Annotated in this window: 100 protein-coding genes and 1 tRNA gene (1 of these 101 running past the window's edge); 46 read left to right on the top strand and 55 right to left on the bottom strand. The window is 58.5% G+C overall.

Annotated features, from left to right (window positions below):
- On the bottom strand, positions 1 to 209 hold the 5' portion of the coding sequence (locus Q0915_RS31185) for a cupin domain-containing protein (protein ID WP_299484247.1). 190 nt of this gene lie to the left of the window's left edge; only the first 209 of its 399 coding nucleotides appear in the window; the start codon lies at positions 207 to 209; its stop codon lies beyond the left edge, outside the window.
- A gap of 44 nt (positions 210 to 253) precedes the next feature.
- On the opposite strand from Q0915_RS31185, the gene Q0915_RS31180 reads away from it, so the two are divergent.
- On the top strand, positions 254 to 1,309 hold the full coding sequence (locus Q0915_RS31180; RefSeq protein ID WP_299484246.1) for an Ldh family oxidoreductase: 1,056 nt from the start codon (positions 254 to 256) through the stop codon (positions 1,307 to 1,309).
- A 63-nt stretch (positions 1,310 to 1,372) separates the two neighbouring features.
- Here Q0915_RS31180 and Q0915_RS31175 read toward each other — a convergent pair whose 3' ends face one another.
- The 10 genes from Q0915_RS31175 to Q0915_RS31130 all read right to left on the bottom strand — a co-directional run bounded on the left by Q0915_RS31175 (position 1,373) and on the right by Q0915_RS31130 (position 11,130).
- On the bottom strand, positions 1,373 to 1,855 hold the full coding sequence (locus Q0915_RS31175; protein WP_299484245.1) for an OsmC family protein: 483 nt from the start codon (positions 1,853 to 1,855) through the stop codon (positions 1,373 to 1,375).
- 119 nt (positions 1,856 to 1,974) lie between these two features.
- On the bottom strand, positions 1,975 to 2,934 hold the full coding sequence (locus Q0915_RS31170; protein WP_299484244.1) for a tripartite tricarboxylate transporter substrate binding protein: 960 nt from the start codon (positions 2,932 to 2,934) through the stop codon (positions 1,975 to 1,977).
- An 83-nt stretch (positions 2,935 to 3,017) separates the two neighbouring features.
- Positions 3,018 to 4,499, bottom strand: coding sequence for a tripartite tricarboxylate transporter permease (locus Q0915_RS31165; RefSeq protein ID WP_299484243.1), 1,482 nt, complete (start codon positions 4,497 to 4,499; stop codon positions 3,018 to 3,020).
- Entirely contained in the window at positions 4,496 to 5,041 is a 546-nt protein-coding gene (locus tag Q0915_RS31160) for a tripartite tricarboxylate transporter TctB family protein (protein ID WP_299484242.1), read from the bottom strand. Before Q0915_RS31160 ends, Q0915_RS31165 begins: the two co-directional genes overlap by 4 nt.
- Before the next feature lie 95 nt (positions 5,042 to 5,136).
- On the bottom strand, positions 5,137 to 6,066 hold the full coding sequence (locus Q0915_RS31155) for a TRAP transporter substrate-binding protein (RefSeq protein ID WP_299484241.1): 930 nt from the start codon (positions 6,064 to 6,066) through the stop codon (positions 5,137 to 5,139).
- A 10-nt stretch (positions 6,067 to 6,076) separates the two neighbouring features.
- A complete protein-coding gene (locus tag Q0915_RS31150) occupies positions 6,077 to 7,204 on the bottom strand; it encodes a Gfo/Idh/MocA family oxidoreductase (protein WP_299484240.1) in 1,128 nt (375 codons plus the stop codon).
- Between the two features lie 11 nt (positions 7,205 to 7,215).
- Positions 7,216 to 8,733, bottom strand: coding sequence for a tripartite tricarboxylate transporter permease (locus tag Q0915_RS31145; protein ID WP_299484239.1), 1,518 nt, complete (start codon positions 8,731 to 8,733; stop codon positions 7,216 to 7,218).
- Entirely contained in the window at positions 8,733 to 9,299 is a 567-nt protein-coding gene (locus Q0915_RS31140; RefSeq protein WP_299484238.1) for a hypothetical protein, read from the bottom strand. Before Q0915_RS31140 ends, Q0915_RS31145 begins: the two co-directional genes overlap by 1 nt.
- A gap of 73 nt (positions 9,300 to 9,372) precedes the next feature.
- Complete coding sequence (locus Q0915_RS31135; protein WP_299484237.1) at positions 9,373 to 10,494, bottom strand: tripartite tricarboxylate transporter substrate binding protein; 1,122 nt, start codon at positions 10,492 to 10,494, stop codon at positions 9,373 to 9,375.
- A gap of 51 nt (positions 10,495 to 10,545) precedes the next feature.
- Positions 10,546 to 11,130, bottom strand: a complete 585-nt coding sequence (locus Q0915_RS31130; protein WP_299484236.1) for a carboxymuconolactone decarboxylase family protein — start codon at positions 11,128 to 11,130, stop codon at positions 10,546 to 10,548.
- 223 nt (positions 11,131 to 11,353) lie between these two features.
- Between Q0915_RS31130 and Q0915_RS31125 the strand changes: the two genes are divergently transcribed.
- The gene (locus Q0915_RS31125; RefSeq protein ID WP_299484235.1) at positions 11,354 to 12,289 is read left to right on the top strand and encodes an AEC family transporter; all 936 of its coding nucleotides are present in this window, start codon (positions 11,354 to 11,356) and stop codon (positions 12,287 to 12,289) included.
- A gap of 24 nt (positions 12,290 to 12,313) precedes the next feature.
- Here Q0915_RS31125 and Q0915_RS31120 read toward each other — a convergent pair whose 3' ends face one another.
- Together Q0915_RS31120 and Q0915_RS31115 are read right to left on the bottom strand one after the other, a co-directional pair.
- The gene (locus tag Q0915_RS31120) at positions 12,314 to 12,952 is read right to left on the bottom strand and encodes a glutathione S-transferase N-terminal domain-containing protein (protein ID WP_299484234.1); all 639 of its coding nucleotides are present in this window, start codon (positions 12,950 to 12,952) and stop codon (positions 12,314 to 12,316) included.
- Positions 12,953 to 13,003: 51 nt separating this feature from the next.
- Positions 13,004 to 13,696 carry a FadR/GntR family transcriptional regulator gene (locus tag Q0915_RS31115; protein WP_299484233.1) on the bottom strand — a complete coding sequence of 231 codons (693 nt, stop codon included), beginning with the start codon at positions 13,694 to 13,696 and terminating at the stop codon, positions 13,004 to 13,006.
- A 254-nt stretch (positions 13,697 to 13,950) separates the two neighbouring features.
- Between Q0915_RS31115 and Q0915_RS31110 the strand changes: the two genes are divergently transcribed.
- The 10 genes from Q0915_RS31110 to Q0915_RS31065 all read left to right on the top strand — a co-directional run bounded on the left by Q0915_RS31110 (position 13,951) and on the right by Q0915_RS31065 (position 22,966).
- Positions 13,951 to 15,096: a zinc-binding dehydrogenase gene (locus Q0915_RS31110; protein WP_299484232.1), complete on the top strand. Its 1,146-nt coding sequence runs from the start codon at positions 13,951 to 13,953 to the stop codon at positions 15,094 to 15,096.
- A gap of 11 nt (positions 15,097 to 15,107) precedes the next feature.
- A complete protein-coding gene (locus Q0915_RS31105; protein WP_299484231.1) occupies positions 15,108 to 16,031 on the top strand; it encodes a dihydrodipicolinate synthase family protein in 924 nt (307 codons plus the stop codon).
- A gap of 18 nt (positions 16,032 to 16,049) precedes the next feature.
- Positions 16,050 to 16,529 carry a hypothetical protein gene (locus tag Q0915_RS31100; protein WP_299484230.1) on the top strand — a complete coding sequence of 160 codons (480 nt, stop codon included), beginning with the start codon at positions 16,050 to 16,052 and terminating at the stop codon, positions 16,527 to 16,529.
- 90 nt (positions 16,530 to 16,619) lie between these two features.
- The gene (locus Q0915_RS31095) at positions 16,620 to 17,681 is read left to right on the top strand and encodes a C4-dicarboxylate TRAP transporter substrate-binding protein (RefSeq protein WP_299484229.1); all 1,062 of its coding nucleotides are present in this window, start codon (positions 16,620 to 16,622) and stop codon (positions 17,679 to 17,681) included.
- A 104-nt stretch (positions 17,682 to 17,785) separates the two neighbouring features.
- Positions 17,786 to 18,286, top strand: coding sequence for a TRAP transporter small permease subunit (locus Q0915_RS31090; RefSeq protein WP_299484228.1), 501 nt, complete (start codon positions 17,786 to 17,788; stop codon positions 18,284 to 18,286).
- Positions 18,287 to 18,298: 12 nt separating this feature from the next.
- Complete coding sequence (locus tag Q0915_RS31085) at positions 18,299 to 19,636, top strand: TRAP transporter large permease (protein WP_299484227.1); 1,338 nt, start codon at positions 18,299 to 18,301, stop codon at positions 19,634 to 19,636.
- A 16-nt stretch (positions 19,637 to 19,652) separates the two neighbouring features.
- Complete coding sequence (locus Q0915_RS31080) at positions 19,653 to 19,961, top strand: DUF1330 domain-containing protein (protein ID WP_299484226.1); 309 nt, start codon at positions 19,653 to 19,655, stop codon at positions 19,959 to 19,961.
- A gap of 24 nt (positions 19,962 to 19,985) precedes the next feature.
- Positions 19,986 to 20,960, top strand: coding sequence for a quinone oxidoreductase (locus Q0915_RS31075; RefSeq protein WP_299484225.1), 975 nt, complete (start codon positions 19,986 to 19,988; stop codon positions 20,958 to 20,960).
- An 8-nt stretch (positions 20,961 to 20,968) separates the two neighbouring features.
- Positions 20,969 to 22,360, top strand: a complete 1,392-nt coding sequence (locus Q0915_RS31070; protein ID WP_299484224.1) for an SLC13 family permease — start codon at positions 20,969 to 20,971, stop codon at positions 22,358 to 22,360.
- A gap of 99 nt (positions 22,361 to 22,459) precedes the next feature.
- On the top strand, positions 22,460 to 22,966 hold the full coding sequence (locus Q0915_RS31065; RefSeq protein WP_299484223.1) for a flavin reductase family protein: 507 nt from the start codon (positions 22,460 to 22,462) through the stop codon (positions 22,964 to 22,966).
- 114 nt (positions 22,967 to 23,080) lie between these two features.
- On the opposite strand, the gene Q0915_RS31060 is transcribed toward Q0915_RS31065, so the two are convergent.
- Positions 23,081 to 23,983: a LysR family transcriptional regulator gene (locus tag Q0915_RS31060; RefSeq protein WP_299484222.1), complete on the bottom strand. Its 903-nt coding sequence runs from the start codon at positions 23,981 to 23,983 to the stop codon at positions 23,081 to 23,083.
- 116 nt (positions 23,984 to 24,099) lie between these two features.
- Here Q0915_RS31060 and Q0915_RS31055 point away from each other — a divergent pair, with 116 nt between their 5' ends.
- Positions 24,100 to 25,206: an LLM class flavin-dependent oxidoreductase gene (locus Q0915_RS31055; protein WP_299484221.1), complete on the top strand. Its 1,107-nt coding sequence runs from the start codon at positions 24,100 to 24,102 to the stop codon at positions 25,204 to 25,206.
- Positions 25,203 to 26,000, top strand: a complete 798-nt coding sequence (gene pcaD / locus Q0915_RS31050; RefSeq protein WP_299484220.1) for a 3-oxoadipate enol-lactonase — start codon at positions 25,203 to 25,205, stop codon at positions 25,998 to 26,000. Before Q0915_RS31055 ends, pcaD begins: the two co-directional genes overlap by 4 nt.
- 79 nt (positions 26,001 to 26,079) lie before the next feature.
- Here the strand turns inward: pcaD and Q0915_RS31045 are convergent, their stop codons facing one another.
- The 7 genes from Q0915_RS31045 to Q0915_RS31015 all read right to left on the bottom strand — a co-directional run bounded on the left by Q0915_RS31045 (position 26,080) and on the right by Q0915_RS31015 (position 34,153).
- Entirely contained in the window at positions 26,080 to 26,712 is a 633-nt protein-coding gene (locus Q0915_RS31045) for a glutathione S-transferase family protein (RefSeq protein WP_299484219.1), read from the bottom strand.
- Between the two features lie 170 nt (positions 26,713 to 26,882).
- Complete coding sequence (locus Q0915_RS31040) at positions 26,883 to 27,623, bottom strand: SDR family oxidoreductase (protein ID WP_299484218.1); 741 nt, start codon at positions 27,621 to 27,623, stop codon at positions 26,883 to 26,885.
- A 120-nt stretch (positions 27,624 to 27,743) separates the two neighbouring features.
- Positions 27,744 to 29,198 carry an aldehyde dehydrogenase family protein gene (locus Q0915_RS31035; RefSeq protein ID WP_299484217.1) on the bottom strand — a complete coding sequence of 485 codons (1,455 nt, stop codon included), beginning with the start codon at positions 29,196 to 29,198 and terminating at the stop codon, positions 27,744 to 27,746.
- Between the two features lie 10 nt (positions 29,199 to 29,208).
- On the bottom strand, positions 29,209 to 30,798 hold the full coding sequence (locus Q0915_RS31030) for a dipeptide ABC transporter ATP-binding protein (protein WP_299484216.1): 1,590 nt from the start codon (positions 30,796 to 30,798) through the stop codon (positions 29,209 to 29,211).
- A complete protein-coding gene (locus Q0915_RS31025) occupies positions 30,795 to 31,625 on the bottom strand; it encodes an ABC transporter permease (RefSeq protein WP_299484215.1) in 831 nt (276 codons plus the stop codon). The genes Q0915_RS31030 and Q0915_RS31025 overlap by 4 nt, the downstream gene beginning before the upstream one ends.
- Entirely contained in the window at positions 31,622 to 32,569 is a 948-nt protein-coding gene (locus tag Q0915_RS31020; RefSeq protein WP_299484214.1) for an ABC transporter permease, read from the bottom strand. The genes Q0915_RS31025 and Q0915_RS31020 overlap by 4 nt, the downstream gene beginning before the upstream one ends.
- Before the next feature lie 99 nt (positions 32,570 to 32,668).
- Positions 32,669 to 34,153, bottom strand: coding sequence for an ABC transporter substrate-binding protein (locus tag Q0915_RS31015; RefSeq protein WP_299484213.1), 1,485 nt, complete (start codon positions 34,151 to 34,153; stop codon positions 32,669 to 32,671).
- Between the two features lie 400 nt (positions 34,154 to 34,553).
- Here Q0915_RS31015 and Q0915_RS31010 point away from each other — a divergent pair, with 400 nt between their 5' ends.
- The 4 genes from Q0915_RS31010 (at position 34,554) to Q0915_RS30995 (ending at position 40,203) form a co-directional block, all read left to right on the top strand.
- A complete protein-coding gene (locus Q0915_RS31010) occupies positions 34,554 to 35,108 on the top strand; it encodes a PAS and helix-turn-helix domain-containing protein (RefSeq protein WP_299484212.1) in 555 nt (184 codons plus the stop codon).
- Between the two features lie 316 nt (positions 35,109 to 35,424).
- Entirely contained in the window at positions 35,425 to 37,359 is a 1,935-nt protein-coding gene (locus Q0915_RS31005; RefSeq protein WP_299484211.1) for a PrkA family serine protein kinase, read from the top strand.
- A 20-nt stretch (positions 37,360 to 37,379) separates the two neighbouring features.
- Positions 37,380 to 38,702: a YeaH/YhbH family protein gene (locus tag Q0915_RS31000; protein ID WP_299484210.1), complete on the top strand. Its 1,323-nt coding sequence runs from the start codon at positions 37,380 to 37,382 to the stop codon at positions 38,700 to 38,702.
- Positions 38,695 to 40,203 carry a SpoVR family protein gene (locus Q0915_RS30995; RefSeq protein WP_299484209.1) on the top strand — a complete coding sequence of 503 codons (1,509 nt, stop codon included), beginning with the start codon at positions 38,695 to 38,697 and terminating at the stop codon, positions 40,201 to 40,203. Before Q0915_RS31000 ends, Q0915_RS30995 begins: the two co-directional genes overlap by 8 nt.
- Before the next feature lie 27 nt (positions 40,204 to 40,230).
- Here Q0915_RS30995 and Q0915_RS30990 read toward each other — a convergent pair whose 3' ends face one another.
- The 17 genes from Q0915_RS30990 to Q0915_RS30910 all read right to left on the bottom strand — a co-directional run bounded on the left by Q0915_RS30990 (position 40,231) and on the right by Q0915_RS30910 (position 66,660).
- A complete protein-coding gene (locus Q0915_RS30990) occupies positions 40,231 to 41,610 on the bottom strand; it encodes an ATP-binding protein (RefSeq protein ID WP_299484208.1) in 1,380 nt (459 codons plus the stop codon).
- Positions 41,607 to 46,799 (bottom strand): DUF4157 domain-containing protein, encoded by a 5,193-nt coding sequence (locus tag Q0915_RS30985; RefSeq protein ID WP_299484207.1) that lies wholly within the window; start codon positions 46,797 to 46,799, stop codon positions 41,607 to 41,609. Before Q0915_RS30985 ends, Q0915_RS30990 begins: the two co-directional genes overlap by 4 nt.
- Positions 46,796 to 48,100, bottom strand: a complete 1,305-nt coding sequence (locus Q0915_RS30980) for a contractile injection system tape measure protein (protein WP_299484206.1) — start codon at positions 48,098 to 48,100, stop codon at positions 46,796 to 46,798. The genes Q0915_RS30985 and Q0915_RS30980 overlap by 4 nt, the downstream gene beginning before the upstream one ends.
- Before the next feature lie 3 nt (positions 48,101 to 48,103).
- Positions 48,104 to 51,352 (bottom strand): hypothetical protein, encoded by a 3,249-nt coding sequence (locus Q0915_RS30975; RefSeq protein WP_299484205.1) that lies wholly within the window; start codon positions 51,350 to 51,352, stop codon positions 48,104 to 48,106.
- Between the two features lie 12 nt (positions 51,353 to 51,364).
- On the bottom strand, positions 51,365 to 54,430 hold the full coding sequence (locus Q0915_RS30970; RefSeq protein WP_299484204.1) for a hypothetical protein: 3,066 nt from the start codon (positions 54,428 to 54,430) through the stop codon (positions 51,365 to 51,367).
- A complete protein-coding gene (locus Q0915_RS30965) occupies positions 54,430 to 58,062 on the bottom strand; it encodes a baseplate J/gp47 family protein (protein ID WP_299484203.1) in 3,633 nt (1,210 codons plus the stop codon). Before Q0915_RS30965 ends, Q0915_RS30970 begins: the two co-directional genes overlap by 1 nt.
- A complete protein-coding gene (locus Q0915_RS30960) occupies positions 58,059 to 58,454 on the bottom strand; it encodes a GPW/gp25 family protein (protein WP_299484202.1) in 396 nt (131 codons plus the stop codon). Before Q0915_RS30960 ends, Q0915_RS30965 begins: the two co-directional genes overlap by 4 nt.
- 3 nt (positions 58,455 to 58,457) lie before the next feature.
- The gene (locus Q0915_RS30955) at positions 58,458 to 58,757 is read right to left on the bottom strand and encodes a PAAR domain-containing protein (protein ID WP_299484201.1); all 300 of its coding nucleotides are present in this window, start codon (positions 58,755 to 58,757) and stop codon (positions 58,458 to 58,460) included.
- Between the two features lie 28 nt (positions 58,758 to 58,785).
- A complete protein-coding gene (vgrG, locus tag Q0915_RS30950; RefSeq protein WP_299484200.1) occupies positions 58,786 to 60,516 on the bottom strand; it encodes a type VI secretion system tip protein VgrG in 1,731 nt (576 codons plus the stop codon).
- Between the two features lie 3 nt (positions 60,517 to 60,519).
- On the bottom strand, positions 60,520 to 61,227 hold the full coding sequence (locus tag Q0915_RS30945; protein WP_299484199.1) for a hypothetical protein: 708 nt from the start codon (positions 61,225 to 61,227) through the stop codon (positions 60,520 to 60,522).
- A gap of 1 nt (position 61,228) precedes the next feature.
- Positions 61,229 to 61,399 (bottom strand): hypothetical protein, encoded by a 171-nt coding sequence (locus tag Q0915_RS30940; protein ID WP_299484198.1) that lies wholly within the window; start codon positions 61,397 to 61,399, stop codon positions 61,229 to 61,231.
- Between the two features lies 1 nt (position 61,400).
- The gene (locus tag Q0915_RS30935) at positions 61,401 to 61,850 is read right to left on the bottom strand and encodes a phage tail protein (RefSeq protein ID WP_299484197.1); all 450 of its coding nucleotides are present in this window, start codon (positions 61,848 to 61,850) and stop codon (positions 61,401 to 61,403) included.
- A gap of 10 nt (positions 61,851 to 61,860) precedes the next feature.
- Positions 61,861 to 62,292: a phage tail protein gene (locus Q0915_RS30930; protein ID WP_299484196.1), complete on the bottom strand. Its 432-nt coding sequence runs from the start codon at positions 62,290 to 62,292 to the stop codon at positions 61,861 to 61,863.
- A 27-nt stretch (positions 62,293 to 62,319) separates the two neighbouring features.
- On the bottom strand, positions 62,320 to 63,861 hold the full coding sequence (locus Q0915_RS30925; protein ID WP_299484195.1) for a phage tail sheath subtilisin-like domain-containing protein: 1,542 nt from the start codon (positions 63,859 to 63,861) through the stop codon (positions 62,320 to 62,322).
- Positions 63,862 to 64,060: 199 nt separating this feature from the next.
- Positions 64,061 to 64,807, bottom strand: a complete 747-nt coding sequence (locus tag Q0915_RS30920) for a hypothetical protein (RefSeq protein WP_299484194.1) — start codon at positions 64,805 to 64,807, stop codon at positions 64,061 to 64,063.
- Positions 64,804 to 65,358, bottom strand: coding sequence for a DUF4255 domain-containing protein (locus tag Q0915_RS30915; protein ID WP_299484193.1), 555 nt, complete (start codon positions 65,356 to 65,358; stop codon positions 64,804 to 64,806). Before Q0915_RS30915 ends, Q0915_RS30920 begins: the two co-directional genes overlap by 4 nt.
- Before the next feature lie 369 nt (positions 65,359 to 65,727).
- Positions 65,728 to 66,660 carry a LysR family transcriptional regulator gene (locus Q0915_RS30910; protein WP_299484192.1) on the bottom strand — a complete coding sequence of 311 codons (933 nt, stop codon included), beginning with the start codon at positions 66,658 to 66,660 and terminating at the stop codon, positions 65,728 to 65,730.
- Between the two features lie 79 nt (positions 66,661 to 66,739).
- Here Q0915_RS30910 and tcuA point away from each other — a divergent pair, with 79 nt between their 5' ends.
- Positions 66,740 to 68,125: an FAD-dependent tricarballylate dehydrogenase TcuA gene (gene tcuA, locus Q0915_RS30905; RefSeq protein ID WP_299484191.1), complete on the top strand. Its 1,386-nt coding sequence runs from the start codon at positions 66,740 to 66,742 to the stop codon at positions 68,123 to 68,125.
- The gene (gene tcuB, locus Q0915_RS30900; protein ID WP_299484190.1) at positions 68,115 to 69,182 is read left to right on the top strand and encodes a tricarballylate utilization 4Fe-4S protein TcuB; all 1,068 of its coding nucleotides are present in this window, start codon (positions 68,115 to 68,117) and stop codon (positions 69,180 to 69,182) included. Before tcuA ends, tcuB begins: the two co-directional genes overlap by 11 nt.
- A gap of 14 nt (positions 69,183 to 69,196) precedes the next feature.
- Here the strand turns inward: tcuB and Q0915_RS30895 are convergent, their stop codons facing one another.
- Entirely contained in the window at positions 69,197 to 70,723 is a 1,527-nt protein-coding gene (locus Q0915_RS30895; RefSeq protein WP_299484189.1) for a multicopper oxidase domain-containing protein, read from the bottom strand.
- Between the two features lie 221 nt (positions 70,724 to 70,944).
- Between Q0915_RS30895 and Q0915_RS30890 the strand changes: the two genes are divergently transcribed.
- The 3 genes from Q0915_RS30890 (at position 70,945) to Q0915_RS30880 (ending at position 73,187) form a co-directional block, all read left to right on the top strand.
- Positions 70,945 to 71,484 carry a LuxR C-terminal-related transcriptional regulator gene (locus Q0915_RS30890; RefSeq protein ID WP_299484188.1) on the top strand — a complete coding sequence of 180 codons (540 nt, stop codon included), beginning with the start codon at positions 70,945 to 70,947 and terminating at the stop codon, positions 71,482 to 71,484.
- A 98-nt stretch (positions 71,485 to 71,582) separates the two neighbouring features.
- Positions 71,583 to 72,536, top strand: a complete 954-nt coding sequence (locus Q0915_RS30885; RefSeq protein ID WP_299484187.1) for a homocysteine S-methyltransferase family protein — start codon at positions 71,583 to 71,585, stop codon at positions 72,534 to 72,536.
- Between the two features lie 99 nt (positions 72,537 to 72,635).
- Positions 72,636 to 73,187: a sel1 repeat family protein gene (locus Q0915_RS30880; RefSeq protein WP_299484186.1), complete on the top strand. Its 552-nt coding sequence runs from the start codon at positions 72,636 to 72,638 to the stop codon at positions 73,185 to 73,187.
- Positions 73,188 to 73,307: 120 nt separating this feature from the next.
- Here the strand turns inward: Q0915_RS30880 and Q0915_RS30875 are convergent, their stop codons facing one another.
- The gene (locus Q0915_RS30875) at positions 73,308 to 74,678 is read right to left on the bottom strand and encodes a sensor histidine kinase (protein WP_299484185.1); all 1,371 of its coding nucleotides are present in this window, start codon (positions 74,676 to 74,678) and stop codon (positions 73,308 to 73,310) included.
- Positions 74,675 to 75,346 (bottom strand): response regulator transcription factor, encoded by a 672-nt coding sequence (locus tag Q0915_RS30870; protein WP_299484184.1) that lies wholly within the window; start codon positions 75,344 to 75,346, stop codon positions 74,675 to 74,677. Before Q0915_RS30870 ends, Q0915_RS30875 begins: the two co-directional genes overlap by 4 nt.
- A gap of 126 nt (positions 75,347 to 75,472) precedes the next feature.
- Here Q0915_RS30870 and Q0915_RS30865 point away from each other — a divergent pair, with 126 nt between their 5' ends.
- From Q0915_RS30865 to Q0915_RS30840, 6 genes are all read left to right on the top strand, one after another.
- On the top strand, positions 75,473 to 76,579 hold the full coding sequence (locus Q0915_RS30865) for a tricarboxylate transporter (RefSeq protein WP_299484183.1): 1,107 nt from the start codon (positions 75,473 to 75,475) through the stop codon (positions 76,577 to 76,579).
- A gap of 71 nt (positions 76,580 to 76,650) precedes the next feature.
- Positions 76,651 to 78,678, top strand: coding sequence for a tripartite tricarboxylate transporter permease (locus Q0915_RS30860; RefSeq protein ID WP_299484182.1), 2,028 nt, complete (start codon positions 76,651 to 76,653; stop codon positions 78,676 to 78,678).
- Positions 78,679 to 78,688: 10 nt separating this feature from the next.
- Positions 78,689 to 79,750 carry an isocitrate/isopropylmalate dehydrogenase family protein gene (locus Q0915_RS30855; RefSeq protein ID WP_299484181.1) on the top strand — a complete coding sequence of 354 codons (1,062 nt, stop codon included), beginning with the start codon at positions 78,689 to 78,691 and terminating at the stop codon, positions 79,748 to 79,750.
- Positions 79,747 to 80,838 carry a 4-oxalomesaconate tautomerase gene (locus tag Q0915_RS30850; RefSeq protein WP_299484180.1) on the top strand — a complete coding sequence of 364 codons (1,092 nt, stop codon included), beginning with the start codon at positions 79,747 to 79,749 and terminating at the stop codon, positions 80,836 to 80,838. Before Q0915_RS30855 ends, Q0915_RS30850 begins: the two co-directional genes overlap by 4 nt.
- Positions 80,839 to 80,867: 29 nt before the next feature.
- A complete protein-coding gene (locus tag Q0915_RS30845; protein ID WP_299484179.1) occupies positions 80,868 to 81,101 on the top strand; it encodes a hypothetical protein in 234 nt (77 codons plus the stop codon).
- Complete coding sequence (locus tag Q0915_RS30840; RefSeq protein WP_299484178.1) at positions 81,098 to 82,078, top strand: D-2-hydroxyacid dehydrogenase family protein; 981 nt, start codon at positions 81,098 to 81,100, stop codon at positions 82,076 to 82,078. Before Q0915_RS30845 ends, Q0915_RS30840 begins: the two co-directional genes overlap by 4 nt.
- Positions 82,079 to 82,137: 59 nt before the next feature.
- Here Q0915_RS30840 and Q0915_RS30835 read toward each other — a convergent pair whose 3' ends face one another.
- Complete coding sequence (locus Q0915_RS30835) at positions 82,138 to 82,998, bottom strand: LysR substrate-binding domain-containing protein (RefSeq protein ID WP_299484177.1); 861 nt, start codon at positions 82,996 to 82,998, stop codon at positions 82,138 to 82,140.
- Positions 82,999 to 83,124: 126 nt separating this feature from the next.
- Here Q0915_RS30835 and Q0915_RS30830 point away from each other — a divergent pair, with 126 nt between their 5' ends.
- The gene (locus Q0915_RS30830; RefSeq protein WP_299484176.1) at positions 83,125 to 83,412 is read left to right on the top strand and encodes a DUF1330 domain-containing protein; all 288 of its coding nucleotides are present in this window, start codon (positions 83,125 to 83,127) and stop codon (positions 83,410 to 83,412) included.
- Between the two features lie 108 nt (positions 83,413 to 83,520).
- Here the strand turns inward: Q0915_RS30830 and Q0915_RS30825 are convergent, their stop codons facing one another.
- The 4 genes from Q0915_RS30825 to Q0915_RS30810 form a co-directional block, all read right to left on the bottom strand.
- Positions 83,521 to 84,156, bottom strand: coding sequence for a GntR family transcriptional regulator (locus Q0915_RS30825; RefSeq protein WP_299484175.1), 636 nt, complete (start codon positions 84,154 to 84,156; stop codon positions 83,521 to 83,523).
- A 245-nt stretch (positions 84,157 to 84,401) separates the two neighbouring features.
- Entirely contained in the window at positions 84,402 to 85,727 is a 1,326-nt protein-coding gene (locus tag Q0915_RS30820; RefSeq protein ID WP_299484174.1) for a TRAP transporter large permease subunit, read from the bottom strand.
- Positions 85,727 to 86,233 carry a TRAP transporter small permease subunit gene (locus Q0915_RS30815; protein ID WP_299484173.1) on the bottom strand — a complete coding sequence of 169 codons (507 nt, stop codon included), beginning with the start codon at positions 86,231 to 86,233 and terminating at the stop codon, positions 85,727 to 85,729. Before Q0915_RS30815 ends, Q0915_RS30820 begins: the two co-directional genes overlap by 1 nt.
- Positions 86,234 to 86,307: 74 nt before the next feature.
- Complete coding sequence (locus tag Q0915_RS30810; protein ID WP_299484172.1) at positions 86,308 to 87,390, bottom strand: TRAP transporter substrate-binding protein; 1,083 nt, start codon at positions 87,388 to 87,390, stop codon at positions 86,308 to 86,310.
- Positions 87,391 to 87,601: 211 nt separating this feature from the next.
- Between Q0915_RS30810 and Q0915_RS30805 the strand changes: the two genes are divergently transcribed.
- The gene (locus tag Q0915_RS30805) at positions 87,602 to 88,483 is read left to right on the top strand and encodes a polysaccharide deacetylase family protein (RefSeq protein WP_299484171.1); all 882 of its coding nucleotides are present in this window, start codon (positions 87,602 to 87,604) and stop codon (positions 88,481 to 88,483) included.
- Positions 88,484 to 88,557: 74 nt separating this feature from the next.
- On the opposite strand, the gene Q0915_RS30800 is transcribed toward Q0915_RS30805, so the two are convergent.
- The gene (locus Q0915_RS30800; protein ID WP_299484170.1) at positions 88,558 to 89,940 is read right to left on the bottom strand and encodes an FGGY-family carbohydrate kinase; all 1,383 of its coding nucleotides are present in this window, start codon (positions 89,938 to 89,940) and stop codon (positions 88,558 to 88,560) included.
- Between the two features lie 283 nt (positions 89,941 to 90,223).
- Between Q0915_RS30800 and Q0915_RS30795 the strand changes: the two genes are divergently transcribed.
- Genes Q0915_RS30795 through Q0915_RS30785 form a run of 3 tightly spaced genes read left to right on the top strand, consistent with a single transcriptional unit; the run spans position 90,224 to position 92,756 of the window.
- Complete coding sequence (locus tag Q0915_RS30795; RefSeq protein WP_299484169.1) at positions 90,224 to 90,943, top strand: GntR family transcriptional regulator; 720 nt, start codon at positions 90,224 to 90,226, stop codon at positions 90,941 to 90,943.
- The gene (locus Q0915_RS30790) at positions 90,940 to 91,911 is read left to right on the top strand and encodes a TIM barrel protein (RefSeq protein ID WP_299484168.1); all 972 of its coding nucleotides are present in this window, start codon (positions 90,940 to 90,942) and stop codon (positions 91,909 to 91,911) included. Before Q0915_RS30795 ends, Q0915_RS30790 begins: the two co-directional genes overlap by 4 nt.
- Entirely contained in the window at positions 91,908 to 92,756 is an 849-nt protein-coding gene (locus tag Q0915_RS30785; protein ID WP_299484167.1) for a PfkB family carbohydrate kinase, read from the top strand. Before Q0915_RS30790 ends, Q0915_RS30785 begins: the two co-directional genes overlap by 4 nt.
- A gap of 57 nt (positions 92,757 to 92,813) precedes the next feature.
- Here the strand turns inward: Q0915_RS30785 and Q0915_RS30780 are convergent, their stop codons facing one another.
- Positions 92,814 to 93,836, bottom strand: coding sequence for an aldo/keto reductase (locus tag Q0915_RS30780; protein WP_299484166.1), 1,023 nt, complete (start codon positions 93,834 to 93,836; stop codon positions 92,814 to 92,816).
- A 90-nt stretch (positions 93,837 to 93,926) separates the two neighbouring features.
- Between Q0915_RS30780 and Q0915_RS30775 the strand changes: the two genes are divergently transcribed.
- From Q0915_RS30775 to Q0915_RS30765, 3 genes are read left to right on the top strand one after another with little or no spacing between them, the layout of a single operon-like run.
- Complete coding sequence (locus tag Q0915_RS30775; protein WP_299484165.1) at positions 93,927 to 94,730, top strand: BtpA/SgcQ family protein; 804 nt, start codon at positions 93,927 to 93,929, stop codon at positions 94,728 to 94,730.
- The gene (locus Q0915_RS30770) at positions 94,727 to 95,797 is read left to right on the top strand and encodes a M42 family metallopeptidase (RefSeq protein WP_299484164.1); all 1,071 of its coding nucleotides are present in this window, start codon (positions 94,727 to 94,729) and stop codon (positions 95,795 to 95,797) included. Before Q0915_RS30775 ends, Q0915_RS30770 begins: the two co-directional genes overlap by 4 nt.
- Entirely contained in the window at positions 95,794 to 97,281 is a 1,488-nt protein-coding gene (locus tag Q0915_RS30765) for an FGGY-family carbohydrate kinase (RefSeq protein ID WP_299484163.1), read from the top strand. Before Q0915_RS30770 ends, Q0915_RS30765 begins: the two co-directional genes overlap by 4 nt.
- A 4-nt stretch (positions 97,282 to 97,285) precedes the next feature.
- Here Q0915_RS30765 and Q0915_RS30760 read toward each other — a convergent pair whose 3' ends face one another.
- From Q0915_RS30760 to Q0915_RS30750, 3 genes are all read right to left on the bottom strand, one after another.
- The gene (locus tag Q0915_RS30760; protein WP_299484162.1) at positions 97,286 to 98,203 is read right to left on the bottom strand and encodes a carbohydrate ABC transporter permease; all 918 of its coding nucleotides are present in this window, start codon (positions 98,201 to 98,203) and stop codon (positions 97,286 to 97,288) included.
- Between the two features lies 1 nt (position 98,204).
- Positions 98,205 to 99,311, bottom strand: coding sequence for a sugar ABC transporter permease (locus tag Q0915_RS30755; protein ID WP_299484161.1), 1,107 nt, complete (start codon positions 99,309 to 99,311; stop codon positions 98,205 to 98,207).
- Positions 99,312 to 99,376: 65 nt separating this feature from the next.
- Complete coding sequence (locus tag Q0915_RS30750; protein ID WP_299484160.1) at positions 99,377 to 101,017, bottom strand: extracellular solute-binding protein; 1,641 nt, start codon at positions 101,015 to 101,017, stop codon at positions 99,377 to 99,379.
- A 236-nt stretch (positions 101,018 to 101,253) separates the two neighbouring features.
- On the opposite strand from Q0915_RS30750, the gene ugpC (Q0915_RS30745) reads away from it, so the two are divergent.
- From ugpC (Q0915_RS30745) to rbsK, 3 genes are all read left to right on the top strand, one after another.
- Entirely contained in the window at positions 101,254 to 102,324 is a 1,071-nt protein-coding gene (gene ugpC / locus Q0915_RS30745; RefSeq protein WP_299484159.1) for a sn-glycerol-3-phosphate ABC transporter ATP-binding protein UgpC, read from the top strand.
- An 83-nt stretch (positions 102,325 to 102,407) separates the two neighbouring features.
- The gene (locus tag Q0915_RS30740; protein WP_299484158.1) at positions 102,408 to 102,860 is read left to right on the top strand and encodes an RbsD/FucU family protein; all 453 of its coding nucleotides are present in this window, start codon (positions 102,408 to 102,410) and stop codon (positions 102,858 to 102,860) included.
- Positions 102,857 to 103,786, top strand: coding sequence for a ribokinase (gene rbsK / locus Q0915_RS30735; RefSeq protein ID WP_299484157.1), 930 nt, complete (start codon positions 102,857 to 102,859; stop codon positions 103,784 to 103,786). Before Q0915_RS30740 ends, rbsK begins: the two co-directional genes overlap by 4 nt.
- Before the next feature lie 185 nt (positions 103,787 to 103,971).
- Here rbsK and Q0915_RS30730 read toward each other — a convergent pair whose 3' ends face one another.
- Genes Q0915_RS30730 through Q0915_RS30720 form a run of 3 tightly spaced genes read right to left on the bottom strand, consistent with a single transcriptional unit; the run spans position 103,972 to position 108,353 of the window.
- Entirely contained in the window at positions 103,972 to 104,802 is an 831-nt protein-coding gene (locus Q0915_RS30730; RefSeq protein WP_299484156.1) for a DMT family transporter, read from the bottom strand.
- A gap of 37 nt (positions 104,803 to 104,839) precedes the next feature.
- Positions 104,840 to 107,173 carry a PIG-L family deacetylase gene (locus tag Q0915_RS30725; protein WP_299484155.1) on the bottom strand — a complete coding sequence of 778 codons (2,334 nt, stop codon included), beginning with the start codon at positions 107,171 to 107,173 and terminating at the stop codon, positions 104,840 to 104,842.
- Positions 107,174 to 107,204: 31 nt separating this feature from the next.
- Positions 107,205 to 108,353, bottom strand: coding sequence for an ROK family transcriptional regulator (locus Q0915_RS30720; RefSeq protein WP_299484154.1), 1,149 nt, complete (start codon positions 108,351 to 108,353; stop codon positions 107,205 to 107,207).
- Between the two features lie 125 nt (positions 108,354 to 108,478).
- Here Q0915_RS30720 and Q0915_RS30715 point away from each other — a divergent pair, with 125 nt between their 5' ends.
- The 6 genes from Q0915_RS30715 to Q0915_RS30690 all read left to right on the top strand — a co-directional run bounded on the left by Q0915_RS30715 (position 108,479) and on the right by Q0915_RS30690 (position 115,066).
- The gene (locus Q0915_RS30715; protein ID WP_299484153.1) at positions 108,479 to 109,732 is read left to right on the top strand and encodes an extracellular solute-binding protein; all 1,254 of its coding nucleotides are present in this window, start codon (positions 108,479 to 108,481) and stop codon (positions 109,730 to 109,732) included.
- A 79-nt stretch (positions 109,733 to 109,811) separates the two neighbouring features.
- Positions 109,812 to 110,714 (top strand): sugar ABC transporter permease, encoded by a 903-nt coding sequence (locus Q0915_RS30710; RefSeq protein WP_299484152.1) that lies wholly within the window; start codon positions 109,812 to 109,814, stop codon positions 110,712 to 110,714.
- A gap of 92 nt (positions 110,715 to 110,806) precedes the next feature.
- Positions 110,807 to 111,610 (top strand): carbohydrate ABC transporter permease, encoded by an 804-nt coding sequence (locus tag Q0915_RS30705; RefSeq protein ID WP_299484287.1) that lies wholly within the window; start codon positions 110,807 to 110,809, stop codon positions 111,608 to 111,610.
- Positions 111,607 to 113,109 carry an argininosuccinate lyase gene (gene argH / locus Q0915_RS30700; protein WP_299484151.1) on the top strand — a complete coding sequence of 501 codons (1,503 nt, stop codon included), beginning with the start codon at positions 111,607 to 111,609 and terminating at the stop codon, positions 113,107 to 113,109. Before Q0915_RS30705 ends, argH begins: the two co-directional genes overlap by 4 nt.
- Positions 113,109 to 114,167, top strand: coding sequence for a sn-glycerol-3-phosphate ABC transporter ATP-binding protein UgpC (ugpC, locus tag Q0915_RS30695; RefSeq protein ID WP_299484150.1), 1,059 nt, complete (start codon positions 113,109 to 113,111; stop codon positions 114,165 to 114,167). Before argH ends, ugpC (Q0915_RS30695) begins: the two co-directional genes overlap by 1 nt.
- Positions 114,164 to 115,066 (top strand): carbohydrate kinase family protein, encoded by a 903-nt coding sequence (locus Q0915_RS30690; protein WP_299484149.1) that lies wholly within the window; start codon positions 114,164 to 114,166, stop codon positions 115,064 to 115,066. The genes ugpC (Q0915_RS30695) and Q0915_RS30690 overlap by 4 nt, the downstream gene beginning before the upstream one ends.
- Before the next feature lie 200 nt (positions 115,067 to 115,266).
- Here the strand turns inward: Q0915_RS30690 and Q0915_RS30685 are convergent.
- Positions 115,267 to 115,343, bottom strand: a tRNA-Met gene (locus Q0915_RS30685).

Below are 115,343 nucleotides of genomic sequence, written 5' to 3'. Positions count from 1 at the left end.
ATACTGGCTTCGGCCTCTCCTTCCAGGATTGTGACCTGTTCGTCGCAATTGTGGTAGTGCATCGGCGCGCTGCAACCGGCAGGAAACACGGTCGTGCCCGTCGTGAATGGCACCGTTTCGCTGACCGCCTTGCCGACCAGGAGCCGGGTTTCAACACCGTCTCCGCGCTGAAAGGGTGTAATATTTTTGTAGGTGATCACAGTCGGCACGGTGGCCTCCCTTTGGTGGAAAAATACAGGTCTGGAGCAAGAACATGTCTGAAACCCGTGTAGCCGCTGACGCTCTTAGGAGATTTATTTCCCTCGTACTCAGCGCGAACGGGCTCTCTGAAGAGAGCGCTGCCACGGTTGCCCGACTGATGACGACGGCAGACCTTATCGGACAAGACGGTCATGGGGTCTTTCGCCTCGCACAGTATGTCAGGCGGCTCAAGGCGGGCGGCATCAACCCCGCCCCGAAGTTCACACTCCTTGAGGACTACCCGGCCAGCGCGGTTGTTGACGGTGACAACGCCATGGGGCACCTCGTGATGAATCATGCCGCGGAGCTTGCGCTGGAAAAGGCCCGCCGGTGCGGCGTTGCCTGGGTCGGCTCGCGGAATTCGAACCATGCCGGCCCCGCATCTCTTTACGCGATGAAAGCACTTCAGGAGGACATGATCGGACTTTATGTGGCAGTCGGAAGCGCTAACCACATGCCGCCCTGGGGCGGCACCGACATGCTCTTGTCCACCAATCCGATTGCTGTAGCGATACCGGCGGCCGAACGTCCGCCGATCGTGCTCGACATGGCGACAACTGTCGCCGCCTACGGCAAGGTCAAGACGGCGGTGCAACGCGGGGAAATGATGCCGGAAGGATGGATGATCGACAGGCAGGGAAACCCGCTGCTCGACCCCAACAAGTCGGCAGAAGGGTTCCTGCTGCCGATCGGCGGCCCAAAGGGCTATGGCCTGTCGCTGGTCTTCGGCATTCTTGCAGGCGTGCTCAATGGCGCAGCCTTCGGCCGCAACGTCGTTGATTTCAATGCGGATTCGAAAACCAGAACCAATACGGGTCAATTCATCCTCATGCTCAACATCGCCGCGTTTACGGACCCGGCGGAGTTCAGGTCGTCCATCGATGAAGTGTGGACCGAAATGAAGTCCTCCGCCCGCCTACCCGGTGTTGACGATATCCGGCTGCCGGGTGAGCGGCTTGACGCAACGCGACGCGAACGTACCACCCACGGCATTCCTGTGCCGGCCACCTTGCTTGCCGTTCTCGATGATCTGGCCGACGAGAACCGGGTTGCGCGTATTGAAAGGTAGACCGGCTGGAACGTAAGACCGGCCCGGATTGTGCCGGACCGGTCCTCAACGGCCGATAACCGATCAGGCGGCCTCTGCCCCCCAGTTCCGGCCATTAATCGTCCAGGTCTCGCTGACCCTGCTTCCCGACATCTGCAGCATCTTGGAAACGGCGCAGTGGTGGCGGAGCTTTTCGACAACGGCACTAATGCCATCATCGGAACCATCCATCTCAGCCGTGATTGATATTTTCACGTCGGGAAACGGCACATCAATCGGTTCAACGAGCCTTGTGCCTCTGCTGTCCATAGTGGTCACGACGTCAATATCCATGGAGGTTATTGCAACATCGTTGGCATTGGCCAGCTTGTTGGAGATGACATGCGTGCAGCCCACAAGACCGGCGATCATCGTCTCGACAGGCATCGGCCCGAGATTGGTTCCGCCGCGTTCGATCGGCTCGTCGATCACCATCTCGACATCGCGTGCGCGTACGACCGACTTGGTGTTTGTTTCCTGCCGGCCGGAGACCTTGAAGGTCCAGATTTGCTTTTCCTTGATCCTCATTCCAGACCCTTTCCGCAGACGGGGCACCCTCCCCGGCGCCGTGAGGTCCGGGGCTCATGCGCCGGTCTTTGAGTTGTTCACACCGGCCGGGCTGGACCCGGCCGGTGCCGTGTGCCGTCTTATTGCGTTATCGAAGCGACGAGGTCCTTGTAGGCCTTCGCCTGTTCCTCACGCATTTTCTGGTAGTCGGCGCCGGACATGTAGTCGACGTTTTCGCCAAGGCGCGACATCATCCGGTTGTAGGTCTTGTCCTCCAGGAGCGACGCAAACGACGCCTCGAGTTTCTCCAGAACCTCGGGAGGTGTTCCTGCAGGTGCGAGCACCACGCGATGCATGAAACCGACGTCACCCTCGACGCCGACTTCGCCGAAGGTCGGAACATCCGGATAGATCCGTTCCGCACCGGCCGTTGCCAGTACCCGGACATCGCCGGATGCCAAAAGGGATGAAAGCGTCGACGGAAAGCCCATCGTCAGATCCGCATCGCCGGACAGCAGCGCCTGCATGGCAGGACCACCCCCCTGGTAGGGCACCATGTTGAAATACGCGTCACGCGCCTTCATGATCTGGGCAGCAGGAACGAACAGCGCGCCCCAGTTGCCCGAATGGGCCATGCGGACTTCGCCCGGCTTTTCCTTGGCTGCAGTGATGAGGTCGTCGAAGGACTGATAGGGGCTGTCGGCTCTCACCACGACGGCGATCGGCGCATAATTGATCCGCGCGACCGGCACGAAGTCCTCCATCGGATTGTAAGGCAGGTTTTCGACATGTTGCTGGAGCATGTCGATATAGTTGTGGCTGAAAAGCAGCGTGTAACCGTCGGAGTTGGCCTTGGCCACTTCCTGAGTGCCCTTCTGCCCGCCGGCTCCTGGTGTCAGACGCACGATCATTGCCTGGTTCAGAAAGGACGGGATCGTGGATGTGATGACGCGGGCATTCAGGTCATGCGAGCCGCCGGCCCCCAAGGGAATGACCATCGTCACCGGCTTTTCCGGGTATTCTGCAAGCGCCGGGGAAACAGTCCCCGCAAGGGTCGCTGCGGTCGCAATAACCACGCCCTTCCAAAGCTTATTGAACATTACTTCCTCCTCCGTTTGCATCGATCAATATGTTCGGGAGGACCTGCGGACGATGCGGACGCGGCCTCCGTTTCCCCGGTGCTCTAACCCGTGGCCAGCTTCTTCATCCTCCTCCACAGGACGAAGGCAATGACGGGAATGGCGACCAGAAGGAAGAGCATTCCCTGACGCTCCGTGAGCAGGAACGCCAGCGGTGCGTTCTGTGCCATGGCTACCGTCTGGCCAAAGGCGTATTCCATCGGTGGACCCAGGATGAAGCCCATCACCATCGGCATGACATCGAACCTTGCGGCGCGGGCGATAAGGCCAAATGCGCCGAAGGCAACCAACATCAGGAGATCAATCGAATCGGACCGGAACACGAATGCACCGGCGAACGCGAACATGATCACGATGGGCACAAGCACAGAATTCTTCAGTGTCACAAGGCGGGCAAAGAAAGGTACCGAGAGGTAGCCGATGACCAGAAACAGCAGATTGGCGATCACCATCGCAATCAGGATGGCAAAGACAGTCGCACCCTGCTCTTCGAACAATTGCGGACCGGGGCGCAGACCCTGCGCAACAAAGGCGCCCAGCAAAATGGCCGTGACATTGTCACCGGGTATGCCAAGCGTCAGGAGCGGTACGAGCGTCGGACCGTTGACGGCGTTGTTGGCAGATTCGGCGGCCGCAACACCCTCGATTTCGCCTTTGCCGAACTTTTCCGGCGTTTTGGACGCGTTCTTTGCAGCGGTATAGCCCATCATGGCCGCGACCACCTGACCGAGCCCGGGAATAATGCCGATGCTTGTCCCGATCACGCATGACCGGCAAAGCGTCCGGAAAATCCGTTTGAATTCAGACCATTTGAGACGATCGCCGACGACGGCGGCAAGCGCTTGGCCCTGTGTTGACCGCATCACGACATTGACGATTTCGGGTATCGCGAACACGCCGATCAGCATTGGCAACAGCGGAATGCCGGACTTGAGATCGAAGAGACCGAATGTAAATCGCTCAACACCGCCGAGCGGGTCGGTTCCGATGAAGGAGAGCCAGATACCGAGCAGCATCATGATCAGGCTCTTCAGAACATTTCCGCCGGTTGTCACCGCGATGATCACGAGGGACAGAAGCAGGACGGCAAAGATCTCCGGCGGTCCGAATTGCATGACCAGCAGCGCGATAGGGAAGATCATTACCAGGGTGAAAATATCTGAAAACGTATCGCCGAAAGCTGAAGAAACCAGCGCGGTATCCAGTGCCTTGCGCGACTGCCCCTTTTTCGTGAGCTGATATCCATCCAGCGTCGTTGCAACCGCCGCTCCGGTGCCGGGCATGGAAACCAGAATGGCCGGGACACTGCCTCCGAACATGCCGCCTTTGTAGATCCCCAGAAGGAATGGAATTCCAACCAGAGGGTCCAAAAAGAACGAAATCGGCAGAAGAATGGCCATCGCCATGAGGGTGGTGAACCCGGGGAGCGCTCCGACCAGCATACCGCCGAACAGGCCAAGACAGATGAACACGATCGTGTCCAGCCGGAACGCCATTTCAAAGCCTTGGGTAAACTGTTCGATCATTGAGCAGCCCCGATCCCGCCGCTTTCCCCAAGGACATAGGCGTAGAAGAACTCAATCGGAGACAATTCCGGCAGCGCAACGGCGAGCAATCGCGTCGCGACAAGATAGAGAAAAACCGGCGGGAGCAACGAGACAAGCAATATCTGCCAGACGCTTCGGTTGCCGACGAGAATGGAAATCATGGCCAGCGCAAGCACACTCGATATCAGGAAGCCGATCGGCGCCATTGCAAGCGCATAGAACAGCATGATCGCAAACAGCAGCAGGCCACGGATGCGGCTGTGCTCGTTATAGGTCGGCGGTGACCAGATGCCCTCCGGGCGGGTATTGCAGCGATAGAGGAACAACATGTTCAGCGCGACGAGCCCGCTCAACACCAGATAAGGAAACAGGCTGGGAGAAATCGCCGTCAACGACCGGCCAAAGAGGACTTTGGGCGGAGCGACAAGCTGCGACATGAATACAATCGACAAGGCCGAAGACACACCGAGGATCGCCGAAACAATTACTTCCGGATCGATGCGTCTGGATACAGAATTCATCCGTGCTTTTCCTCCTGTAAACACCAGAGTAGCGACCCGCCAAATCGATCAGAAATGCTAACTTCGAGTAGATGAATGCAGAACTTGAATAGGGCTCAGGCAGCATCTAACTCTTTGTCAAACAAGGAGATTAACTCCGCATCGAACGCTTTGCGCGTGGTGTCGACTTCTGAGCGGCATCGGGAGGCGAACCGTGCGCGGTCCGCCTCGCTCAGTTCGATGATTTCAACGCCTTCCGCCTCCAGGGCGCGGCGGCAGATGTCGTCGTCTTCTTCGGCAAAACGGCGCTGTGCAAGGGTCGCCTCGGAAACGGCCTTTTCGACGGCGGCCCGCACGTCGGCAGGCCAGGCTTCGACCGTCTTTGTCCGGAACAGGACCAGCGCAACTCCGAGCAGATGCCGGGAAAGCGTGACACTTCGATGCGTCTCGTGAAGTCCGAAATTGTAGATGTTCGTCAGCGGATTTTCCTGAGCATCGACTGTACCGTCTTTGACCGCAGCCGGCAGGTCGCGAACATCGATCGCACGCGGCTCGAACCCGAGCGAACGGAAGACGCGCTGATGATCTTCGTTTGCCAGGGTCCTGAGTTTCTGCCCGGCACAATCGTCGAGTGCCCGGATCGGTGTCCGGCTCGAGATATGACGCAGCCCGTTGTCCCAGTATCCGAGCACCGTATATCCGGTTGACGCTGCTACCTTCTGCTTCAGCCGCTCACCGAGTTCACCATCGAGCACGGCATAAGCACGCCGGCGATCAGGAACAACGAAATGCTGGTCGAACACACCGAGTTCCGGAACGCGCTTCGCCAGGTAGCTTGACGAGAAGTAGCACCCGTCAAGTGCACCGTTTTCCGTCATCGACAAAAGGTCGGCAGCCTTGTGCCCGCGCGTGACAATGTTCTCGTCGAATTCCAGTTGCACTGCGCCATTGCTCGTCCGGGCAAGTGCCTGCGCCAGCGTTCTGCCGCCGCGCGTGTGAACGGACTTGTCTCCCTGGTAGCCGCCAAACCGCACGGTGATGCTCATAGAAAGTCTCCTAGGAAAGTTCAGCCATCAGCTCGGCCGGATCAGGTGGCAAAGCGACCGGTTCGCCGCGCTTGGCGGAAAGATCCATTGCCATGGTGAGCAGGAGATTCCGGTGACCGTCCTGCGCCGATGCATGCGGCGTATCGAGACCTGCGTAGAGACGCTGGTACCAGGCATTTGTTTCCTCGCGCATCGGCCCCCACAATTGCCCGAGATGAAGGTCTCCCGGCGGGTAACTCGTGAGAAAATCGACATGACGATCCGGCGCCTTGTAGCCTTCTGGCGCGTATCCGGCCCCTTGCGCGACATTTGTCGCCATAACGAGATCCCGGTGCGTGTCCTCGATGTCGATAACGCCTTCAGAACCGACAATGCCGATCTCGATGCCATAGACCGCTCCAGGCCAGACTTCCGGAAGTGCCCAGGAAATATTCATGGAAAAAATGGTGCCATCGTCCATCGTGAAGATGCCGAACGTTGAATCTTTCGTGCCCCAGGCACCCAGCACCTTGTCTGTCGAGCGGGCGTAGACGCTGACAGGCGACTTGCCCTCCATGAGCCAGAGCGACATATCCAGACTGTGCGTTCCCGATACCACCATCGGCGTCAGTGTTGTGCGTTCCTGGGTCCTTTGAACCGTGGCAATCGGAACCATGCGGTTCATGAATGCGCGCGTGACAACGGAGTGCACATCCCCGATCTGTCCTGTTGTCAGACGCTCCTTGACCGCCAGAAACCGGCGCCGGAAACGCTGGGTATAGCCAATCACGGCGTCAACGCCGGTCTCCTCGATAGCGGACAGGATCTGGGCGGATTGGCGGGCATCTGTCGCAAGCGGTTTTTCAATGAACAGGTCATGTCCCTGCTGAATCGCCAGCATGGTCGGTTCGAAATGAAAGTTCTCGTCAGTGGCAATGATCGTTGCGGTGATTTCGGGGCGGACCAGCAATTCCCTGAAGTCGGTGGTGAAAAAATCCGCCTCGACATCCTCGGCCAGCTTTTGACCGATGTCCGACTTGATGTCGCACAGGCCGATCCAGCCGACACCGGGATAAGCACGTGCAATCTCGGCACGTATGCGCCCGATTGTCCCGCAACCGACAATCGCCAGTCCGATTTCCTTGGTCTTCGTTGGCACCAACACACTCCTTAATTGGGCGGGGATGAGAGAGACGGTTCCGTGTCGCCGGCGCTTTTTCGCAAGGACCAGAGCGCGCGCAACACACCTTCTATGACGACAAGGAACACGGCGATCATGAGCACCGTGCCGATCCATTGGGACAGGATGAACCCGATCGACTTGTCTTCGAAAACGAGCAGCGATCGGCGCAGATTCTCGTCCGCGAGCGGCGCAAGAATGACGCCGAGGACAACAGGGGCTGTTGGGAACCGCATCATGGTGAAAAACCAGCCGAAGACACCGGCTGCAAACATGATCCAGACATCCGCCATCGACAGTTTGACGGCAAATGCGCCAATCACGCACACAGGCAGGATCATCGGCATAAGGATCCCGCGTGGTAGACTGAACAACTTGACGCACGGCCCGATCAGCGCGAACGCGGCGACATACATCAAAAGATTTGCAACGATGAGGCAGGCATAGATGAAATAGATCAGCCCCGGATGATCGATCTCGATGGTTGGGCCGACGACGACGTTCTTGAGCGTAAGTGCCGCCAGAAGCGCGGCTGCGGCCGCATTTCCCGGAATGCCGAGGGCGAGCGTCGGCAGCATCGATCCGCCGATATTCGCGTTATTGGCCGTTTCGGCGCAAACGATGGCCTGGTAGCTGCCCTTGCCCCATTGCGCCTTTTCTTCGGGCCGTGCCCAACGCCGGCCGATATCATAAGCAAGGAACGAAGCAACGTTGGCGCCCGCTCCGGGAATGGCGCCGATAAACGCACCGATAGACCCGGAGCGCAGTGCGCTCGGAATATATTTAGCCAGTTTCCCAAGCGGCGGAAAAACGCGTCCGACATCTGAGGGGATTGTCGGCATGTCTTTGGCAGGAAGCGTGCGCAGAATTTCCGACAGTCCGAAGAGACCGATCAGAACCGCGACATACGAAACACCGTCATAAAGCGCGAAGGAGCCAAAGGTGAAGCGGGGAACCGCATGGATTGCATCGAGCCCCACAAAGGCGATCAGCATTCCGATCCAGCCGGCAATCCAGCCCTTGAGCGGGACGGAGCCGGCCGCCATCGATCCGGCCACCATGATGCCGATGATCGCGAGCCAGAACATTTCCCAGGATTTGAAATTGAGCGCGAATGCGAGAATGAGAGGGATCAGCATGATCAGGAGCACGATGCCAACCATGCCACCCACGAAGGAAGCGGCAATGGACATCCCAAGCGCCTGCCCGCCTTCTCCCCTTTGCGCGAGCTGGTGACCCTCGATCATGGTCGGAACGGCGTCGGGCGTTCCGGGTATGTTGATCAGGACGGCGGAAATTGCCCCGCCGAAAACGCTTCCCGTATAAACGCCGAGCATGAAGCTGATCGCTACTTCTTGCGACATGCCGGCAGACAGACCGATCAGCAACCCCATTGCCATTGTCGTCGAAAGACCGGGAAGCGCACCCCAGACAATCCCGAGGCAGACACCGCACAACGACATGAACAGGAGTGATGGCTGAAGCGCTGCCAGCAGAGCATCGATCATCAGAAGGACCCCGGCAGCGGAATATTGAATACGTGCTGAAACACGCTGCTCAACAGAACGGTCCAGAGGATGGAAACAGAACAGATGATCCAGAGCGGACCGGACCAGGACAGGCGCATGATGACCGCCAGTGCAAGGATCGTTACCGGCTCGAAGGCCGTGACCGAGTGCCGGAAATCGCCGAACACAATGTCGTGCCGGAAGGCGAGATATTGAAGACCGGCAATGTAGACGGCGATCGCGCCTGCGAGCACGAGCGACTTCAAATCGGTTGCCATATCCCGCCCGGCAAGTACGGGCATTCTGACACCGCTTCGCCAGCGTCCGACTGCGGAGGCTCCAAGGCCAAGCGCCATAACGAGCAGGCTCGCTGCAACGATGAAAGGCAGCAAGCCCGGCGCCGTCAGCAGATCGCTAGGAACCGGCAACGCCAGACTTCCCAGCATGACGGCAACGGACAGCAGAATAAGCAGGACGGTCGCAATCAGGTCGAGCGCTGGTGAGGCATAACCAGTTCCGGCCTCTTCACCCTCGAATTTCACTTCAGAGTGCAGGTGTTCGCTCACTGGCGTTCCCTCGATTCAGCATGTCTGAATATGTCGGAGCGGCCCCGAACCGATCAGCCGGGGCCGGTCACCTTCAAGCGCCTGACTTGATCGGCGGCGGTTTATAACCTTCCGGCGGCCACCATGCGTCAAAGTCTTCAGGCTTCGGCAGTCCAAGTTCTTCGGCCGTCTTGACCTCAGCACCGATCTGGTCCTTGAACTTGTTGAAGATTTCGACGGTCACGGCCTCCATGAGAGCGCCTTCGCGATCCGCTTCCTCGCCGATCTTGACATCGGGCTGGAAGAACTTGGCCTTCAGCAGCTCCTGGAAACCGTCGGAATTGACCGCTGCAACGAAACCGTCGGCAAGAGCCTGCATGGCTTCTGGCGGGATGTCGCGCTTGACCATGAAGTTGTAGGTTGCGCCAACGGGCAAAAGCGCCCGTGATTCGGGAATGATGGAGGCGATTGATGGCAGCACCGTGCCATCATCCAGCGTGATGTCCTCGATGCTTGTATGACACAGGTTGCGCAGCTTTCCGGCCCGGATCAGATCGATATGCTCGTGCAGACCGCCGCCGGCAATGTCCGTTTCGCCCTGAAGTCCCGCCAGTGTGGCCGGTTTCCCGCCCTTGTAGGGAACGTATTTCAGTTCGACACCGGCCATGTTCGCAATGATCATCGCCAGTTCGTGCCAGACACCACCGGTACCGGACGTCGAAATGGTCACGCTGCCCGGGTTTGCCTTGGCCGCCGCAATTACATCGTTCATGGTCTGGTGCGGGCTGTCTGCGGAAACCGACCAAGATGCCAGCGCATTTGCGGCCTTGAACGGAACCCAGTCCTGCCAGGGTGTGAAATCGGCGTGCCCGAGCACGCGCACGAACCGGTTATAGTTCGCACCGCCAAGAACGGTGTAGCCATCGGGCCGCTGTGCGCCCACGAACTGGGTGGCAATCCCGCCGACCGCACCAGGCTTGTTGATGACGTTGACATTCCATCCCTGCGCGTCCGCCATTTCCTGGGCAATCTTGCGCATGATCGTGTCGGTGCCACCACCAGCGGAATACATCACGACCAGCGTAATCGGCCGCTCGGGATATCCGGCGGCCAGCGCGGTTCCGGGGATGGTAATCTGAAGTCCGGCCATTCCGGCAGCAGCACCTGCTCCCGCCAGAAACGTCCTGCGATTTGAACCATTCTTGTTCTCTGTCACAACTCTTCCTCCTCCTTATTCGGACCGCCTCCTCAAACAGTCCGTCTGACCTCACGCACTTGTGCCCGGGCCGTGGTAATTCTTGCTGTTCACGAAACTGACGACGCTCTCCTCCAGTTCGGTCTCCATCAAAGCGTTCCAGCGGTTGTTGAAGCCGAACAACGCGATGACGGAACAGATTTCGACTACCTGCGCCGGGGAGTAATGGCTTCTCAGAATGTCCATATCCGCCTGATCCGCCGACGACGGACACTGCCCGCCCGTCAGCGCGACCCGCAAAGCAGCGCGCTCGACTTCGGAGAACAGCGGACTGGTTTCAAACTCCCAAAGGGCTTCCAGCTTGTCCTGGGGCACGCCATTGTCCGCACCGTTCTTGAATGTGTGCGCCGAACAGTAGCTGCAGCCATTGGACAGGCTGGTGACATGGGCGACCATCCACAACAGCGCCGGATCGACGGTTGCATTCGGATTGCGCACGACCGCACGAATAAGGTTGAGCACCGCCCTGGCGATTTCCGGTCGATGAGACAGGGTCAACATGGAATTGGCGACAAAACCCGTCTGGCCCGCCAGCCACTTGATTTCTTCTGCCGCTTCACGGCTCGCTTCAAGATCAACAGGCGCTATGTGGGCCATCGGCACCTCCCGGAAAAATCGAGTTTTCTGTCATTGCTACATGAATATCGAATAACGAGAGCTTTTCTAAATCAGCATTTCTGATAGCGAATATCGGCAATTCTGAAGCTTGCCGGCAGCAACCGTACTTGACTGGCGCCATCAACCTGCCGTCAGATCCAGCACCGCAAACCATTGGCACCTTGCTTCGACCGACTGCTCCGTATTGCCGAAGGATATTGATTTGATTGGTGAACTCGCCGGCGTCATCGCGCCGATTCTTCTGATGGCGGCGATCGGATACTGGATACAGAAGGCCGGACCGAACCTCGAAACCAAAAGCATGAGCATGCTCGTGATGATGGTCGGAACACCGGCGCTTGTTTTTTCTTCGCTGACGAGCACAGACCTTCCGGAAACAGTCCTGCTTCAGATGTCTGCGGGTGCAATTTGCGCCAGCGTCATTGCCGCCGTTCTCGCGACTGCATTTCTCATGGTCTCCGGTTTCAATCTGCGCAGCTTCCTGCCCAGCCTGACAATGCCCAATTCCGGCAACATCGGGCTTCCGGTCGTTTTGCTGGCGTTCGGGAACGAAGGACTTGCGATTGGCGTTGCCTTTTTCTTCGTCATTGCAATCCTGCAATACACGGTCATGCCGATCGTTACCGCCGGATCGTTTTCGCTCGGCAGGACGCTGAAGGAGCCCCTGGTCTGGTCCGTAACCGCGGTCCTTGTTGTCAAGGCAACCGGCATCACGCCACCGGAAGTGATCCGCGAAACGACCCGCTTGCTGGGTGGCATGATGATCCCCGTCATGGTGATCCTGCTCGGCGCTGCCATTGCCCGCCTCAGGATTGATGACATCAAGACGGCCGTGGCTCTTGCAGCAGCAAGATTGCTGATCGGCATTGCCGCCGGCACGGCAACGATTGCCCTCCTGGGTGCTACCGGCCTTGCAGCCGGCAGTCTGTTTCTGATGGCGGCCATGCCGTCCGCCATCGTCACTTACGTCTTTGCCGAACGCTACGAGCGTGACCCGGAAAAAGTCGCGGGTCTGATCGTTGCATCGACACTCCTGACCTTTGCCGTCTTGCCTGCACTTCTGTGGATCGGGCTCACCATCGCGGACCGGGATGCTCCGATGGGAACACTCCTGACGAACCTGTTCTCCGCTTGGTGATACGGCAAAGGCCATCTTTCCTTCCTAGGGCATCGGTACGTCGTTTACGTGTTTGGGAACCTGGTACCCGCGCTGCACCGCAGGTCTTTCCGCAATGCGCACATACCAGTCCCTAACGTTCGGAAACTCGTTGAGATCGATTTCCTGCCATTCGAAACGGGAAATCCAGGGCCAGCAGGCCATGTCCGTGATCGAGTATTCGCCCCGTCCGTCGCCCGCGATAAAGTCACGGTCCGCCAGGCGCGTATTGAGCACCTTGTAGAGGCGGCGCCCTTCGGTCGAATAGCGTTCTTCGCCGTATTCGGACTTGCCCTTGTTGTATTTGACGAAATGGTGCACCTGCCCGAGCATTGGCCCGAGCCCGCCCATCTGCCACATGAGCCATTCGATGGCTGGCCAGCGGGCATCACCGGCAGGCAGGAACTTTCCGTATTTCTCGGCGAGGTAAAGCATGATGGCACCGGTCTCCATCATGGAAATTCCGGTATCATGATCCACTATCGCTGGGATGCGATTATTCGGGGAGATCTTCAGAAAGTCGGGCTCATGTTGCTCGCCCTTGGATATGTCGATCGCATGCGCCTTGTAGTCGACGCCGAGTTCTTCCAGAAGGATCGAGACCTTGCGTCCGTTGGGTGTCGTCCAGGTATAAAAATCGATCACGCAATTTGCCTTTCGGTTCCTCTATGCCGGCCGGCCCGGCCAGTCGTCTGTTCAGTCTTCGGGCAAGAAAGTCGCCCGGACGGATTTCAGGTGCGCGCGCATGGCGTTTTTTGCCCCTGCCGCGTCGCGTCTTTCGAGCGCGGCAACGATTGCCTCATGTTCCGCAAAGGAATGATAATCAGCTGGCGGACCGCCTTCTGGCACGTCCAGGCGCGACCAGACCACTGATACACGAACCTTGTTCACCAGCCAGTGAAGTTCGCTCAACAATGTGTTCCCGGCTGCCTCGGCAATTTCGGTATGAAACGCGAAATCAAGCTCTTCGTAAGACGGCCAGGATGCTGCTTCCCGCATTTTCCGCGTGAGGTCGCGCAGCTGGGCAAGATGTCTGGGCGTTGCGTGAATGGCCGCCAATGCCGTGAGTTCCGGTTCCAAAACGAGCCTTGCGACCATCGCTTCGTGCGGGCTCGTTCGGTCTGCAAGAAAGCCAAGGCTTTCGGAGGACGCTCCGGCAACCGCATAGGCATCTCCCAAAAATGTCCCTTTGCCGACTTTCCTGTGAACGATCCCTTCCGCCTCAAGAACCGTGAGCGCCTTTCTCAAAACGCCACGTGAAACGCCCAGCGTGTCACACAGCTGTCTTTCAGGCGGCAGCCGTCCTCCAGGACGAAGTCCGGATTGCTCGAGCCAGCCTCTCACAAGGTCAAGAACCGGGAGGGAAGGAGCTTGCAGATCCAATACCAATTTGGTGCACCAATCTTATTTCAAGGCGAAATTTAAACTCATTCAATTTAGCCACACTCGGAAAAGAGACTCAAGTATCGATTTTTTCTTTACATGAGAGCTTTTATCGTGAAATGATACGACCAAAGCACCAAATTGGTTAACCAATTAGGATTGACGCGGCAGAACATGCCGAATGATGTCTGTCTATCTCAGGGTTGTTTTTCCGTTCAACCCGCCTGTTGACCCTTGTTCATTCAGTCAGGGAGGACCGTGTGAACGCACCCATCGATATGACCGTTCCGCCAAAAATGAAGGCTTGGGTCCTGGGCGATCCGGAACAACTGACACTCGTGGACAAGGACGTGCCCCGGCCGGGCAAGGCCGAAGCGCTGGTCAGGATCGACGCGGTTGCCATCTGCGCAACCGACCTGGAGATCCTCACTTATGGAACGCCTGCCCTGATCGAAGGCGGAGCGCCATTCAACAAGAATTTCACGCCTGGCCATGAATACATGGGAACGATTGCGGCACTCGGGCCCGGCGTCGATGAATTCGAGATCGGCGACCGCGTCACGGTCGAAATCCACGCCGGATGCGGCCAGTGCAAGCGGTGCCGGATGGGCATGTACACATCGTGCCACAACTACGGCAAAAACTATGGCGAACAGAACAAGGGACACAGGGCCAACGGCTTCACCACCGATGGCGGCTTTGCCCAATATGCGGTGAACAACATCAACACCATGATCAAGGTGCCGGACACAATGTCCGACGAGGAAGCGACCCTCGTGGTCACGGCCGGAACGTCGATGTACGGCCTCACCGAGCTTGGCGGTCTCGTTGCCGGCGAAAGCGTCGTGGTAATTGGTCCCGGCCCCATAGGCCTGCTCGCTGTCGCGGTTGCCAAATCGCTTGGTGCGTCGCCGGTTGTCCTGGTCGGGACCCGTGAAAACCGCAACAGGATCGGTCTCGAATTGGGCGCTGATGTCGCGATCGATGCCAGAAACGAAGATGTCGTTAGCCGGATAAAGGAACTCACTGGCGGAAAGGGAGCCGACTACGTCGTCGATTGCGCCGGCAGTGAAACGACAGTCAACCAGGCCGTCCACATGACCAATCGCGGCGGGAGGATCTGCCTCGCGGCCTTCCCCAAGAAGCCGGTTGAATTCGATCTCGGTTATCTGGCCGTCAATAACATTTATCTCTACGGCATTCGCGGAGAAGGCAGGTCGGCGACGCATCGGGCTATGGCCTTCATGGCCGAAAAGCGCTTCGATGCGACCAAGATCCACACCCACACATTTCCCATGGAAGATTTGCCGACGGCGCTGAAATACGCCCGGGAGCGCATCGACGACGCGATCAAGGTGGTCGTCTCCATGAAAGACACGCACGCCGCAGCACAAGCAGCGGAATGAGGAGACCTTTTATGCCCAAGGCCCGCCGTGGCATATACGCCGCCGCCGTTACCCCTTTTGACGATCAAGGCGGCGTGGACGCAGCGAAACTCATCGCCTACTGCCGCCATCTGGTCACCGATGGCGGGTGCGACGGGATAGCACCGACCGGGACCACCGGAGAAGGCAACTCCATTTCAGCGAAGGACCGCCTGGCCCTTCCGGCAGCATTCGCCGCTGCGGGCTTTGCCGCGGATCAGGTGATTTTCGGTACCGGGGCCTGTTCGTCCGAAGACGCGATCGCTTATACCAGAGCATCGCTCGACGCCGGATTTGCGAACGTTCTCATCCTGCCGCCGTTTTACTACAAGAACCCGAGTGACGACGGCCTCTACGCCTACTATGCACGCATCATCGACAAGGTGAACTCGGACGCGCTGCGGATCTACCTTTATCACTTTCCGCAAATGTCCATGACACCGCTCTCGCCTGCACTGGTCTCGCGACTGAAGGCCGAATTCGGGCCGATTATTGCCGGATTGAAAGACTCCAGCGGCGATTTTTCGCAATCGCTTGCCTTTGTCGAGGCAACAGGAGGTATCGATCGGGACTTCGATGTCTATCCCTCCAGCGAGGCAATGGTCTTCGACGCTTTGGAAGCAAAGTGCGCCGGCATCATCTCCGGATCCACAAATGCCTTTGGCAATCTTGTCCGCGCGGCCCTGAATGCGGATGAAGCGGGGCGCGAACAGGCGTTCCAACACGTCAAGGCCGCACGGGCGGCCGCTGCAAAATATCCTTTGATGGCGGGCATGAAGCAACTCGAAGCCTGGCGCACCAATGACGAAAGCTGGACACGCATGGCCCCTCCGCTTGTCAGACTGAACGAGGCCCAGAAAACGGGGCTTCGGGCAGATCTGGACACGCTGGTGGCAGCGCGCAACGCAGCGCAATAATTAAAAAGGAAATTCCACATGGCCCAGGCCCAGCAGGCACATGCCGTTTCCAATCACATTCCGACCGCAACCGATCCGGCCGCATTCGCGCACTGGCCCGAAGGCCTTTATGACGCGATGAAAGCTGATGAATACAGCGGCGTTGTGGGATCCAGGCTGGTTTCTGAAACGGACAAGGTCCGCGTCTGGCATCTGCGTCTGGCACCTGGCAAACGCTGCGCGTTCCATCGCCATGTGAACCCTTATTTCTGGTCAGCGCACCGCGCTGGCAAGGCGCGTGGCTTCTTCTCCAGTGGCGAGATCCGCGACGTCGAGCACTACGAAGGCGAGACCAAGCATTTCTATTACAGCGCCGGCGAATACATGCTCCACGCGGTGGAAAACATCGGCGACACGGAGCTTTTGTTTACAACCGTCGAATTTCTGGACGGCCCCAACACACCGCTCGAAGTGCCGGACAGCGTTCGGTTGCAATCGCCCGGCGCAGACGCCGCATGACGAATTGGGAGACCGGCCCCCGCTCAAGAAGGCCGGCTCCCGATGCACCGGCAATCCGGTGCACTTGAACTATGTTCACGGGAGGAAACCATGAAGAAGACAATTGCCGGCATGACGCTGGCCACGACGCTTGCTATCGTTGGCGGCCAGGCTGCCGCAGATGAAATCACATTGCGGATCGGGTCTGGCCACCCGCCAGGCGTCGTCTATGCCGGGCTGATGATCGACTATTTCCAACCCGAACTGAAGCGCCGCGTCGAAGAACGAACCGACCATACGATCAATTTCGTGGAGGGCTATTCGGGATCCATCGTCAAGGTGACGGAAGTTCTGGAAGGTGTTCAGGACGGGATCATCGACATTGGCGGCTTCTGCTACTGTTTCGAGCCGTCCAACCTGCCGCTGCATGCATTTCAGGTCATGATGCCCTTCGGAACGATGGACCCGGTTCAGTCCTTGCAGATCGCACAGGATGTCTATGCTGAAGTGCCCTATCTGACGGACGTCTTCCCCCAGAAGTTCAACCAGATCCTCCTGTCGCGCATTGCCGACGGCGGCTACAACCTCGGAACCTCGTTTGCCTGGGAAAACCTGTCTGATCTGAAAGACCAGAAGATTGCCGGAGCCGGGCTCAATCTGAACTGGTTGAAGTATGCCGGCGTGTCGCCGGTCCAGTCCTCGCTGGCGACGGCCTACACGGAAATGAATACCAACGTCTATGAAGGCTGGATCATGTTTCCCTCGGCTTGGGTGAACCTCAAGCTTTACGAGCCGGGGCCATACTACACCCTGATCGGCTTCGGCTCGATGACGTGGCATGGGCTCACGATCAACCAGGACACCTACAACGAGTTGCCTGATGACGTGAAGGAGATCCTGCACGAGGTCGCGGCCGACTATGAAGAGCAGACAGGCATCGTGAACCAGAAGGAATATGCGCGTCTGGTTGAAGAGCTGCGTGGGCTTATCACGGTCACCGAGATCGATCCGACTGTCCGCGCGGCCTGGGCGGAGAGCCTCAAGGACTGGCCGCAGCAGATGGCGAGCGACCTGGAGGAACAGGGTTTGCCTGCCAAACAGGTTCTGAACCTCGTCCTCGATAAGGCAGAAGACCGGGGCTATTCCTGGCCCGTTCGCTACGAGATCAAGTAACGCAATGCAGCCAACTGATGCCGCGGCTTACGCCCGCGGCATCCCTTTCCCCTCCGCCGGCCTTTGCAGTCTGCGCGGACCTCCATGCTAACGGCTGAACAAACATGTTCCTGATCCGGGCGACCGACCAACTCACGAAACTACTGATGATCCTGGCCGCTGCCTGGGCATTCATTCTCTGTTTCTTTATTCTGGCAGACATTGTTTTCCGCGCGCTCAACATGCCGTTACAGGGCACCAAGGAGATCGTGGCCAACTCGGTGGTCATGATCGTGTTCCTGCAACTGGGCTTTGCCGTCCGCTCCGGATCGATGCTTCAGGCAGACTTTCTGATTTCCGCGCTCAATCCGTCCGTTCGCAAAGCCCTCGTTGTCCTCGGCTTGTTGCTGGGCGCCGCATTTTTCCTGTTTTTGATGAAAGCCGGCATCACGCCCGCACTCAGGTCATTCGCCAACGGTGAGTTTGATGGCGAAGGCGCGTTGCGCGTCCCGGTCTGGCCCGCCCGCTTCACGATCATCTTCGGTAGCGGCCTTGCCGCTTTCAATTATCTCCTCTTGGCCGTCATCGAAGCCTTTGGCTTGTCCGACCGGCTGAAGTTTCGATAAGGGGCCTCTGCCTTGTTTGATTTCGGCACTGCGCTCATCATAATCGGCGGCCTTCTCGGACTGGTTCTGCTGGGTGTCCACGTCGCGGTTGCGCTCGGCGTTTCCAGTGCACTCGGCATCTACCTGGTGACGGGCAAGATGCGGATTGTCGAAGCTACTGTCGCCTCGACCGCGGCTGAAGCGCTCCGTGATTTCACCTTTGCCGTGATCCCGCTTTTCATGCTGATGGGCGAATTCATCGGCCGGTCAGGTGCCATCACCGATGTCTATAACGGCATCAACCGGGGCATCAAGAGACTGCCTGGTCGCTTGGCGATCGCGACTGTGCTGGGCAATACCATATTCTCGTTTGTAACCGGCGTCTCGATCGCTTCCGCCGCCGCATTCTCACGGATTGCCTATCCGGAAATGAAGGCGTTCAACTACAGGCGCGGATTTGCACTTGGTGCAATTGCCGGATCGAGCTGCCTTGGAATGCTCATCCCGCCATCGGTGCTCATGATCGTTTGGGGCATTCTGACCGAGCAATCCATAGGCCGGCTTTTCCTTGCAGGTGTGCTGCCCGGCATCCTTCTGGCGAGCCTGTTCCTTGGCTACATCATTGTCACCGCGATTATGAATCCGGAGGTCGTCGGCGAGAACCGTCCCGGGGCACAGCAGCGCGAAGCGGCTGCCGACCGGGTTGACATGAGTTTCGGCCAGTTCCTGTCCAGCATGATCGGCGTCTTCGGGATCATTCTGGCCGTGCTCGGCGGCATCTGGTTCGGCATCTTCACACCGACCGAAGGCGCCGGCGCGGGCGCCGCACTTGCCCTACTCTTCGCCATGACCAAGGGACTGACCTGGCAGCAATTCATGCAGGCGGTCTACGCGGTCGGCAAGACCGCCGCACCCATTCTGATCCTGCTGTTTTGCGCGGCGCTCTATTCCCGGACCCTTGCAATGACAGGTGTAACAACCGCCATTCGGGAATACTTCATCGCCTCCGGCCTGCAGGCGTGGCAGGTTCTGGGCGTCATTCTGCTGATCTGGTTCATCCTCGGTATGGTCATCGACAGTATCTCGATCATGCTCCTGACTGTCCCCATCGTCGAACCCATCGCGGTTGCCTTCGGCTTTGATCGTTTGAGCTTTGCCATCGTCGGCATTCTGGCAATTGAAGCCGGTCTCCTGACACCGCCCTTCGGACTGCTGGTTTACACGGTCAAGGCAGCTATCGAGGACCCCAAGGTAGGTGTCCAGGAGATCTTTCTGAGTTCGATCCCCTATTGGGGCATCATGCTGTTTGCAGCTGTATTGCTGATCGTTTTTCCCCAGATCGCCAACTGGCTACCCGAGACCCTGATGTAACTTCCCGGAGGAAATCATGCCTGCATACTGGATGGCACGCGCCAGGATCAATGATCCGGTCGAATACAAGAAATACACCGATCTGGTCCCCGACATCATCAGCAAGCATGGCGGGAAAGTGCTCGCAAGAGGAGGCGATCACGAAATCATGGAAGGTCCGGAGCACTTCCATCGTTTCGTGGTGATCGAGTTCCCGTCGCTTGAAGCGGGCGTAAGATGCTTCAAGTCGGAAGAGTACCAAAAGGCAGCGGCCTTTCGCAGGGCAAATGGTGCCGGTGAGGTTCAGACCGTTGTCGTCGAATCCGGTGACGCGACCGCACGGTAGTTTTGGAAGAGAAGGAGACCGCGCATGCAGGCGCAACGTATCATGATGACCGGGCAGGGAGCGCCCGAAGTCATGCAGCTGGAACAGTTCGATGTTCCGCCACCCGGGAAAGGTGAGCTCCAGATCGAGCAGACCGCGATCGGACTCAATTACATGGACATCTACCAGCGCTCGGGTCACTACCCGCTCGCCATCCCCAGCCCGCTGGGATTGGAAGCGGCCGGGAAAGTCACTGCGGTCGGTCCGGATGTCGAAGGCTTCGCGATCGGTGACAGGGTCGTTTATGGCGGCGTTCTGGGCGCCTACGCGACGGTGCGCAATGCACCGGCGGCCCGTGTTCTCAAGATCCCCGATGGCATTTCGGACGAAACCGCCGCCGCGGTTCTGATGAAGGGCATGACGGCCGAATATCTTCTGGAGCGCTGCTTCAAGGTCCAGCCGGGCATGGACGTTCTTTTCTTTGCAGCTTCGGGCGGTGTCGGCCAACTCGCCGGTCAGTGGGGCAAGCAGCTGGGCGCACGGATGATCGGCGTTACGTCCGGTGCGCAAAGCTGCGCCATGATCAAGTCGCTCGGTTACGCGGAAGCGATCGACCGGACGTCGGAAGATATTGCTGAACGCGTCAAGGAACTGACCGGTGGCAAGGGCGTCCCTGTCGTCTTTGACAGCATCGGCAAGGCGACTTTCGACATTTCAATCAGTTCGCTCGCCACTTACGGCATGTTCGTCTCGTTCGGCGCGACAACAGGCGAAGCGCCTCCTGTGCCGCCAAGCCTTCTGCAAAAGGCCGGATCGCTCTATTTCACCCGCCCGACACTGGCAAACTACGTTGGCCCTCGAGAGGATCTCGAGCACTCGGCAAACCGTGTGTTTGAGATGATCCTGGCTGGGAACCTGTCGGTCAACGTCAATCAGAAATGGGCGCTTGCAGATGTCGCGGAAGCGCACAGGGCCCTTGAATCCGGCTCAACGACCGGGTCTTCGATCCTGTTGCCGTAAGGCCGGGCATGAAACTGACCTTGCCCGGAGCAACTTTGATCGCCGCGGCGCTTGCCGCGTCGGTCCTCTTTACACTTGGCGCAGGTGCCGAACATCCACGGAGCGAGCTCTTGTTCGCAACCGGCGTTGGTGTGTTCTCCATAGCACTCTTCGCAACCCGGGTTTTCCCCGATATCGTTGCGGCGTTTCTGGTCTTCCTGATCAGTCTTTCCGTCTCGATTGCACCGCCTGGCGTAGTATTTTCCGGTCTTGCCTCCGGGGGCTTCTGGCTTTTGGTCGGCGGCATCATACTGGGAGTAGCGGTGACCGCGACCGGACTTGGAACGCAGATCTCGAACCGGATGCTCGCCCTCTCCGGCGCGTCCTATTCAAAAGCGGTTCTGGTGGTCGCTTCGGCCGGGTTTTTACTTGGCATTCTCATTCCCTCAACAATTCCCCGCGTCCTGATCCTGATACCTGTCGCCGTTGCGCTGGCAGACTCCCTCGGGCTCAAGCCAGGGAGCCGCGGATCCATGGGTCTGTGCGCAACCGCCGCGGCCGGAACCCTGCTGCCCACATACGCCATATACACTGCCAATCTTCCAACCATCGTCCAATTCGGTGCTCTGGAAAGTCTCTACAGCCTGAAAGCCACATATTCCGGGTACTTACTCGCCCAGTTCCCCGTCAATCTGGTGCGTTTCGCGGTGCTTCTGCTCGTTCTTTGCCTGTTAAACACCGAACCGGTTGATCGACGCCGCGCCGGCACACAATCCGCTGAGGGTCTGACTGGACGGCAAACACGGTTGCTTGTCCTTCTTCTATGCGCCATTGCGCTCTGGGCCACAGACTTCGTGCACGGCATTCAACCGGCCTGGATCGCACTCGCCGTTGCCACAATTGCGCTCTGGCCGAAGTCCGGGCTTCTTCCCGCCGCGACGATGAAAGAAAAGGTCGACCTGACACCGGCGTTGTTGTTCAGCGCAATCTTCTGCGTAAGCGCCCTGGCGCGTCACGTCGGCCTGGACGTGACCTTGGCCAACTCCCTTATTGAGCGTATGTCCCTTGTCCCGGGTGAGATCTTTTGGAATGTCTACGCCATTTTCGGTTTTTCCGTCTTGATCTCCCACCTGACCACCGCTCCGGCCGCGCCGTTGGTTCTGGCACCGCTCGCAGAACCGCTCGCATCCGCATCGGGCCTGCCGCTAGAAACAGTTGCCATGACGCAAATGATCGGCATCGCAAGTCCGCTTCTGCCCTATCAGGCGCCACCGCTGATTATCGCAATGTCTCTTGCGGAGATTTCGACGGGTCTTTTGACGCGGATCTGTCTCTTTCTGTTTGCTGCAGTAGTCCTATTCGGATTGCCGCTGACGATACTCTGGTGGCAATTCACGGGTTTGTTGCCGTCCGCAGGATGAACGCCTCGCATCAAAAATTTTGATTGCTGTGATCAGCTCTAATAATTTGCCATAATGTCGCACCTCACTATCTTCGGAGACAAGCGATGGAGGGGTTCAATGAACGCAATGACCGGTACCAAAGACTTTGCTATCGATCCGAAGGCACTTCGGCAGACACTTGCCTGCTTTCCGACCGGCGTTGCAATTGCGACCACCCGCTCGAGGACAGATGAGCCCATCGGTGTCACGATCAGTTCGTTCAATTCCGTATCGATGGACCCGCCCCTCGTCCTTTGGAGCCTCGCCCGCAAGGCGGGCAGCCTTGCAGAATACAAGGCGCATCCCGGCTTCGCCATAAACATCCTGTCGCACGAGCAGGCAGACCTGTGCCGGCTTTTTGCAAGCACCGAACGCGATCGGTTTTCCGGCCTGGAATGGGTCGAAGGCGTTCACGGTGTACCTTGCCTTAAGGACTGCGCGGCCACGCTCGAATGCGAAACCCAAGCCGTTCACGAAGGTGGCGACCATGAGATATTCATAGGCCGTGTGCTGGCGCACATGAACAGCGACAAAACGCCTCTCGCTTTCGGCAAGGGACAGCTCGGGGCCTTTGCGGTCGGGTGATTTGGTCTTGGCCGGCGCAGTCTTCAGCGTCGCCATCCCAGATCACTTGCTCCACATTTGTCATCCCGGTTTGCCGCAAACGCGGTAAACCGGGATGACAATCGAGGGCTGGTCTTATGTGGCGACAAGCTCTTCGACTTCCTTTTTAAGCTCCTCCAGGAACACACGTGCCTGAAGAGACAACGGACGCCGGGCAGGCTCGATCTGCACCAGATCCAGATAGAGTGGCGGCTGGTCAATCGGCGCGATCCGGCGAACCGTGCCGTCCAGGTCCGGTGCGCAGATTACACCTGGCAGGATGGTTACCCAGTCGGTCCGGGCAACAAAGTCGAGCGTGCCGAACATGGCATCCATTTCCATAACCCGGTCCACGCAGACGGAATGGGTCGTAAGGTAGTCTTCGATCCGCGCTTTTCGGATATTGTTACGCGAAGGCGTTACCAGCTTCAGCGGTGGCAACTCCGCAAGACGCACCGGTTTGCCGTGCACCAGGCCGCTCTGTGCACCACCGACGAGCATTTCCCGGTCTCGCGCCAGGTGGCTCACATTCAGACCGACGGCGCCGCCAAAGGCCGGGACCACCGCAAAGTCAAGTTCTTCGGCCTTGACACTGTCTGTCAGCGCACCGCTATAGCCCTCCATGATGTGGATTGAGACATCGCTGTGCTGGCACGCCATCCTTTCAAGGGCCGGAGCAAGAGCGGCACGAGCGAGGACCGGCATGATCCCTGCCCGTACAGGTCCTGAAAGGGTCTCCCGGCTGCTTTGCGCATCGATGATCGCCTCTTCGGAACCACGCAGAACATCAAGGATCTTCTTGTAGTACCGGTCACCTGCGGGTGTGAGCAGGACGCCCTCGCTTGTGCGTTCAAACAGCCTGATGCCGAGACTTTCCTCCACAGTAGCAACGTGCTGTGAGATGCCCGATTGCGTTGCGTTTTCGCGTACAGCCGCGCGTGTGAAGGAGCCCTCTTCCGCGACAGCAACCACGGAACGCATCTGGCGGAGCGAGATCATCAGAGCCTCATTAGAATTCTTGATAGCACAATTTAGTACTTATAATTTTCCCAAACACCAGCCCCGACATACTCTTTGATGGAGATCAATGACACATGCTTGAGAGGAGCTGGCACATGGAACTCGGTTTTTTCACAATGCCGATCCACCCGCTGGACAAGGATTGGCGGCTGACCCTTCAGGAAGACCGTGAAGCATTCCTGCTCGCGGACGAATTGGGGTTCACCGAGGCCTATTGCGGCGAGCATGTAACGGACCAGGCGGAGAACATCACCTCATGTGCCATGTTCATCGCTTCACTCGCTTCGGCGGTCAAATCCATGCGGCTCGGCACTGGCACGGTCAACATGCCGAACGCGCATCCGGCCGCGGTCGCCGCCCAGATTGCGATGCTCGACCACATGCTTGACGGTCGCTTCAATTTCGGAATTTCCCCTGGGGGCCTTTTGTCCGATGCCGAGGTCTTCGGCAATCTTGACGCAGATCGCAATGCGATGTTCCTGGAAGGCATCAACACCGTCTTGAAGATCTGGGACAGCGAGCCACCCTACAATATTGAAGGGGACTACTGGAAAGTTACGACGGAGCGGACGAGCATGGCCGAAATCGGCCAGGGCATCATGCCGAAACCGCTGCAACGGCCTCATCCGCCGATTGTCGTGACTGCCGTTGCCCCGTTTTCCAAGGGCGTTACGGAAGCTGCCGCACGCGGCTGGGAACCGATCAGCGCAAACTTCCTGATGCCCCAGTGGGTCGCCAGCCATTGGCCAAAATATGTCGAGGGCTGTGAGCGTGTCGGCCGGCCCGCACTGACGGAGAACTGGCGCGTTGCCCGATCCGTATTTGTCGCCGACGACTTGGACACCGCCCGGGAATATGCGCTTGGACCGGATAGCCCCTACCGCTTCTACTACAATCAGATCCTCACCAAGATGCGCAAGAACAATCGACTCGCCCTGTTCAAGACGCATCGCGACCAGCCGGATGACGAGGTCACTCTCGAAGGTGTCCTGGATAAACTTGTCACCTGGGGAACGCCGGACAAAGTGACGGAGGATCTGCTTGCCTATCGCGAAACCGTTGGTGATTTCGGAACCCTGCTCTACGCAGGCAAGGACTGGGTCGATCCCGAGCTTGGCAAGCGTTCGATGATCCTGCTGGCGGAGAAGGTCAAACCCGCGTTCAACGCGGCAATTGCATCTGAAAAACAGGCTGCGCAATGACGAGCCGCGTTGATCTCGGCACCCATTGTCTCCAGACATATGTCGATGGGCCTGCCGGCGCTCCCTGGCTGATCCTGTCGAATTCGCTCGGTGCAAGCGCTGAAATGTGGGAGCCGCAGATCCCGGCGCTCACCGAGAACTTTCAGGTCCTCAGATACGATACCCGGGGACACGGCAAATCAGATGTTCCAAAGGGGCCGTATTCGTTTCAGCACCTCGTCGACGACGTCGTCCGTCTGATGGATGCGCACGGTATTGAAACCGCGCGCTTCATGGGCCTTTCAAAGGGCGGCATGACCGGCCTCGGCATGGCCCTTTCCCACCCCGACCGGATCGAACGTGTCGTTTGCGCAGACGGACGCTCCGACGCACCGCCGCCGTTCAAGGCCATGTGGGACGAGCGGATCGGCAAGGTAGAGGCGGATGGGATGGCGGGGATTGTCGAGGGAACGATGGCAACCTGGTTCACACCCGACTGGCTCGACGCCAACCCGGAGAGCGCCGACAAGGTCCGCCGGATGATCCTCTCGCACGAGCCGGCCGGCTATATTGCCAACTGCCGGGCGCTGCAGGGGCTCGATTATTTCCGGCACCTTTCCAATATCGGCATTCCCGTCCTTTATGTCGGCGGCAGCCATGACAAGGGCGCTTCCCCCGAGGTCATGCAGGCGATGGCGGATGCAACACCGGGTGGACGTTTCATCGAAATTCCGGGGGCGGCACATGTTGCAAACATCAACGCCCCGGAGGCTTTCAACAAGGCGGTGCTGGACTTCCTGACGACAGACATCTAGGCCCGCGCACCCCTCCAAACCGGAGGCGTTTTTGAAGTAAGACAATGCGGGGCCGGTTGGCCCCGCACAGCTTCGGGTATCAAGCGCCCGGGACTTTCATGCCCATAAAGTCGATCATGACGTTGTCGCGGTAGGCGGGCCGCTCGCAGAGCCGGTCATAATACGCCCGCAGACCGGGCAGATCCGCCCGTTCGAAATCGAGTTCATAGTACCGGTAAAGAAGGCCGCCGATCTGATAGTCGACAAGGTTCAGCGTTTCCCCACCGACATAAGGCCCCTCGATCAGACCTTCGAAAACCTTCATGGATTGCTTCAACGTGGCGGCGGCACTGGCGACACCCTTGTTGTCGCGCTCATCTGCCGTTGTCCGAATGGTCTGCCAGAAGATCGTCGGAATGAGGGGCTGATAGATATGCTGCTTTGACATATCGACCCAGCGCTCGATCTGGGCCGCAGCCATCGGATCAGTAGGATGGCCGCCGTACTTACGCATCAGATAGCGCAGGATGGCAGAGGATTCCGGCAGCGCCTGACCGTCCTCTTCCAGAACCGGCACCAGGCCCAGGGGGTTCATGGCCAGAAATTCCGGCGTATCATTGCCGCCGAACGGCCCGCCGACATCGAGGCGTTCGTAATCAACGCCAAGTTCTTCAAGACACCAGACCACAGGCTGGACGTTCGCGGAAGAAATACGGCCGTGAATTTTAATCATTGTCTCTACCCCTGAAAAACACGCCACCGCCAGACTGGCGGTGCGCGTGGATAATCACCTTTTCAGCCTGCCAGACAAACCCCTGATACAAACAAAGACGTGATCAGGAAGCCCAAACTGATTGCCGATGATACGAACAAGCAAGCGACCTTGGATTGTACGGCTTTGGTTCAGATACACCGGCCGCCATCAACTTCAAGCGCAGCACCCGTGATCATGCCTGCTTCATCGGAACACAGGAAGCAGGCCGCATTGCCCATGTCTTCCGGCGTGGAGAACCGCCCTATCGGAATGGTGGACAGGAACTTCGCCCTGATTTCAGGCGTGTCTTCACCCATGAAACTCTTCAGCAAGGGCGTCTCACCGGCGACAGGACAGATTGCATTGACGCGCACGCCTGACGGCGCAAGTTCAACGGCCATGGTCTTTGTCGCGGTGACCATCCAGCCTTTTGAGGCATTGTACCAGTTGAGCTTCGGACGCGGACTGAGGCCCGCGGTCGACGCCACGTTCAGGATCGCCCCCTGTCCCGCAGCCGTCATCAAAGGCACGAGATGGCGAGCGGTGAGATAGACGGACTTGCAATTGACGGCAAAGACCTTGTCGAACTCGTCCTCGCCGACATCCTGCATCGGCATCGGCAGGTGGGTCACACCGGCATTGTTCACGAGAATGTCCGGCACGCCGAGACGCGCCTTGGCAGTTTCGGCCAATGACTGGACACTCGCATTGCTGGACACATCGACCATTACCGCAATGCCACCGACTTCCTTTGCAACCTCTTCAGCAAGCTCCGTATTGAGATCTGCAATCAGGACCGTTGCGCCTTCGGCTGCAAATTTGCGCACGATCCCGGCACCAAACCCCGATGCACCACCTGTTACGATGGCAGTTTTTCCCTGCAGCCTCATTTGGTCCTCCCGTTTTCATTTTGTGCCGTCCCGGACCCGATCCGGGATCAAGTTCAAGGTCGTTGTCAGGTCCCGGCTCAAGGCCCGGGCAGCGCTGAAATTGGATCAACAGATGGCCTTTCACCCGTGAAAGGCCGCGACTGTCTTCAACGTTGTAAATCCGTAAAGCGCCTCGAACCCCTTCTCCCGGCCATGACCCGACTTGCCGATGCCACCGAAGGGCAATTCGACCCCTCCCCCCGCGCCGTAGTTGTTGATGAACACCTGCCCGCTTCGGATCTTTCTGGCCAGCCGCATCTGGCGCGCTCCATCGCGTGTCCAGATGCTGGCGACGAGCCCGTAGTCGGTTCCGTTGGCAATTGCTGCTGCTTCGTCTTCGTCGTCGAACGGAATGACAACCTGGACTGGCCCGAAGATCTCGTCGCGGGCCAGCGTATGGGCAGGAGAAACACCGGCGAATAGCGTCGGCCGGACATAATTCCCGCCTTCCGGAGCATTCTGTAAATCGCCTTCAGCTGCCTTTTCAAGATCGTCGCCCCGATCCAGAAAACTCGTCACAATGCCTTGCTGCCGTGCAGAGATCAGGGGCCCAACATCCAGATCGGCAAGGGCCGGTCCGACCCGGAGTGCCGCGTATCTCTCGGCCATGCGTTCAACGACGCGATCATGCAGGGACCGCTGAACCAAAATCCGCGATGACGCCGAACAGGTCTGCCCCGCGTTCTGGATGCCTGCATTGACAAGAAACGGAAGCGCCGCATCGAGATCTGCATCCTCGAAGACGAGTTGAGGCGACTTTCCGCCAAGTTCCAGGGTCACGGGAACGACGTTTCGTGCTGCCGCTGTCTGAACCTGAACGCCTGTGGCGACCGACCCGGTGAAGCTGACATGGTGCACTCCCGGATGAGCTGTCAGCGCAGCACCGGCCTCCGATCCGAGACCCGGAACCACGTTCAGGGCGCCATCGGGCAATCCGGCCTTCACGGCGAGATCGGCAAAGGCAAGCGCCGTCAGACAGGCGTCTTCCGCAGGCTTCAGGACACAGGCATTGCCGGTCGCGAGCGCTGCACCAACCGAGCGTCCGATGATCTGCATCGGATAGTTCCAGGGCACGATGTGCCCGGTGACGCCATGGGGTTCACGCAACGTGTAGACCGTATATCCGTCCAGATAGGGGATTGTCTCTCCATGCAGCTTGTCGGCGGCGCCGCCATAAAACTCAAGGTAACGCGCAAGCGCGATTGCATCCGCGCGGGCCTGCTTCAGAGGCTTGCCGACATCAAGAGACTCAATTCGCGCAAGGTGATCCACCTTTTCCAGGACCAGCTCCCGCAAACGGAACAGAAAACGGCCACGCTCGACAGCCGTCGTCCGTCCCCATGCGCCTTGCCAGGCACTTCGGGCCGCCACTACGGCCGCATCGATGTCAGCAGATCCACCCCGGGCAATTGAACCGATCCGTTCGCCCGTCGACGGGTTGTTCAATGGCAGTTCCTCAGCGCTTGCAGGTTCAACCCACTTGCCCTCTATCAGACACTTTGCCGGGTCGAACCACAGCTCCGGATTATCAGTCATGGCGTCTCCTTCAGGCCACATCTGCCGGCAGGACCGGCGCGGCGGCAACAAGCTGCTTTGTGTAGTCGTTTTCCGGTTCATCGAAGACCCTGTCCGTCGGACCCTCTTCGACAATTCTGCCCGAATTCATGACGAGCACACGTTCGGTGATTGAGCGCACGACACTGAGATCGTGCGAGATGAAAAGATAGGTCAGGCCGTACTTGCCGCCGAGATCGGCAAGCAGATCGAGAACCTGCGCACGCACGGAGACATCCAGCGCCGAAACGGCTTCATCAAGGATGATCAGGTCCGGCCTTATGATCAGCGCCCGCGCAATCGCGATGCGCTGGCGTTGCCCGCCGCTGAATTCATGAATGTACTTTTTACGGTCATCAACCGACAGACCGACGTTCTCTAATGCTTCGGCAATCGCCTCATCCCGCGCTGCCCCTAGCGGCGGCGCGTCCAGCAGGTGATACGGCTCGGTAATCAGCCGGTCGACCCGCCATCGCGGGTTGAAGCTGCCATAGGGGTCCTGGAACACCACCTGCATGCGGCGGCGCACCTCGCGGTTGGCATGGTGTTCGTCGATCACCGGTTCCCCGTCAAAAAGGATCTCACCCTTCTGGACCTCTTCCAGGCCGAGTATCGCCCGTGTCAGCGTTGATTTTCCGCAGCCCGATTCTCCGACAAGCCCGAGGCTTTCTCCCTTGCGGATCTCAAAGCTGACGTCATCCACCGCGCGAAACTGCGTGGTCTTCCCCCACCAGCCATGCAGGTGCGTCTGGTATTCGCGCACAACGTTGCGCACCTCCAAAAGCGGAACCTCCTGCGCACCGCCACTTCGCTCGGGCACATGACCCGAGGCTTGCAGCAGCGCGCGGGAATAGGGATGCTGCATATTGCGAAACAGATGGTAGGCCGAGCCGCTTTCAACGACTTCACCGGTGCGCATGATCACGAGTTCGTCGGCAAGATCGGCAACGACCGCAAGATCGTGACTGATCAGCATGAGCCCCATGCCGTCTTCTGAAACCAGCCGTTTTAAAAGCGCGAGAATCTGTGCTTGCGTGGTCACGTCGAGCGCTGTTGTCGGCTCATCGGCGATCAACAGTTTCGGCCGGAGAGCTATCGCCATGGCAATCACAACCCGCTGCCTTTGACCGCCGGACAACTCATGCGGATACCGCGACAGAGGAAACTTTTCCTCCGGCAATTCAGCCCGGCGCAAGGCCTCGGCCGCCCGTGTCATTGCCTCCGCGCGGGATACCCTTTCGTGAACGAGAATGGTCTCGGCAACCTGGGCACCGATGGTCTGAAGCGGATTGAGCGCTGTCATGGGTTCCTGAAACACCATGCCGACCTCCTTGCCTCGAAGGCCGCACAACTCTTCTTCGCCAGCGGCCAGAAGGTCCTGTTCCGAAAGCTCAATCCGCCCACAACACGCAGCACCATGCGGCAGCAGTTGCAGAACGCTGAACGCCGTCATCGACTTTCCGGATCCGCTTTCTCCGATGACGCCCAGAATGCGGCCTGCCTCAACTCTCATGGAGACATCCTTGAGGATTGGCGTTCCGTGGATCGTCAGAGACAGGTTTTCAATCGTCAGAAGGCTCACGCTCTGGACCTCCTGAGTTTCGGATCGAGCAGGTCGCGCAAGCCGTCTCCCAAAAGGTTCAAGCCAAGCACCGTCAAAAGAATGGCGAGACCGGGAAAGAGGGCAAGATGCGGCGCAAGCGAGATCATGGTCTGACTGTCGGCAAGCATACGCCCCCAGCTTGCTGTCGGGGGTTGCGCCCCGAGACCGACGTAGCTGAGCCCGGCTTCAGCAAGAATTCCGAGCGAGAATTGAATGGTTCCCTGAACAATGAGCAGGTTCATCACATTCGGCAGAATGTGTTCGACGGAGATCCGCGCCCGCCCTTTTCCGGCAACTCTTGCCGCCATCACGTATTCACGGCTCCACAGCGTGAGCGATGCGCCGCGCGTCAGGCGCGCGAAGACGGGAATGTTGAAGATCCCGATTGCAATGATCGCGTTCAGGGCAGATGCGCCGAAAACAGCCGTGATCATTACGGCAATCAACAGGCTTGGAAACGCGAACACGAGGTCGTTCGATCGCATGATCACCTCGTCGGGCAGACTGCCCTTGCGCGCCGCCGCCGTGAGACCAAGCGGTACCCCGGCCAGCATGCCGATGCCGACCGCCACCAGCGCAACGGCAATGGATGTCCGGGCACCCACCATGATCATACTCAAGATGTCCCGCCCGAACTGATCTGTTCCAAAAGGATGGAGCAGACTGGGAGATTTCATCCGATCGGCGATGTTCAAGATGGTGATGTCGTAGGGTACCCAGACCAGGCTGATGATGGCAGCGCCTGTGAAGAGCAGCGTCAGAATTGCCCCTGGCAGCATCGAGCGGTTGTGCAGCAAGACTTTCATCGCCGCCTCCGCAAACGTGGATCAACCAGCGCATAGGCAAGGTCTACGGCGAAGTTGACCACGATAACGGCGAAGACCAGCAGCATGACAACGCTTTCAACCACAATCAGGTCGCGCGAACTGATCGCCTGAAAGACAAGGCGCCCGAGACCGGGCAGGTAGAAGACATTCTCGATGATGATTGCACCGGCCAGCAGGAAGGAAAACTGAAGCCCCATGATCGTCAGAACGGGGATAAGCGCGTTCCTCAAGGCGTGACGCCACATGGCCTGACCTTTGGTGAGACCCTTCGCCCGCGCCGAGCGGATGAAATCCTCACCGAGCGTATCGAGCAGGCTGGAGCGCATGACGCGCGTCAGGATGCTCGCCTGTGGCAGGGCGAGTGCAATCGCCGGCAGGGTCAGGGCCTTCATACCGGCAAGAAAACCCGCGTCCCATCCCGGAAAACCGCCAGCGGAAAACCAGCGCAGATTGATTGCAAACACCAGCACCATCAGCATGGCAAACCAGAAGTTCGGGATAGCAACGCCGAGCTGCGTCACGCCCATGACCCCGGTATCGACAAGCGAGCCGCGTCTGGAGGCAGCCCAGATCCCTGCGGGAAATGCAATCATCGTGCTGAGCGTCAACGCATAGAGTGCCAGCGGAAGCGAGACCCACAACCGCTCGCCGATCAGCTCGGAAACCGGCGTCCGGTATGTATAGGATGTCCCGAAGTCGCCAACGAGAAGACCACCGGCCCATGAAAGATACCGCTGGAGGATCGTACCGTTCAAACCCAGTTGCTCACGAAGGGCATTGAGCGTGTCCTCCTGAGCGTTGATCCCGAGCATATATGCCGCCGGATCGCCCGGCACCACCTCGAGAGCCAGGAAGATCAAGATGGACGCAGCCACGAGGCTCAATCCGAGAGACAACAGGCGTTTCAGGAAATATTGCAGCATGTGGCGGTCACGTGCCTGTCGGCCGGATGTCTCATGGAAGAGTTTCTCAAAAAGAATGACGAGCGCCCGCCGGACTGCGGGCGCCCATAGTTCAGAGTGTTATTCTTCCCAGGACACCGCTGTCAGGTCCGTTGCCTGGGTCGGCTGGTTTTTCCAGAGACCCTTGATCCGCGCGTCGGCGACCGTTGGAAAGGCCAGCTGGAAGAGGTATCCGTTGACATAATCCTTGGCGATCATCTCCTCAGCCTGCTTTAGCAGTTCAGACCGCTTCTCGGGATCGTTCTCACTGGTAATCGCCTCGAACAGCTTCTGAAACTCCGGATTGTCGTACTGAAAATAGTAGTCCGGGCGCGCATAGATACCGATGTCCATCGGCTCCGTATGGCTGACGATCGTCAATCCGTAGTCCTTGCCCCTGAAGACCTGTTCGAGCCATTGAGCCCATTCCAGATTGGAAATTTCGGTCTCGATGCCGATGGCCCGGAGCTGCGAGGCAATGATCTCGCCGCCGCGGCGGGCATAAGAAGGCGGCGGCAGTTTCAGTGTGGTTTCGAACCCGTCCGGGAATCCGGCTTCAGCCAGCAGTTTCTTTGAGAGCTCCGGGTCATGCGCGCTGAGTTCGGTAAGATCGACATAGTCCGGATTATGCGGCGCGAAATGAGTCCCGATCGGCGTGCCATACCCGAACATCGCACCATCGATAATCGCCTGTCGATCGATCGCATGGGCCACCGCTTGGCGGACTTTCGCATTGTCGAAAGGCGGCAGTTTGTTGTTCATGGCAAGGATCGTCTCGCCCTCTGTCGAACCGACAAGCACCTGGAACCGTGGATCCGCTTCAAATTGCGGCAGGTTTTCAGGTGCCGGAAAACCGACAAACGCATTCACGTCTTCCGCCATCACCGAGGCAAAGGCAGCGGTCGGATCGGAGATGAACTTGAAGGTTACAGTGTCGAGATTTGCCGGTGTCCCCCAGTAATCCGGGTTCTTCTCCAGGTCGATCCGATCGCCCTGGACCCAGTCTGAGAACTTGAATGCTCCTGTCCCGACCGGATTGGTCTTGATGTCTGCAATGGTCTCAGGCGCCACAATCACCGCGTCACCCCAGGCCATGTTGAAGAGGAAATTGCTGTTGGCCTCATTCAGGGTCACGGTCACCGTCTGCGGGTCGACCACCTCAACGCTTTCAATGCCGGCAAAGAGGGCCTTCTGCGCATTGGCGCTGTCGTCCGCGCGGGCGCGGTCAAGACTGAACTTGACGTCTTCAGCCGTCATGTCCGTTCCGTCATGGAATTTCACACCCTCATGCAGCTTGAATGTGTAGGTTTTTCCGTCTTCGGAGATTTCCCAGCTTTCCGCCAGTCCAGGATTAACAGATCCGTCGGGCCCAAAACGGGTCAGGCCTTCGAAAACGTTGGAATACAGTACGGAATCGATTGCGCCGGCTGCCGCGCTTGTCGGGTCCAGATGCGGCGGTTCAAGCTGCATCGCGACGATGATGTCGCTCTTGGCTTCTGCAATGCTGATGCTGGCGGCCAGCGCCAGGACGCTGATCAGCCCACTCCCAAACTTTTTCAATCCCATAGCTCTCCCCATCCGTCTTTGCTGCTGCGTTACGGCTTTGCAAGTAGATCAACGAGCGCCCGGCCCATGACCTTCGCTGAATCTAGCATATCTTCCACGCCGACATATTCATCCGGTTTGCGCGCCAAATCCAGAATACCCGGACCATAGGCAATGCAGTCTGCAACTCGTCGATATTGTCTTCAAACAAAAATCACCTGTCGATGATCATTCGGCAACTGTCCGGACTGCAAGCCACTGGAAGTCCGGCAGATTGGCAAACGTGTGATGCAGCCGTTCGTCAATTTCCCGAATCAGCCGTCCGGTCAACGCCATGTCACTTTGGTCCGTTTTGGCAAATCTACCGATAACTATGCTATTGTCGCACTACGGTGCCAATACCGTAGAAGCACGGTGACGCATGCACGAATTTGAAGCACTTGCTTTCGATCACGCCCCAATGGGTCTGGCATTGACCGAACACCGCATCATCCGAACCTGCAATCAGACTTTTGCGGACATGTTCGGGTACCAAAAAGAAATGCTGATCGGAAAGAGTTTCAGGCTGCTTTACGGGTCTGAAGAGGAGTTTCACCAGATTCGTGACATCGGACTGAAACCGCTAAGCCAGTCGCTGCCCTATACGGACGAGCGCCTGATGCTGCGGTCCGACGGCTCCCGAATCTGGTGCCGGTTCCGCGCCAGAACGCTGACCCCGGATATTCCGCTTGCAAGGACTGTCCTCAGCTTCGCTTTGATTGACGATACGCGTGCAGGACCAACGCTCACGCCACGGGAACGCGACGTTCTCTTGCTTCTGTCCAAGGGCCAGACAAGCAAGGAAATGGCGCGGGTTCTTGGTCTTTCCCCCCGCACGGTCGAGGACGTTCGCGCAAGACTTCTGAAAAAGTTCAATGTGAAGAATGTAGCCGTCCTGCTCGGAAGGTTTTCCGGTCATCGCACGACGAAACAGTGATCCGAATTTCAGTTTCAAACATCTGATTTGTAGACCATACGCGGCTTCTGCCCATGACCTGCAAACGGTACCGTCGCCCCGGCACAAGACGGTTCTGCAGCGATTTTCGGCTGAAACCGGTTTTGCAAGGGCACTCTCAGCGGGCGCTCCCGATCATTGCGCCCTAAAAAAGGCGAAGACACGCGAAATTCACTGCAATTTATTTTGAGATCGAAATTTTTGCGAAACCCGAAAGTTTAAGTTGCCAGCAAGGGCGAAAGTCCCATCTACTTTAACAGGGGCAGGTACTCTGGGAGCGCCTAGCTGGAAGTGGAACATGGAGATATACACACGATTCGCCGAGGATTATAGAAACAGAAACCTGGAAGAGATTTCAATCCAGGATTACCTGCTCGGATGCAGGGACGACCCGCTGATGCGTGCGACTTCAGCGGAGCGCATGATGGCAGCGATCGGAGAACCCGAGGTCATCGATACAAGCCAGGACCAACGCCTCGGCCGGATTTTCATGAACCGGACGATCAAGCGTTACGCACCTTTCAAAAACCTGTTTGGAATGGAAGCGACGATCGAACGAATCGTTGGTTTCTTCCGCCATGCAAGTCAGGGCCTTGAGGAACGCAAACAGATCCTCTACCTGCTCGGGCCGGTCGGCGGCGGCAAATCCAGTATCGCTGAAATTCTCAAGAAACTGATGGAGCGGGAGCCGATTTATGTGCTCAAGGCCGGCGACCAGATCAGCCCGGTTTACGAGTCTCCGCTTGGACTGTTCAGTGCCAACCGTGTCGGCGATCTCCTGGAAGACAAATACAACATTCCGCGGCGCCTATTGACGGGGCTGATCTCGCCGTGGGCGACCAAGAGACTGGACGAATACGACGGCGACATCTCGAAATTCTCGATCGTCAAGCTTTACCCCTCACGGCTCCGCCAGATCGGGGTGACGAAAACCGAGCCGGGCGATGAAAACAACCAGGATGTGTCCGCGCTTGTCGGCAAGCTCGACATTCGCAAACTGGAGGAATTCAGCCAGGACGATCCCGATGCCTACAGCTATTCCGGTGCATTGAACCGGACAACACAGGGCCTGATGGAATTCGTCGAGATGTTCAAGGCTCCGATCAAGGTGCTGCACCCTTTGCTGACGGCCACACAGGAAGGCTCTTATGTCGGCACGGAAAACATCGGCGCGCTGCCCTTCCAGGGCCTTATCCTTGCGCACTCCAATGAATCCGAATGGAGCCAGTTCAAGAACAACAAGAACAACGAGGCCTTCCTCGACCGCATCAGCGTGGTCAAGGTGCCTTACTGCCTGCGTGCGACGGGGGAAGCGGAAATTTACGGCAAGCTCCTGAGCCAGAGCGCACTTGCAGATGCGCCTTGCGCGCCGGAGACCCTGCCCTTGCTCGCGCGTTTTAGCGTGCTGACCCGGCTGCACGAGCACGAAAATTCAACGCTCTATTCCAAGCTGCGCGTCTATGATGGGGAAATGCTGAAGGATTCCGATCCCAAGGCAAAATCGCTCCAGGAGTATCGCGACGCAGCTGGCGTTGACGAAGGCATGAACGGCATCTCGACCCGATTTGCCTTCAAGGTCCTGTCGGAAACCTTCAACCATGACACGGAAGAGATATCCGCCGATCCGGTCCACCTGATGTATGTCCTTGAACAGGCCCTCCGGCGCGAACAATTCGATGCGGAAACCGAGAGCAAGTATCTGGACTTCCTCAAGACGGAACTTGCGCCTCATTATGCCGAGTTCATCGGAAACGAGATCCAGAAAGCCTATCTGGAATCCTATACCGACTACGGTCAGAATCTCTTCGACCGCTACATCACCTATGCGGATGCGTGGATAGAGGAACAGGATTACAAGGACCCGGATACGGGCCAGATATTCGATCGCGGCGTTCTGGAAAAGGAACTGGAAAAAATCGAGCAGCCCGCCGGCGTGGCCAATCCGAAGGACTTCCGCAACGAGGTCGTGAAATTTGTCCTGAGGGCGCGCGCTGAGAACCAGGGCCAGAACCCGGACTGGCGCAGATACGAAAAGCTTCGCCAGGTCATTGAAAAACGCATGTTCGGAAAGGTCGAGGAGCTTTTGCCCGTTATCAGCTTTGGCGCGAAGCGGGACAAGAAGACCGACGAAAAGCACCACGAATTCGTGGAGCGCATGACCGGACATGGCTATACGAAGCGGCAGGTCCGACGGTTGGTCGAATGGTATATGCGCGTCAACAAGGCCGGGTAGACCTGGAGGCCAAGTAATCAATGGCGCATTTCATCGACCGTCGGCTGAATCCGAAGGACAAGAGCCTCAGCAACAGGCGGCGGTTTCTCAAACGGGTCCGGTCACAGATCAAGAAAGCAGTCGAGGACGCCGTTCGTGAGCGCGGTATCGCCGATGTCGACCGGGCCAAGAACGTCTCCGTCCCGACCAAGGGCGTTGCCGAGCCATCTTTCCGCAAGTCGGCAGATGGCGGGCGCAGGGAACGTGTGTTCACGGGAAACAAGACGTTCCAGACCGGTGACCGGATCGAAAAACCGCCGCGCGGTGGCGGCGGCAGTGGCGGACGCCAGGGATCAGACGATGGTGACGGTGAGGACGATTTCCTGTTCGCCCTCTCCCGCGAGGAATTTCTCGACTTCTTCTTCGATGACCTTGAGCTGCCTGACCTGATCAAGCAGAGCCTGAAGGAGATAACCAGGACCCACCCGCACCGTGCGGGCTATTCGACCTCTGGTTCGCCTGCAAACATCAATATCGCCCGCACGATGCGCAACGCCCTTGGGCGGAGGATCGGTCTGAAAAGACCCAAGGACAAGGACGCCGAAGAGCTTCTGAGCCGGATCCTCAAACTGGAAAAAATCGCGTCACCAACGCCCGAACAGCGCGACGAACTGGCTGCATTGCGCGCAAAATACGAGAAGATGATCAAACGGCGCAAGGTGGTCGCCTATATCGATCCGCTGGATGTCCGGTACAACTATTTCGAACAGCAGCCGGAGCCGAATGCCAACGCGGTCATGTTCTGCCTCATGGATGTCTCAGCCTCCATGGGCGAGCGGGAAAAGGACCTCGCAAAGCGCTTCTTCATGCTGCTGCACCTGTTCCTGAACAGCCGCTATGAAAAGACGGACATCGTCTTCATCCGCCATACGCATGATGCCTCGGAGGTGGACGAAGACACTTTCTTCTATTCCCCGCAAACCGGCGGGACAGTGGTCAGCACCGCGCTTGTCGTCATGAAAGAGGTCATCGAAGACCGTTACCCGCCGTCGGAATGGAACATTTATGCCGCGCAGGCATCCGATGGCGAAAACTTCAGCGGTGATTCCCGGAAATGCGTTTCACTGCTCACCGAGGACCTGATGCAGATCTGCCAGTATTTCGCGTACGTTGAAATCGTCGGGGAAGACGAGGCCCAGCTGATCAACAGCGAGGCCACCGGAATGGAGCTTTGGGAATCCTATGGGCGCGTGGCGGAGGCCTGGCCCAATTTTGCGCGCAAACGGGTGTCCGCCATTGCCGACATCTATCCCGTTTTCCGCGAACTCTTCGCACGCGAACCGGCGGGTAAATCAAATGGCTAAGCGCGCTGCGAAACCCAAGTCCAACCTTCTTTTCGACCACGCCGACTGGGATTTCGACACCCTCCGGCGAACCTTCGACGCGATTGAGCAGGTGGCGCGCGAAGACCTGGAACTGGATTTTTATCCAAACCAGATCGAAATCATCTCTTCGGAACAGATGCTCGACGCCTACTCTTCTATTGGTATGCCGCTGATGTATCACCATTGGTCCTTCGGCAAGCATTTCCTGGGCCACGAACGCCTCTACCGAAAGGGAGCACGCGGTCTCGCCTATGAGATCGTGATCAATTCCAATCCGTGCATCAGCTATTGCCTTGAGGAAAACACCATGCCGTTGCAGGCGCTGGTGATGGCGCATGCTGCCTTCGGCCACAACCATTTCTTCAAGTCGAACCATCTGTTCGAGCAATGGACCGATGCCGACGGCATTCTGGACTACCTGGAATATGCACGCCGCTTCATCGCCGGCTGCGAAGAAAAACACGGGCAGGAAGATGTCGAAGCAACCCTGGACGCTGCGCATTCGCTCATGACGCACGGCGTCTTCCGGCACCGTCGGCCAAGGCAGCTCTCCCTGCGCGAAGCCGAGGAACAGCGGCAACAGCGGATCGCCGCTGCCGAACAGAACGTCTACTATCTCTGGAACACCATTCCGAACCCGGCGGAGGGCCAGCAGCCTCAGGATTCAGGCCTTCTGGACCGCAAACGCGACATGCAGCTGCCGGAAGAAAACCTGCTCTTTTTCCTCGAACACTACAGCCCGATCCTGAAATCCTGGCAGCGCGAAATCCTGCGGATCGTGCGCAATATCGGGCAGTATTTCTATCCTCAGAAACAGACCAAGGTGATGAACGAAGGCTGCGCCTGTTTCGTGCATTACTACATTCTCAACAAGCTGCACAAAGACGGGCGGTTGAGCGATGGCGCTATGCTGGAGATCCTGCACAGTCATACAAATGTTCTGACTCAGCCTGATTTTGATGATCCACGTTTTTCCGGCATCAATCCGTATGCACTCGGCTTCGCCATGATGGAGGACATCAAGCGCGTTTGTATAGAGCCGACCGAAGAGGACCGGGAATGGTTTCCGGACATCGCCGGCAACGGCGACTGGCGCAATGTCGTCAAACACGCCTGGGCCAACTATCGGGATGAAAGCTTCATTCAGCAATTCCTGTCGCCGGCAGTCATGCGCAGGTTCCGGATGTTCGCAATTTCCGATGAATCGTCCTCGCGCTACTGCACCGTGACGGGCATTCACAATTCCCACGGCTACAGACACCTGCGCGATGCGCTGGCCCGGGATCATGATTTGTCATCTCTTGAACCGGACATCCAGGTCGCGGACGCGGATCTCCTGGGAGACCGCTGCCTTCATCTGAAAGCCGTGCGGCGAAACGCCGTTCCGCTCGACGCTGACGCCAAGGCCGCAACGCTGAAAAATGTCGAACGGCTTTGGGGCTACAAGGTCGAGCTGGTCGAGGTGGATACGGCACACTGACAATCGCGCCCGGTTTTTCCGGCCATGTCAGGACTTGGCCTTAAAGACCCGCCCCTCTTTTTCGATCTCTCGGCGGATACCCAGTTGCAGGTCTTGCAGAAAGAGGGTCTTGTCACCCCTCGCGGCCGCTTCAATGGCAGCGAATTGCGCGACGTTGACGATACCACCACCTGTCAGTTCATAGCCATTGATCGCCTCGATAAGTGCAGCACGTTCTCCTGCGGCTCCGCAATATGGCAAGGACCGGTCCCAGATCGTGCTGCGTTCGGCAGGACCGGGTTCCGGAAACCTGATGATCGCATTGAAGCGGCGCAGGAAGGCTTCGTCGATATTTGCTCTCAGGTTGGACGCCAGGATGCAGATTCCGTCGAAATCCTCCACCCGCTGCAAAAGATAGGAAACTTCCTGGTTGGCATATCTGTCGTGACTGTCCTTGACGGCCGTGCGTTTTCCGAAAAGTGCATCGGCCTCATCGAAGAATAGGATCCAGCCGCGCCGGTGGGCCGCCTGAAACAGGGACGACAGGTTTTTCTCCGTTTCGCCGACATATTTCGAGACAATGGCGGAGAGGTCGACACGGTAGACCTCGCGGCCCGTTGAACGGCCGAGAAGCGTCGCCGCAAATGTCTTCCCCGTACCGGAGGAACCATGAAAAAGCGCCCGGTAACCGGGTCTAAGCCGGGCACCGAACCCCCATTCGCCTTCAAGGGACTTTTCGTGTTCTGCCCACCTAAGCAGTTCATCGAGCTGTTCGCGCGTTTGACCGGGGAGTACCAGGTCGTCCCACGACCGCTGTGTCTCGATGCGTCTTGCGGGAAAAGCGGACGAAAAAGGCGGCGTCGAGCTGTGCCCGACTGTCAACAGCTCAACCCAATCCCGTCCCATCAGGATACGTCCGGATAGAAGCGGTGCGCCCGCCTCCGCTGGCTCAAGCTCGACGATACCCTCGCGCGCAAGCCAGTGATCGGAGGTAAACAGCGCCTGTACCTCGAAACGGGCTTCAAGATCTTCTCCGGCGAGCAGAAAGGCGGCGGTTTCACCCGTTGCGATCAGGGAACGGCTGTTGGCATCCCGGCGCGTTCCGAATTGAGGAAACTCGCCCTGCTTCTTCAATGCCTGCTGGAACGCCGCCTCAAGCATCTGCGGCCGTGTATGTGGTGCAAGCGCCAGCAGGATCACCACCCAGTCCGAAAAACTCGGCCTGCGATCCCTGATAAAGTCACCAAACGACGATCCGTCGTCGAAAAACCCCGGTTCGGGCAGCGTACCCGGGTTCTCGTCCTGGACATCCCGCACCCGCGCATCAATCAAAGTCTCCAGGAAATCCAGGGCTCTGGTGAGATTTGGCGCGTTTGACGACGGTCCGGTCTCGATCTTTTCCAAAGGTTCAGATCCTTGAAGGCTCATGTGTTAAATCCCGCGAATGACTGGTTCGCCACCGCGCCCTGACCGCGTTGCACCTGCTTGCGAATGCTGTCCATGAGCTCCGTCTTTTCTTTCTTCGTATCGGCGAACTCAGCAATGTCCGACCATTGCTTCGCGCCGGGATCGGTACTGGCGACCACGCCCTTTATTGCCGCGACGTCCTGAGAAAGCTCACTTGACAGCAACCCGACCGTTTTTGTTCGAAGGGTCTTCGCCATGGCTCCTCTCTTTTCAGGCTCGGCATTTGATGGCGCGGGATTTGCGTCTTCAATCGTCTCCACGGATTGAATGAAGTCGGCCGGCGATCTACCGTATGTCCGGCCCGCGACGTGCCGGCGGTGATGCAGATTGATGACGATGGCCGCATCCGCATGTCCCTTGGCGTGATCACGCAGCTTGGCGCCGCCCCATTTCTTTGCGAAGTACCATTTCTTCGACAGGATCTTGAAGGTCTTCGCCTGAGGCTGATGATCCGGCGTCAGCCAGTCGCCCTTCATCGTCACCATTTGTTTGTAGCGGCCGGTCAGGCCTTCCAGTTTGTAGCGCTCCTTCGCCTTGGCCAGCTTATTGTTGGTCACCAGCTGGCGCAGCATTTTTGAAAGCTCGGTTTCGTGTTTGAGGAGATCCGCACCTTGGGTTTTGGTGGCCTCTTTGCCGCTCTCGATCCGCTTTTCGATTTTTTTGATGAGAGGTTCGATCTTGTTGGCAATGAGATCCTTGGCGTCCTTGGCGAGCTTCTTCTTGGCCTCATCGGGTGACGAGAGCGTTGCCATGTAGGCATCGATGAAGGACGCCGCCGGAACCGGAGACGAACGGATAACAAGCCGCTTCGCGCCTTTCCCGCCCGAAACCTGAATGCTGTGCGACTTGCCGTCCTTGCCGGTGAACCCTTTCTTTGGCCACAGGAATTTCTTCACCGCGTCCTTGACCTTTTTGGCACCCTTCTTGGCCTTACCCCAGAGCTTCTTCGCATAAGCCACCACCTTGTCGATCAGAGCGTCGATCATCTTGTTGATCGGCGCAGTGATCTTCTGAATGACGCCTTGCACGGCTTCGCCGATATTGCCCAGCCCGATCGCCGACGCAACGAAGGAGATCACCACCGGCAACGATCGCGCCATGGCATTCTCTACCGCCTTGGCCGCGGGACCAAGAACACCGGCGGCAATATTCGCGACAGCCGTATAAACGCTCATCACGAAATCCTTGATCCGCTTGAAGTTGTCGATCAGCCAGAAAACCAGGTCCGCAAGCAGTTTCAATGCCTTCACCAGCGCGGATGCAGGGTTGAGAAGACTTAATAGCCAGATTATGCCTTCCTTGATGACGTTGACGATCGCCCAGTTCTTGATGCCGTCGATCACCGTTTGCTTGAGGCTCGCCAGCTTCGCCTTGACCTCTTCCCAAAGACCGCTGAAATCCTTGTTGACCAGCTTCTTGATCAACGCGAAGCCCTTTTCGACGAGATCGAAGATCTTGGCCGCTTTCGGGAACTTCTTGATGATCCGCGACTTGATGTTTTCGTAGGTCAACCCAAGGATCTGCGCCACAAGGCTGAAAATGCCCTTGATGTCCCATTTTGCGGGCAACGTGATCGGCACCGCCGACAAAGCGCCGGTCAGCCACTGGATCGCACCTGTCTTGAAGTGCTGGCCGAAGCGTTCGGCAAAACCCCGCACGCCCATGCCGACAGCCGTCATGACATTGTTGATGAACTTGCCAGGCGACTTGAGGATCGCAACGAGCTGCGACTTCGCCCTGTCGAAGAAATCGAAGACCGGTTTCGGATCTATGCCGGCGATCTCGCACGCCGTCTCCACGGCGATCCTGGCAGCGCCCGCGAAGTCTCCGGTCATCAGGGCGCCGGCCATCCGGATCGCGCCCTTGAGACCTGCCTTGAACTTGTCCAGGATTTCATTGAGCTTCTTGCCGAGCCAGTTGGCCGCAGCTTCCACTCCCGCGATAGTGCCGTCGGCAGCTGCGTTCACACCGTCAACGGCCGTGTCGACCACGGCATCGATCCCTTCATTCATCTTCTTGGCAACGTCCGGGTAGAACGTCCCGACCGTAATGTCGATGAGCCCCTTGGCAAAGGTCCGGTAGCCCTCAAGCGCTGTGATCGCCACCGCACGCGCTGCATTGATCAGGCCGATCGCCAGGGTTTTCGCCGCATCGATGGCGACTTTGACAAGCTTGCGCAGGCCTTCAAATATGGCGTCGATCGCCTCGGTGATCTTGTTGATGGCTTCCTTGACAAAACTGACGGCGCGGTCGAACAGGCCCTGCTTTTCTTTCTTCTCCTTCAATTCCTTCTTTTTCGCTGCAGCCTTTGCCTCTTCATCCTTCTTGTGTTTGCGGGCCTTCTCCTCGCCCTTTTCAAGTTCCTTGTCCGCCTTGCCTTCCTCGGTCTTCACAGTGTCGCGGATTTTCTTGGCGTCGTCCGTCTCGCGCTTGCCAGCATCTCCGGCGAATTTCGCAACCCCTTCATAGGCCTTGCCAATGGCGTCGCCCTGCTTCCTGGCAACATCGCCGCGTCCGGCAACCACCGCCTGGCGCTGCTTGTCGTCCGCCTCGACATTGGCTTTTTCCGCGCGGCTCTCAGCTTCGGTAACGCTCGCATCCCGGTCGGCATCCCGTTTGGCCGCCGCCGCGACTGTTTGAGACCGCGCCTCGGCGACATTGGCATGCAGGTCGGGTGCGATCTTTGCGTCAGCCGCATCTCTGATCTGCTGCGGCAGTTCCGCCGACGCGTAATCTGCTGCCCCTTCGTCGGGAGGCAGCTCGGCAATCGGTTCCGACGGCTCTTTCGAAACGGGAGCGGTTTTCTTTTCTTCGACCTTGCGCGGCTGAATGTTCGACTGGCCTGGGTGATTGCGGAACTCTGCCGTTTGCTTGTCGCGCTCGCCGCGCAGCTTTTCAGTGCCCTCCGACCGCTGGCGGCCCATCTGGCCAATATCCGCCTTGCCGGTCAGCGCGACCCGTTTTCGCGCGCCCGCGCTGGTGTTCACACTGTCATCGCTTGTGCGGATGCTTGCCATCAGGTTGGTGAACTGGTTCTTCAGCCAGTCCAGGAACCCGCCTTCCGGCTGTTTCTTGACCTTGTCCCGCATTGTCCGTGTTGTCGGTGCAGCGCCCTTTTCCTGATAGGGGTCAGCCGTCAGGTTACCGGTTTCCGGACCCTTTCCGTCAGCGCCAAGAGTTGTGTCTTGAGGTGTTGGAATGTCGCCGGGTGCAGTGATTTCGGGGTTGAGCTCGCCGCCTGTCTTTGCCTCCAGAACAGGTGCTTCATCTGCCGCCTTGGTCTTTTCAGCATTCGCCTTGGTGTCCAGCTTGCCGCCAACAGTTGGAGCGGTGACCGCCATTCGGCTTGGGGATGCGTCTAGGAAAGACGTCATCGCCTTGTCCGATGGTCCTTCGAGCGACAGCGTTTCGACTTTCGCGGAAGGTTCAACAGACGCGTCAGGCTCTGGCGGCAGGTCGACACCGACTTCTTCATTCGGAGGCTGCAATACGTCGGCGGGAACGGCGGGCGCCGGTTCATCATCAACGACCGGTGCCGGCTCGACCTGCGATCCGGTCTCCTGCGCCTTGGCATCACCGGGTTCTCCACTTTCGCCAAGACCGCCCAGGTCTTCGGTCGACCGGTCCGTCACGATCAACGGCACATCGGGAAGCGAAAGCTTCGCTGTCGGATCGAAGAAACTGTCCCAAAGGCGCGCCGGAAGCCACTTTTCCTCAACCTGACCGCCCAGATTGTCATTCCCGGCCGTATTCCCGTCGACGGTTCGTATCATGATTGAATCGAACGGCTTGCCAGCTGCCGTTTCGATACTTTCAACACCTGTCACCATCGCCTGATGATGGGTGTTGGGTTTCACCCCGGGCCAAGTCTTCCGGTAGGCGATGTCTCCCTTCTGCGGCAGTTTGTTGGGTGGCCGGACCCCCACATGCGGCAGAATACTCACACCAAGCTTCCAGGGCGGAAGAGGCAGCCCCGCCTTGCGCAGGTTTGACCAGGCGAAGATCCCGCACCAGTGCGGCAACCCATAGGGATCCTTCATGATCGGTTTCTTGATCAGTGTCGGATCAACCACATCGCCGTCGAAGGCACCCCGGAAGATCTCCAGAAGGCGTTGCCAGCCGAACCGGTTACCCTCCGCATCCGTCGTCTTGGAGTTGATCTTGCCAATGTGCTGCCTCGCGTATCCGATCGCCCGCAGGCTTTCCGGCCGCGAGGCGACCTTGTCGCCCTCCGGCATACGCGCAACAGGCGCCTTGTCGCTCAGCTCAACAGCACCCTGTTGGAGCGTGTGCGCCAATTCATGGGCAATCAGATGATCGCCCCGCTGGGTGCCAGGCGCATACCGGTGCGGTGAAAAATAGATGTCCCGTCCGGACGCAAAGGCCTTTGCGTTCAACATCTTTGTCATCAGGACAGCCGGCGTGTCGGTATGAATGCGAATTCCGGAGAGTTCCGCCCCAAGAGCGGCCTCCATCTTCCGGCGGACGGGTTCAGAAAGCGGATTGCCGCGCCCGCGCGAGGCACGAAGCTGGCGCTCGACAACGCCCATCCGGACGGCCCGCGCCGAAGGCCGACGCGCTTCACCGCGCATCTGCACCTCTTCTTCGTCTTCGCTCAACTGCGCTTCTTCTTCTGCGCGCTGGACCTCTTCCTCTTCCGCCTTTTGAAGGTCTTCCTCCGGCTCCTTCTGGACATCTTCTTCAGGCGTCGCTTGGACCTCGTCCTCCTGCTCCATCTGCACGTTGTCCGTTGCGGACATTTGCGCATCCTCAGCAGCGGTCTGAGCCTCTTCCTCTTCAGCCATCTGAACTGGTTCGTCCTCAACGGTCGGACAGTCGGGCCGCAAAACAGGTTCATGTTCGTCATATTGCGGATCGCTTGCGCGCTCATGCTGAGACCGCGCTGCAGCTTCATCTGAGGCCCGGTGGCTGAGCGGCGTCATCCGGGCGGCGATCGGTTTCCCGCTGCTCATCGGCCCACGGCCATGAACGACCGCATCGGCGGCGTGATCTGCCTCCTGTTCGTGGCGATCGCCGGGACGCGATACATTCAGTTTGGTCTGGGCCGCCGCGCCACTGAAGAACGCACCCTGCGGTCCGCTTGCGCGGCCGGTTTCCGTCTTCGCAGGCATCCGGGCGGCTGTTTTCATGTCCAGTCCACCTTCAGGGGGGCAGGCAGCCACGGAAGGGTCACCAGGCTGAGCGCCCAGGGAAGCCGGTCGAGCAGAATATCGACACCACTGCGTTCCACCGTCAACAGCAGCCTGTCCGGCGGCCCGGTCAGGACGCCCTGCCGGCGCAGGAACGTCTCCCGAATGCCCTCGATCGTGGCGTGACCGATACCCTTCCAGGCATCGATAGCAGCCGTCAGCATGCGCTCGCCTTCGGCAAGATGATCCGGTTCAAGATCTCTCAGCGGGAGCACCGGCTGATCGTCCGGAACAGCGCACAAAAGACGTGGGATCGCCAGGTCCGGTTCCAGGTGGTCGGTCTCGCCGGTCGCAATGGCGTGCAGCAGGCGAGCGCCGATGGTTTGTGCTTCAGGTTCGATAAATGCACCTACCTGCATCAGGCCAATGCCTTCGAAGTAAGGCTGCAGAAACGGGTGAAGCAGGACAAGGCCGGCGTTTACGCAGGCCAGCCCACCGGGTGCTGTGTCCGGATCGGCATCGTCCAGACGGACTTCTTCAAAAACCTCCGGAACCGGGTGCGCAGTTTCGAGCACTTTGGACACATCCTGAACCATCGCCACGACATCGGAGTGCATTCTCCGCCCGGTTTCAAACCCTGCTTTCCGGTCAGGCAAAGTCTCCAGTGTTTCTCGTAAGACGGCGTCAAAAAGGTCAGGGTAGGCCTGACTGAACAAGGTGCGGATCAAGTGCACCGGCGCCGTCGCAAAGAGACGCATCAGCGCCGCACGACGTGCCTGAAAAGCTCGGGAAACCAAAAGCCGCTTGAACGATTCAATTGTCGCAGCGGTCACCTCCATCGCTGCATAGAGCTCGTGCAGATTGGCAAATGGCGCCAACGCACTGAGCCGACCGGTCGCAAGATACGTCCAAAGGACACTGTCGGCAGACCGCGCCAGTTTCACCCGAAAGGCATGCCGTTCGCTTCCTTGCCCAACGTGGATCGCGGACGAAACCACTGGCGGCACGTCCGGGCGGCGGACCGACTGCACCAATGCACGGTGCAGTGCTTCGCGCATCGCTGCGGTCAGTCTGGAAAGGTCGAAATCGTCGGCAGCGAAATCACCGAGGTCGACTTCCAGCCGGTCAATCACAAGCAGTTCGTCTTGCGGCAGAAGACCCGTTATCGCGGCATCGAACGCCTTTTCAAGGTCGACAGACCCAGCCGCTTCGAGCCTTGTGCGCCATTGCAAAAGGGCTGCCTGATCCGGTCCCGAGATGTTGAAACGGGCGCATCCTACCCGGTGTGTCACACCGGCCATTTCCTATTCCCTCCGTTTCGAAACCAGAAGCGTGAGTTCGTGTTCTTCACCGGGATCGAGATGCAATGTCGTCATGGTGCCCTGCAGGTCCGGCGAAGCAGCGCCAACCGCAATCATGCCGGCGCGCACGGGTATCTCGAACTTGCCGCCTTTGGTTGGCACACGACGCGTCGGTGCACCGGTTTCTGACAGAATGACTTCGGTCTCCGGCACCGGCTCGCGATTGCGGTCGCCCTCCAGGAAAACGGCACCCCGCAGAATTGCCCGGGCACGATCGGGTGGCGGCTCGTCCCGGATCACAACGTCTTCGTCGCGGTCGCTGTCGGGCACCACAAAGTCTCCCGGGTTCCAGAGAATGCCACCCGCCTGCCTGAGATCGTTGACGATCGGCTGATCGATCAGGGAAACGATATCGTCGGGCCCGCCCCTTACCGGCTCATCATCATCAAAGGGTGGCACACCCATCGGTCCAGGGTTCCCTTCCGGGTCAAAAGGATTGGCGGAAAACCGCCGGCGCAGGTAAAGATCGGAGCAGTCAGTGTCGCAGCACTGATACGGCAGGCAGAAATCGGCAAGCACCACAAACCGGTCGAGCGGATCTTTTGTTGCAAACGCATGGGCGGAGCTGACCGCCGACAAGGCACCGTCGATGGTTCCGTCAGAACGATTGTCACGGTCCTCGTCCAACCGCCTGATCGGCCCGGTCGTGACACCATCAATCGGACGGGCCTGCTGGCGCAGCGCATCGATGGAACAATAGGCAAGCACGTAGGTACCGCCGACATTCACACCTGCATGGTGCTCAAGTCCCGGATGCCGGCGCGCATATCCGCCGAGCGTCAGCTCCGACAGCGTCCGCTGAAGCGTCGCCGTGATTTCGGAATTGATGTTGACCGCCGCAAAGGCGCTGCTTTGCGCGGCGACGAGCTCGGCCGATGCGACAACACTTGCCTGGTTCTGACGCGCTTCCGGATCTTCAAGAGGCGCCGAGCGGAACGTTTGCGCGTAGTTCAGATAAGCTTGCGAAAAGCCGCGGTAGAGCCGGCCGAACTCCTCCACCTGGAATTCCGCGAGACTGTCGACGGACAGCATGTTCATCAGGCCGACGCCCTGGGACATGAGACTGACCGGCGCGTAGGCAGCTCGAACGTCGACTTCGTCGCCGCCGTCGGCAACGATGGCCCGTCGTGTCCGTTCGAAGAGGTTGGCTCCACCGCTTGGGTTCCCGACTTGCCGGAAGAGCGAGCCTGCCGTGCCCCTGATCTCTTTTCCCGTAACGCGGCCCAGGACCTCATCGACACCAAACGGACGCGAGATGATGTCGGAGCGCAGAGAGTCGGACCGCACGCGCAGGATTTCTGTTTCGCGCGGATCGAGATCGATGGCAAACCGCGACGCGGTGGCCACTTCGAAAAGGCCGCCTGCGACGATGCCGTCGGCCAAATCGGGACCGGAAAAATCATCGCCACGCCTCATGACAGAGCCCGGCGTAGTCGGCTGGCGTGACAGGCGCTGCAGCAGCAAGACGATAAACGCGAAAATTGCCCTTATGACGACCAGGAAAATGAGGTCGATGTCGCTCAGCCGGCACAGGAACAGTTGCCGGGCGGCCTGCAGCATCTGGGCGCGGGCAACCTCATCCAGCTGGTTACCGGCAAGATCATCGGCCCCCAGTGTGAGCGGCATGAAAACAGGTTCGATCGAGAAGGAAAGCCCAAGCTGCTGTTTCCATCCGGCGAGCTGCGCCATAGCTGAACCAAGCGGCTTGCCGACGATGCCTTCGATCCGGATGAAATCCTGGCCATCGAGGCGGAAGTGAAGCGGGTGTTCATCGGTCGGCGCGCTGAACTGGTAGGAATAGACCGTATTCAAAAGCCGCGTTCGCGTCTTGGCGTAGCTCCAGTTTGTGTGCAGATCCGACCCCGGCTGGAACGCATAGTAAAAGGGAATTGCCCTGTCGCTCAAAGGCGCATCCCATGTCTTGCTGGGGGTCAGCCGGATGGGCGCCTGAACGCGCGAAGTGGTCCGATACGTGAGCGCCAGAAGATGCATGCGCTGGAACAGGGACCGGACCTCCTCAAGACGAGGACCGTTGGCATGGGCGGGCGATGCAACAAAATGGGTCCGGCGCGCAGCGACACGTGGCCGAAGGCCTGCACCTGTGCTTGCGTTGAAGGGGTTCCAGGCCAGAACGTCCTGCGGCGTCGGGAAATCCGTTGCGAACGCATCCGGTTTATCAGTCGCATCGCCCAGGAAAACGTGACGCGGGAACCGGTCCGGGTTCGGCAGACACTCCTGTTCGAACCTTGCCGCCGCTTCCACAAACTCGTTGTAGGCCATGACAACGTCGCGCATGTAGTCATACATGTACTGCGCCATGAAGATGTTCTGGGCGAGCTGGCCCCAGACATTAGCAAAATAGGTGTTCGGGAAGACGTCCGCGTTTTCCTCGTAAAGGTCTGCAACCAGATAGCCATAGGCGGCATAGGCATTGCGCAGAGCGTCCGGGAGATGCTGGCTCAGTTTCAGCGCAATTCCGACGATCCGCAGGATCAAAGCCGCGAAATTGTCGGTTCCGGTGGCCGCGATCTTCAGCTTCTCCAGCCGAAGATGAACGAGTTCGTTCATCGGGTGCGTCGCCCGGTCGACGGGCCGTCCCGCAATTTCCTCTTCCTGCATAAGGATCGCGTCGGCCTGATCGCGGGTCAGCAGCAAGCGCCGCACAGTGAATCGCCATTCAGCACCCTTGTCGGAGCAGTCGTTGACATCGCAGCTCTTGAGCGATTCAAGACGCGTCTCGAGAAAGAGCATCACCGTCTTGTCTTCCAGAAAGGCGGCGGTCAACGGAACAGGATCGTCTTCGCCGGGCGCCGGTTCAAAATCGGTGTCGACAAGCTCAAAGAGCGGAATCTGTTCATCGTTTTCGTCGAAGAAAAACGGATATCGCTCTTCGTCAATCTGCTCCTGGGGAACGTCTTCGGCATCCGATACCGGCAACTCATAGGGTCGGACCCGGTCATAGCTTTCAGCATCGTCCGCGATCAGGTAGCCTTCCGACGTGACCGCGACCCCTTTGGAAAGGTGAACGAGCGGGCCTTCGGCATCGACCTCGAAACCGCACACCACTCCAATTCCAGAGAGCGTCCGTCTGCTCAGCCTGTCCTGTCCCTCAAGATAGGAGACGAGATCATTGAGAGCCCGCGCGCCCAGAACCTGGCCGGAAACGAAATGGGCAAAAGCATGGTCGTTCATGATGTCTCTCCCTCAGAAATATCCGAGATTGGTTTCGTCGAGCCGGACGATGTTTTCGTCGCCGCCATCGTCGCAGTCATGCAGCGTGGCGGGCGGGTAGATGGTGCGGAGGTTGTCGAGAACGTCGATCAACTCCGCCGCAGCTCCCGCAAGAGCGGCATCATCGCGCGGCCAGGCAGCCAGTGCCTCGCGCCATGAGCGATGCGCGAGATCAAGCGCGGCCATATCCGCATTGTCGACCCAGCAGATTTGCGGATGGATGTGCGCCGGACATTCCTCACGGATGACCCGTTCGGCGAACCTTCGGAAGTTCAGGTCGCGGAACCGCTCAGGCCAATAGGGCAAGACGACGGAGATCCGGAAGGAATAAGGATCCTCCTCGCCGCAAAACTGGCAATCCTCGCTGAGGCAGACCTTCATCAAGGCATCCCCCGGCGCGCGCGGGCGCAGCAGGATGTGCTCGATAAGATGCATGCCCTCGCTGTCGCAAAGATCCTGCTGCAGGAGCGCGTTGTAGCGGTAAAGCAGCCGGCGGGCTGCGTCTGAGGCTTCGTGCGCCTCGGCAAAAGTGCCTTGCTGGGTAAGCACGGTCCCGCCGGATTCGAGGCTCAGGATGACAGCCCCGTCGCCCGCTGTGTCGTCGATGACATAAGTGCTTTCATCGGCCATCCGGAATTGGAAAGCGCGTGCAGCATCAAGGGCCGTTTCGGCAGATGGAAAAGTCTCTTCCGAGGAGAATAGCGTTTCGCCGTCCTCGGTGATCACAACAACTCTGAAGCCACCTCCGTCGTCTTGAGCTGAGAACAGGACGTCAAACACCTGATCGCAGTGAAGGTCCCGCCGGCTGAAATCGGCAATGCCCAGCAACCGCGCCGCCCGTCGCTCCAGACCCGAGACATTAGCACTGTCCCATATCAGCGCCGGGTTCTCAGGCATCTGGTTGAAACCCTTGCCACGTTCCCGGCTCGCCAGCGGGTAGTCCGCCAGAAAATCGCAGCGCTCGTCGAGCAACTCGCGTGCGGTCATGAGCCGGTCACCGGACAGCTGGAACGAGATCAGGGCGTAGTCGGCAAAGCGTTCGGCAAAACGCGCAATCAGATGGTTGAGCGCACGGGCCCGGCGATCCAGAAACATCTCCTGCGTCTCGGTCAGTCTGACGCGAAACAGATCATTCGTTGTCATCTCGGACGGATTGGCGAAAAACTCGGTTGGGAAATCCTCCCGAAGACCCGGAAAGTGTTCCAGGCTCGGAGGGAACCAGGTCTGTTCGAGCGATTTGTCTGGCGACAGGATCCGCCGAGCGGAGGCGAGCTGCCCCAGATAGTCGGCAAGGACCTGATCGAAAAATGTCAGATAGCCTTTCAACTGCCGCGCCTGCGCAACGCGCTCCTTCGGCGCGTCCGGTGGCAGACCAAAGCGGTCTGTGGCGAAATTCCGAGGCAGTTCGTTTTGCAGCGTCGGGATCTGGTCCAGTTTCCGCCAACGTCCCATGACCGGAGGCAGGACCTGATCCGGCGGCACGTAGAGTTCGGCCTGCGACAAGGCCCGAAGATGTTCCAGAGTGCGCTCAAGTTCGGTCGGCTGCGCGCGATAGGGCAGTTCGTTCTTGTAAAGCGTCAGCTTCGTACCGGGGAAAAACAGCACTGGTTGATGTCCTGGCGGCACCTCCAGCGTCCAGTGCTCCGTGTCGCCGATAGGCACCCCTTGGAGATCGTAAGCCCGGAGCGAGAGGTTCCTGACGGCCACGACGCCCTCAAGATCGACGATGATATTGATCAGGTCGGAAACGTGGACTTTCCTCCTGAGTTCGCAGGCAGCAAGATCCTCGTCGGAAATGAAACCGGGCTTGGTAAAGATGGGTCGGCCTCCGACTTCGAAGCCGAAGTCGATGTAGGGACCGTTGAATATCTCGTCTGCCGGCACACCATCCGCCAAAAGTGCATCAAGTGTGCGGAACAGGGGTGGCGGGTTCAGGTAAAGCTCAATGGCGTGAAGGATCCTGGCCTCGACCTCTTCGAGATCCGCGTCCGGTGTCACATCAACATCCGCGCAAAGCCCCACGCGGTAGGGTGCGACGCTGTCGATCGAGAGGTAATCTTCACAAAGCGGACGATGGGCATGCAGCACGCGGCGGACAGCGGTCAGAGCGCGTCGGCGGGCTTCCCGCTTTCTGAGGAATAATCCTGCCGGGCCGTCGGGCCCGGTTTCGCCCAATGCGTCCTGCAGATCGCCGACTGTCACAATAACGGGATCGTCTGTCGGACGGGGCCGGTCCTCCAGCACCGTAATCTGCAAGCCGTTGAGCACGGCGATTACGCTGCCGTTCTGCTCAACGCTGAGGTCCGCTCCAAATTCGATACCGTTGCCCGCGTCCGTCACGTTGCTAGCGGTCACAGCATCCGGTTCGAACGGATCGGGCAGCGCGTCATGCTCATATGCCAGGGTCATATCATTGACGGGATTGATCGCGATCACGACGCCCTTGAGCGGACCGGCGCGCAGCGTGACTTCCAGCGCAGCCTCGTTCAGTGAACCCAGAACATCATCCACCGGCAGCTCGACCAGCACACGGTATAGGCCACTCACCTTGACGGGGTGATTGTCATGACCTTCCGCGTTGAGCGGATCATGCGACAGGGCATCGGCCAGGCAGTCTGCAAAAATCGGTGTTTCGGAAAGCCGGAAGTTGTCCGGCTCGCCCGGGTCGGTCATCGGGTCGAGCCAGACATTCCGCACGCCTTCAATGCGAATGAGAAGCCGGCGGTGATCGTTGATCGTGACCGGCGACGTCGTCAGGATCTCGTGCGCCGGGAAGAGGCCTGTCTCGGCGGCCGGACCAATCCTGCCGTCCGGTCTGCTGACAAGATCCTCCATGGGAAACGCGGTCCGGTAACCCAGATCCGTGATCGCATAGGCGATCGTCTCGAGCATCGCTATACCGGGGTCAGACGTGTTGTGATTATCCCAGATTTCGCCGCTTAGTGCGGTGACACGTTCGATGCCAAGCCGCCGCAATGCTTCGTAGTCCCGCGCGCCTGTTGGCCTGTTTCCCTGAAGGATGAAGAGATCGTCAGCCATCACACAAGTCCAATCGCATGAGATCGTGCGGAGACGAGTACGGAGCGGGCCGTTGACGCCTGGATGATTTCCAGATCGGTTTGCGGCACCGGACCATCCGGGTTGCGTCGGTGAAACAGCTTCACGTCTTCAAGGTAGTCGACAAAAGGCAACTCCTCGACAAAGTCGATCACGGTCGATTTGTACACACGGCCGCCGAATTCGACGCCGCGCGCACCCCTTTGCGTCCAGGGCGTCAGATGACCGATCAGGGCCGTTTCGATTTCCTTGCGATAGAAATCCGTGTCGGCGATCCCCTCCCGGAACGCCACATTCATCGACACATGGATCTCTTCAAATTTCGGATTGGCGGTTTCAAGCCTGACAAAGGGAGAGCAACGGCGTGCCAGGTGATCGTGCAATCCATGCAGCGTCGCCTGATCGGAATAGGGTCGCAGAGGATCGCGCTGGTCCGTTCCGAATGTATAGGGAACAGCCACGAAGGTGACGGCACCAGGTGCCATTTCATTGTCTCCGACCACCTTGCCGGCCTGGCGTTTCAGCTCGGTGTGGTTCAGGCATTTTGCACGGTAGACGCTCCGGTTGGATTCCAGCGCCAGGTGCTCGTAGTCCCACATCGTCACTGCCCGGTCCTTGTGGCGCAGGCGTTCAGACACGCGTCGGCGGAAGTCGTCCGGCGTTTCCAAACCGCGCCCGCCAAAACTTGCAAACGGCTGCTCAAGGCTTTTGACGGCCGGATCCGGCCGCAAAAGTTTGCTGATCGTTCCGGCCGGCAGCGCGCTTTCCAGAAAAGCTGGATCATTGTCCTGATCGACAAAGCTTGCCCGGACAGCCTGGGCCGCAATCAGATGCAGTCGATTGATGGCGTCGGCATTTTCAGCCACCGAGATCCTGAACCAGTGCAGCCCGGGCGGCATGTGCGGGGCATCGCTGGACGCGTCGGAGGGCACGGCGAAGGACAAAAGCCCGGAACCAGCGAGGCCTCCGGTCCTGTCAATGACTTCCTGCGACTTGAACTTTGTCCAGCCGCTGTTTTTCAGCCAGGCGAAATCAAGATCCGGCAACTCAACAAGCGGGTCTCCTGTGCCGTCCGCGACCTGGACAAGGAGCGAAAGGGTTTCCGGAGGATCGAGCGCGTCGACGCCGATGAAGAGCGCCCCTTCAAAGGGCAGGTCCGGCAAAACGCGCCCCGAACCGTTCGCAGGTTCGACGCCAAATGGGTGGACCCGCCAGACGCCTTCGGCTGTACTCTGCTTCGAGGCGTAATCTATAGAAATTTCCGCGATTACGGGCGTGTACGGAGGATTGGGCAGACCGGAAGATAGCGTGAGGGAATCGAAACCTGGATTGAAACCCGGTTGGATCTGCGATTCGGCGATGATCGTGTCGCCTGCGGCAAAGTTGGTGACAGGCTTGGTCCCGTTTCCGCTTGCAAGGTCAATCAGAGCGAGCGTTTTCGCATCGAGATACCGATCGTGACCAAAGTCGCGGTTCAACGTCATGCGCATGAAGCCGGTGCGCTGCTTTGCGTCAAAGGAAGGATCTTCAAGCAGCAGTTCCGCGTCCGCTGGCGCCTTGCCGGTTCCCTTCGCAGCCAGCGGACTGGTTCCCGTCCCGTCCAGCTGAAGCGATATCGTCTTCGTGTCACCGCTCTGCCACGAACCGCCGGAGAGGTAGTCGAAGCCGACCTGATAGGCGCTTGCGGCCTGGTTCTCAAAGACCTGGCCTTTTACGTAAGCCTCCGCCCAGGTCACATTGACCGTCAGCGTGTCCAGCGGGCGGCTGAACACTTCGCTGGAGCCGAGGATCCAACGTGCGTCTTTACGGGGCTGTGCACCGAACGGTGTGAAGACAGCGGACGGGTCGGCAGTGCCGTCGTCCGTGCGCACGCTCATCTGCCGCAATCCTGTTGCTTCGGTCTGGATCTTGACCTTGTTGCGGCTGGCATTCCTGAAAACCGCCATTGCGCTTGAGGCAGCCGCTTCATTGCCATCCCAGTCAAGCAGGATTTCGGCAACAGGAACACCAGGCGGATAGGGTTCCTCGTGGACGGCCGGATCATGCGGAACAATCGGAGGATGATTGCCGGCAAGTGTGAGCGTGAATTCGACCGTGCCCTTGGTGATTTCCGCCTTGAGCTCTGCTGAATTGGAGAGCTCCAGCCAGCCCTCTTCGGTGGTTAGTCTCACCTTGAAGCCCTTCAGCGCCGCTATGGAGCCCCCAAACGCTGTCTTGAAGCTGATCTTCGCAATGCGGGTTCCCTCCCGCATGAAGAGCTGCCGGTCCGCGACCGCAAATCCAAGCCGCGCAAAGGGCGCTGCCTCCGGCCCGAATGGGGCAAAGTGCGGCGTTTCCTCAGGCAGCTCGGCACCGATACCGTCCAGGGATGCGGTGACGGGCGAAGCATGCGCCGAGACGGATTCCTTGCCGCCGGATTTCTTCGTGTTGACGCGTACCGATCTCAGTTCGGCGACCTGCCCGCGATTGGCAACGAAGTCCTCATCGAGCGCGTAGGCGACGTCCGAACCCGCTGCATCCTTTCCCGCGCGCACCAAGGCGCCCGCAGGCAGCAGATGTGCCTCCGTTCCCCGGGCCAGATTGATGAGCAGATGGACGTGATCCGGTGTCGGCGCCTTTCGCGACAGGCGCAACACGTCTTCGAAGTAGAAATCCATGTGCCGGCCGGTGAACGCGTTCAGTTCCAACCGGGCGCGGTCGTACATGGAGAGAAAAGCAAGCCAGAGCCCGTAGTGCGGCGTGTGGCGCGCAAACTCCGTCAGGCTCTCCTGAAGCTGTGCTTCGGCTTCCTTCCTGGCACGGGCAAGCGCCTGGAAAACGCGTTCCATGCTGGAGACGAGCAGATTGTAGTTGAGCGCATCATAGATCCGCGCATAGGTGTCGGAGCCGTCGAGATAGGGTGACGGGTCCGGTGTCTGCGCGTCATAGAAGTCACTCCACCCCGTCGCGGCGAACCCTCCGACGACGTGAACCGGCAGAGACGTTACTTCGAATGCCTCGCCATTGAATATGATGTCGCGCACTTCATCCGCGATCTGCGGGCCCGGACCGGGATTGTCGGAGGTGTTCAAATTGGTCTTGCTCAGTGCGCTTGCGAGGATGACCCCTTCATCCACCCCGCCCTGGTGATACCGCGCCAACTCCGCCAGCCGCGGCGCGACGCTAGTCTCCAGAAGACGCGTCATTCTGCGGCGGAAAGGGTTCTCGGCCTCGAGCGGCGACAGCCGCAGGGTCAACTCCTGCAGCAACGCGATAGGCAAATGAAAGACCAGCGCCAAGTGCGCCCTGAGCTGTGCTTCCGGCCGCAACGGATCATCTTCCAGAAAGCCTTTTGCATCGCCGAGCGCACGCCGGAAAGGATCGACCGGCAATTTCGCAATCGAGGCAAGTACCGCGGAAATGTCGCTGTCGAAAAACGACGACCAATCACCGGCGGGAGCGCCGTCCTTCGCGTAAAACCGGATCTGCCGGGCAAATCTTCGGCCGAACTGGATCAGATCCGCCACGTCTCTTTCGTCGAGCTGGAAGTGATCCGCCCTGCGTTCGGCGATATCGCGGTCCGGTTGGGCGGCACCGGTCCTCGTGAGCGGGCCCCGGCGGTCGCAAGTACTCATAGCCCTGCCTCCAGATCATAAGGCAGGACAAGGCTGAAACGAGACTTTGCGCCGCGGATCTCGTAGTCGAGCGAAATCTCCAGGATGCCCTCCGGTTGCCGGGCCACTACGGCAACGCGCTTGGCATCCACCCGGGGTTCGTGCAGCAGGATCGCACGCCGGATCACCGTTTCGATCATCGTGAGGCGCGTGGAGTTCATCGGACCGAAAACCTCTTCTTCGATCCTGCATCCGAAATCCGGACGCATGACGCGTTCGCCAAGGGTCGTGGTCAGGATAATCCGCAGGCTTTCCCGAATGTTGCTCGCACCACCGGTCAACTGAACTCCGCCGTTTTCGAATGTCGGCGGAAAGCCCCAGCCCGTCCCGATGAAGCGGTCCTCAACGGCCATTGTTCAACCTCCGATCCGGACGGTTGGCAGGCCGGCGGAAATGGTGCCGCCATGGGCCGTCGGATCGCCCTGCCGCGCGGCGGGACGTCCGCCGATCCGCACGGTTGTCGACCCTTTGAGGATCGTGTCCGGCGGACCGACGCAGGTAGCAATGTCGCCCTGCACGGCTGCCGGCAACCCGCCGATCCGCACAAGCGGCACACCGGGTCCGGCAATCGGACCGCCCACATGCGGGATCGGCACGACAGCGGGTGTCTGCAACGGACAGGTGTGAAAGTCACTGATCCTGGCGGCCGGCGGCATGTCGATCCTCCTTGCGATCCTATAGGTCCTAGTTGATGTCGACCGTTGCGCCGCGCACGACGGTCGATCCCGAGCTTTTGAAGTTGGCCGACGTGGTCCCCTTCATTTCCATGCCGGCTTTCGCAGCCGCGTTGACGTTGGTTCCGTCGATCGTGATGTTGCCCTTGGCGTCGAGCGTTATGTCGGCATTGCTGGTGAGCGTGATCCCGTTGTTGTCGAATTCCATCTTGTTTCCGGACTTGTCGGAAATGGTGATTATTCCCTCGTCATCGGACAGCGATATCAGCCGGTCGCCTTCGGTTTCGATCACGAGCGATGGCCCGCTGTCGTCAAAAACAATCCGCGTGCCCGCACGCGACACCAGACCCTTCAGATCGTTGTCCTCAGCGCCCGGCAGGGGTGAGGTTGCGGCGGAACTGTGCAGACCACCGATCAGCACAGGGTCTCGCGGATCACTGTCCAGAAACCCAAGCAGGCATTCGCTGCCGGGATCGGGCAACATGACCAGACCGCGCTTTTCGCCGCCGCCGATACTCATCGGGCGTGCCCAGATCGGTTCCGATGTCTCGGTCTCGCTCACCAGGCGGACGGACACCCGGTCTTCTCCGGCAGGATCGTTATGAACTTCGTCGACGACGCCGATCTGCAGTCCCGAGATCGAGGGAATGAGCCCGGCTGCCGGTGGCGCACAGACATCGTGCCGCTCGTCGTGAAACGCGGGATCCAGACCTATCTGGACGAAGCATCGCCAGTCTCCGCGGGCGATCGAGTGACGCAGGCCGGAGACAAACGCCTTGCCGTCGAAGCGCGGCCCCAATCCTTTCAGTTCGACCATGTTGCCGACCGACAGGCTTGTGGATCCTTGAACCTCCAGCATTCCGGTCACCGCCGACAGCCGGCGCCGTTGCATGGCAGCACGCGCCCAATCGTCAAGCTCAGCCTGATTGCGAGCCCCTGCCTGCCTTGGTTTCGGCTTGTGCCCTGAAGCATCGGAAAGCGCATTGCCGTCGAGATTTCCAGGCCCCGGCACATCGCTCGCAGCGCTTTCAGCCGTTTCGATTTCCGCTTCTGCCGCGCTCCAGGCGCCAACCGAGATCTCGGCCGCTTGCGCTTCCGCGTTCAGCTCGACATCCAGGCTGAAAAGCGTCCGGCCGTATTCCAGTGTCGCCGCCGGGTCCTTGCCGGGATCTGGTGCGAACAGACGCAGACCGTCCGTTTCACCGACCAAAAGCTGCCCGACCCTTTCGCCCCTTAGCACGCAGAAATCCCAGTCGGTCGCCTGGTGCTGCACGAGCTGCGGCTGTTGCGTTTCCGAGCTTCCTTCGAACCCGATCCCGTAACCACCGGCAAGCTGCTCGATCGCATCGGCATCGCTCACATCGACCCAGACGCGGGAATGTCGTGCGTGATGCATGCGGAAAGCGGCATGTTTCACCTCGACATGCAGCCGTGACGATCCCTTCAAGGGGGCCTCGGCGCGCAGACGTGTCGCAATTCCCTTGAAAATCAGCTCTTCATTCCGGTTGTACCCGAGGTCTATCTCAATCTCCGCGCCCGGCACGAACGTGTCGGACGCGGCGATATCGAAGCTTTGTTTCGCCGGGTCACCATCCTGGAAGATGAGATGGGCATAGGGAATACTTCCGCAAATCTGGGAGATTTCCAGCGACAGAAGCGCGAAGGTCCCCGGGATCTCGGTTCCGTTCGACCGGATCGTGACCGTGGTCAGGGCAGCGCTGCGTGTCGGCTCGAGCGGCATCGGTCACCTCACCGGAGGCAGGATCAGGTCCGATCCCGTTTCAAGTCGGCGGACGGTATCAAGCCCGTTCGCTTCGGCCACAGCGATGTAGAGACCCGGGTCGCGGTAAACCCCGTAGGTGAGGTTTACAAGTGTGTCTCCGTCGTGAACAAGACGGCCGTGGGTAATGTCCGGGCTGGCAAGGTTCTTCTCCTTCTCCTGGACTTCCGGGTCCTTGTGCTCCTTGAAAGTCGCACTCAGGACCGCCCGAAGAGGATTACCCTGCGAATCAAACAGCTTGAAATTGACGGAATAGGTTTCCAGCGCGCAGGTGACGGACAACCGTCCCCATGCCAGATGCAGAAATCTCTGTCTGTGAACTTCACCGGAAAATCCGACGGTTTCCCGAAACGCATCCAGACGCTCAATCAGGCTCTCCGCCGAACTCGGGTCGCCGCCGTGACGGCCGTCAATGTCAAGCGCGCCTGAACCTTCTAGCGGCAGGTCGAACGTATAGGTCCTCGGTTTGATGCCTTTGACCTTTGCTTCGTTGCCGTCAGCGCCCTGAGGCGTTTCGTCGGCATTCATTTCCAGTTCGACAGCGTCGGTATATTCCGCCGGATTGATCTGGGCTTCGAATGTCGGCCCGACAGGAAGGCTGTCCGCAAACGCCTTTGAGGACTCGTAGGGAACGATTGTCAGCTTCACCAATGTACCGTCCGGCGGGGGCATTTCAGCGTTCCTCCCGGCGCCGGATCACGGCGATGGCCTCGGCAACAGCGGCCGAAATTACATGTTCCCGCTCAGCGGCTTTTTCCGTATCAGACATTTCATTTGCCGGCTTCGTTTTCGGCGTGCCTTCGATCCGCCCGCGAAATTCGATGAGATTGACCTGTACTGCCATGTCAGACCTCCCGGAAATGCGCGTAGGCGAGTTCAAGCGTTTCGACGGCGATATCGCTGGTCTCGGCATTGAAATCGGACACCGTCCATTTCTTCGGCCAGGCATTCACCACGGAGAAGGTTCTCAGTGGCTCCAGCTCCGTATCGAGCAGGACCACGCTCAAGGTGATCGGTCGGATGACGAGGTTTTGAACGGCGTCCCTGATCCATTGGGTTACCGCGCTTTCCGCAATCAGCCCACGTTTCAGGACAAGATCAGGATAGCTTGCACGAACCGGAACCTTGTGCACGAAACGGTTCTCGCCGCCTTCGGTCACCGTCTCCTGTTCCAGCTCCATGGAAAGCCCCGAGACCTCCCTGAAGCGGACATCCAGATCTCCCGCACCGGGCAGATCGAACTCCACCCGGAAATTGTGAATGAGAGGCAGATTGTAGGGGTGGGCCAATGTCATCGGAAACGCCCTACGGTGTCGAGATCGCGATGGAGTCGCCTTTGAACTCCATGGATTCGATCGCAATCTCGTTGCCGTCCGCCTTGAGATCGGTGGACGCGATCTTGGTCACGAAGGCATTTGAAATCACCCAAACGAAGACAGGCTCGCGCATTTCGTCCAACAACGAAATCTGAACATCCCGACGATTTGTCGGATCAAGGATCGCCTGAAACCAGTCGTAGATTTCGTTGTCGCCGCGCACCATGCCCCGCTTGCAGGTCACGGTGCCGTATTTCTTCATGCCCGGGATCTGGATTTTCGACGGTTCCGGGTAGGCGCCTTCGCGGTATTCGATGACCTCTGTCTCAATGTCGAGCCCGGAGACTTCCGTGAAGCCGATCCGGGTGAACCCTTCCATCTCGACCTCGAAATTGTATTTTGCGATCGGATAATTGACCATTTTTCAGATCCTTTCGGATGCGGCGGCTCAGGCCACCTGGGCCTTTTGCGTGAATTGAAGGATGATCTTCTCGGCCGGACCGGGCAGCGCCACACGCACGAGGATCCGCATAATGCCGTCGACGATGTCCTGCTGGCTCATTGTGGTTCCAAGTCCGATGGAAACCTCGAATGCATCTGCCGCCGTCGGCCCTGCCAGTGTTCCGGCGCGCCACTCGTTGAGCAGGAACCCTTCGATCATGCGCTTCACGCGGACCCAGGTTTTGGACACGTTGGGTTCGAACACGAAGGCCTCGAGCGCATCGCCAATGCTCTCTTCCAGATAAAGGGCTGCCCTGCGCCGGTTGACGAATTTCCAGTCACCGCTGTTGCCGGCAAGTGTACGTGCGCCCCAGACCACCGTGCCGCGCCCGGTGAAGAAACGGATCGCATTGACGGATTTGCCCGATGTCGGATCGACATTCAAAAGACCCTGTTCTTCGTCCGTGATCGCGAGCGCAGGACCCACAGTGTTCATCACACCGACATTGGCCGGTGCCACGTGGACACCGCGCTGCCGGTCGACCCGGGCGTAAATCCCGGCCATTGCCGGCGACGGTGGCATGATCAGCGTTGTGCTGTTCAAAAGGTTCAGAACCGCTTCGACGACCGGCTTTTCGCCCGGTTGCGAATTGGCCGGGGTCACAAGGTCAACGACGCCCTGAAAAAAACTGTCCGACAGCGCCAAATCCGAACCGCCATTTGTGAACAGATCGGCCGTGCTGGTCTGGTTCCCCTGAGCGTCAAAAGTGATCAATTGCGAAGCGGCATCGATATCTACGGTGCCGGCTTGATAAAGCACCGGCATATTGGTGTTGAGGTACGGAATATACGCCGCGCCATATTTGAGAACATCTTCTGAAACCGCCGTGACCCGGTCTCTGAATTCCGTCGTCACGTCCTGGCCGAGCGTTGAGGGAATCCCCGAATTGTCGACCGTGCCCCCAGGGTAGGAATCGATCACATCGGCAATGGTAAAACGGTCCTGCGTGCGATTGCAGGACTGCATCGAAGCCGTGGCCAATGAGCCGTAATTTGCGGCATTCGCGCCGATTGTGTTGACGATGACGTTCAGCGTGATTTCGTCAGTGCTCTCCAGCGCCGTGATCGCATCATCGTAATTGGATTGTGCATTGGCCGCGGCATCGATCGGCCGGATATGGCAGGGCCCGCCCCCGTTGTCGAAATAGATCTGAAGCGCATGGTAAAAGAGGCGCTGTCCCGTCGGCACGCGTTCCGGCGTTGCCTGAAAACTCGCATCGACACCAAGCAGCGCACCGTTCTGATCAATGCGTTTGTCCGCGCGTATCGTAAACGTGCTGGCCGCCGGTATCCCGAACAACGCTTCGAATTCCTGCAGCGAACTGATGCGCCAGGTGTTTCCGATCAGGGTGGTCCCGTCGGGTGCATTCACGTTGCGAACAGGGCCAATGAACGCGGGTATCGCGGTTGCGACGCCCGCAATCGTCGGCGTGTTGAAAGGCAGTTCCTGTATAGCCACGCCGGGCGTTGAAAGCATTAAGTTGGTCATGGCGGGTTTCCTCTCAGGGGCTTAGTCTTGGCTCAGGTCCGGGATTGAAGCGGATTTGGATTGGAAAGCTCGGTCCGGGCCTCCGTAAGGTGGCAGCAATGCCTCGGCATGGGGTGGCGGTGTTTGCATCGGGGCAATCCATCCGCCGTTGCAAACACCTTTGCGATATCTCGCTGATTTTCCGGCCCGATAGCGGTCATCACGAGGTCCTGGCTCGAAAGGATGCGGTAAACAGGGCTCCGTTCGGTGACGGCACGGCGTCCTGCCGCTGCTCCCACCAAAGGTCGAGGATCATTCCCGCACCGCTGCTGCTGATTTCATCGTCGGCGTAAACGATCTGGTCCAACGCGCCTGCGACCGGTGTCGTCAGACGCACGGCGGGATGCTGAAGAGAACTGAGATCCGCACCCAGTCTGAAAACGGTGCCGGGTGGCGCCGTGAACCTTTGCTCGGCCAAAAGCGTGTTGTCGAAACGGTCCCTTACATGCAAACGATCGGGCGAACCTGCCGTCAGATCTATCGCAACCGGGAAATCGCTCGCGGGGCCTGATTGGACCAGCTCGCTCTGCCCGACAGTCGCAATTGCACTCAGCGCTCCGGATGCTTGAATGGCACCGGTCGAACCGAGGTTCTCCAACAGAATCTGGCGGCGCGCCGGTGTCAGATCCGGATGGTACCGATCGTAAAACTGCGGGTCTGTGATCCGCAGTCCGAAGCTCAGGCGTGTCCGATCGCTGATCGGCCCGATGAGCGGGTCCGCTGCATCCGGATTGTTGCGGCTGTAGATCGAAAAACCCGCAGTGCCGGGTCTGAAGGCCAGGGAATGATCAGCCATAACACGTCGTGTGTGAGTGGTCGGACGCACATCGAAGGCATCGACCGCGTCCCCGCCATCGTCTTCAAACCTGACCCGCAGAAAGCGGCGATATTGGCGAACGAAGCTCATGTGCCGCTCATGTTCAGTTCGATGGTGTCGATTTCCTGCAGGACCTCGTCTTCGACTTCGCGGCGGATTTCAACCAGCCTGACCTTGTAGATCACGCAAGGAAAAATCGTTCCGCCCATGATGGACCACAGGTTGTTGAGTGCCTCGAAGCTCATGTTGTGATGATCGAATGCGAGTTGGACTGCTCTTTGCGGAAATGGATTGTCAGCGCGGCTGTCCGCCGGCGTAAAGATCCGCCTGTCCTGAAAGAGCGCGATCGTTTCGGAAAGGTTGAACAGGCTGGTTCCGTAGTTCTGGAAATCAAAGGCAAAAAGCAGATAGAGGTTCATGAAAACCGAGGGTTGCCGTTGCACAGGCTGACCGTCGACGATGAACATGTTCGGCGTGTTGCGAAGAGCGGTTTCCTCCTCGACATTGATCAAGGTGATCGTCAACCCTTCGGAGCCCTCCTCGGCAAGCACCCTGGCGCTTTCGAGCTGGGCTTCCGTGTCGCTCACACTGAGATGATCACGGACCTCGCGGCGGATGAATTCGAGTGCTTCATTGATCATGGAGGAGCACCGCTTCTTTTCCAATAAAACACGTATACCTTCGTGAACACAAAGGCATGCCGTTCGCCGAATGTGGCGACTAGAAATATATTACAAGTGAAAAGTCTCCGAATTGAATAGTAAGTTGAAGTATTACTTTACGTCAATATCAGCAAGGCAACTTCCATCATGTAAGCGCAATCACGCGCTTTACTTGCAATGAGAGTTGCAGAGATCAACGCAGCCTGATTCCTTCAAACAAATCGAAGATTTGTCGTCTGGAATTTATGTTTTGATCGAAACGATACCGGGCTTCAGAACACGCAGAATACCAACCGGACAAATTCCGGTTGCGGATGTTTGACGCTCACAACGCCCCCGCTCCGGTGGTCAGATTGGGGGTGAAGGCGTCCTGAGCCCGTCCGATGTTTCACGCAATGCCGCCTTGAAGGCCTGGACGACTGCTGTGTCTGGAGCTGACATCCGCGTCAGCAACCCGACCGGCCGTGCGACCACCGGAACACCGAGTTCCCTGTAGACAAGCCCCTTCCCCACTGAGGACAGCATCGATGACCGTGGCAGCAGGGCGACGCCAATGCCCTCGTTCACCAGTGCCATAGCGGTGGTGGAGCGTCCGACTTCGAATGTCCATTGGGGGGCGATACGGCTTCGCGCCATCGCCTCGTCGATCAGCAAACGATTTCCCGTTCCCCTTGCGGGAAGGATCAGGGTTTCTGTCTGAACGTCGGCCCAGGTCACTTGTTGCTTCCCGGCAAGATGATGGCCTTGCGGCAAAGAAAGCACGATCAGATCATCGAAAAGAGGTTCGAAATGCGTGTTCGGTTCCAGCAGGCCAATGGAACAAACACCAAAATCCGCGTCTCCGCGTGACACTGCTTCCGCGACCTCATTGGCAGCTTGATCAAGCAGACGCAATCTCACAGGCAGCCCTTTGTCGTGCAACGTCTGAAGTGCGGGAATGAGGAGCGCGTGCACGAGCGTCGGGATCATCGCGACCGTCACGACGGCCCCGCGCTGGTGGACAAAAGCAACACTTTCGTCCCGCATGGCGAGTGTTGTTTCCCGAGCACTTTCCAGCATCGCCTCGGCCCGTGCCTGCAACCGCTTTGCTGCAAGCGTCGGTTTGACCGCACGCGTCGTTCGATCGAACAGAACCGAGCCTAGTGTTTCCTCCAGCTTCTGTATCCTGCGCGTGATCGCCGATTGCGACAAGCTCAACCGCTCGGCGGCGTGGTGAAACGAGGCCGTTTCCATGACCGCCAGGAAGGCTTCAAGGTCATTGAAATCAAAATTGATGCGCATCTCGCATTAATCGGTCAAAAAGCGACAATTGTCAAAACAATCGGCCCGCTGGTAAGACGCCCTTCAAAGGAAACGCTTCATGACCAGCCAATACGACATCGCCATCATCGGCGGAGGCAATGCCGCCCTTTGCGCGGCCATGACGGCTGCGGAAAAAGGCGCGAAAGTCGTTATCCTTGAAACCGCTCCCAAGGCCTATCGCGGCGGGAACTCGCGCCACACCAGAAACTTCAGGTGCATGCATTCCGCCCCGCTCGGCCCGCTGGTCGATGGCTACGGCGAGCACGAATATTTCGACGATCTTTTGAAAGTCACCGGCGGTAAGACCGACGAGACACTCGCAAGACTGGCGATCCGCACGTCCGAGGAGTGCCTTCCCTGGATGGAAGAACACGGCGTCCGCTTTCAGCCGTCCCTGTCCGGCACGCTTTCGCTGGCGCGCACCAATGCGTTTTTCATGGGTGGTGGCAAGTCGCTGGTCAACGCCTACTACCGCACCGCCGAAAAGCTTGGCGTCTCGGTTCTTTACGAGGCCAATGTCACAAATCTGGAGCTTGATCGCGACAGGATCACCCGGATCGACTACACGCATGAAGGCGAAGCAAAGCACCTTGAGCCCAGCGCCGTGATTGTCGCCTCCGGTGGTTTTCAGGCGGATACCGAGTGGCTTACACGTGCCTGGGGTCCGGCGGCGAAGAATTTCCTCATCCGGGGAACGCCGTACAACCGGGGCGTCGTTCTGGCGGATCTTCTGGGGCAGGGTGTCCAGTCGGTCGGCGATCCGACGCAGTGCCATGCTGTCGCGATCGATGGCCGGGCGCCGAAATTCGACGGTGGCATCGTTACCCGGCTCGACTGCGTTCCGTTTTCCATTGTCGTCAACAAGGAGGCGGACCGTTTCTACGACGAGGGCGAAGACGTCTGGCCGAAGCGCTATGCCATCTGGGGACGCCTGGTTGCCAACCAACCCGACCAGATCGGCTATGTGATCATCGATTCCAAGTCGCTCGAACTGTTCATGCCGTCGGTCTTCCCGCCGATCAAGGCGGATACGCTGGAAGAGCTTGCCGGGAAGATGGGGCTGCCGGAAGCAAACTTGGTCGAGACCGTGAAGACATTCAATGCGGCCTGCGGCGACACATCAGGTTTTCATCCAACCGAACTGGATGGTGTCAAAACAAGCGGGATCAACATTCCAAAGACCAACTGGGCGCGCCCGATCGATGAGCCGCCCTTTTACGGCTACAGCCTGAGGACGGGTGTCACCTTTACTTATCTCGGTCTGAAGGTCGACGAGAACGCCCAGTGCAGCACGGAAAGCGGCCCGATCCAGAACCTCTGGGCGGCCGGGGAAATCATGGCCGGCTCTATACTGGGACAAGGCTATCTCGCCGGTTTCGGCATGACCATCGGAACCGTGTTCGGTCGTATCGCAGGCCGGGAGGCCGCCAATCATGCAAACTGATCTGCTTCAGGAAGCCCGCCGCCAGGTGGAGATCTGCAACGCCTGCCGTTACTGCGAAGGTTACTGCTCCGTGTTCCCGGCCCTGCATCAGGAACGCTTCTTTTCCGATGCCAACCTCACGCAGCTGGCCAATCTCTGCCACAACTGCCGGGGCTGCTACTACGCCTGCCAGTATACCGCGCCGCACGAGTTCGACCTCAATCTGCCCAAGGCGCTTGCGGAAGTGCGTCAGGACAGCTGGGAGAGCTTTGCCTGGCCCGCCCCTCTGGCGCGCCGGTTTCAGAAAAGCGGCGTTATGATCGCGCTGACGACGATCCTAGCCTTTGCCTTGTTGTTTCTCGCGTTCCGTACGCTCGGCGCCGCCGGCGGCGTAGGCTTTTACGCGGTTCTGTCCCACTCGGCCATGGTCGCAATCTTCCTACCGGCCTTCCTGTTTCCGCTCGCCAGCATCGCTGTCAGCCTCAGGCGCTACTGGCAGGAGACAGACGGAAAGCCGGTAACGCCCAGCCAGATCGTGGATGCGTTCGGGTCGGCTGCGAAGATGAAGAACCTTGCAGGCGGGCACGGCGACGGCTGCAATTTCGAGGACGAGGACCGGTTCAGCCAGGCGCGCCGCCACGCGCACCAGGCGGTCATGTACGGGTTCCTGCTCTGTTTCGCCTCGACATCTGCCGGAACCATCCTGCACTATGTCTTCGACATGCCCGCACCCTATCCGCTGTGGTCGCTGCCGAAGCTTCTGGGCATTCCGGGCGGCATCCTGATGGTGATCGGTACGGTCATGCTGGCGTCGCTGAAACTGAAGGCCGACCGGTCCCTCGGCGCCCCGTCCGCCTGGGGCGGGGAAATGGGCTTTATCCTGCTCCTGTTCCTGGTCGCGCTTTCCGGCCTTTTGCTCTACGCACTTGGCAGCACGGCAGCCATGCCCGCGCTTCTGGCCATCCATCTCGGCTCCGTGCTCAGCTTCTTCCTGCTGACGCCCTATACCAAGATGGCCCATGGCTTTTACCGCCTCGCGGCGCTGGTACGCGATGAACAGCGCAAGTCGGCGGGATAAATTCCTGCCCCCGCTTATCCGGTTGTGTCGGTGACCGTGAACTGTCCCATCATGCCCTGATCTTCATGCTCCAGAATGTGGCAGTGATACATGTAAGGGAAGTCATCCCCTGCAAGGTGATCGAACCGCACGACGAATTCGGACCAGTCATCGTCGTCCAGGACCACCGTGTCCTTCCAGCCAGCTTGGTCCGGGGTGACAGCAGCCCCCTCCATTTGCTCGACCAGGAAGGAGCAGCCATGCACGTGGAACGGATGCGCCCCTTGATCTGAGCGAATGCGCCAGCGCTCCCAGACGCCGCGCTCGACACGCTCGTTGATGACGCTCATGTCCATCACCGCACCGTTGATCGTCATGGCACCATCGCCCGCATGCGTGCCATGACCACCCGTGTTGCCGGCATGTGAACGGTCGTCCTCACCATGATCCATCTCCAGAACGAATTCGCGCGTCTTTCTGATCTCGCTGGCATCCGGACGCTCGATCGTCGTCAACCGCTCCGGGACCGGCACGGTATGGGCGACCAGCGTCCTGGCGACTTTCAAAAGCAACGATGCGGGAGCAGCTGATTGACCGGGACCCGTCAGAAGACCCACAAGTCCCGAAACGATCCCCTCGCCTTCCTCGTCGATATCGTCCTCGAAGAATGTCAGCAGCTCGGCGGAGGTGTCTTCGGACAGATCCACGATGATTTCGCATCGTTCGCCGGGTGACATTTCCATTGTCGTCATCGGCACGGGCGCTTCCAAGAGGCCGCCATCGCTGGCAATCTTGTGGAAGGTCCGGTTGTCGGCGAATGCCAGGATGTAAAACCGCGCATTCGCGCCGTTAAGAATGCGAAGACGCACCTTGCCCGCGGGAACCTCGGCGACCGGTGAAAGCGCGCCGTTGATGACTGCGGTATCGCCGAACCAGCCGTCTTCTCCGGCCTGCTCGAGCGAATAGACAAGCCGCCCCGCCGCATCGAAGGTTCTGTCCTGAATGATCACCGGAAGATCGTCGAGACCGTAGCGGTTCGGAAGTTCTTTGGAGACAGCTTCATCATCATCGATGATCATCATGCCCGCGAGGCCCCGATAGGTCTGGGTGCCGGTTTTTCCATGCGTATGGGAATGGTACCAGCACGTTGCTGCCGGCTGCATGATCGACAGGGTTGGCTGCCAGCGCTCTCCCGGCGCCATTTCCAGCTGCGGGCCGCCATCCACATTCCCCGGAACATGGAGGCCGTGGCCGTGGACGGAGACACCTTCCGTCAATGTGTTGTGGTAGTTGAGGTTGAGCTCCTTGTTCCTCCGCGTGCGAATGGTCGGACCCAGATAGTCCTGATTGATACCGAGTGTTGGTGTCATGACGCCCGGTTTGAAAGACCACAGGCCGGTGCGAATGGTCAGATCCAGCGGCTCGCCGTTGGTGCCGTCGGCAAGAGGCGGAATTGGCAGGGACGGCCGCGCGGTATTCGACCATGCCGGCCCTGCGAGGCAGACACCCGTGAGCGAAAGGCCACCTGCAAGGAATTGGCGCCGGGAAAATCTGAGCGACATTTCTGATCTCCAAATCAACAGATACGGTGAGGGCACGCTCCCTGCTGACAACGGCGAGACAGCGCGCGAAAACGCGACGTAAACGTGAATGGGAAACGCATACGTATCCGTCCATCGGACAAATGCCGGATCGACCGTCCCTGCCATGGGACATAAGGTCAATTAGAGTGGCTCAGCCAGGCACAAAGGTGCCAACGACACGCAAGACAGGGAACGACTTCATGCTGGATACGAACGGACCGTTCTGGAATTGGCGAACCTTTTTTGCCGTGTTCGTTCTGATTGTGTTTGCCACAAGCGTCGTTGAAGTTTTCAATGAATTCCGGGCTGGGGAAACGCTTGGCTCGATGGGCGATGATCTTGCCAGGCTAGTGGTCAGTGCATTTATCCTGGGTGCTTTTCTTTACGATCGCAATATCCAGCAGAAAACGCTTAAGGAACTGAGCGGACAGCTTGAAAAAGCGCGCGGCCAACTGTCGAGGATCGATTCCCGTTCAGTTGAGCTTGCAGGTCAATACCGCGCGGTCATGCAAAAGCAGTTCGACGCCTGGAACCTGACGGCCAGCGAGCAGGATGTCGTGATCGGAATGCTGAAAGGTCTTTCGTTCCGGGAAATCGCGGGGCTCAGGCAAACGCGCGAGAAAACGGTTCGGCAGCAGGCCTCCACCGTCTATCGGAAAGCCGGTGTCTCCAGCCGGAACGAACTGACCGCCTGGTTCTTCGAGGACATGCTGGATCCCTTACCGGCCCAGGTGGAGTGAACAATAGACGCATCGCGACCTGAAAACGTCGCGTCCCGGTCTTGTCAGGCCCCGGCGGCGAGATATAACCCCCCGAACGCTTGGACACGAGACCGGCGATGCAGCGCGCAAACCTGCCGTATTGCAGTTCCGGGATCGTACACAGAACAAACAGATATCCGGGTGCTGTGGTGGAAACGCAAAAGATTACAATTCTCGACGGCGGCATGGGCCAGGAGCTTGTCCGCCTGAGCGGGCTGGAACCCACAGGGCTCTGGTCGACGCGGATCATGATGGAGCGGCCGGACCTCGTCGGCGAAATCCACGATTCCTATTTCGCCGCTGGCGCGCATGCGGCGACGGCGAACACCTATGCGATCCACCGCGACCGCCTGCGCCCGAACGGGATCGAAGATCGCCTTGAAGCGTTGCAGCAGCAGGCTTGCGAAATCGCATGCCGCTCGCGCGATGCACACGGCTCTGGTTCCGTGGTCGGATCCGTCGGCCCGCTTGGCTGGTCCTACAGCCATGACGGCGCGCCGCCGGAAGATGAATCCACCGAGCTTTATGCGGAAATCTGCCGCATCCAGGCGGACTTCGTGGATTCCTACCTGATCGAGACGATTGCTTCGATCGAACAGGCGAGGGCCGCCGTCACGGGCGCGCTCGGTCACGGCAAACCGGTCTGGATTGCTCTGACGGTCGACGATGGCGACGGTACCAAATTGCGCTCGGGGGAAAGCCTTTCAGACGCCGTGCGCGAAGTTGCCGCGCTGTCCCCGCAAGCCATTCTTCTGAACTGCTCCATACCCGAAGCGGTGGCCGCCGGGTTGACCACCTTGCCGGAGACGGACCTGCCAACCGGCGGCTATGCCAACGGGTTCACCGGGATCAGTAAGGAATTTCTGTCCGCCGGCAGCGCGGTGACGAAACTGACCTCGCGTGTCGATCTCACCCCGGATGCCTATGCCGACTATGTCGGTGGGTGGATCGCATCGGGCGCAACGATCGTTGGCGGCTGCTGCGAGGTCGGTCCGGCGCATATCGCGGAGCTCGCCCGCCGGTTCGGCTGACCGGGTCCATCCGCCGGTGGACTCAATTGGTATGCGACCTAAGCACCGGTGACGCCTTTGGCGGGCGCTGGTATTTTTGCCAAAAGGCGGGAGGTCGGCATGCGGACACTGGCGTTTCTTTTTTCACTTGCTCTCTCGGGTGCAGCGCTGGCGCAGTCTCCCGTAACTGTCGAGGACGACCTCGGTATTCTCAATCCGCAGGATACCGGCGTTGCAATGCTCAAGCGCAAGATCGAGATGGGTGTCATTGATTCCGTAACCTGTTCTCTCGGGATCAACGCCACGAAAAATGACGACCACGTGCTTGCCAGAAAACTGACACGGCGCTGTGCCGAAGCCGGCTATACCAAGGCGATGACCTGGATGAGCCAGCTTGAAAACAATGGCATGGGCGGCGACTACAATCCCGATGCAGCAGCAGAATGGGACCGCCTCGCTGCCGAAGCCGGTGACTCGGTCGGGCGGTTCAACTATGGCCTGGACCTGATCCGCGGTCATGGCGTTGCGCAGGACGAAGCCTTGGGGCGCCGGTACATCGATCAGGCGGCCGAGGATGGCCTGGCGATCGCGGAACGATTGCGCAATGCCGGCTACGATTTGGACGAAGTCACGCCTGACTCTGACAACTGGAAATATGCGCCACTTTACTAGAACCCGGAATGCGAAAGAAAGCTAAGGCCGTGCCCCGAGTGCTTGTGTTGGCTAAACCGCGAGCGTTTGACATTCGTTAGCGCAGAACGGCTGATCACGTTCCCAAAACAACAAAACTTGTCAAATGCCCTTAAGGCCAAGCGTAAAGCGTGCCTCCAGACCAGGCTCCAGACCCAGAAGCTTTAAACCACCGCCATGCCGTTCGGCGACCCGCTCAACGATAGGGAGCCCGAGGCCGCTGCCGCCGCTGTTTTCCGATACCTGACCGAAGCGCTGAAGCGCGGTATGGATCTGTGCGTCGCTAAGGCCGATCCCATCATCTCTTACAACGACGGTGACATCCTCCGGGGAAGCCTCAAGGCGGATCGATATCTTGGAAAGGTCCGGTCCACCGTGTTTGAGCGCATTGTCGATCAGGTTGGAAATCGCCTCGCGGATCATCGTCCGGTCACCCGCAACGGAAATTGTATCGGGTGCCGGTTCAACCGCTATCGAGATCCCGTTTGCGTTTTTGCGGCAAAATTCTTCAGCAACAGCCCCCAAAAGGTCATTGATGGCGAAAGTTTCGTTCGCGGACACGGGACTGATCGACTTGGTGCGTTCATAAGTCAGCAGTTTCTGCGCAAGCTGGCTGGTTTCCTTTGCCGCGTCGACGAGATCGTCCGCACGCTCGCGCCTTGCGGTATCGGAAGGCGCTGAACGCACCGATTCTGCCAGCGCCAGGACACCGGCAATGGGATTGCGAAGCTGGTGGGCAGCGTTGGAAATAAATTCGCTTTGGGTCGCCATTGCTTCCGAGACCTGCCCAAGCAACCTGTTAAGCGTGCGCACGATACCCTCAACTTCCACAGGCACCGGCCTTTGGATCGGTTTCAGCACTTCTCCGGAACGGAGATCGATGGCCTGCTGCAGGTCGTTCAACGGATGCAGTCCGATGCGAATGCCGAACCAGACGATCAAGGCCAACGACGTGATAATCGAGGAAATCGTCACCAGGGACCGCAGCATAAGATCCTGGACGAAGTCGTCGCGGATGGTTACCGCTTGCCAGACCGTCGTGGTGAAGATGCCGCTGAAATCGTCGACCTGCATGCGTGTTCGCATGCGGAACCCACGCACTGCCCGGCCGAGATATTCCGCGTTGAAATAGACCGGACTGAGGTCTCCGTCACCGGCTAACGGGATGCCGACCGGCGGCGTCGCATAGCCTGCAACGATGACCCCGTCAGGTGCATATACATGATAGAAAACCGGGCCGCCGGACGTGTCTGAGAGGATCTGGCGCGTGCCGGGCGCGAGCGCATCACCGCCGGACAGCGCAACGTCGTTGGTTACCGACAGGGCGGCCGACTGCAGGCTCCGGTCGAAAACCTCATTGGCCGTCACGCGAGCATTGTTGAGTTGCCAAAGGCCCGTCGCTCCTGCCACGAACAACAACGGCACGAGGATAATCAGGGTCAGGCGCAGCCGAAGAGAATAGGTTCTCTTCATGCAATCGCACTGCCCAGGGAATAACCGATCCCCCTGTGGACATGAATATTGACGCCGTATCCTGCAAGCCGCTTTCTGAGCCGCGAGACATAGACTTCAATGACCTTCTCATCGGTTTCACTGCCGGCTCCGTACAGCTGATCCAGCAAGCTCGCCTTCGAAACAGTTCGGCCCTTGACCTGAGCCAGAGCCGCAAGCAATGCAAGCTCACGTCTTGGAACATCCAGCGCTGTCTCCCCATCGAGCAATTGCAGCGCGCCTACATCCAGTTTAAGGGGGCCGATCTCAACCAGCTGTCTCGGCGCAACACCCTTGCGGCGTCCTAGAGCGCGAATGCGCGCGGCAAGCTCCTCCATTTCGAACGGTTTGACGAGGTAATCGTCCGCACCTGCGTCGAGACCTTTGACCCGATCTTCGGTTTCCGAACGCGCCGTCAGCAGAATGACGGGACGCGGGTCACCGCGCTCTCTCAAGTCGGCCAGCAGGTCCAGTCCGTTCTTTCCCGGAAGGTTGAGATCCAGAATGACGAGATCGCCGCTCTCCTGCCTCAAAAAGACTTCGGCATCATCGCCGTCATGCAGAATGTCAACCGAATGTCCGGCATCACGCAGCTGGTAAGCGATGCCCTTTGCAAGACTGACATTGTCCTCAACGAGTGCGATCCGCATTTTTTATTCTTTTACGATGAAAGCTTGTTGCAAGCTTCGCAGGGAAAACTCTGATCATCAAGCCGCTTTTTGAGGGTTGAGAGTGCGGCAGCCTGGAGGGGCTGTCCACACCAATGGGAGGAAATAATGGTTTTGAAAAAGCTTGCGCGCCAGCTCGCGCTCGGTGTGACATGTGTTGCCGGCGCCCTCTTGCCGGCTCAGGCCCTTGCGGCCGATCTCGATCTGTCAGGCAAAACGGTCGAATGGGTTATCCCGTTTTCTGAAACGGGCGGCTCCGCCAAATGGGCGAACTTTTATGCGCCGTTGCTCAGCGAAGCCCTGCCGGGACAGCCGACTGTCGTCGTGAAGTTCATGCCTGGCGCCGGTTCCACAAAAGGTGCCAACTGGTTCCAGCAGCAGAAATACGACAGCAGCGAGGGCACTGTCATTTTCGGGTCCTCCGGTTCGACGCAGTTCCCCTATCTGCTTGGCGACCCGCGGGTGCGCTATGACTACAAGGACTGGAACGTCGTTCTGGCTTCGGGCACCGGCGGTGTTGCTTATCTTCCTCCGGATCTGGCCGCAAAAATGAGCGGCAATGATGCCAGTGCGTTGAAGGAAACCGATTTCATCTACGGATCTCAAGGTGCGACCCGGCTCGACCTCGTTCCGCTGCTGGCCTGGGAAATGCTCGGCCTGAATGTCGAGCCTGTCTTCGGCATCAAGGGCCGCGGTGATGGCCGGTTGATGTTCGAACGCGGCGAAGCCAATATCGACTATCAGACGTCCTCTTCCTACCTCAAAGGCGTGACACCGCTCGTGGAAGCCGGAACTGCCGTCCCGATGATGAGCTGGGGTTCGCTGGATGCCGATGGCAACATCGTTCGAGATCCGACGTTCCCGGACATGCCGACCTTCAAGGAAGTCTGCGAAGCGACCGAAGGTTGCCAGACATCGGGCGAACAATGGGACGCGTGGAAAGCCTTCTTCATTGCGGGATTCCCGGCTCAAAAGATGGTGTTCCTGCCAAACGGCGCAACGCAAGATGCCATCGACACCTACTCCAAGGCGTTTGACGCAGTTAAGGCGCGCCCTGATTTCGCAGAAATCTCAGCCGGGCGTCTTGGTAAGTATCCGCAGATGACGGGTGCAGAAGCCGATGCCGCGCTAAAGAGCGCGACTGAAGTACCGGAAAGCGCGAAGCAATTCGTGGTCGGCTGGCTTCAGGAACGTTATGGCGTCTCGCTGAAGTAACGATCTTTCCGCTCGTCCGGGCCACCCGGACGGGCACCCTTTTTCTGAAAAACAAAATCCGGGGCGATCCAGTGGACATTCTTGGCACCGCTTTACCTGCGCTCGCCGATGCGTCGGCGATGATCTTTCAGCCCGCCGTAATCGGCTACCTGATTCTCGGTGTGGTGATGGGCCTTTGTATCGGGGTCTTCCCGGGGCTTGGCGGCATCGCTGGCCTGTCGCTGCTGTTGCCCTTCATGTTCGGCATGGATCCCGTACTCGGGCTCGCCCTGATGATCGGCATGGTCGCGGTTGTTCCGACCTCGGACACATTCGCATCCGTCCTGATGGGCATTCCGGGCTCCTCCGCCTCTCAGGCAACCGTCCTCGACGGCTTCCCGCTGGCCAAGAAAGGCGAGGCCGCACGCGCCTTGTCCGCCGCCTTTGCATCTTCGCTCTTTGGTGGTCTTGTCGGTGCGACCTTCCTGACCATCTTCATCCTGGTTGCACGCCCGATCGTGCTGGAATTCCGGACACCGGAACTCCTTATGATTACCCTGTTCGGGCTCTCCATGGTCGGCATTCTGGCCGGACAGGTCGCCATCAAGGGCATTGTTGCCGCCGGTCTCGGCCTCATGGTCGGTACGATCGGCGAGGGCGACAGTGCCGGCGCGTTGCGCATGGCAACCTATGACATGCCTTATCTGACAGACGGCCTGAAACTGGTCATCGTCGGCCTAGGCATATTCGCGATCCCGGAAATCGTCGCCCTTTTGCGCCAGGACCGGGCAATTTCCGAACGCTCCATGCTCGGCGGCGGCTGGCTGCATGGCGTTCGCGACTGGTTCGCAAACATCTGGCTCAGCATTCGCTGTTCCCTGATCGGCGTCACCGTTGGCGTTATTCCCGGCCTTGGCGGGTCCGTCGTCGACTGGATCGCCTATGGCCACACCGTTCAGACATCGAAAGACAAATCCCAATTCGGCAGCGGCGATGTCCGTGGCGTGATCGGACCGGAAAGTTCCAACAACGCCAAGGAAGGCGGTGGACTGGTTCCGACCCTGCTCTTCGGCATCCCGGGTTCCGGCTCCATGGCCGTCTTTATCGGCGCCGTCGCCCTGCTCGGCTCCGGCCAGATCGAAGTCGGCCCGTCGATGCTGAAAAACAATCTCGACGTCACCTACGCAATTGTCTGGTTGCTGGCGCTTGCCAATGTCGTCGGCACGATCATCTGCATTCTCGGTTCCGGCGGCATCGCTCGCTTGACGACGATTCCCTTTGCGCTGCTTGCGCCGTTCCTGTTCATGATTATCTCCTTCGCCGCATTCCAGTCAGGTCAGAATCTGATGGATCTGGTCGCCCTGTTCGCGATCGGCCTGCTCGGTATTCTCATGCGGCGCTTCGACTGGTCTCGCCCTGCCTTCCTGATCGGTTTTGTCCTGTCCAACCCGGCAGAGACATACACCAACCAGGCCGTCCAGATCGCTGCTTCCCGCTTCCGCAAGGGCTTTGCGGAGGGCATGGAGTACATCTTTTCGCCAATCGTGATCGTCCTGATCATCATTACCATCGTCTCCATCGTGATCGGCCTGCGCCAGTCCAAGAACATCCGCGCGGAGGGCGACGTTCCGACCGGAACCAAACGTGCGCCGCTGATTTTCCTGCTCGCAGTTTTCGCGTATCTGGCATTCGCCTTCACCAATGCCTCCCTCATCCCCGACTACGCATCTGCGGATCGCGTCTTCCCGCAATTCGTCGGCCTGGTCTCGATCATCGGATGCCTGATCCTTTTGTTCCGGATGCGGACCGGCGCGGAGACAAGCCCCCTTTTCAGCGACAGCGAAGCCAGCAACTCGGAAGGCAATCAGCACGGTCTGTGGGCAACGCTTGCGTGGTTTGCAGGACTTCTGATCCTGACCTCTCTCGTCGGCTTCATTCTCGCACTCGCAGCGTTTCTGGTGGCCTTCATTCACTATCGCGCCAAACGAAGCCTGCCTTACGCACTGCTTTATGGCACTTGCGGGATCGCCTTCATGTGCGCCATGGCGTGGCTTTTGAACCGGGATTTCCCGCCGGGCCTGCTGCAGTCCTATGTCACCCTGCCCTGGCCTTTGACATGAGGAACAAGCGATGACGCCCTTGCTCCTCTGCCTTGCCGGTGACGGCATCGGTCCGGAGATCATGGCGGCCACGAAGAAAGTCGTTGTAACCGCCTGCGCCAGAAGCGGCGCAAAGATCGAAATGCAGGATCGTACAATCGGGTTTCGCGCATTGGACGACGGTTTGTCGACAATCCCGCAGAGCGTGATTGATGCTGCCTGCGCGTCTGACGGGATCATTCTCGGCCCCGTGTCCCACAACGACTATCCCCCAAGGGAAGAGGGTGGCCTCAATCCTTCCGGCGTTTTGCGCAAGGAACTTGATCTGTTTGCAAATATCCGGCCGGCACGGAGTTTCGAAGGTCTTCAAACACCGACCGGTCAGGACGTCGATCTCGTGATTTTCCGCGAGAACCTGGAAGGGTTCTACGCAGACCGTAATCTGCATTCCGGATCCGGTGAATTCATGCCGGTTCCCGGCGTCGCCATGTCGATGCGCCTGATTACGGAGCGCGCAAGCGAACGCATCGGCCGCGCAGCCTTTGACTTTGCCGCAGCAAACGGCAGGAAAAAGGTCACTGCGATCCACAAGGCCAATGTGATGCGCACAAGCGACGGCCTCTTTCTGGAGACAATCCGCCGGATCTCGGGAGAACACCCCGAGATCCAATATGACGAAGTTCTGGTGGACGCCGCAGCCGCCCTGCTTGTCCGCGATCCGGGCCGCTTCGACGTGATCGTCACGACCAATATGTTCGGCGATATCCTATCCGATCTTGCCACTGAACTCGCCGGTGGCCTGGGCCTGGCAGCTTCACTCAATCTCGGCCCCGTGACGGCCGCCGCTCAGGCGCAGCATGGCTCTGCACCCGATATCGCCGGTCAGGACAAGGCAAATCCGACGTCGCTGATCGGCTCGGCGGCCATGTTGCTTCGGCATCTGGGTCAAGCGGCTCCCGCAGCTTCGATTGAGACTGCACTCAGGAAAGCACTGGCTCGGCAAGAGACCCGAACCGCAGACATTGGGGGCTCTCTCGGGACCCTGGCTTTTACCTCCGTTCTTGTCGATCTCATTCAGGAGGCTGACGCATGACGCAGACATCCACTCCATTCATTTTCATGCGTGGGGGATCCTCGCGCGGGCCTTACCTGAAACGCAGCGACCTGCCGGAGGACCTCAACGACCTGTCGAAAGTCCTCATCTCCATTGTTGGCGCAGGCCACCCGTTCAACATCGACGGCATCGGTGGCGGCACAGCCGTGACGACCAAGGTCGCCATGCTGTCCAGATCAGATGATGAGTGGGCCGATGTTGACTATTTCTTCGCGCAAGTTGGCGTTGAGGAGAAACTGGTCGACTACAGACCTTCTTGCGGCAATATCCTGGTCGGTGTCGGTCCGGCCGCCATCGAAATGGGTCTCGTTGAGCCGATCGGTGATGTCACGGAAGTCAGGATCAGGGCGGTCAACACCGGAACGCTGGTTTCCGAGCTCGTTCAAACGCCTGGCGGATCGATCCGGTATGACGGCAAGGCCGCAATTGACGGTGTTCCGGGAACGGCAGCGCCCATTCACCTGCAGTTTATGAAGGTGGAAGGTAGCATTACAAGCGGGATTTTCCCGACCGGGGCCACACTGGAAGTGATCAACGGTGTCGATGTCAGCTGTATGGACGTCGCCATGCCCATGGTAATTGGCCGGGCTGCGGACTTCGGTATCAGCGGCTACGAAAGTGCTGGGGATCTCGATTCCAACAAGCCTCTGATGGAAAAAATAGAAGCCATTCGTCTTGTCGCCGGCGAGCGCATGGGGCTGGGAGACGTCACCGGATCGGTGACCCCGAAATTTGGACTGCTCGCACCGGCACGCGACGGTGGCTCCGCGTGCATTCGATATTTCATGCCTTGGAACTGTCACCCGACACTGGCTGTCACGGGGTCGCAATGCCTTGCCGCATGTCTTTTGGCGCCCGGCACGGTAGGAGATGGGCTTCTTGCAGAAACGCACGCCTCTCCTGCAAGGTTGCAGCTTGAACATCCGATGGGAAAAATGGAAGTCGTGATAGACTTCGAAACAAGGGACGGCACATTCCATGTGACGTCGGCGGGGCTACTGCGCACTGCCAGAAAGCTCGCAGCCGGCGAAGTGTTTGTTCCAGGAGAGGTCTGGTCCAGGCCCTGAGACCCGAACCGCCGGAAATGGAGCAATTGATGCATTTTCAGGACAACATAGATGCCGCCACGCAGGCGCTGGAAGCCGCAAGGCAAATGATCTCGGATGAAATCCGGGACTATCCGACACCGGTCTCCGGGTGCGATGCGCAATATAATCACCTTCTTTCTAAGCGCGCCCAGATCACCAGAGCGCTGACCGCCTTGAACAGCGATGCTTTTGTACCTACCCCGCGCACGCTCGTGGAAGGCAGCGGTGTGGAGAGCAGATGAAAGTTCACATCCTCGATGACTGGTTCGACACGCTGCGGACGCTGCCGTGTTTTGCCAAACTTGAACAACACGATGTCACTGTCTGGACGGACCATGTGGAAGACCCGGCCATTCTGGCATCACGTCTCGAAGTGGCGGAAGCGATGGTCCTGTTCCGCGAGCGCACGAAAATCACGGCTGACTTGCTCGACCGGCTCCCCGGTTTGAAACTGATCTCCCAGAGAAGCGTCTATCCGCACATCGATGTCGATGCGTGTTCCAAAAACAGCGTGCTGCTATGTTCAAACATGCACGCAGGCACACCCAGCTACGCGGCCGCTGAACTGACATTGACGCTGATGTTGGCGAGCTACCGGCAGGTTCCGGAACAGGTTGCCGCCATCCGGCGGGGCGACTGGCAGATGGGCGTTGGAAGAACGCTGCGCGGGCGCACGCTCGGGCTTTACGGTTATGGCCGGATCGCGAAAGCCGTTGCCGGCTATGCCGAAGCAATCGGCATGAAGGTCCAGTGGTGGTCGTCGGAAGCAGGACGTGAACGCGCCAAAGCCGACGGCGTCCGTTTGGCCGCGAGCCGCGAGGCGTTTTTTGCAACTTCCGACATCGTCAGCCTTCACGTCCGGCTGAAACCGGATACGAAAGGCATCATCACGGCCGAAGACCTTGCAGCCATGCAGCCCCGTGCCCTTCTGGTCAACACGTCCCGCTCGGGTCTGATTGCACCAGGTGTCCTGGAGAGCGAAATCGAACGGGGCCGCATCTTTGCTGCGGTCGACGTCTACGACACCGAACCTTTGACGGACACCAGCCACCCGCTTCTGACCCATCCGAATGTCTTGCCAACGCCGCATATCGGCTACGTCACCGAGGACGAATTCGACCTTCAGTTTTCAGACATCTTCGATCAGGTAAATGCCTATGCCGCGGGCGACCCCATCCACATGATCAACCCGGAGGTTTGGAGCGGGAGCACCGGATAACATCGCACGAAGCAGGCAGGCGTCCCCGGGTCTTTCCTATCGGACAGGCGGGCGCTCTTTTAGCTGACATCGCCTTGCAGCACACGCCGCAATCCATCGACTTTGCGCGATTGGATGCTCTTTGGCCAGATCAGCAAAGTCCGGAGCTTGTTTTGCCCTGCGGGCAGTCTGTTGACGCGCAGGCGTGCGCTTTCCGGAAATGTTGAAATGACACTTTTCGGCACAAGCGCCGCACCCATGCCGGTCAAAACGCAGCCGAGCATCGCATGATAGGAACCGAGCTCGATCGTGCGCTCCGGCATGTCCTTCCGCAGCGCATACCACTCTTCAAGTCTGCGCCGGTGCGGACAGCCGTTTTCAAACACGATCATCGTCCGGGGAACATCGGCAGTTTGATCGACGGGAGGATGATCCTTCGACGTCACGATCACCGGCTCTTCTTCAAACGCGACAATCCAGTCGAATCTGGCTTCGGCGACCGGTTCGGCAACAAGGGCGGCGTCAATCTCACCTGCGAGCAGCGCATTGGCAAGTTGTGTCGGGTTCCCCGTCTTGAGTTCCAGCACGACGTCCGGAAATGTACGTGCGTAAACGGAAAGGGGTTCCGGAAGCCGCACGGCGGCAGTGCTTTCCATCGATCCCAACCGGAAGAGGCCGCTGGGTTTGTCACCCTGCACGGCATCTTCCGCTTCCCGCGCCAATAAAAGCAGCTTGTCCGCATAGTCCAGCAGCGTTCGCCCTGCTGCCGTCAAGATCAGGCGCTTCCCCTGACGGTCGAACAGCTTCGTGTTCAGTCTGTCTTCCAGTTGCCGGATCCTGGTGGTGACATTGGACTGTACCCGATGGAGTTTCTCTGCAGCTCTCGTGACACCGCCTTCCCGGACGACCGCTACGAAAATTCTAAGATCACTCAGGTCCATTACATCTCTCTCAGAGATCAATTTGTTCTCAATTATTCATTTTTTAAACAGAGAAAAAAGCCTTATTCCAAACCCGGCAATTTCACAAGGCGATGCCCAAAGAGCGAAAAATTCAGGAGACAAGAAATGTCCAAAGGTTATTGGATCGTCCGGGTTTCGGTAAGAAACGCTGAAAACTATCCTTCCTATCTTGCAGCGGCCAAACCGGCTTTTGAAAAGTTCGATGCCCGGTTTCTGGTGCGGGGCGGTCAGTTCGAAGCGCCGGAAGGCAACCCGCGGGAGCGAAATGTCGTTGTCGAATTCAAGGATTTCGACACCGCGAAAGCTTGCTACCAATCACCGGAGTATCAGGCAGCAAGGCAAATCAGGATGGCAAATGCCAACGCGGATTTTCTGATTGTCGAAGGCGCCTGATATCGGCACGCGCTTCCATCCAACTCGCAAATGATCGATGAAAGGCGGAACTCCAGCCCATGATCGTTGGTCCTGGTTTCAGTTCACGCGCGAGAAACGCGAACACCGTTACTCACGCACTTTCAACGCAGCGCGGCGGGCGCCGTTCAAATGCGCGCGGAGCGCTTCTTCCACGCCTGGCTTGTTTTCGGCACCAAGTAGCCGAACGATCAGCTCATGTTCATGGTTCGAAGCTCTGAGCCGATCGATCTGGAAGAGTTGCGATTTCCTGTAAGGCGCCAGCTTCAGCCGCAACTCGGACGCCATCTCTGCCAGATCGACATTTCCGCTCGCCTCATAGATGAGCGAGTGAAAATCGAGGTTCATCGCCTCGTATTCCCGAAAAGCCTTGTTGCCTGCAAACTCAGTCATGCGGCCGTGCATGGCTTGCAGGCGGCTGAGATCGTCCTGCGAGATCCTTTGGGCCGCCAGGCCGCCGCATGTGGCCTCCATCTCCGCCATGGCCTCGAACATCGACCCAAGGCGCGCAGCGTCAAAGCTGCGCACGATAACGCCCTTATAGGGCGAGCGTTCCGCCAGTGAGCGGGACACAATGGTTTGCAAGGCTTCCCGGACGGGGGTTCGCGATACACCAAATCGCTCTGCGATCGCGGCCTCGCTCAACCGCGTACCGGGTGCCAGACTCCCCCGAACGATCTCGTCCTCCAGCGCTTCGGAGATCATCGCGCTGTGTACACCTTTCAATGCGTGGCCACCCCTTGTTTTACACCTCTGTCGCTGTGCCCTCGGTATATTGCGCCAATCGGTCCAAGTACCTGAATGAATACCACAACGAATCATCTCCGGTCTTCCGATTGCCGGTTTTCATACCATCTTCAACACCCCATGCCGCCTCGCGCTGACGACATGGCGTAGCTGTCGCGGATGCCGCAGGAACAGGAAAAGCAAACAATGCAGCTTGCAACAGAGATTTGCGGCAAGATCCAGCGTTACCAGCCGATTGCCTGCGGCAGCCAGGTGGCGATTGAAGGAAAGCCAAACAAAAGCGCTAGGGCAACAGCCTGAATGGCTATGAAAGGAAGCACACCACGATAGATCATGGTCGTGGTGACACCCGGAGGCGCCGCGCCTTTCAGAAAGAAGAGAGCCCACCCGAAGGGCGGCGTCAGGAAGGACGTTTGCAGGTTCAGCGCGATCAGGGCCGCCAGCCAGATCATGTCCGTGCCTTGTTCCACGAAGAAAGGCAACAAGAGCGGCAGAGCGATATAGCTGATTTCGATCCATTCGAGGAAAAAGCCGAGAACGAACAGCAGAACCATCAGGAACAAAAGGGCTCCGATCTCTCCTCCCGGCAGGATGTAGAGCATGTCCTTGACGAGATCTTCGCCGTCCAGGCCCCGAAAGGCTATGGCAAAAACCTGTGCCGCGACAAGGATGAAAAAGATCATCGCCGAGATCCGCAGGGTGCCTTGCGCTGCATCCCAAATCATGGAAAGGCGCAGACGGCCGTAGAGAGCGGCGATCAGGATGGCGAAAACGGCCCCTACACTGGCAGCTTCGGTTGGCGCGGCAATCCCGCCAATGATTGATCCCAGAACACCGCCAACAAGAACCAGCGGTGGAGCAAGCGACTGCACTGCCTTGATGAAAAGCGGCCAACCGGTCAGGTCGGATCGCTCCTCAGCCGGCAGGGCCGGCATCAGGTCGGGGCGCAATTTTCCGTAGATCAGAATGAAAGCGACGTAGAGACCCGCCAGCATCAGTCCGGGCATCATTGCGGCGGCGAACAGGGTGCCCACGCTTTCTCCCATGATGTCGGCCAGCAAAATGAGCACCAGCGATGGCGGAATGATCTGGCCAAGTGTGCCCGACGCGCAAATGGCACCTGATGCAAGGCCGCCATCGTAACCGCGCCTGAGCAACACCGGCAGTGTCAACATGGTGAGCGTCGCAACGGTTGCGCCGACGATGCCGGTGGAAGCCCCCATCAGCACACCGACGATGATGAGCGCGATCGCCATCCCGCCGTTAAGGCGGCCCGAGAGACGGCCAACAACTTCCAGCATGTCTTCGGCAACGCGCGATTTTTCGAGCATCACGCCCATGAAGACAAACAGCGGGATGGCAATGAATTCGTATTTGGTCACGACCCCGTAAATCCGGGATGGGGTCAGGTTGAACAGAAAGTCGCCGAACCCCATCCAGCCGAAGACAAAACCTGCCACCGCGATTCCGATGCCGACCGGGATACCTGCCAGAAGCAGGAGCATGAAGCCGAGGATAAGGCCGATTGCCAATAGTTCCATCATGGGCATCAGGCACCACTCCTCAATGCAGCGGCATGACGGACGGCATTCGCAAGGCATTGGAGTGCAAGCAGTGCAAACGCAAACGGAATGAAGCCCTTGAGCAGCCACCGGCCTGGCAAGCCACCCGGATCAGGCGACCCTTCCAGAAGCGAGAATGAGCTGTCGACGAAGCCCAATGAGTATTTGATGAAGAGCAGGGAGATCGCAGCACCGAGCAGCATGGACACCAGATCGATCCAGCGACGGGCTCGCGAACCGAGCTTGTCGTAAACCATGTCGACGCGGACGTGGCCGTTCTCAAGCATCAGCACGATAATGCCGAGAAGCGCGATCGGCACCAGGAGATGCCATTCCAGTTCCTGCATCCAGACGGAAGCGTTGCCGAACACATATCGCCCGGCCACGTTAAAAAACACCAGGCCAACCATGAACAGCAACAAAGCGGATGCGATACGCGAGATAATGCGCGTCATGCCGTCGATGAGATCGGCAAACTTGAGGACGAATGTCATCGGGATACTTGTCTTGAGAGGAGGAGGATCCAGCCGCGCACCGCGGCTGGATCAGATTGCTTGCTCAAAGGTGCTTAAGACGCCGTGCGCAATTCAGAGTGCCAGACCTTCTCTGAACCATCGGCCCAGACATCGTGCTCCGCCTTGAAGGCGAAGTAGTTGTCCATGACCTTTTTGAAGAGCGGATCGGCTGCGCCCATCTCTTCGTAAACGGCATCCATTTCGACGCGGAGCGATTCAACGACCTCGGTCGGGAGCGTACGCAGTTCCGTTCCGGATGCGGCGAACTCCTTGAGGGCTGCAGCATTGTTGGCTTCGCCCCAGCTGTGCGAGATCACGTTACAGGCCGCGGCTGCATTGGTGACAATCGCCTGCAATTCCCCATCAAGCGTGTCCCAGGCCGCTTTGTTGATCGTAAGTTCGGTAACAGTGGTCGGCTCGTGCCAGCCGGTCGTGTAGTAGTATTTTGCAGCCTTGTTCAGGCCCAGGATCTTGTCCTGCGCCGGGCCAACCCACTCGGCAGCGTCGATCACACCGCGTTCCAAGGCCGGGAAGATCTCACCGCCGGGCAGAACTTTCACGTCGACACCAATGCGTGAGTAGGCCTTGCCGGCGAGACCCGGAATGCGCAAACGCAAACCCTTCATGTCGTCAATCGAGTTGATTTCCTTGTTGAACCAACCGGTCATCTGTACCCCGGTCGCGCCGATCGGCATCGCCACCAGACCCAGGGGTTCATAGACCTCATTCCAGAGCTTGATGCCGTCACCGATATAGAACCAGGCGTTCTTGCCCTGTGTGGACATTCCGAAGGGAACGGCACCGAAGAACTGGGCGGCTGGCACCTTGCCGGCTCCGAAATAGCTGACCCAGCCATTCATCTGCACGATGCCCTGGCGTACGGCGTCGAACCCTTCAAAGGCCGGCACCAGTTCACCGCCGTTATATACCTGGATATCGAGCCGGCCGCCGGACATGGCGCGGACGCGATCGGCAAAGTCGGAAAGCGAGCCCGGGCCCGTCGAATAGAACGGCTGTCCTGCGGGAAAGGCCGTCGTCATCTTCCATTCAATTGTACTGGCCCGCGCGACGGCGGGAGCAGCAAGCGTGGCTGCACTGGCGACACCGGCTGTCGTGAGAAACGAACGTCTATCCATGATCTGTCTCCTGATCGTATACAATCACTGGCTTTTTTGAGAATTTTCTGAATTTTTGCACTGGCAAAGAAATAAATTGTATGCAATCCAAATCAATAGCCGATTTGCCTATTTTTTGATGCCGAGCCTTTTTTGCTAATTCTTTATGCAAAAAACTCGCTGAATGATCGGGCTATAGGCAGAGCAATGCGCGAGCAAAGGGACCAACAGGATGAAGATCGTTCGTCACGGTCGTTATGAGTTCAGCCAGATACACGATCGGCCTGACTACGCTTGGCCTGACGGGAAACGCCTTGCGGTGTATCTCGGCATGAATCTGGAAGTGTTTTCCTTCGGCGAGGGGTTGGGCGCTGAACTTGCCCCCGGCGGGCCTCAACCCGACATACTCAACTATGCCTGGCGGGACTATGGCAACAGGGTCGGGGCACCCAGGATGCTCCGCCTGTTTGACAGGCTTCAACTGCCATGTACGGCCCTTGTCAACTCAGAGGTCTACACCGAGGCACCGGGTCTGGCCGAAGCGTTCGCCGCACGAGGAGACGAAATTGCAGGCCATGGAAGGACAAATTCCGAGCGACAGGGAACACTGACTGAAGACGGCGAACGGGCGCTCATAGAACAGGCAACCAGTGTCTTGACCGCACACGGCGGGCAAATACCGAAAGGCTGGCTCGGGCCCTGGATATCACAAAGCCATGTCACGCCGGACCTTCTGCAGGAGGCCGGATACCAGTATCTTCTGGACTGGTGCCACGACGACCAGCCGACCTGGATGACCACGCGCTCCGGGCGCATTTTGTCAATTCCTTACCCGCAGGAACTGAACGACATACCCCAGATCGTGGGACGCAAACGCGAAGGGTATGAGTTTGCGGACATGATCGTCGATGCATTCGACGTACTGTTGGAGGAGGCAAGAACCCGGCCGCTCGTCATGGGAATAGCACTCCACGGTTATCTGATGGGCCATCCACACAGGATCAAACACCTTGAGCGCGCACTTCGTCATATGCAGGCCAATTCAGGCGACCTTGTTTGGTGGACCACTGCCGGCGCAATCAATGATCATATTCGCAGCACGGTGGATCTTTAGGTCATTGTCGTCGGGGCAAATCAATCGGCGCTTGAGACCTTCAATCAGTGGTCAAAGACAAGACAAATCTCACATCATGCCTGTCTCATGGCAACCTGGTGACACCAGCTCCGCGCATAGGCTTGATACGATGGATCTGCGTTGCAATCGGCGGGCTTGTCTGGCGGTTCTACGGGATTTTTCAATGTATTCGAAACCAGCAACGCGGCCCCAAGGCCTGTACCGGTTGTTGACACTTTCGAGCCTGCGGCAACACGTGCAGTCGCGACCTCAAGCATCTTCATGAAAAGATTGTTCCTTGCAAACGGACCCTCGACGATCGTGGGCCCTTCAGCGCCGATGAGGTCCAGGCACTGTCGCGTTACCAGCGCAAGGTAAAATGAAGCAGCTGCAAAGCGTTCCCCGTCAGACAGCGTGCTTTCGTCCACGCTCCAGCCTGCCCTGGCGCCCTGAAACGGCCCCGATAGTGGGTCGACCGCCGGGTAAAGCTGGATCTGCTCGGCCAGGACACGGGACACATCCTTCTCGGAAGCTTGACGCACGCCGTCCCCCATCACCAGGTCGAACTCTCTTCCCCCCATGAATCGCGCCGAAGGAACCGGGTCACCGAATGCGTTCACATTCAGCAACGTGTCGCGCTCCGGAGACAGGTCCTTCTTTTGCCCGCCGACGGCAAACGAAATCACCCATGTCCCTGTCGATACGACTGAAAACGCCCCTTTCAGCGCGAGAAGATAGGGATAGAGCGATGCATTTGAGTCGTGAATGCCGCTGGCAACCGGAATACCCGCCCGCAGACCCGTGAGAGCGGCAATTTCCGAGTTCAAACCATGTGTGCATTTGGCCGCAATTCGGGCAGGCGCCATCTTGTTCGCGATACCCAACCGATGGACCAGAGATGAGAAGCAGCGCTGCCGCGGATTCCACAGGTCGGTATGCGCACCGAGTGAGGTCATTTCCGTGTGCCGCATACCCGTCAGCTTGAAGGACCAGTATTGGGGATAGGTGACGACGCTGGCGATACGACCCATCAGGCCAGTGTCCCGATGAAGTTGCCAGTAGATCTGGGCACCTGCATTGAGACCCAGTGCAAGACGGGGCGATCCCGTTTCCTGAAAGTCCGGACGAATGGCCTCGTAGTCTGATGACAATTCATCAGGTCCGGCGAATTCATAGTCCAGCATTGGCGCAGCCAGATTTCCCTCACGGTCCAGTAGCGCGATACTGGCGCCGTGCGTCGCTATCGAGATGGCATCGATGCCGTAATTCCCATTGTGCTTTGCAAGAGCATCAACGACGAAGCTCCAGAGCCTTTCAAGATCGAAGTGCGGATAAGGTGGGCCCGCGAGGACGACATTCGGCTGCGTCGCGATGTCAATTTCAACGCCTTCGACAGCGTCCACCACGCCAACTTTGGCGTTTGTCTTGCCAATGTCTATGACCGCGACGTGTCTCACTCACGCATCCTATCCGATCAAATCCTCTTCACGCTTCGATCCGGATCGAATTGAACGATGCGCTGCTTCGAAATCTGTCACACTCCCCTTTTCATCTCAACGCCTGCTTCGCCCGCCTTGGCGGATGCGCGGCGTTGGAAGTCGACTGCATTGCACCCATGAAACGATCGACACCTTTCCGGCTTGGGTCGGTTCAAACTCAAAAGGAAGCGCCGGTCTGCCGACAAACACTCTTGTCCGGATTTCGAGCGAAAGGTAACATGTTAGTATACTGATGAGCGAAATGACGGCCACAGATATGGAGACCTCCGGCACGGCTCGGCTGACACCTTTGTCAGAGTATGAAGGCAGTCTTTCATCTCGCGTTTATATGAGCCTGAAAGACGCGATCCTCACCCTGGCTTACGAACCCGGAGAAGTTCTGCGGAAAGTTGAAGTTTGCGACCAGCTGGGCATCTCCCGGAGCCCTGTTTCCGAAGCTGTGGCCAGGCTGGCCGCCGAGGGGCTGCTGAGGGTCATGCCGCAGTCGGGAACATATGTGGCTCAATTGTCAATGGACGAGGTCCGCGAGGGGGCGTTTATCAGAGAGGCCTTCGAGCTGGCCGCCGTCGAGTATGTCGCCGAGATCATAACTGACGACCAGATCACGCTTTTGCGGCGAAACCTGAAGGTACAGCAAGGACTTGTGGAGGATCAGAACATTCAGGGATTTTACAAGTCCGACACGGCGTTGCACAATCTGATTATGGGATTTACACGCTTCAAACGCCTGGCATCCATAGCCGAGACCAGTTGGTTGCATGTCAACCGCGCCCGCCAGCTTGTCTTGCCGAATCCCAGACGGGTTTCAGACACGCTTGATGAGCACACCGCCATCGTCGACGCTCTTGCCGCTCGTGATCCACGCGCAGCCAGAAGCGCAACGGAGTTTCACCTGAGCCAGCTAATCCGCCACCTGGAGGCGGTAGAACGCGATCGCCCGGAGTTGTTTTCCCGATCATGATACGTCCCAACCGCCCCCGCTATGCAGCGCGCCTCAATGCCTTCAAGCAACTCTCGCCCGGATCCGATGTCATCGATTGGATCACGTCCGCAGGACAGGTGGAGGGGCTTGGCGCAGCCGACCTGAATTATCCGGATCATTTTTCAAAACACGGCGAAGAAGCCGTCAAAGGCGCGTTGGACAAGGCGGAACTGGAGCTGAATGGCATCGCCATGCGCTACTATTCCGAGCCTGCATTCAAGCTTGGAGCCTTCACCAATCCTGACCGATCGGTTCGCCAAACTGCCATTGATATTACGAAAAGGGGCTTGGATGCGTGTGCCCGAATGGGAGGTAGGGTCGTCACGCTCTGGATGGGGCAGGACGGGTTCGACTATGCCTTCCAGGTGGACTATGCCGCAGCCTGGGATCATACGATCAAGGCGATCCGGGAGGTATGCGCCCACAACCCCGGCCTTGATATCGCGATAGAGTACAAGCCGAACGAACCACGGGCGTTTTCCCTCATGCCGGACATCGGTACGACGTTGCTGGCCTGTAAAGAAGTGAATGCCGCCAATCTAGGCGTGACGCTCGATTTCGCGCATGTCCTTTATGCCGACGAAATGCCTGCCTGTTCGGCCGCCTTGATCGCGCGCCATTCACGAATGATTGGACTGCACCTGAACGACGGTTACGGCAAACGCGATGATGGCCTGATGGTCGGTTCCGTTCACGCCATTCAGACTGTCGAACTCCTGATTGCAATGCTGCGGGCCAACCGGACGGATGTGATCTACTTCGACACTTTTCCCGACATGGGCGGCATGAACCCGATCGAGGAAGCGCGCACGAATGTTCTCATGACCGATCGCCTTCTGGAGGTCGCCTATCGCTTGTCGGACAACGCTGAGCTCAGCGATGCGATCGGCCGGCAGGACGCTGCGATTTCCCAGCGGATCGTTGCCCGAGAGCTCTACGGATTATGACGATACTGGTCGTAGGGGCTCTGCATTGGGATGTCGTGGTGCGCGCACCCAGACTGCCGCATATCGATGAAACGCTTCGTGGCTCATCGGTCGCCTATCAGTTCGGTGGGAAAGGTGGAAACCAGGCCATCGCGGCGGCTCGTGCAGGTGCAGATGTCGCATTCGCGGGGCGGATCGGATCGGATCAGGCCGGCGCCGAAATGAAACGCAGATTGACAGAGGCCGGGATCGACGTGTCTGGCCTTCAGGCCGGGCCCGATGCGTCCGGAATGAGCGCCGCCATTGTCGACGAAGACGGCAACTATGGCGCTGTGATCGTATCTGCGGAGAATCACAAATTCGACGCCGATCTGATGAGCCTCCCGGGCGGATGCCAAATGGTACTCTTGCAGAACGAGATGACGCACGCCGTGTTGCGCCAGGTCAAACAAAAGGCAGTTGATGCGGGTGTGCCAATCGTATTCAACGCGGCCCCCGCGCCGGGCCTGACCGGAGAAGATCTGCAATCCGTCGACGTTCTGATCGTCAATCGCCTGGAGGCTTCGGACCTTCTGGGACATGACCCTTTGGACACAGATTGGGCCGGCAGCGTTCGCAGGCTTCAGACCCTGGTTCCAGGATCGGCCATTATCGTGACACTCGGTGGCGACGGCGTGTGTTCCGCACGCAGCGGCCAGGCACCGCGACATCAGCCTGCGAAGAAAGCGGTGGTCCGTTCAACACATGGCGCCGGAGACGTTTTTGTCGGTGCCTTTGCAGCGGCATACGCAGACGACGCTCCCTTCGAAACGGCTATCGAAAAAGCGCAAACTGCGGCTGCGGAACACGTTTCCGGAAACCGTTAGAAGCAGGCATCCGTTCCTCCGGCCTCCAGGCTTTCAATCACGAAGCGATGCCCGAAATCATGGAGCGTCTTCCCGCACTAAACCTGCATGTTTCAAGTCGGCCCAAAGTGCCTCTGGGATCTCGGCGCTTTCCGCTTCGAGATTGCTTTTCATTTCACTGACACCCTGTCCGCCCGGGATAACCGAAATCACCGACGGGTGACGGAGTGGAAACTGAAATGCGGCATCCACCATGCGAACGCCGTGGCGGTCACAGATGCCTTGGATCCCGCGAACCCTTTCAAGCACGCCCTCGGGAGCCGGGTCGTAGTTGTAAAAAGCGCCCGGTTTGGGACCCGTTGCCAGGATGCCTGAGTTATAGGGACCGCCGATGACGACGCCAATGTTGCGCGTCTCACAAAGCGGCAGGAAGCTGGCCAAGGCATCCTGCTCAAGCAACGTATATCTCCCCGCAAGAAGAAAGATGTCGAAATCGCCCCGTTCTGCCATCCACTGGCAGGGTTGCCATTCGTTCACACCGGCACCGAACGCCTTGATGACACCCTGATCTCTTAAGGAAAGCAAAGCTCTGTAACCGCCGTTCATGAACTCGTCCAATTTGGCGTCGAGCGCTTTTTGCGTGCCGTGATTGAACAAATCGAGATCGTGGGCGAACAGAATATCGATCCGATCGACGCCCAGCCGTTCAAGACTGAATTCGATTGAACGCAAGGCGCCGTCGTAAGTGTAGTCATAGACCTCGCGCCTCGAAGGCACGTCAAACCACTTCCCGAACCCGTCCCTTTCATCGGGTGCCGTCACCTTGAGAATCCGACCGATCTTGGTCGAGAGGACATAGCTGTCGCGGTCCTTGCCACGCAAAAGCGGGTTGAGCCGGGTCTCCGAAAGGCCTAGCCCGTAGAGTGGCGCGGTGTCGAAATAACGCACGCCGGCATCCCAACAGGACGAGAGAATTTCCTGGGCATCCTGGTCCGAAATCGCGCGATAAAGGTTGCCCAGTGGTGCTGTTCCAAATCCAAGATCCGTCACGGTAACGCCTCCGTTCCCGATCCGGTCCCAATGTCGTGTCCGTAGCGCCATGGAGAGCCTCCTATCCACTGACATGCTAGTATTAAATAGTGTGGACTGCACCTTCATTTTTCGGCAGCATGCAGGTGCGGAGGAAACGATATGGCTAAATTCGAAGCTGTTTTTGGAACACCCAAACCCGTCATCGCCATGGTTCATCTGGGTGCACTGCCGGGGACACCGCTTTATAATGCGGACCGTGGTGTCGCCGGCCTCTTGAGGGACGCCGAAGCCGACCTCCTCGCCCTTCAGGCAGCTGGCGTCGACGCGGTTATGTTCGGGAACGAAAATGACCGCCCTTACGAATTTGCCGTTGACCCTGCGAGCACGACAACGATGGCCTATGTCATCGGCCGTCTGCGGGAGCAGATCACCGTCCCCTTCGGGGTCAATGTTCTTTGGGATCCGAAGAGCACCGTCGCGCTGGCGACCGCTTGCGGCGCTGCGTTCTGCCGTGAGATTTTCACCGGCACCTATGCCAGCGACATGGGACATTGGGCACCGGATGCCGGAGAGGCCCTCCGCTATCGCAAGCGCCTGGATAGAGAAGATCTCTTGATGCTCTACAATGTATCTGCGGAATTTGCCGACAGTCTCGATCGTCGGCCGCTTGCTGACCGGGCACGCTCTGCGGTGTTTTCCTCGATCCCGGACGCTGTTCTTGTGTCTGGCCAAATCACCGGAGAGGCTGCCCGCATGGAAGATCTCGAGGCCGTAAAGTCTGTTCTGCCCGATACGCCCGTCCTCGCGAATACCGGCGTAAAGCATAAGACCGTTGCCGAAGTTCTTCGCATCGCCGATGGCTGCGTTGTCGGCTCCAGCCTGAAAGTCGACGGCAATACCTGGAACCCGGTAGATCCTGAACGCGCAAGGCAATTCATGGATCTGGCGAGGGCTGCCCGATGATTGCCGAAGACCTTCAGGCCCTCGCTCTGATCCCTGGCCTCTCAGGTCATGAAGAACGCGTCGCCCACGAGATTGCCGCCAGAATGCCCGTGCCGTGCCGGACAGACCGTCTTGGCAACCTGATCGCGACTTTCCCGGGGACGGGCCCCTCGGTGATGCTTTTCACCCATATGGATCAATTGGGTTTCGTGGTCAGAAAGATTGAGGACAACGGTTTGATCAGGGTCCATCGGGTGGGCGGTGTGCCGGAGCGCGCCCTGCTTTCGCAAGCGGTCTTGATGAGCGCCAAAAACGGCAATGACATTCCCGGTGTCATCGCAAACAAAAGCCACCACGCCACCCAACCCGATGAAAAATATACGGTTCCGAAGGCATCGGAGCTCTTCATTGATGCCGGCTACACGAGCAAAGCTGCAGCCGAAGCGGACGGGATCGTGATTGGGACGCCGGTTACTTACGCTCCGAATTACATACAGCTTGCCGAGGGACGTGTTGCCGGGACCGCGATCGACGACAGGGCCGGATGCGCAGTGCTCCTGGACGTCGCCAGGTCACTTGCCAATCGGCCGGACGGCCCGACGGTCCACGTTGTCTTTTCCACCCAGGAGGAATTCAATTTACGCGGTGCCGTCGTCGCTGCACAAAGCCTGAAGCCCGAAATTGCCATTCAGATCGATCTCATGCTCGCGTGTGACACGCCGGATATGTCTGAATTGGGCGACATGCGCCTTGGCGGCGGACCGGGCATCAGTCTTTACAGCTTCCACGGCCGCGGAACACTGAACGGGGTTTTGCCGCATCCTGCGCTTGTCACCTTGTTTGAAAATGCGGCCACGGGTCTTGGGATGGACCTCCAAAGGTCAGCGCAGGTAGGCGTATTGACGGATCTCAGCTACGTGCAGCTGGTGGGCGAAGGCGTGGCATCAATCGATGTCGGGTTTCCAATGCGGTACAGCCATTCGTCGCTGGAAGTATGCCAGATCAGCGATCTGGAAGACCTTGCCAGACTCCTGCGCGCCGCACTGGAAGGTATTACGCCTGAAACCCAGCTGGACCGTCGCGCATGACCTACACGCTCGGGGTCGATATCGGCACCTATGAAACCAAAGGCGTTCTGGTCGACGAAGGCGGAGCGGTTGTCGTCACCGCGCGCAAGGCTCACGAGATGACGGTGCCTCAGCCGGGGTGGGCGGAGCATCGGCCCGAAGAGGACTGGTGGGGAGACTTCGTCGCCGTCACCAAAGATCTCATCCGGCAATCCGGCATCGCCGGCAATCAGATAAAATGCGTTGCATGCTCAGCAATCGGCCCGTGCATGTTGCCGGTCGACAAGGACGGCGCTCCGCTTATGAATGGCGTGCTCTACGGGGTCGACACCAGAGCGATGAGAGAAGTCGAAGACCTCACCGCCCGGATCGGAAACGATGTTCTTCTGGAGCGCTGCGGAAATTCTCTCACATCCCAGTCGGTCGGGCCAAAGATCCTCTGGCTGAAAAACAACCGCCCGCCGATTTATGAAGCCACGCACAAGATCCTGACCTCAACCAGCTTTATCGTTCACCGGCTGACCGGTGAATATGTGATCGACCACTATACCGCTGCAAATTTTTCGCCGCTTTATGACGTGACCACGCAAGACTGGTGTTTCGATCTCGCCCCCGAAATCCTGCAGCCGGACCTGTTACCGCGATTGCTGTGGTCGTCCGAGATCGCCGGCCACGTGACATCGAGAGCTGCAGCGGAAACAGGTCTTGCGGAAGGGACACCCGTTACATCGGGAACGATAGACGCAGCTGCGGAAGCGCTCAGCGTCGGCGTACGCTCAACCGGAGACATGATGATGATGTACGGATCGACCATTTTCATCATCACACTGACCGAAGATCGCGTCCGCGATGGCCGTCTCTGGTATGCGCCCTGGCTTTTTCCCAGACAGCACGCATCCATGGCGGGACTGGCAACGTCCGGCACGCTGACACACTGGTTCCGCGCGCAATTTGCCCGCGAATTGCCGCAAGAAACCGCGTTTGCAGTTCTCGCGCAAGAAGCTGAGGCCGTATCTCCCGGCGCGGACGGTCTGCTCTTTCTTCCCTATTTTTCAGGCGAACGGACGCCCTTGCACGATCCGCATGCGAAGGGAGCCTTTTTCGGCCTGAACCTGACCCATACGCGTGGGCACATGTACAGGGCTCTCCTTGAGGGAATCACATTTGGTACGGCCCATGTTGTCGAGACGTATCGGGACGCCGGTGTCGAACCGGCGCGCATCCTCGCGGTCGGCGGCGGCACAAAAAACGCCGTTTGGCTGCAGGGAACTTCGGATGCGTCCGGACTAAGCCAGATCGTCTGCCAAAAAACGGTTGGTGCGAGCTACGGTGACGCGTTTCTGGCCCGGCTGGCAATCGGCGAGGTAGAGATTGACGACATTGCCATGTGGAATTCTGCCGTGCAGATGGTCCATCCAAACGACGTTCCGAGCTACCGCAAGGCCTACCCGCTCTTCCGTCGGCTCTATGAGCAAACCAGGGATATTGCGGCCGAGCTCGGCTAGCAGCTTATTTCACTGCACCGGCTGCCATGCCCTTGATGATAAACCGCTCAAGCGCAATCCCGATGATGATTAGCGGAAGGATGGCGGCGAAACTGAGTGCTGCCATCGACCACCAGCTTATGCCCTGCGATCCGGTCTGGCTCGCGACCATCACCGGCAAGGTTGTCGCGTGGCTCGACGTCAGCAAGGCCGCAAAGAAATACTCATTCCAGGTCAGCACCAACGACAGAATGAACGACGCGACCATGCCGGGTGCCGCGATTGGCAGAATGATTGTCAGGAACGCGCCCCAGATCGACAGACCGTCGACGAGCGCGGCCTCCTCAAGCTCCGTTGGAATAGAGCCGAACTGATCGCGCATGATCCAGATCACGATTGGCAGGACCGTGAGCGTATAGAGCAGGATGAGGCCAATGCGCGTATCCAGCATCGCAAGCGATTTGTAGAGAACCAAGAACGGAAGAGCGAGAACAACCGGCGGCAGAATGAGCTGGCTCAGGAAGAAAAACGAAATGTCCGGATTCCGCATGAAGCCGAAACGGTAGTTGAAGCGTGACAGGCCATACGCGGTCATGCTGCCCAGCATGACCGCGAGCATGGAAGCGGAGACCGCGACGACGGTCGAGTTCCAGAACCTTTTAAGAAATTCCTCACGCACGGTGCTCTCGTTCGCAATTGTGTCGGGCGACAATCCGAGCGAGCGCCACCCGAGCCACTTCGGGATGTAATCCCACCAGGGCACCATGTTCCCCTTCATGACGTCGGGAGCCATCTTGAAGCTTGTCGTGATCGTCCAGTAGATCGGGAAGATCGAAATGAACGCCCAGACGATCAGGATCCCGTAGATCAGAATTCTTCCCGATATGCGTTTGGCCTTGAATGACCGGTCAGCCTCTGTGTCGTGGAAAATCTGGGTCGTCATCTCAGTACCTCGGGCGCATCCAACGGTCAGCCGCCTTGATCAGAAGGGTCATGGCGATGACGATGATGACCAGATAGACAATGGCAAGAAGGGTTCCGTAGCCGACATTGGACCTGTCGCGATATTCCCGGAAAATAAAGCTCGTCACGCTGTCCGTCGCGCCACCGGGGCCTCCGGAGGTAACGTTGATGATGATATCTGCCAGCTTCAGTTTGAAGATGATCCGGATCAGGATCGCGGTAATGGAAACCGGCAGCATGAGCGGGAAGGTTACCTCCCAGAACTGGGTCCACGGACCCGCACCGTCAACGCGTGCGGCTTCGTTAAGCTCTCGCGGGATCGCCTGCAAGCCCGCCAGGATCATGATCATCATGAACGGAATATACGTCCAGGCGTCCATCAGCATGATCATCAGCTGCGCGATTTCAGGAGAAGAGAAGAACGAGGGATTATCCACCCCCAACTCCCGCAACAATCTGGCAACCGGCCCGAACCGGTTTTCCAGCATCGATTTACCGATCATCCAGGACACTGCGACCGGAGACAGCATGAGCGGCAGCAGAAAAGCCACCCGAAAGAATTTGCGCGCCCTTATTTCCGCATTGAGAAGCAGCGCGAGACCGAACGCGATAGCGTATTCCACGATGATCGCGAGGGTGTACCAGACCATGTTGCGCAGCGCGTTCCAGTAGAACGGGTCGTTCCACATCTGCCGCAGATTGTCTATGCCGTTGAACTTTCGTCCGTCAGGAGAGGCAAGGTTCCAGTCGGAAAACGCGATGACGAGCCCGAACAGAAGTGGAAAAACAACCATCGAAACGACGAACAAGGTGGCTGGCAGCACAAAAAGTGTCCGCTTGCCATGCTCACCGCGTGTGATCACCTGCGATGCGCACAGGCAAATGCCCCAGAAGATGTATGCATAGAGGGTCGGCCGCCAACTCGTGAACCCAAGTTCAAGCCAGCCATTCTGATCAGCCGCCTGCAAAACTGCGATGAGCGCTAACAGGCCCGCTGATCCCCAGACCAGGAGTTTTCCAAAACGCTTGCGCTGTTCGGAGATATCGTCGGCGGTAACAACATGCAGCCGATCGCCTTCGGAACTCATTCCTGTCTTGCCCCGCCTTCGTCAGGTTTGCGGGCAGGCACGAAGCGCCTGCCCGCAGTTTCACATCATAGTCCCAGGGATGCCTTGTAAAGCTTGATCTGGTTATCCCGGCCGATCTGGTCCGTGATCTTCTCCCAGGCAGCCGCGATTGCATCGCCGATTTCCTGAGCCGATCCGTATTGGCCGGCATATCCTTTGGCGAGTTCGTCCTCGGCCACTGAATAATACTGGAAGATGCCCGGGATGCGGGGCTCGATAGCTGCGTTCGGATGATTGTAGCTGTCGGCGTTCGAACCCAGATAGTCTTCGATATAAGCACGGTCGTAACCGGCAGCTTCCCACTCATCGAACTGGAAGTGGGAATTGCGGTACGGCTGGAACCCGGACGGATAGGCCGACATCCAAAGGCTGATATCCTTGCCGCCGAGATGTGCTGCCGCGCTCCAGGCTGCCTTGCGCTTCTTCTCGTCGCCCGAAACCCGCTTGGTCACATAGACGCCCCAGCCGAGATAGGCCATGTTCGGCGCCTCGTTGTAGGTTTCTTCCCAGGCACCCGACTTGCTGTTGTAAACGCGATCGGAACCCGGATTGATTCCGAAACCGACCACATCGCCGACAACAGAAGTGTCGGATGTGCGCGCGCTGGAACCGATATCGCCCCACCACATCAACATGGAGCCCGTTCCCGCAAGGAATTGCTGGAAGCCGGTCGTTCCCGGATCCGCGTTGATCTGGTCCGCCGGGTATGCACCGGCCTCAATCAGGTCAAGAACGTCCTGGATCGCCTGCACCCAGGCCGGGTTGTTGACGCGTGGTTTCATTGTGTCCGGATCGAACAGCCAGGCCGGGTCATCCGGATGCTTGGCATAGGCTGCAGCGCGGTTTTCAAGGAAATAGAAGCCGAAACCACCCCAGCCTTTCAGCGGATCAAGATATCCGTGAGCGGGCAGTCCGGTCAGCGGGTCTTCCTTGCCGATCAGTGCCTTGGAGGCGGCGTTGACATCCTGCCAGGTTTTTGGAACCGACGCACCGCCAATGGCTCCGTCGCCGAAGTAATCCGTCCGGTATGCGAAGGTATGGCAGTCACCGTCAATGGTGACGCGATATTTCTTTCCATCCCACGTACCGACGGGCGGCTTGAGGTAGCTTACGAGATCTTCCGCATCGATCTGCTCTTCGACCCACTCCGGCATTTCATCGAGAAGGCCTTTTCCAGCCGTGTCACCTTCGAACGGTGCGCCCATCTCGATTATGTCGAAGTCAACCGTTCCGGTTGCGATCGCCTGCTGCAGGCGCGGATTGTAGTCTGCCTGTGCCAGGTCAACCCAGTTGATCTTGGCACCGGTGTAAGCTTCCCACGGCTTCAGGAAACCCCGGAAGAGGAAGTTGTGGAGGTTCTGGTTGTTGAGGCCCATGAATGTCAGCTCAACACCTTCAAACTCGCCTTCGGCAACGCGCTCCTTCGTCGGCCCCAGGCACATCTCGCCGACTTTTTGCCAGTCTGCATCCGTTGGCGATCCTTGACCAACGCCCGGAATTTTCAGGATTTGTGCCCGAAGATCCGACTGGGCGTGGGCTGCACTGAAAGGAACAGCGGTTGTAACTGAGCTGACGGCGGCAATGGCGCCGACGCTCGCGGCCCCCTTGAGCAAACCGCGCCGGTTCAGCTGACGATGCATTATCGTGTTGTAATCGCTAACTTTCACGTCACTTCCTCCCTTAACACTTCATTATGGCCTGGCGCTTCAAAGACACCCATTCCACCGGGCATCTCTCCTCCAGAGCGGCAGGCTTTTTCCAAGCGGAGCAAACACTCGGATCGTACCGTCCCAATAAGCTGACGTCGTGTCAAGTAGCTAACATGTTAGTCGGGTCAGAGGTGGACAAATTCCTGACAATAAGCTACCCGGTGAATGGGGTAGGATCGGCTTTGAGAGGCTCAATGGCTGAAGTCGCTGTCAAGCAAGTGCGCAAGAGTTATGGTGATACCGAAGTTATTCACGGTATCGACGTCGACATCACGGATGGCGAGTTCGTGGTCCTGGTGGGACCTTCGGGGTGCGGGAAATCGACACTTCTGCGCATGATCGCCGGGCTGGAAGAAATCACATCCGGTGACATTCACATCGGGGAGCGCCGGGTCAATCATTTGCCCCCCAACCAGCGCGACATTGCGATGGTGTTTCAGTCCTACGCTCTTTATCCGCACAAAACGGTCGAGGCGAATATGGGATTTTCGCTGAAGCTGAAAAAGATGGACAAGGCGGCCATCAAAAAACGCGTGGCGGATGCCGCGGAAATCCTTGGTCTTACGCCCTATCTCGGGCGCTATCCGCGCGCACTGTCGGGAGGACAGCGCCAGCGGGTGGCAATGGGCCGCGCGATCGTGCGCGATCCGCAGGTCTTTCTGTTCGACGAACCGCTGTCGAACCTGGACGCCAAGCTTCGCGTACAGATGCGCACGGAAATCCGGGAACTTCATCAGCGTTTGCAGACAACCACCATCTACGTGACCCATGACCAGATTGAAGCGATGACGATGGCCGACAAGATCGTCGTCTTGAACGGCGGCAATGTCGAGCAGATCGGAAGCCCGCTTGATTTGTACGACAGGCCCAAAAACAGTTTTGTCGCCAGTTTCATCGGGTCGCCTTCAATGAACCTCCTTGATGGAAGAATTGAAACGTCCGATGTAGGCGGCGTTCAGATTTCCGTTAGCGGAACCTTGCTCGATTTGCCCGGATTTAGTGAACTGGAACTCGGCCGCAAGGTAAGAGTGGGTGTGCGGCCGGAGCATTTGCAATTGTCGGAGTCCGGTCTGCCGGCGACAGTAAGAGTTGTCGAACCGACAGGGCCGGAAATCCATGTCGTGTTCCAATTCGGGGCGGGTGAAATGACGGCGGTTTTCAGGGAACGGCATGCTCTGTCCACGGGGGATCAGGTCCATCTCGGGATCGACACAGACCACTTCCATCTGTTCGACGCCGATAACGGATTGCGGATCGAACCGTAAGGAATGGTCGACCCCGGACCAGACGATGGTCGAACTTGATCCGTGAAGTCGCGGAGATTGGTATCAGCAGAGAGGAGCCAGGAATGCTGAAAGGGATTGATCCGAGACTGAACGCCGATGTGCTGCACTGTCTGCGGGCCATGGGTCATGGAGACGCGATCGTCATCTCCGACACGAATTTCCCGTCAGACAGCGTTGCCAGAAACACGGTCTACGGATCCCTGTTGCGGATGGAAAATCTCAGTACCGCCGAGGCGATAGAAGCGATCCTGTCGGTGCTCCCTCTGGATACTTTTGTCGACGATTTCGCGATGCGGATGGAAATTGTCGGCGCACCGGATGAAATCCCTGATGTTCAACGCGAAGTTCAGGACAAGATCGACACGGCCGAGGGTGGTTCCCGCCCAATGCTCGGTGTCGAGCGGTTCGCATTTTATGATCTAGCGCGCCAAAGCTATGCCGTGATCCAGACGGGAGAGAGGCGTTTTTATGGATGCTTCGTGCTGCGCAAAGGCGTCATAGGACCGGACCAATGAGTTTGGACATCGTCATACTGGGCGTTTTCGTGGCGGACACCGCCTATCGGGCATCGCGGCAACCCAAAATGGGTGAGACCATTTTGGGGAAATCCTTCGCACTGGGTCCGGGTGGAAAGGGATCCAACCAGGCGGTTGCTGCCGGCATGGCCGGTGCAAGCGTTGGCATGCTGACCCGGCTCGGGAGAGACCCATTCGCGGACATGGCGCTGACGACCTGGTCGAAGGCCGGAGTGACATCGCTGGCCTCTCAGCATGCAGACAGCTACACCGGGGCGGCGTATATCTTTGTTGATGACAGCACAGGCGACAACGCCATCATTGTCTGTCCCGGTGTTGCGGCCAGTCTGGGACGTGATGATATTGATGCCCAACAGGAGGCGATCGAAAACAGCAAGGTATTCCTGACGCAATTTGAACAACCCCTCGAGACTGCAGAATATGCCTTGATGATGGCAAAACAGGCCGGGGTAACAACGATCCTGAACCCGGCACCGGCCGCTGAAATGCCGGCATCCCTGCTCGCCCTTTGCGACTATGTCACGCCAAACGAGTCCGAGACCGAAGCCATTACCGGGATGAGCGTAGAGACCGTTGAAGACGCAACGAAGGCTGCCGAAGAGCTGATCAGGCGCGGCGCAAGCGCTGCGATCGTCACACTCGGCGAAAACGGATGCCTGTTTCACGATGGCACTGAAGCAAAGCACGTTCCTGCCATGTCCGCAGGACCCGTCCTGGAGACGACGGGCGCTGGTGATGCGTTCAACGGCGGCTTCGCGGCTGGCCTGGCGCAGGGCATGTCGCCACTTGAGGCGATCCGGTTCGCGACAGCGACGGCATCCATCTCCGTGACACGGCAAGGCACTGCCCCATCAATGCCGGCCCGGACGGAAATTGAAGCGTTGTTGCACAAGCACCCCGCTTAGCCGAACCCGGCCTCAGCAACCGACTTCCGGCTTGCCTGCCGATTACAGCGCAAGTTTGATGGCATCTTGAAAACAAGAGCCCGTCCGGTTTTTGGCAGGCTTCTTTTTGGCTCCGGTGATTAACAATTTTCCTATCACCTGCTTGCGTCTTGAGGATCGGTCAGACAGATGGCGACCAAACGGCGCTAAGACATTTGTCGGCGAACGGTCCACAAGGTCGACGCCATGATCAATGCAGCCCCCGCCAGAAACTCGAATGACAGAACCTCCCCAAAGACGAAGTATCCAACGCTCGCCGAAAGGGGCAGGCTGAGATAACTGAGGACGGACAGAAATCCGGCTGATGCAAGACGGTGCGCCTTGAGAAAGCACAGTTGTGCAACTTGCGCACAGATACCGATGGCGAGCAGCGGGGCAATGTCGGCCTGATCGACCGGTGTCCAGCTCCGAAGCGCCAGCGGCAATACCAGGAGCGTCAATCCCGCCGTGTAGAAAGTCATCATGACGACAGTCGGCACATCGTTGAGAAGCCTCGTAATGATGATTGCACCCGTACCGAAAAAGGCGGCGCATAGAAGAGCCAGCAACGCCCAGGAAAAAGCCAACGATCCGGGAGAAACCGCAACGAAAACGCCGGCAAAGGCGATCGCCGCAGCAATCCAGCGGCGCGGTCCGATCATTTCCCGCAAGATCACAACGGCCATCACCATGGTCAGGATCGGCCGCGTGAAATTCACGACAGTGATCAAGGCCAGCGGCAAGCGCGCGATTGCATAGAACCCTGCGGTCAACGCGATGGTCGAAGCTCCGACGCGCATAAGATGAAGCGGTAGCCGATCGACACGGCGGAAACTTTTCGCAGACACAAGGATCCAGGGAAGCATCACGACCAGTCCGGTCAATGCCCGAAAAAAGACGAGCTGGCCGGACGAATATTCAAGACCCAGATGTTTCACGATGCTCTGGGCGCACAGGATCAGGCCCATGTCGGAGAGCAGCCAAGCGCCGCCTGACATCGTGTTTTTCGCCGTGGCCGAAGTTTCTTCCACCTGATCAGGAACGCGGTGTGACCAGGTTGACCATGAGCCGGAAAGCTCCCGGCACAAGCTTTTCCATCTGGTGATGCAGGATCAGCGCGCAGTGGAGGTGGCGGCCCTCACCGAAATCGCCGGTGAGCAAGGCCCCCTGATGAGGTGCTTCGTCCGGGTCCGCCATCTCAAGCAGCGGACGGTAGGCCGGGTCCCAGCTCTTGGCGAAATAAAGTCCACGCTCCTTGTGCCAACCTTCCCAGTCATCAGGCCCGATCATGTTCGGCACGGTCAAAACGGGGTGATTGTCTTCAAGATACGAAACGATAGCGTTTTCGTCGGTCACCCGCCAGCGTAACGAAGGCTGTCCGATTTCCAGTCTCGCCGGCGGCACGGTTTCCGGATCCCAGTTGTCCCAGGGACGATGGTAAAGCGTCAGAAGCGTCCCGCCTCGCTGGACCCAACGATGAAGCGCAGGCATTGCCTCTTTCAGCCCCTCCTGAAATCGTATGGCAAAGATGCCGATAACGATCGTTTGGAGACGCTCCAGCACCGTATCGTTGGTCAGGTCTTCGGGAGAAAGCGTCGTAACGGAAAAGCCGAGCGCGTCGAGCCAGTGATCCACGCGGTCGTTCCCCGCTCCGATATAGCCGATGTTCCCGACGGTCGGCCCGGCCTCAACAGCCAGCACTGCCACCTCGGCCGGTGCACTCAGATGCCGCGGAGCAGTATGCGGATAGGAAACAGTCTGCACCGAGCGCGCCTCCCGGCCGTTCACGCGAACGCCGATCTTGTAGAGGCCTTCTGAAACATCACGCGGAAGCGATACGACGAACCCGTCCTCTGTCTGCGAGACTTCCCATCCTTCCGGAACATGCAGCGAAGGAACGCCGCCCTCCGGCTGGACAGCGGAAATGCCGAGATGCAAGCTGCGCCGGCTGCTGCTGAGGTTGACAACCGCCGTTGCGGGAGACAAATCGGCGCAAACCGCCGGACGGATCTGCGGAGGCACCTCGAAAGGAATGTGTGACGTGCTCGTCACACCATTCACGGTTACATCAACCGACAGAAAAGGCGCTTCGGGTTCATCTGGCAAGTACCGGTCGGGATATGGATTGCTCGGCACAGCCGCGCTTGTCTTCAGACCGTCGGGCGTCTTCTCCCAGCCCTCGGGAAGAACAGGATCAACACCAGCGCTGTCGGCAAGACCCTTGTGAAGTTCAACCGTCATGCCGACCGTATCATCGGGCTGCAAAATATCACGGTCCAGCCACGCACGGCAGTCGATCCTGGCTGCAATCCGGATCAGGTTTGCAAGCTGCGTTTCTTTGCGCGCAACCTTGTGCGCAAAGCGCGGGTCTACCGTTTCGGCGCCTTCCCGGACAAGCTTCAAGGCAGCGGTCGCGTGCTTGAGTAGGCTGGCACCATCACCAAACGCCTCGACAGCCGCGGCGATCTCCTGGTCGGCCGCCCTCAAATCATCGCCTCCCCCAAGATCTGCAAGCGATCCCGGAAGTCCGGAAATCAAGGACGTTTCGGCGCTGCCAACGTTTGCCAGTTTGAGGTGGAGCGGCCAGTCTGCTTCCGTTCCGTGCGAGACCCAACGCCCCATGGCCTGCGTCAGGTGGCAGGCACGGCTCCATTGACCGAGTCGTTGAAAGGATTGCCCCGTCGCCGGATCAAAGCCTTTTCCGGAGATTGTAATCGTTGCGGGAGGCGGCGGAAGATCATCGTCATAAGCCTGACCCGCGCCGGACCACGCCGGAAGATAGAACTTGGACACCGACCAGACAGGAAGAGCGCTCTCAACATAAGCAGGATCGGCAGCCAGCCCGATTGCCTCTTCCGCAGCCTCGGTCATGGCGCGGTGATGTCCGTGCTGACCGGGAACGTCCAGAAAGGTCGTGCAGACAATGTCCGGCCGTTCGCTGCGCAATATGTCGACAAACCTTTTGAGCGTGCGTGCGCGCCCCCATTTTTTCAGCGTTTCCTGACCAGACTTGGAAAAACCGAAGTCAAAGACACTGTCCTGCGGGCTCTCCGAAAGCCAGTAAAGGCGCATCCCGAGCCTCAGAGCCGCCTGCTCCATTTCTGCGGTTCTCAGGACACCAAGAGCCTGGGTCGCCTCCCGGCCAATGTCGTTTTGACCGCCTTCTCCGCGTGTGGAGCAGGCGTAGGAAACGTCCAGACCATCACCGAGGCTGAGCTTTGCCAGCAGGTCCGAGATCTCGTCATCCGGATGGGCCCCGGTGTTCATGAAGGAAGCTGTCGAGCGCAGCGGAGCAAGTGCCCGCCACAATTCGACAAGGAAGGGTCGTCCGGCTTCGCGCGCAATGCGTTGTGGGGCAGTCAGGGGCATGTCATCAGATCCGAAGACGTCAGGAAACAGGTTAGGGCGTGAGCGCCCGGTGCAAAATCAACGAAGCAGCTCCGACGGTGGCTGCAAGCCGGCCGCATGTGCCGCGTTGCAGCCTGGGAAGCGGGTTATCCTCCCGGCTGGAAACCGAAGCCGCGGGAAGCAGGCAGCGATCAACCAGATCGTCGACCAATTGAGGCGGCATGGCTCCACCCAGGATGATCGTTTGAGGATCCAGCAGATTTTCAAGGATCGGCACGGCTTGTCCCAACGCAGCGGCCGCACTCTCAAGCCAGCGGGTCATTTTGGGATCACCCTCATCGAAAAGAGCGGCAAGCTCTTCCAGGCCAAGAGCCTTCTTGCCACCAATGCAGGACTGAAGCGAGTCGCGGCTGAGCAGGCTTTCCAGCGGCACGAGATCTCCGCCGCCGGCAACCGGGATCTGGCCCACCTCGCCTGCATTTCCAAACGCGCCGGTCACCAGACGTCCGTCATTGACGATGCCGAGACCGACGCCTCTGCCGAAATAGATGTAAGCGAAGGAACGTGTGCCTTGAGCAACGCCGTTCAAGCTTTCAGAAAGAGCCGCGGCATTGGCGTCATTGGAGAGTTCCACCGGTGCACCAAGCACGCTCTCGAAAAGTGCGCGGGCATCCGTGACTTCCCAGCCCTTCAGATCGGTGCTCCTGCCGGACAAACCGGTTTTACCGAACGGACCTGGCATGACAATTCCGGTCCCCAGAAGTCTTTTTTCAGGAACCGAGGCTGCTTTGAGCAGCGACTTGCGCAAATCGAGCACCGTCTTAGCCACGGTATCCGGCATGGTGTTCGGCAGTTTCGTCCGTTCTGTCTTGACAGGCGTGCCAAAAAGATCGAGCAGCGCGGTGAATACGGCGTCCGGGCGGATCTCCACACCAAAAGCAAAACCGCCCTTCGGATTGAGACCATATTGGACCGCTGGAAGACCTCGCCCGAGCGTACGTGCGCCCTTTTCCAGGATCCAGCCTTCTTCCAGAAGGTCGGCGATGATGTTGGACACAGCCTGTGTGCTCAGCCCCAAAGACCGTCCGATTTCCGCGCGCCCCATTGTGCCTGCGGAGCGGATATGCCCCAGCACGGCCTGCCGGTTCCGGTTGCGGCTGCGCAGAGGATTAGACCCCGTGAATTGTGAGCTGATATTCATGGTCGCCAGTATTAACTCAAGAAAATTGACAATTCAATTTATTTGACTTAATCGTCATGAGTTCAGACGGCAAAAGACCGTTTCTCCAGAGCGAAGCACTCATCCGCCCAAACGGGAGCAGCAAAATGTTCAAACTTCTAAGGCGCACGGCGCTCGGCGGCATGACCGCGCTTGCGTCCCTGATAGGCAGCTCAGCGATGGCTGTCGAAATCGAGTATTGGCAGTATTTTTTCGACGCGCGCGTCGATGCCATGGAACAACTGATCGAGAAGTTCGAGGCAGCTAACCCGGACATTACGGTCAAGATGACCCACTTCCCCTACGCCGACTACCGCACGAAAGTGGCTGCGGCGATACCGGCTGGCGAAGGCCCTGACGTGGTCCAACTGTTCTACGGCTGGCTGAACGACTATATCGAAGCCGATCTCATTCAACCTTTGCCAACAGACGTCTTCGACCCGGCCCGCATCGACGAAGAATTTTTCCCGATGGTCCAGGCCATGAAGCGCGACGATGCCTATTATGCGCTGCCGACCGCCGTGCGCTCGCTCGCGCTCTTTTACAACACCCGCCTGTTTGATGAGGCCGGCATCGAGGCTCCGCCGGCAACACTCGACGAACTTGTCGAAACAGCCAAGAAACTCACCAAGTTGGATGGCGCCGGAAACATCACGCAGGTCGGTATCACCACCGGCATGACGGCCCAGGATCACCATTGGTGGCGCGAAGTGCTTGTCCGGCAGTTCGGCGGCGAGCCCTACAATGATGACTACAAGACAGTCAATTACACCGATGACGCCGGTCTCGCGGCCCTAAATTTCTATGTTGGCCTGGAAAAGGATCACAAAGTCACGAAATCCGGCTTCATGGACGAGCCGCAGGCAGCCTTCAAAGGCAACCGGGCCGGGATGCACATCGACGGGTCATTCCGCATCGGCTCGCTGAACAAGGTCCGGGGGCTCAAATGGGCTGTGGCGGAGCTGCCGGCAGGCCCGGACGGAACGAAGTCCAACTATTCGTCCTACTGGGTGAATGGCATCACCACCAAGGCGACCGGTGAAAAATACGACGCTGCGTTGAAGTTCCTGGACTATCTGACATCCGACGAAGCGATGCAGGTCTGGCTGGATGTTGTCGGCGAATTACCCGCCAAACCGTCTGTCGGCATGATCGACGCGAACTCGACGCACGAAACCTATGGCCCGTTCATCAAAGGGCTGGCCTATGCCAATACCACCAAATTCGCCAATGAATCCGCGCAGCGGCAGGCAATGGTGGATATGGTCGGCCGCATCGACATCGAAGGACAGGACCCGGCCGAAAGCCTGGCTGCAGCTGCCTCCGAAGAACAGAAAATCCTCGACGACTATTACAAGTAACGCAGGCCTTGTTGGCTTAGCCCGAAGGCCGGCCCGACCTGGCCGGCCTCCGGAACCCAGATCGAAATTGCGGTCCTGAATGCCCGGTTACAAAAATCTTTCGATACGCCAAAAACAGATTGTCTGGGCCTGGGCCTTCCTGGCCGTACCGGTCGTCTTTTATGTCGTCATCCGGTTCTATCCCACAGGATCCGCCTTTGTGACCTCGTTTCAGGAATGGAACCTGCTTGGCACGCGCGCATGGACCGGGCTCGAAAACTACGAAAAACTCTGGAACGACCCTGTTTTCTGGAAGGTCTTCCGGAACACATTCGCTTATCTGATCATCGGGACGCCCTTTTCGCTGGTGATCAGTTTCGTGATTGCCTACCACCTCGACAAGACGCGTTTCATGCACGGCTTTCTGCGCATGCTCTATTTTCTGCCATTCATGACATCCGCCGTTGCGATGGCATGGATCTGGCGGTGGTTCTACCAACCGGTGCCTGTCGGGCTCTTCAACAATTTCCTTGCGTCCTTGGGGATTCCTCAGATCGAATTTCTGAACTCGACGACCAATGCGTTGCCGTCGATTCTGGCTCCGGCCGTCTGGGCCGGGCTCGGCTTTCAGGTGATCATTTTCATGGCCGGGCTCCGCGCCATTCCCGTCACTTATTATGAGGCTGCAAAAATCGATGGCGTTGGATGGTGGACGGTTTTAACTCGCATCACGCTGCCGCTTCTCAAACCGACCATCGTTTTCATCGTGGTGTTTTCGTCCATCGGCTTCCTGCGGATCTTTGATCATGTCTTCAACATGACGACCAACAATCCGGGCGGACCGCTGAATTCCACCAAACCGTTGGTTCTGATGATCTACGAGACAGCTTTCAGCGATTTCGACATGGGCTATGCCGCGGCGCAGACGGTCGTTCTGTTCACGATCCTGCTCGTCGTCAGCCTGTTACAGCTGTGGCTCCTTAGGGGAGATGCCACGAAATGAGCATCGTTTCCGAAAGGGTCGGTAACCCGGCGACCCCGCCCAAAGCAACGTCCGACACCGTGTTTGCAGGTCGCGCACCCAAGCAGGCCAATATGGGGCAGATCCTTCGATGGCTCATTCTGTTTCTGGGCGGACTGCTGATGGTCGCCCCCATCGCCTACATGATTTCAACGTCCCTCAAATGGCCCCACGAAATCTACAATGTGAAACTGATCCCGGACGAACCGCACCTGGAAAACTACACCTATGTGCTGGAAGACGGACGGTTTTACCTGTGGTTCCTGAATTCGATCATCATCGCGCTGATCACAACAGTCTGTAACCTGTTCTTCGACAGCCTTGTGGGCTACACGCTGTGCAAGTTTCGCTTTCCCGGCAGATACATTGTCTTCATTGCGATCCTGTCGACGCTGATGATCCCGACAGAGATGCTGGTCATCCCGTGGTACATGATGAGCCAGGCTTTCGGCTGGCTGGACAGCTATTGGGGAATCATGTTTCCGGGACTCATGACCGCCTTCGGCACCTTTTTAATGAAACAGTTCTTTGAAAGCGTTCCGGACGACTTTCTGGAGGCGGCCCGCATCGATGGTCTGAACGAGTTTCAGATCTGGTGGAAAGTGGCCATGCCGCTGGTCAAACCGGCGCTGGCCGCACTTGCCATCTTTGTCTTTCTCGGCAACTGGACCGCATTTTTGTGGCCGCTCATCGTCACCAATTCGGTCGAAATGTATACAGTCCCGGTCGGCCTTTCGAGTTTCGGCGATGAAGTCGACGTTGCCTGGGAACTGATTGCAACGGGTGCTGCAATCTCGACCCTGCCGACACTGATCGTCTTTCTGATTTTCCAGCGCTTCATCATCCGGGGCGTTGTCATGGCGGGGTTGAAGGGATGAGTGGATTTTCCGACGATACCTCCAGGTTTCCCGATCCTGTTTACAAGGAAACGGTTCTTTCCCAGCTGTTCGAAGGTGTGAAGGCGCATTATGCCGGGCACATGGCGGCCATAAACGCGGCGCATCTGATCATGCTCTCGGAGACCGGCATTCTGACGGCAGAAGATGCGTGCAAACTGGCTCAGGCCCTCAGTCAGATCGATCTAGAAACCGATGTCGCTAGCCTGACCTATACCGGCGAGTACGAGGACTATTTCTTCTTTGTCGAGGCTGAGTTGAGGCGGAGGCTTGGCGACCTCGGTGGCATGCTTCATACCGCCCGTTCCCGCAACGACATGGATCACACCCTTTTCAAGCTCGCGCTGCGCGCCAGAACGGATGTATTGTGGCAGGAGGCGATGGCGCTCGCCCATGCTGTTCTGGAAAAGGCGGAGGCAGAAAAGGAAACGTTTGTAGTCGCCTACACGCATGGCCAACCGGCGCAACCGACGACATTCGGTCACTATCTTTGCGCCGCGCTTGAAGTCCTGCTGCGCGATCTTAACCGGCTGAACATGGCGGCCGAAGACCTGGAACATTGCCCGATGGGGGCTGCCGCCATCACGACGACAGGATTTCCGATAGACCGTGCAAGGGTCTCGGATCTGCTCGGTTTTCAGGAACCTTTGCTCAATTCCTATGGTTGTATAGCCTCGGTCGATTACATCACCGGGCTCTATTCCGCGATCAAATTGATATTCGTCCACCTGGGACGCCTGATACAGGATCTCGCGTTCTGGTCATCCTTTGAAGTCGGACAGCTCTATGTGCCGAACGCGTTTGTCCAGATTTCCTCGATCATGCCCCAGAAACGCAACCCGGTTCCGATCGAGCACATGCGCCACCTTTCCGCCGTAACGGTGGGCCGGTGCGACACGCTGGTCGATACGATGCGCAACACGCCCTTTACCGACATGAACGACAGCGAGGGTGAAGTTCAGCAGGCAGGTTATGCTGTATTTGACAGTGCCGGACGGGTCCTCAAATTGATGACGGCCTTTCTTCCAGCCTGCCGTATCAATGCCAAGCGCGTGCAACACAACGCGGATGCGGCCTGTGTAACCATCACCGAACTGGCGGATACGCTTGTCCGGACGGAAGGATTGACGTTTCGCCAGGCACATGAAATTGCGGCCGCAACGGCCAGGGCTGTTTTGTCGGACGGAACCGTCCTTGCAGATGGCTATGGCCCTTTCCAGGATGCCTTCTCCAGCATCGCAATGCGCTCGCCGGGGATGTCGAAAGACGCCTTCAAGCGGGCAGTTTCTCTCGAGACCTTTGTCGCCAACCGGGATCGCCCTGGCGGCCCGGCACCGGGTGCACTTGAAGACGCGCTTGCGATCTACCGTGAGCAACTCTCGGGTCTGGCGGCCTGCCATCGCCAACGCACCGACCGGCACACACGCGCCGCCGTCACCCTGGAGAACACCTTTGGTGCCTTGTTGGAGCTTGAAAGCTAATGGCCAACCTCTCCTTGAAGAAACTCACCAAGGCTTACGGAAAAACCGAGGTGTTGCACGGCATCGATCTCGATATCGCCGATGGAGAGTTCGTCGTGTTCGTTGGCCCCTCCGGCTGCGGAAAATCAACCAGCCTCAGAATGATCGCAGGCCTTGAGGAGATCACATCCGGCGAGGTCTGGATTGGCGACAGGATGGTCAACAACATGGAACCCAAGGATCGCGATATTGCGATGGTGTTCCAGAATTATGCGATCTATCCGCACATGACCGTGCGCAGGAACATTGCCTTTGGACTTTGGACCTCTTCCATGAGCAAGGCGGACAAGAACAAGCGCATTGAAGAGGTCGCCCGCATCCTCGACATGAGTGATCTTCTGGATCGCAAACCCTCCCAACTCTCAGGCGGGCAAAGGCAACGCGTTGCGATCGGGCGCGCCATGGTGCGGCACCCGGCCGTCTTTTTGTTCGATGAACCACTGTCCAACCTCGACGCGCAATTGCGAACCCAGATGCGTCTTGAGATCAAGAAACTGCATCAGCGTGTGGGCAACACCATTATCTTTGTGACACATGATCAGGTCGAGGCAATGACGCTGGCAGACCGGATAGTGATCATGAAGGACGGGCACATTCAGCAGGTGGGCACGCCGCAGGAGGTTTTCTACAAACCCGCCAACACATTTGTCGCCAAATTCATTGGCGCACCATCGATGAACCTGCTTCAGGCAACCTCCGACGATCAGGGGGTCAGGCTCCTGAACGGACAGAAAATCATGACCGGTCCACGGCCCGGAACGGATCGAAATATCCTGCTTGGTGTCAGACCGGACGACTTGTCATTTGACGGCGGCGTGCCACTGGTTTCAGGCAAGATTTCCGTTTGCGAACCACTCGGATCGGAGATGCTGATTTATGTGAACAGTTCAGAAGGAGAAATCGTCGCCAAGGTTTCCAGCCAGAGCGATGCGCAGGTTGGCGACGAAGTCCGCCTCGGGGCATCCGTCGATGCACTGCATCTCTTTGACGGTCAAAGCGGAGCGGCGCTGGATCGATGATGCTGGAAACCCAGGGACCGAAGATTGTCTGTATCGGCAGGATCTATTGCGATCTTGTCTTTTCCGGTGTTCCCCGGATGCCGACGCTCGGATCAGAGGTTTTCGCAGACAACGTGTCCCTGCACGCAGGTGGCGGCGCTTTCAACTCTGCCGTCACGTTTTGCGCGCTTGGCTGGAACACCGCGTTGTCCGGCGTGCTTCCAGCTACACCGTTTGACGCGCAAATCCTGACCGAAGCACAGGCGGTTGGACTGGATGTGTCTCTCTGCCAGCAAGCACCTCCCGGCACCTCCCCTCAAGTCACAGTCGCAATGGCTATCGAAGGCGACCGATCGTTCTTGTCCAACAAATCAGGTAACGCGGCGCCCGCACTGGATATAACGCATCCCGCGTGCCGAACTGTCCGGCATATGCATATCGGGGAAATCCGGACCTTGTATGAAATGCCTACGCTCCTGAAACAGGCAAGGACAGCGGGCTGGACCATCTCTTTGGATTGCGGGTGGGATGATGAATTGATGCAGCAGGGAGCTGTATTGAACAATCTCGTCTCTCAGGTTGATGTCTTTCTTCCAAACGAGATCGAGTTTGAAACCCTGAAAGCCAGCGGCCTGAAGAGCGACGCGGCCCCATTGACGGTTCTCAAACAGGGCGCCAAGGGCGCAACCGCCCTTTCAGACGGTCAGAAACTGCAGTGCCCGGCAATACCAGTTCACGTTATCGATGCGACCGGTGCCGGCGATGCCTTTAACGGCGGATTCCTGGCCTGCTGGTTGACCGGGGAGCCACTAGGCGCCTGTCTTGAAAACGGCAACCAGTGCGGAGCAAAAACCGTCGGGCACATTGGCGGCACACTGGGACTGCTATCACGTGCACAGAGGCTTAAGGCGTCTGTCTAGTCATCGCAGATAGTCAATTTCAGACAAAAAAGCCGCCCGGGAGGGGCGGCTTGTGTTTGGTGGTTGCGGGAGCAGGATTTGGCTTTTCTGCCCTTCTGCGTCGGGCTTTGGCCCTCCTTGATGGGGCCCGGGAGGTTCTCGCCTGTATCCACTGTCCAGATACGCCAAAGGCCGCCCTGTCGGACGGCCTTTGGCGTATCTGGTTGCGGGAGCAGGATTTGAACCTGCGACCTTCAGGTTATGAGCCTGACGAGCTACCGGACTGCTCCATCCCGCG

This window comes from uncultured Roseibium sp. (assembly GCF_947494555.1).
GTDB lineage: Bacteria > Pseudomonadota > Alphaproteobacteria > Rhizobiales > Stappiaceae > Roseibium.
This window is presented reverse-complemented; position numbering and strand designations above follow the sequence as displayed.

What these genes read in the sequence shown, in the direction of transcription:
- Q0915_RS31180 (WP_299484246.1), top strand. Translation starts at nt 254, where the DNA reads ATGTCTGAAACCCGTGTAGCCGCTGACGCTCTTAGGAGATTTATTTCC.
- Q0915_RS31175 (WP_299484245.1), bottom strand. Translation starts at nt 1,855, where the DNA reads ATGAGGATCAAGGAAAAGCAAATCTGGACCTTCAAGGTCTCCGGCCGG.
- Q0915_RS31170 (WP_299484244.1), bottom strand. Translation starts at nt 2,934, where the DNA reads ATGTTCAATAAGCTTTGGAAGGGCGTGGTTATTGCGACCGCAGCGACC.
- Q0915_RS31165 (WP_299484243.1), bottom strand. Translation starts at nt 4,499, where the DNA reads ATGATCGAACAGTTTACCCAAGGCTTTGAAATGGCGTTCCGGCTGGAC.
- Q0915_RS31160 (WP_299484242.1), bottom strand. Translation starts at nt 5,041, where the DNA reads ATGAATTCTGTATCCAGACGCATCGATCCGGAAGTAATTGTTTCGGCG.
- Q0915_RS31155 (WP_299484241.1), bottom strand. Translation starts at nt 6,066, where the DNA reads ATGAGCATCACCGTGCGGTTTGGCGGCTACCAGGGAGACAAGTCCGTT.
- Q0915_RS31145 (WP_299484239.1), bottom strand. Translation starts at nt 8,733, where the DNA reads ATGATCGATGCTCTGCTGGCAGCGCTTCAGCCATCACTCCTGTTCATG.
- Q0915_RS31130 (WP_299484236.1), bottom strand. Translation starts at nt 11,130, where the DNA reads ATGGCCCACATAGCGCCTGTTGATCTTGAAGCGAGCCGTGAAGCGGCA.
- Q0915_RS31105 (WP_299484231.1), top strand. Translation starts at nt 15,108, where the DNA reads ATGCCCAAGGCCCGCCGTGGCATATACGCCGCCGCCGTTACCCCTTTT.
- Q0915_RS31100 (WP_299484230.1), top strand. Translation starts at nt 16,050, where the DNA reads ATGGCCCAGGCCCAGCAGGCACATGCCGTTTCCAATCACATTCCGACC.
- Q0915_RS31095 (WP_299484229.1), top strand. Translation starts at nt 16,620, where the DNA reads ATGAAGAAGACAATTGCCGGCATGACGCTGGCCACGACGCTTGCTATC.
- Q0915_RS31090 (WP_299484228.1), top strand. Translation starts at nt 17,786, where the DNA reads ATGTTCCTGATCCGGGCGACCGACCAACTCACGAAACTACTGATGATC.
- Q0915_RS31080 (WP_299484226.1), top strand. Translation starts at nt 19,653, where the DNA reads ATGCCTGCATACTGGATGGCACGCGCCAGGATCAATGATCCGGTCGAA.
- Q0915_RS31075 (WP_299484225.1), top strand. Translation starts at nt 19,986, where the DNA reads ATGCAGGCGCAACGTATCATGATGACCGGGCAGGGAGCGCCCGAAGTC.
- Q0915_RS31070 (WP_299484224.1), top strand. Translation starts at nt 20,969, where the DNA reads ATGAAACTGACCTTGCCCGGAGCAACTTTGATCGCCGCGGCGCTTGCC.
- Q0915_RS31065 (WP_299484223.1), top strand. Translation starts at nt 22,460, where the DNA reads ATGAACGCAATGACCGGTACCAAAGACTTTGCTATCGATCCGAAGGCA.
- Q0915_RS31060 (WP_299484222.1), bottom strand. Translation starts at nt 23,983, where the DNA reads ATGATCTCGCTCCGCCAGATGCGTTCCGTGGTTGCTGTCGCGGAAGAG.
- Q0915_RS31055 (WP_299484221.1), top strand. Translation starts at nt 24,100, where the DNA reads ATGGAACTCGGTTTTTTCACAATGCCGATCCACCCGCTGGACAAGGAT.
- pcaD (WP_299484220.1), top strand. Translation starts at nt 25,203, where the DNA reads ATGACGAGCCGCGTTGATCTCGGCACCCATTGTCTCCAGACATATGTC.
- Q0915_RS31045 (WP_299484219.1), bottom strand. Translation starts at nt 26,712, where the DNA reads ATGATTAAAATTCACGGCCGTATTTCTTCCGCGAACGTCCAGCCTGTG.
- Q0915_RS31040 (WP_299484218.1), bottom strand. Translation starts at nt 27,623, where the DNA reads ATGAGGCTGCAGGGAAAAACTGCCATCGTAACAGGTGGTGCATCGGGG.
- Q0915_RS31035 (WP_299484217.1), bottom strand. Translation starts at nt 29,198, where the DNA reads ATGACTGATAATCCGGAGCTGTGGTTCGACCCGGCAAAGTGTCTGATA.
- Q0915_RS31025 (WP_299484215.1), bottom strand. Translation starts at nt 31,625, where the DNA reads ATGAAAGTCTTGCTGCACAACCGCTCGATGCTGCCAGGGGCAATTCTG.
- Q0915_RS31020 (WP_299484214.1), bottom strand. Translation starts at nt 32,569, where the DNA reads ATGCTGCAATATTTCCTGAAACGCCTGTTGTCTCTCGGATTGAGCCTC.
- Q0915_RS31015 (WP_299484213.1), bottom strand. Translation starts at nt 34,153, where the DNA reads ATGGGATTGAAAAAGTTTGGGAGTGGGCTGATCAGCGTCCTGGCGCTG.
- Q0915_RS31010 (WP_299484212.1), top strand. Translation starts at nt 34,554, where the DNA reads ATGCACGAATTTGAAGCACTTGCTTTCGATCACGCCCCAATGGGTCTG.
- Q0915_RS31005 (WP_299484211.1), top strand. Translation starts at nt 35,425, where the DNA reads ATGGAGATATACACACGATTCGCCGAGGATTATAGAAACAGAAACCTG.
- Q0915_RS31000 (WP_299484210.1), top strand. Translation starts at nt 37,380, where the DNA reads ATGGCGCATTTCATCGACCGTCGGCTGAATCCGAAGGACAAGAGCCTC.
- Q0915_RS30995 (WP_299484209.1), top strand. Translation starts at nt 38,695, where the DNA reads ATGGCTAAGCGCGCTGCGAAACCCAAGTCCAACCTTCTTTTCGACCAC.
- Q0915_RS30990 (WP_299484208.1), bottom strand. Translation starts at nt 41,610, where the DNA reads ATGAGCCTTCAAGGATCTGAACCTTTGGAAAAGATCGAGACCGGACCG.
- Q0915_RS30985 (WP_299484207.1), bottom strand. Translation starts at nt 46,799, where the DNA reads ATGAAAACAGCCGCCCGGATGCCTGCGAAGACGGAAACCGGCCGCGCA.
- Q0915_RS30980 (WP_299484206.1), bottom strand. Translation starts at nt 48,100, where the DNA reads ATGGCCGGTGTGACACACCGGGTAGGATGCGCCCGTTTCAACATCTCG.
- Q0915_RS30975 (WP_299484205.1), bottom strand. Translation starts at nt 51,352, where the DNA reads ATGAACGACCATGCTTTTGCCCATTTCGTTTCCGGCCAGGTTCTGGGC.
- Q0915_RS30970 (WP_299484204.1), bottom strand. Translation starts at nt 54,430, where the DNA reads ATGGCTGACGATCTCTTCATCCTTCAGGGAAACAGGCCAACAGGCGCG.
- Q0915_RS30965 (WP_299484203.1), bottom strand. Translation starts at nt 58,062, where the DNA reads ATGAGTACTTGCGACCGCCGGGGCCCGCTCACGAGGACCGGTGCCGCC.
- Q0915_RS30960 (WP_299484202.1), bottom strand. Translation starts at nt 58,454, where the DNA reads ATGGCCGTTGAGGACCGCTTCATCGGGACGGGCTGGGGCTTTCCGCCG.
- Q0915_RS30955 (WP_299484201.1), bottom strand. Translation starts at nt 58,757, where the DNA reads ATGCCGCCGGCCGCCAGGATCAGTGACTTTCACACCTGTCCGTTGCAG.
- vgrG (WP_299484200.1), bottom strand. Translation starts at nt 60,516, where the DNA reads ATGCCGCTCGAGCCGACACGCAGCGCTGCCCTGACCACGGTCACGATC.
- Q0915_RS30945 (WP_299484199.1), bottom strand. Translation starts at nt 61,227, where the DNA reads ATGCCCCCGCCGGACGGTACATTGGTGAAGCTGACAATCGTTCCCTAC.
- Q0915_RS30940 (WP_299484198.1), bottom strand. Translation starts at nt 61,399, where the DNA reads ATGGCAGTACAGGTCAATCTCATCGAATTTCGCGGGCGGATCGAAGGC.
- Q0915_RS30935 (WP_299484197.1), bottom strand. Translation starts at nt 61,850, where the DNA reads ATGACATTGGCCCACCCCTACAATCTGCCTCTCATTCACAATTTCCGG.
- Q0915_RS30930 (WP_299484196.1), bottom strand. Translation starts at nt 62,292, where the DNA reads ATGGTCAATTATCCGATCGCAAAATACAATTTCGAGGTCGAGATGGAA.
- Q0915_RS30925 (WP_299484195.1), bottom strand. Translation starts at nt 63,861, where the DNA reads ATGACCAACTTAATGCTTTCAACGCCCGGCGTGGCTATACAGGAACTG.
- Q0915_RS30920 (WP_299484194.1), bottom strand. Translation starts at nt 64,807, where the DNA reads ATGAGCTTCGTTCGCCAATATCGCCGCTTTCTGCGGGTCAGGTTTGAA.
- Q0915_RS30915 (WP_299484193.1), bottom strand. Translation starts at nt 65,358, where the DNA reads ATGATCAATGAAGCACTCGAATTCATCCGCCGCGAGGTCCGTGATCAT.
- Q0915_RS30910 (WP_299484192.1), bottom strand. Translation starts at nt 66,660, where the DNA reads ATGCGCATCAATTTTGATTTCAATGACCTTGAAGCCTTCCTGGCGGTC.
- tcuA (WP_299484191.1), top strand. Translation starts at nt 66,740, where the DNA reads ATGACCAGCCAATACGACATCGCCATCATCGGCGGAGGCAATGCCGCC.
- tcuB (WP_299484190.1), top strand. Translation starts at nt 68,115, where the DNA reads ATGCAAACTGATCTGCTTCAGGAAGCCCGCCGCCAGGTGGAGATCTGC.
- Q0915_RS30895 (WP_299484189.1), bottom strand. Translation starts at nt 70,723, where the DNA reads ATGTCGCTCAGATTTTCCCGGCGCCAATTCCTTGCAGGTGGCCTTTCG.
- Q0915_RS30890 (WP_299484188.1), top strand. Translation starts at nt 70,945, where the DNA reads ATGCTGGATACGAACGGACCGTTCTGGAATTGGCGAACCTTTTTTGCC.
- Q0915_RS30885 (WP_299484187.1), top strand. Translation starts at nt 71,583, where the DNA reads ATGCAGCGCGCAAACCTGCCGTATTGCAGTTCCGGGATCGTACACAGA.
- Q0915_RS30880 (WP_299484186.1), top strand. Translation starts at nt 72,636, where the DNA reads ATGCGGACACTGGCGTTTCTTTTTTCACTTGCTCTCTCGGGTGCAGCG.
- Q0915_RS30875 (WP_299484185.1), bottom strand. Translation starts at nt 74,678, where the DNA reads ATGAAGAGAACCTATTCTCTTCGGCTGCGCCTGACCCTGATTATCCTC.
- Q0915_RS30870 (WP_299484184.1), bottom strand. Translation starts at nt 75,346, where the DNA reads ATGCGGATCGCACTCGTTGAGGACAATGTCAGTCTTGCAAAGGGCATC.
- Q0915_RS30865 (WP_299484183.1), top strand. Translation starts at nt 75,473, where the DNA reads ATGGTTTTGAAAAAGCTTGCGCGCCAGCTCGCGCTCGGTGTGACATGT.
- Q0915_RS30855 (WP_299484181.1), top strand. Translation starts at nt 78,689, where the DNA reads ATGACGCCCTTGCTCCTCTGCCTTGCCGGTGACGGCATCGGTCCGGAG.
- Q0915_RS30850 (WP_299484180.1), top strand. Translation starts at nt 79,747, where the DNA reads ATGACGCAGACATCCACTCCATTCATTTTCATGCGTGGGGGATCCTCG.
- Q0915_RS30845 (WP_299484179.1), top strand. Translation starts at nt 80,868, where the DNA reads ATGCATTTTCAGGACAACATAGATGCCGCCACGCAGGCGCTGGAAGCC.
- Q0915_RS30840 (WP_299484178.1), top strand. Translation starts at nt 81,098, where the DNA reads ATGAAAGTTCACATCCTCGATGACTGGTTCGACACGCTGCGGACGCTG.
- Q0915_RS30835 (WP_299484177.1), bottom strand. Translation starts at nt 82,998, where the DNA reads ATGGACCTGAGTGATCTTAGAATTTTCGTAGCGGTCGTCCGGGAAGGC.
- Q0915_RS30830 (WP_299484176.1), top strand. Translation starts at nt 83,125, where the DNA reads ATGTCCAAAGGTTATTGGATCGTCCGGGTTTCGGTAAGAAACGCTGAA.
- Q0915_RS30820 (WP_299484174.1), bottom strand. Translation starts at nt 85,727, where the DNA reads ATGCCCATGATGGAACTATTGGCAATCGGCCTTATCCTCGGCTTCATG.
- Q0915_RS30815 (WP_299484173.1), bottom strand. Translation starts at nt 86,233, where the DNA reads ATGACATTCGTCCTCAAGTTTGCCGATCTCATCGACGGCATGACGCGC.
- Q0915_RS30810 (WP_299484172.1), bottom strand. Translation starts at nt 87,390, where the DNA reads ATGGATAGACGTTCGTTTCTCACGACAGCCGGTGTCGCCAGTGCAGCC.
- Q0915_RS30805 (WP_299484171.1), top strand. Translation starts at nt 87,602, where the DNA reads ATGAAGATCGTTCGTCACGGTCGTTATGAGTTCAGCCAGATACACGAT.
- Q0915_RS30795 (WP_299484169.1), top strand. Translation starts at nt 90,224, where the DNA reads ATGACGGCCACAGATATGGAGACCTCCGGCACGGCTCGGCTGACACCT.
- Q0915_RS30790 (WP_299484168.1), top strand. Translation starts at nt 90,940, where the DNA reads ATGATACGTCCCAACCGCCCCCGCTATGCAGCGCGCCTCAATGCCTTC.
- Q0915_RS30785 (WP_299484167.1), top strand. Translation starts at nt 91,908, where the DNA reads ATGACGATACTGGTCGTAGGGGCTCTGCATTGGGATGTCGTGGTGCGC.
- Q0915_RS30780 (WP_299484166.1), bottom strand. Translation starts at nt 93,836, where the DNA reads ATGGCGCTACGGACACGACATTGGGACCGGATCGGGAACGGAGGCGTT.
- Q0915_RS30775 (WP_299484165.1), top strand. Translation starts at nt 93,927, where the DNA reads ATGGCTAAATTCGAAGCTGTTTTTGGAACACCCAAACCCGTCATCGCC.
- Q0915_RS30770 (WP_299484164.1), top strand. Translation starts at nt 94,727, where the DNA reads ATGATTGCCGAAGACCTTCAGGCCCTCGCTCTGATCCCTGGCCTCTCA.
- Q0915_RS30765 (WP_299484163.1), top strand. Translation starts at nt 95,794, where the DNA reads ATGACCTACACGCTCGGGGTCGATATCGGCACCTATGAAACCAAAGGC.
- Q0915_RS30760 (WP_299484162.1), bottom strand. Translation starts at nt 98,203, where the DNA reads ATGACGACCCAGATTTTCCACGACACAGAGGCTGACCGGTCATTCAAG.
- Q0915_RS30755 (WP_299484161.1), bottom strand. Translation starts at nt 99,311, where the DNA reads ATGAGTTCCGAAGGCGATCGGCTGCATGTTGTTACCGCCGACGATATC.
- ugpC (WP_299484159.1), top strand. Translation starts at nt 101,254, where the DNA reads ATGGCTGAAGTCGCTGTCAAGCAAGTGCGCAAGAGTTATGGTGATACC.
- Q0915_RS30740 (WP_299484158.1), top strand. Translation starts at nt 102,408, where the DNA reads ATGCTGAAAGGGATTGATCCGAGACTGAACGCCGATGTGCTGCACTGT.
- rbsK (WP_299484157.1), top strand. Translation starts at nt 102,857, where the DNA reads ATGAGTTTGGACATCGTCATACTGGGCGTTTTCGTGGCGGACACCGCC.
- Q0915_RS30730 (WP_299484156.1), bottom strand. Translation starts at nt 104,802, where the DNA reads ATGTCAGGCGGCGCTTGGCTGCTCTCCGACATGGGCCTGATCCTGTGC.
- Q0915_RS30725 (WP_299484155.1), bottom strand. Translation starts at nt 107,173, where the DNA reads ATGCCCCTGACTGCCCCACAACGCATTGCGCGCGAAGCCGGACGACCC.
- Q0915_RS30720 (WP_299484154.1), bottom strand. Translation starts at nt 108,353, where the DNA reads ATGAATATCAGCTCACAATTCACGGGGTCTAATCCTCTGCGCAGCCGC.
- Q0915_RS30715 (WP_299484153.1), top strand. Translation starts at nt 108,479, where the DNA reads ATGTTCAAACTTCTAAGGCGCACGGCGCTCGGCGGCATGACCGCGCTT.
- Q0915_RS30710 (WP_299484152.1), top strand. Translation starts at nt 109,812, where the DNA reads ATGCCCGGTTACAAAAATCTTTCGATACGCCAAAAACAGATTGTCTGG.
- Q0915_RS30705 (WP_299484287.1), top strand. Translation starts at nt 110,807, where the DNA reads ATGGGGCAGATCCTTCGATGGCTCATTCTGTTTCTGGGCGGACTGCTG.
- argH (WP_299484151.1), top strand. Translation starts at nt 111,607, where the DNA reads ATGAGTGGATTTTCCGACGATACCTCCAGGTTTCCCGATCCTGTTTAC.
- ugpC (WP_299484150.1), top strand. Translation starts at nt 113,109, where the DNA reads ATGGCCAACCTCTCCTTGAAGAAACTCACCAAGGCTTACGGAAAAACC.
- Q0915_RS30690 (WP_299484149.1), top strand. Translation starts at nt 114,164, where the DNA reads ATGATGCTGGAAACCCAGGGACCGAAGATTGTCTGTATCGGCAGGATC.